Source organism: Mycobacterium sp. Root265, from assembly GCF_001428895.1.
In the GTDB taxonomy this organism is placed as follows: Bacteria; Actinomycetota; Actinomycetes; order Mycobacteriales; family Mycobacteriaceae; genus Mycobacterium.
On sequence record NZ_LMJA01000003.1, the window covers coordinates 112321 to 195317 of the forward strand.

The window sequence follows — 82997 nt, forward strand, 5'->3', positions numbered from 1 at the left end:
TCGCGGCGGACCTCATCGATGTCCAGGAACCGGGCAGCTTCAAGTATTTCGAAGCGCTGCAACAGGATTACGAACAGATGCCCCGCCAGCAGATGGGCCTGCGCAACGCCCGCCTGGACCATATGGCGCTGGTCAACGAGGAAGTGGTCATCGCGCACTATCACTCCGTCATCGACCGCTACCTGGCGGCCGTCTGATGCCCGAACTCGCCGAGCTCCTCACCCGGCACACCGGGCGCAGCCGCACCGTGCTGGAATACGCCGCCACCACCGGCCGCCTCGTGGGTGAGGCAAAGACGCCGGGTTTCACCGAGACCGGCTGGGCACCGTTGGCCGACCTGGTCGACACCGAGAACTTCCTGCGCGTCGGTGCTTTCAAGGAGGAGATGGACTGGGCCGGCTACACCGCCTTCCTCACCGGCTGGGCGACCACCTCCGAATGGGAGTGCACGTTCAAACGCATCACCGAACACGACGACCTGGTGTTCCTGGAACTCGAAGAGCGCAGTGTCGTCGGCGATTTCCGTAGCGTGGTGAATTCGCTGTCGGTCTATCAGTTCAGCGATGACGGCCGGATCCGCCGTCTCGACCTGTACCTGCAGATGGCGCTGCCTTCGTGACCGAGACACCGCGTATGGCGCCGCTGGCCCCCGATCAATGGGGCGACCCCGAATACGCCGCGTTCGGCGCGCTGCTCGGCTTGCCCGCCGACAAGGTGCCCAGGGCAGGTTCCGGAGAGCCCTACGACCCGCTGAACTTCGACATCATCGGGATGCTGGCCCGCCACCCCGAGATGGCCCGGTTGTTCCTGCAGTTCAACGGTTTCCTGCTGCAGCGCGGAGAACTGCCGGCACGGCTGCGTGAACTGATCATCCTGCGGGTCGCGCACCGGCACCGCTCGGCGTTCGAATGGGGCCAGCACGTCAGGTTGGGTGCCGCCGTCGGGATCACCGACGACGATGTCAGCGCACTGGCCGAGGGCAATGACGGGTTCGACGGCACAGACCGACTGGTGCTCGACGCCGTCGACGAGGTGATCGCCGACGGGAAGGCGCACTGGCCGACCTGGCAGCGGCTCGTCGGCGAACTGGGCGAACACGCCGCGATGGAGGTCATCTTCCTGATCGGCACCTACACCCTGACCGCGATGGCCTTCGGTACCTGGGGCTTACAAGCCAAACCGGGCAGCGCACCGCTGCCGACGGACTCGACCACGACAGAGGAGCAAGCGCAGTGAACCTGGAAGAGCGTATCGCCAAGCACCGCCGGATGGCCGAGAGCTACCGCGACAAGTACGTGCTGCAGAAGGTCGCCGACGGCGAGAGCTATGACGAGTGGGAGTTCACCGACGATGCGGTCTACACCTCCCCCTACTTCGTCGCCGACCAGGAACTGGTGCTCAAAGATGTGGCGACACACTGGGATACCGCGGCCACCGTGGAAGCCAAGGCCTACGGCATCACCTTCCCGGACTGGAAGCCCGTCGACTACAAGGTCTGGCCCGCCGAGAACGGCTTCGTGATGCGCTACCGCTGGCAGGGCACGAACGTCAACGACGGCAAGGTGATGGGCTTCTACTCGATCAGTTTCGTCGACACCAACGACGACGCCCAGATCACCCACTGGTCCACCTACGTCAACGACGAGGAATACGGCCCGTTCCTGGAGGCCGCCATCGGGGCGCGCGGACCGTTCCACGGGGATTCCTACATGCAGGCGCTGGCACAGCATTTCGAGAAACACGGACTGAGCTTCTAGGGAGCCGATGATGACGACCAGCGCCACCGACAAGGTGTATTACGACCCGTGGGATGCGGACCTGAATGCGAACCCGTACCCGATGTTCAAGCGTTTCCGCGACGAAGCGCCGCTGTACCACAACGAGACCCACGACTTCTATGCCGTCAGCCGCTTCGAGGACGTGAACCGGGCGCTGGTGGATCACGCCACGTTCAGCTCGGCACGCGGCGCGGTGCTGGAAATCATCAAGGCGGGCATCGAGATTCCGGCGGGCACCCTGATCTTCGAGGACCCGCCGATCCACGATATCCACCGCAACCTGCTGTCGCGGGCCTTCACGCCCCGCAAGATCAACGCGCTGGAACCCAGGGTGCGCGAGTTCACCGCGCGGTGCCTGGATCCGCTGGTCGGTGGCGACCGGTTCGATTTCGTCAAGGATCTCGGCGCCGTGATGCCGCTGCGCGTCGTCAGCGCGCTGTTCGGTATTCCGGAGGACTACCAGAATCGTGTGCTGGCCGACGGCGACAAGTATGTGCGCACCGAGCGCGGCGCCCAGATGACCGACAACCCCGACGGTCCGATCACCGACGGCGAGTTCTTCGCCGAGTTCGTCGACTGGCGGATCGCCCACCCGGCCGACGATCTCACCACCGAACTGCTGAACGCCGAGTTCACCGACGAGACGGGCACCACCCGCAAGCTGCGCCGCGAGGAGCTGCTGCTGTTCATGTCCGTTGTCGCGGTAGCCGGGTCGGAGACCACCACCCGCCTGATCGGCTGGGCGGGCAAGCTGCTGTCGGAACACCCCGATCAGCGCCGGAAGCTGGTCGCCGATCGATCGCTGGTACCCGGTGCGGTCGAGGAGGTCCTGCGGTTCGAGCCGCCGGCGCTGCAGGCCGCCCGCTACGTCACCCGCGATGCCGAATTCCAGGGCTCGACGGTGCCCGAGGGAAGCGCGATCATCCTGTTGATCGGTGCGGCCAACCGCGACGAGCGCCGGTTCGGGGAGGACGCGGAGCGGTTCGATGTCACCCGGTCACCACGCCAGCACCTGTCGTTCGGCGTCGGGGCGCACTACTGCCTGGGCAATGCCCTGGCGCGCATCGAGGGCCGGATTGCCTTGAACGAGATCATGAATCGTTTTCCCGACTGGGAGGTCGATCTCGATGCCGCGGTGTTCTCCTCGGCTTCGGTGGTCCGCGGCTGGGACAGCATGCCCGCGCGGGTCTGACCTGTTGTCAGGGTAGGGCGCCCAGCACCGGGTCGACCGGCGGGGCGGGCGGCGGCAGGTGCTCGACCGGAGCCGCAAGCGCCTCCGGGGCCGGCGCGACGACCGCCGGCGGCGGCGGGGCCGGCACGAACGGCGGTGCCAACCAGAACGGTGGCGGCGGCGCGACCGGTGCGGGCGGAAGAACCTCCGGCGCGGCCACCGGTGCCGCAGCCGGTGCGGGCTGCTCCGGCACGACGAGCGGCGCCGCGGGAACCGGAGTCGCGTCGGGGGCGGGCAGTTGCGGTGCCGCGAGCGGCTCGGCGCTCACCGGCGGCGCCACCGGGACCGACAGTTCGTCGGGGACCGACGGTTCGACGGGCACGGACGGTTCGGCCACCGGCTGGGGTTGCGGCAGGGCCAGCTGTACCGGCGGTGCGCTCACCTCGGCAAGGGTGGGCGTCGGCTCCGGGACCGCGGCCATCGGCTGCGCCGGCGGCTGCTGCGGTACCACCTGGGTGGTCTGCGCTGTCGGTGCCGAGGTGCTGCCGGCCAGCGCCGCTTCGGTGGGCTGTGTTTCGGTTCCGACGAACTGCGAACCGACCGCGAACAGGGCGACCACCGCGGTCACCGCTGCCGCCGACACCAGACGGGCGCCCGATACCGCCGGGGTCCACTCGGGAACCCAATTCCGGCGGGCACGCTCCACCAGGACAGGTTCGGCCGGCGCGGCGTCGGTGACGACGGCCTGCGCGGCGTCATAAGCCGGTGTCTGCCCCGCATCGGGCCCACAGATCACGTCGTGTTCGACGAACGCCGTCTCGCCCTCGGCATCGGTCTCGGTGTCGTCGGCGAGCATCCCGGCCAGCAGGCCGCAGAGGTCCGTCCGCTCGACCCGGTCGGCGGGTGGCACGTCGCTGTCCAGCGGTGTGACCTGACGGACCGAGCGCACATCGGGGCAGCCCGCGGTTCGCAGTTCCGCGAGCAGGGTGATGACCTGTTCCTCGACGTCCTGACTCCAGCAGACCCCGATCGAGTCGATCCGCCGGCCGCTGCTCGCGGCGATGGATTGAGCGCCGCGGACGGCGGCAAGACAGCGGGGTACCAGGTCATCGAGACTGCGGACGCCGAATTTGTCGTCGTCGACGGGCGCGGTGCCTTCGACGAGTACCCAGCCGACACCGGCTGCTGTCACCGACAGTCCAAGTACGGTCTCCACCCTCGGTTCCGACTCCTGTCCCGGGTCTGGTGCTGGTCGCGGACGAGCCTAGTTTGCTCGTTCACACTCGGCATCTCGGCGAAACCGCCGTTTTCACGGCTGTGTATCCGCTTATCGGAAGTGCCACCGGCAGTGTTACCAGGTGGAGCACCGTCCGCGGCGGGTGATCGCGGTGCCCGATGTGGCGATACTCATTCACCGAGAATTCATCTTCTGCGTTCGGCTACCTGCGCACCGCCACCATCCGGTGTTCGACGACCCCGAAGATGCCGTCACTGAGCTTGCCCAGCACCGCCAGCAGCACGATCGACAGCAGCATCACGTCGGTCCGCCCGGTGTTCTGACTGTCGATGAGCAGAAAGCCGAGACCCTTCGAGGACGCGATGAGCTCCGCCGCGACCAGGAACAGCCAGGCGTTGGCGAGCCCGAGCCGCAGCCCGTTCACCAGCGTCGGCGCCGCCGCAGGCAACAACACCGTCAGCAACAGCGCGGGGCCGCGGCGGCCGTAGGCCCGCCCGACCTCGACGAGTTGCGGATCCACGTGCGACAGCGCCGACGCGGTCGTGGTGTAGACGGGGAAGAAGGCGCCGATCGCGATCAGCAGGACCTTCGGCTCCTCACCGATCCCGAACCACAGCAGCAGCAGCGGCACCCACGCCAGCGACGGCACGGTGCGCAGCGCCGCGACGGTCGGCCCGAACAGTCGTTGCACGCTCACCGACAGTCCGACCAGCGAACCCAGAGCCAGCCCGGCGAGTGCCCCGGACAGATAGCCGACGACCACCCTGGACAGGCTGGTGCCCAGGTGCGTCCACAGCTCGCCGCGGCTGATGAGCTCGCGCCACGCGCTCACCACATCGGCGGGCGGCGGTAGCTGGCCGGCCGAGAAGACCCCGCCCGCCACCGCGAGCTGCCACACCACCAGCACGGCGATCGGCACGATCAGCCCCACCAACGCCGCCGGGGCGCGGCGCAGCGTTGCGGTCAGCTTGCGGACTGCTGGGCGAACTTCGGTTCGATCAGTGTCTCCAGGGCCTGCTGTCCCGCTTCCTCGGACTTGATGTCGCCGTCGCCCACCGCGATCGGCAGGATGACCGTCAACACGTCGATCTGGGCCTGCCCCGGTGTCGGATCGACCTTCAGATCCGTGCGCTTCAGCACTTCGCCCGCCACGCTCGGCGAGATCTTCGCTTCCCGCGCCAGCAGTTCCGTCAACTCGTTCGGGTGCGCGATAGCCCATGCGCGGGCCTCCTCATAGACGTCGACGACGGATTGCACGGCCTCGGGGTTGCCGGAGATGAAGTCCTCGCGGGCATTGAGCGTGCCGTAGCTGTTGAAGTCGGGGTTGCGGTAGAGCAGCCGCGAACCGGACTCCTGCACCGTCTGCGCGATGAACGGGTCCAGGCCCGACCAGGCGTCGACGTCACCGCGCTCCAGGGCCGTCTTCCCGTCGGCGTGCTGCAGGTTGACGATCTCCACATCGCTGCGGGACAGCCCGGCCGCCTTCAGCGACTGCAACAGGAAGTAGTACGGGTCGGTGCCCTTGGTCACCGCGATCTTCTTACCGCGCAGTGCGGCGACGGTCGTGATCGGTGAATCCTTGGCCACCACCAACGCCGCCCATTCGGGCTTGCTGTAGATGTCGACGACCTTGATCGGGGTGCCGTTGGCGCGGGCCACCAGCGCGGCCGCCCCGGCGGTGGAACCGAGATCCAGCGCGTCCGAGCGCAGCGCCTCGTTGGCCTTGTTGCTGCCCGCCGACAGCACCCAGGTCACGTTGTAGCCCTGGTTCTCCAGCAGTTTCTGGTCGCGGATGACCAGGCTCAGCGGGTTGTAGTACGCATAGTCGAGTCGGATGTCCTTCGCGGTGTCCGCACCGTCACCGGAGCCGCACGCCGAGGCCGTCCAGGCCAGACCGGCGATCACCAGGGCTATCAGCCCGCGAGCCTTCATGCCGAAATTTCCTTCCGAGGGTGGTTTTCCGGGTCGTCGGCCGTGCGCCGCGGCAGCCCGAGTTCGTCGAGCAGGGTGATGCGCAACGCCGCCAGCTCCGGATCGGCGCGATCGCGTGGCTTGGTGATCGAGACATCGTGTGTCGCAGCGATTCCCGCCGCACCCGAGGCGTCGACGCGCAGGATGAGGACCCGATCGGCGAGGATCAGTGCTTCATCGACGTCGTGGGTGACCAGCAGTGTGGTGATACCCGCCGTCTGCTGCACCTCGTCGAGCAGATCCTGCATCCGCAGCCGGGTCAGCGCGTCCAGCGCGGCCAGCGGCTCGTCGAGCAACAGCACGCCAGGTGTGCGCGCGAGCGCGCGGGCCAGTCCGGCCCGCTGAGCCATGCCGCCGGAGACCTGCCGGGGCCGGTACCCGGCGAAACCCCGGAGCCCGACGACGTCGAGCCAGTGCGCCACCAGCTCGTCACCTTCGGCGCGGGAGGTGCCCGCGGGCAGTCCGTAGGCGACATTGCCCGCCAGCGTGCGCCACGGCAGCAGACGCGGTTCCTGGAACACCACGGCGCAGCGCGGATCGATACCGCGCACCGGTTTTCCGTTGATGTCGATATGACCTTCGGTCGGCTCGTCGAGCCCGGCGATCAACCTCAGGAGAGTGGACTTGCCGCTACCGGATGCGCCGAGGAAGGCGACGACCTCGCCGGGGGCGATCTCGATGTCGATATCGCGAAGAACGGTGCGCTCGCCGAACACCTTGCCGACACCGCGCAGCGAAACGCCCGCCGGCATCGGTGTAGTCGACGTCACTGCTGCAATGTAGGGAGCCCGACCGGGTCGGACAAGGTTTGCGCGCAGCGTGATTCAAACGGTCGTCGGCCGGCGCCGCTGCCGGCGCTCCCCGATCGCCGCGAACTGACCCTTCAAGCCCTCGATGAACGCAGTGAGGGCGAGTTCGAAACTCGCCGTGTCGATTTCACTGGCCTTACCACGCAGCAGGTGCGCCTGATCCATGTGCGGGTAGCGGTCGCGATAGACCTGGACGTCGTCGACGAATCCGCGCGAGAACGAACCGACGGTCGAGCCCAGCACCAGCGACCGGGTGGCCGCACCGATCAGCGTCGCCTCGCGCGGGGGCCAGCCCGCGCGCACCAGACCACCGTGGACCGAATCCGCGATGCGCAGACTCTCATCGCGCTGGCCGGGACCGCCGGCCAGGAAGGGCACCATGTTCGGGTGCGAGACCAGCGCCGCGCGGTAGGAACGCGCCCAGGCGGCCAGGGCGACCTCCCAGTCCTCGTCGGCGTCGAAGGCCGACGTGTCCACCGCGGTGACGATCTGGCTGGCGACGTCGTCGAGCACGTCGTCCTTGGTCGGGTAGTGCTTGTACAACGAGGCGGCCTGTACACCGAGTTCGGCGGCGAGTTTGCGCATGGACAGCTCGCCGAGACCGGCGCGGTCGATGATCAGCAGTGCGCTGTCGCGGATGCGCTCGCGACTGAGCAGGCGTGGTCTTCCCACCTGTTCCCCACCTCCCCCGCGATTGCCTAAGTAAACGACGTTAGCTTATAGTGGTGTCAAAAGCTAACACTGTTCGCTAAGGAGAGCCACTGATGCAGAGGACCGTCTACAACCAGGAGCACGAAGACTTCCGCGCGATGATCCGGGATTTCATCGCCTCCGAGGTCGTCCCGGTGTACGACGAGTGGTTCGAAGCCGGTATTGCGCCCCGCGACTTCTATTACAAGCTCGGCGAATTGGGCATCTTCGGTATCGAGATCCCCACCGAGTACGGCGGCTCCGGTATCGATTCCTACAAGTTCCAGGCCATCGTCACCGAGGAACTGTCCCGGGCCGCGGTGTCCTTCGGCGGGTCCAGCGTGCACATCGGGTTGTGCCTGCCCTACCTCAAGGCGCTGGCCACCGAGGAGCAGAAACAGCGCTGGTACCCCGGCATGATGTCCGGCGAGATCATGTTCGCCATCGCCATGACCGAGCCCGGAACCGGGTCCGACCTGGCCGGGATGCGCACCACCGCAAAGCCTTCCGGCGACGGCACGCAATACGTCCTGAACGGCTCCAAGACGTTCATCACCGGCGGTGTGCACGCCGACCGCGTCATCGTCTGTGCCCGCACCGCCGCCCCGCGTGAGGACGACCGCCGCTACGGCATCTCGCTGCTGGTGGTCGACACCAAGTCCGCCGGCTACGAGGTGGGCCGCAAGCTCGACAAGCTGGGCCTGCGGACATCCGATACCGCCGAGCTCAACTTCGTCGATGTCAAGGTGCCCGTCGAGGACGTCCTGGGTGAACTGCACATGGGTTTCTCGTATCTGGGCCAGAATCTGCCCCGCGAGCGGCTGGCCATCGCGGTCGGCTCCTACGCCCAGGCCAAGGCCGCTGTCGCCTTCGCCGCGCAGTACACCAAGGACCGCACCGTGTTCGGGAAGCCGGTCGCGGCGTTCCAGAACACCAAGTTCGAACTGGCGGCCTGCAAGGCCGATGTCGATGCGGCCGAGGCCGTCGTGGACCGTGCCATGGAAGCCCACGATCGTGACGAGCTGACACCCGCCGATGCGGCCGCGGCGAAGCTGTTCTGCACCGATATCGCCGCCAAGGTCATCGACCGCTGCCTGCAGTTGCACGGCGGCTACGGCTATATCAACGAGTACCCCATCGCGCGGCTCTACGCCGACAACCGGGTGAGCCGCATCTACGGCGGCACCAGCGAGGTGATGAAGATGATCATCGCCAAGGACATGGGACTCTAGCCCGGGGCGCTGTTACCGGCGTCACAATCGAGGGTTCGCCCCATCAGCGTCACAGTTGGGCAGCAACCCCAAAAGCGTTGCCCTGTGGTGCACTTGGGCCATGATCACGGTGCCGGAGCATGACCAGGTCGAGGTGGCGGACGAGGGCGCCCTCAACGACCCGAAAGAGCCGCCGTACCGGGCCGCGGGCGCTGTCCTGCTCGTGATCGTCTTGCTGGTGTTCGGGATGACATGGGCGCTGTTCCGCGGATACTTCGACACCAACGTCACGCTCGTCCTGATGGCCGAGCGTGCCGGGCTGTCCATGGATCCCGGTTCCAAGGTGACGTTCAACGGTGTCCCGATCGGGCGGCTGGTGTCCGCCGGCGTGGTGAGCGATGGTCGACAAGCCAGGGCAAAGTTGCTGCTGGACGTCAAACCCCGGTATCTGCCGCTCATCCCGGCCAATGTGGACGCCCAGTTGCGCGCGACAACGGTGTTCGGCAACAAGTACATCTCGTTTCTGTCGCCGGCGAATCCCTCCGAGGACAGACTGCGGCCGGGCGCGGTGATCGATGCCTCGGCGACCACCACCGAGTTCAACACCGTGTTCGAGACCATCATGGGCATCGCCCAGCATGTCGACCCGGTCAAACTGAACCAGACCTTGACGGCGGCAGCGCAGGCACTCAACGGGCTGGGTGACAGCTTCGGTCGGGCCCTGGTCGACGGGCATGACATCCTGGGTGAGATCAACCCCCGTATGCCGCAAATCCACCGCGACACAGCAGGTTTGGCCGATCTTTCCGCGGCGTACGCCGACTCGGCCGCGGAGCTTTTCGACGGGCTCGATCATGCCGCGGTCACCGCGCGCACGCTCAACGCCGAACGGCACACGGTGGATCAGGCCCTGATGTCGGCGGTGGGTTTCGCCGACACCGCCTCCGACGTATTCGAACGCGGCGGCCCCTTCCTGGTGCGCGGCGCCCAGGATCTGCTGCCGACAAGCGCTTTACTGGATTACTACAGTCCCGAATTGTTGTGCACCCTGCGCAACTACAGCGATGTAGCACCCCGATTCGCCGAAATGCTCGGCGGTAACGGCTACTCGCTCAGGCTGCGGAATGAGTTGGTGGGCGCGGGCAATCGCTACGTGTACCCGGACAATCTTCCGCGGGTGAACGCGCGGGGCGGGCCCGGCGGGCGTCCGGGATGCTGGCAGCCGATCACCCGGGATCTGTTCCCGATGCCGTATCTGGTGATGGACACCGGCGCCAGCATCGCGCCGTACAACCACCTGGAGATCGGACAGCCGCTGACCGCCGAATACGTCTGGGGGCGGCAGGTCGGTGAGGACACCATCAATCCGTAGGACGGCTATGCCTTACCGGTACGCTCCCGGTGCTTGCACCCCGGCCAGCAGCAGGGCCGGCGCTGGCCCTCCTCGAGCTCTTCCTGGGTCCGCCGGATGCGACGTTCCCGGGTCTTCTCCTGCTTGGCATCCTCGACCCAGCAGATGAATTCGTTGCGGGCCAGCGGTGTGATGTCCTTCCACGCCGTCAGCGCCGTGTCGTTGGCCAGCAGGGCGGTGCGCAGATCCGCGGGCATCTTGTGCACCACCCCGCCGGGAATCCGCTCGCTCACGAGCTCAGGATAACCCTGGCCTCAGCGCCCGAACCCGGCATTGCGCAGCGCGTCGGCCATCGATCCGCTGGGCGCCGCCGTCTCCCGGCGGCCGGAATTTTTGGCGCGGTTCTGGTTGCGCTGCGGGTTGCCGCCGCGGTTCTGCTCGGGCGTAGGTTTCCCGGACTGCTTCGGCTTGCCGGCACCGGGAGTGTCGTTGAGCCGCAACGACAATCCGATCCGCTGGCGGTCGACGTCGACCTCGAGCACCTTCACCTTGACCACCTGGCCCGATTTCACCACCTCATGCGGGTCGGAGACGAAGCGATCCGACATCGCCGACACGTGCACCAGGCCGTCCTGGTGCACGCCCACGTCGACGAAGGCGCCGAAGGCCGCCACGTTGGTGACCACGCCCTCCAGCACCATGCCCACTTTGAGGTCGGCCACCTTCTCCACCCCGGCGGCGAAGGTCGCGGTGGAGAAGGCCGGGCGCGGGTCGCGTCCCGGCTTCTCCAGTTCGGCGAGGATGTCGGTGACGGTGGGGATACCGAACCGTTCGTCGGCGACCTCGGCGGGCTTGATGGTGCGCAGCGTGCGCTCGTTGCCGATGAGTTCGGCCAGTGTGATGTTCGAACGGTCCAGGATCCGCCGGACCACCGGGTAGGCCTCGGGATGCACACCGGAGGCGTCCAGCGGGTCGTCACCGCCGGTGATCCGCAGGAATCCGGCGCACTGTTCAAATGCCTTGGGGCCCAGACGGGGAACTTTCAGCAGCGCACTGCGGTTGCGGAACGGGCCGGTGTTCTCCCGGTGCGTGACGATGGCCTCGGCCAGCGAATCCGTCACCCCCGACACCCGGGCCAGCAGCGGTACCGAGGCGGTGTTGAGATCGACCCCGACGGCGTTCACGGCGTCCTCGACGACGGCGTTGAGGCTGCGCGCCAGGGTTCCCGGCGTCACGTCGTGCTGGTACTGGCCGACACCGATCGACTTGGGCTCGATCTTCACCAGTTCGGCCAGCGGGTCCTGCAAGCGGCGCGCGATCGACACCGCGCCGCGCAGCGTGACATCGAGTTGCGGCAGCTCGTGTGCGGCGTAGGCCGAGGCGGAGTACACCGAGGCGCCGGCCTCGCTGACCATCGCCTTGATCGGTGCGTTCGCGCCGGCGGACCGGATATCGGCGATGAGTTCGGCGGCCAGTGCGTCGGTCTCCCGTGACGCCGTCCCGTTGCCGACCGCGATCAGCTCGACACCGTGCCGGGCGACCAGCGCGGCCAGCGTGGCTTTGGCGGTGTCCCATTGCTTCTGCGGCTGATGCGGGAAGATCGCGCAGGTGTCGACGACCTTGCCAGTGCTGTCCACCACCGCCACCTTGACGCCGGTCCGGAATCCCGGATCCAGGCCCAGCGTGGTGCGGGTGCCCGCGGGGGCCGCCAGCAGCAGGTCTTTCAGGTTGCGGGCGAACACAGCGACCGCGTCCACTTCCGCGCGCTGGCGCAGCCGGATGCGGGCGTCGACGGCAGCCGAGATCATCAGCTTGGTGCGCCAGGCCAGCCGCACCGTGGTGGCCAGCCAGGTGGTGGCCGCCGCCCCGGCGGTCATGTCGATGCCGAGGCTGCGCGCGATGCGGGCCTGGTAGGCCAGCTCGTCGCCGCCGTCGAAGTTCAGTGCCAGGATCTGTTCCTTCTCACCGCGCATCACCGCGAGCACCCGGTGCGACGGCATCTTCTCCAACGGCTCGGCGAACTCGAAGTAGTCGCGGAACTTCTGTCCCGCAGGGCTTTTGGCCGCCTCTTCGGACCACGGGGCGGTCTTGAGCGTACCGTCGTTCCAGAACGTGGCCCGCACCTCGCCGACCAGTTCGGCGTCCTCGGCGGCGCGTTCGATCAGGATGTGCCGGGCACCGTCGAGCGCGGCGGCCGCATCGGTGACCTCTTCGCCGAGGAATTCGGCGGCGGCGGCTTCGGGCGCCAGGGTCGGGTCGGCCAGCAGCCGGTCGGCCAGCGGCTCCAGACCGGCCTCGCGGGCGATCTGCGCCTTGGTGCGCCGCTTGGGCTTGTAGGGCAGGTAGATGTCCTCGATACGGGCCTTGGTGTCGGCCGCCCGCAGTGCCGCGCGCAGCTCGTCGGTGAGCTTGCCCTGTTCTTCGATGGAGGCCAGCACGGCGTCGCGGCGTTGATCCATCTCGCGCAGGTAGGCCAGCCGTTCCTCCAGCAGACGCAGCTGCCCGTCATCGAGGCTGCCGGTCACCTCCTTGCGGTACCGCGCGATGAACGGCACCGTCGACCCCTCGTCGAGCAGTCGCACAGCGGCGGCCACCTGCCCCTCGGCCACGGCCAGTTCCGCAGCGAGACGGGCGTTTACAGATGTGATGGTCCCCACGGGTGCGCTCGAAGTCACCCGGAGACCCTACCGAACGTCCCTGACACCGGCGCAGGCACGCGCCGCCAGTACCGCCACCAGGAAGCAGGCCAGCGGCACCCAGCCGTCGGCGCCGGCCAGACCGTTCTTGGCGACCAGCAGCATCGCCACCCCGGCCAGGCAGACCAGCGCGCCGGCCACCGTCGAGCGGGCACCGGTGGCGCCCACCGCGTCGTCCCACCACGGCAGCCTGCGGTGCTCCAGCGGGGACAGCAGCAGGAACGTCGCGAGCATCACGACCGCGAACACCACCGCGCGCAGGGCGAGCAGTGCCCAGAAGTTCGGGGCGTGCACATCCCAGGCGTCCAGGCCGAACGCATTGAGCGTGAACGCCGCGACCGCGATGGCCGGGATGTGCCAGAGGTAGAGCGTCATCGCTCCCCCGTTGCCGACGGCGACGACGTACCAGACCCGCGGACGTTCGGCGAGTCGCTCCACGATCCCGGCGATGGCCACGAAGACACCCGACATCCAGATGCAGTGCACCGCCAGCAGCACGGTCGGCGGTGACACGTTGGACACCCCGTCGGTGCTGCCGTTGGTGACCAGCGAGACCTCGTAGGGCCCGTACACCACGAGCAGCACCTGGGCCGCGAGGGCCACGGCGGCGGCGAGTAGCGCCACCCGCGGCCGGATCAGGCGCCGGGCATACCCGACGCCGACGACGACCGGGATGAGCCAGACGATGACGAAGTTCAGCACCCCGGCCTCGGCGGATCCGACCGCGAAGCGCACCTGGTCGATCAGCGCGGCGGCAACCACCAGCGCGCCGATCACCGCCGCGTACGCGCCCGGGCTACGCAGCCGGGTCAGGGCCGGCACGAAGGCGATGACCACCAGGTAGACGCCGAGGAACCACAGCAGGGCCACGCACTCGCGGCCGAGCCGGTCGGCGGATTCCGCGCCGAGCGTCATCCGCGCCACCAGCAGCGCCGCCGACCAGAACGCCAGGTACCAGAACACCGGCCGGCACAACCGCTGGGTCCGGCTGACCAGCCAGCTGCCCCAGGCCTTGCCGGCCGCCGAACCGTCGGGATGCCAGCCGTAGGCGCCTGCGGCACCGCCCGCGAAGAAGAACAGCGGCATCACCTGCACGACCCAGGTGATCGGCGACAGCTCGGGAAGCTCACCGAGGATGTTCCCGATGCGCAGGCCGTGTTCGTTGACGGTGGCCAGCAGCAGCGCGCAATGACCGAACATGACGGTCACCAGGGCGGACAGCCGGGCCACATCGATGGCGCGGTCGCGGCCGGGCGCGGGGTTGGCGACACTGTCGCGCGCGGGAAGCAGATTGGCGAACGGCATGGCTACAGCGTGCCCGACCAGGGTCGCGGGTGCGATGAGTAGGACTACCCGACTTCCGGCGGGCTGAGGCGTAGCCACTCGGGGAGGGTCATCACGCCTTGTTGTCGACCAGCGCCTCGATGCGCTTGAGCGCGTCCTCGGCGGCGGTGGCGACGTCGATACCGCCGGCGGCACCGCAGCTGGTGGTTTCGATGGCGGCGTTGTGGGCGGCGACGAACAGGTTGTCGCAGTTCCAGTCGGCGGCCCGCAGCGACCACAGCACCGCGCCCTCGGGTGCGGCCTGCTCCGCCGCCGCCAGACGGAACGTGTAGGTGCGGCCGTACATCGTGGTCACGGTGATCGGGGTGTCGCGGCAGGCGTCGATCGTGCCGCGCGCCGCGGTCAGCGCGTCCTGTGCCGAGAAGTCGGACGGCATCACCGCGACCATCTCCTCGACCACGGCTTCGATCCCGCCGACGTCGGTCGACCAGTGCCCGCCATCGCGGGCCTCCGGCTCGTGGTCGACGATGAACGGCGGATCGACCTCGCGGGCCACTCCGGCGCAGCGTTCCGGTTCGACGGTGGCGAACAGGTTGCCGTCCTTGTTGAAGATCTCCGGGCTCAGCAGGTCGCCGACCTGAAGCGGGGAGATCGGCCCCACCTGGGGCGCGGGCCGGGCCTGCGGATCGTCGATCGGCCGGGTGCAGCCCGCGACGGCCAGCACCAGGACCGCCGCCACCCACCATTTCGCCACGGCAGCAAGTTTAGGGAAGCGCCGACCCTGTCGGGCCGGACCGCTAGCGTCGCGCCCATGCCCCTGCGGAACCGGGTCACCCCGGACGGCCGGATCATCGCGGCCGCAGCGCGCGGCACGATGATGGGCAACCGCGGCATCCTGCACGACGAGCACCGCCGAATCGTGCGGACCCACAAGAACATCGCGTGGCTGATCTGCCGGCTCGAGTTCAACGGGCGCCGCCGCGCGGTGATGAGCCCGGGGACCTACACCGAATTGTTCTTCCTCGACGAGGCGGTCGCGCTGGCCGCCGGTCACCGCCCATGCGCAGAGTGCCGCCGGGACTGCTACCGCGCGTTCCTGGACGCCGCCGGGGCCGCCCGTGCCGGTGAACTCGACCGGCTGCTGGATCGGTCCCGGCGGGCACCGCGGGTGAACGCAGCGCTGGACAGCTTGCCCGACGGCGTCTTCGTCGTACAGCACGAGGACCGACACGATGAGCTGCGGCTGCTCTGGCGGGGTGACCTGCACCGGTGGACGCCGGCTGGCTACGGTGATCCGGTCGCGGCCACCGGCACCGCGGAGGTGATCACACCGGAGCTCACCGTGACCGCGCTGCGCCACGGCTACCCGGTGCAGGTGCACCCGTCGGCAGGAGGCGCCGACGTGGCAGTGACAATCTGATCCTGTCCTGTCAGGCTGCTCGGCACCGAACCACAGAGGAGAACGATGTCGACACCGCGGGACACCGCCGCGCTCGAACCCCTGGCCACGCACGGACCGCGCCGCGCGTGGGCCGCGGTCGCCGTGCTCGCCCTCGTCGGCACCCTCAACTACGTCGACCGTTTCCTGCCGGGCGTGCTGGCCGAGCCCATCAAGCGGGATCTGGCGTTGTCCGACACCGCCATCGGCGTGATCAACGGGTTCGGGTTCCTCATCGTCTACGCCGTGTTGGGCATCGTGATCGCACGGGTCGCCGACCGTGGCATGTTCGGTGCGGTCATCGCGGGCTGCCTGACGCTGTGGGGCTCGATGACCATGCTGGGCGGCGCGGTGCAGTCCGGCTTCCAGCTCGCGCTGACCCGGGTCGGGGTGGCCATCGGCGAGGCGGGCAGCACACCGGCAGCGCACGCCTATGTGGCGCGCAACTTCGTGCCCGAGAAACGGTCGGCGCCGCTGGCGGTGATCACCATGTCCATCCCGCTGGCCAGTGCCGCCAGCCTGCTCGGCGGCGGCCTGCTCGCCGAGAGCTTGGGCTGGCGCATGGCTTTCGTGGTGATGGGTGGGATCAGCGTGCTGCTGGCGCCGCTGGTGCTGTGGGTGGTCGGCAGCCGCCAGACCCTGCCCACCCCGCCGCCGCGGGAACGCGCGGCCGCGGTGAACTGGTGGGATCTGCTGCGCAAACCCAGCTTCCTGGCCATGGTGGCCGGCACCGCGCTGGTCTCGGCGGCCGGCTACTCGCTGACCACCTTTGCCCCCGCATTCCTGATGCGCACCCGCGGCATGTCGCTGGGCGAGGTCGGCATCTCCTACGGCCTGGCCACCGGGCTGCTCGGAATCCTGGGCCTGCTGATCGTCGGCCGTATCGCCGACCGGCTGGCGTCCCGCGACCCGCGCTGGCTGCTGTGGATCGTGGTGATCCTGATCGCGGTCCTGTTGCCGGCGTCGGCGCTGGCATTCGTGGTCGAGAGCCAGCTGGCGTGCGTGTGGCTGCTGGCGCTGGGCTATGTCATCGGCACCGCCTACCTGGCACCGTCCATCGCGGCGATCCAGCGTCTGGTACTGCCCGAACAGCGCGCGACGGCGTCGGCCATCTTCCTGTTCTTCAATGCGACGCTGGGCTCGGTGGGGCCGTTCCTGACCGGCGTGATCAGCGATTCACTGACCGCGGAGCTGGGACCCCAGGCGCTCGGACGCGCGCTGCTGATCCTGGTGCCGACCATGCAGCTGGTCGCGATCGGCTGCTACGCGCTGGCCGCACACCGGTACCGCCGCGACATCATCGAGGAACGCTAGCCGGCTCAGCCTTCACCGGCCTGCGCGCGGCACCCCACAACCCCACCCCGATCCCGACGACGGCACCGCCGAGCCCGATGACCTGCTGGGAGCGCCGCATCTCGTGGTGCACACCGGCGCCACCGAGCAGGTCGGCGGCGTCGGCCCCGCCGGAGGCCAGGAACCAGCCGCGGGTGTTCTTCCCGCGCAGCGCCGCGGACAGCATCAAACCGCCGATCAGCGCGTCCCGGTACCCCATCGAGCGCAGTAGCAGCTGCGCGGTGGCATCGGGTTTGTCCGGCGAACCCCAGAGCTTGTTGGCCCGCAGCGGGTCGACGAGAAACGATATGCCCGAGGCCAATCGGATACCGCCCACGGCCAGTGCCGCCCGGTCGATAGACATGGTGGGCAGCCTAGGGCTCAGTCCGTTGCGGCCGTGCACAATTGCCCAACTCGGTCCGGCACGCGCCACGCGCCGCGATAATCAAGGAACCCGAGCTCGAAGAGGAGCAGACACATGGCCAAACGCGCAGCCGACGCCGCATCCGGAGAACAGGACTTCGAACAGGATGTGGCGGCCACCCAGGAGTACTTCGACAGCCCCCGATTCGAGGGCATCACCAGGCTGTACTCGGCCCGCCAGGTCGCCGAACAGCGCGGCACCATCCCCGCGGACTACCCGGTGGCCCGGGAGGCCGCGACAGCCTTCTTCCCGCGGCTGCGGGAACTGTTCGGCCAGAAGAAGAGCATCACCACCTTCGGCCCGTACTCCCCCGGCCAGGCCGTGACGATGAAGCGGATGGGTATCGAGGGCATATATCTGGGTGGCTGGGCGACCTCGGCCAAGGGTTCCATCAGTGAGGACCCCGGACCCGATCTGGCCAGCTACCCATTGAGTCAGGTGCCCGACGAGGCGGCCGGCCTGGTGCGCGCCCTGCTCACCGCCGACCGCAATCAGCAGTACCTGCGGCTGAAGATGACCCCCGAGCAGCGTGCGACGACCCCGGCGGTGGACTACCGGCCGTTCATCATCGCCGACGCCGACACCGGCCACGGTGGTGATCCGCACGTGCGCAACCTGATTCGCCGGTTCGTCGAATCGGGCGTGCCCGGATACCACATCGAGGATCAGCGGCCCGGCACCAAGAAGTGCGGTCACCAGGGCGGCAAGGTGCTGGTGCCCTCGGACGAACAGATCAAGCGACTCAACACCGCCCGCTTCCAGCTCGACATCATGCGGGTGCCCGGGATCATCGTGGCCCGCACCGACGCCGAGGCCGCCAACCTGATCGACGGCCGCGCCGACGAGCGTGACCAGCCGTTCCTGCTGGGCGCCACCAATGTGAAGATCCCGCCGTACAAGTCGTGTTTCCTGGCGATGACCCGGCATTTCCACACCCTCGGCGTCAACGAACTCAACGGTCACCTGCTCTACGCGCTGCCCGACGGCGAGTACGCCGCGGCCGAGGCCTGGTTGGAGAGCCAGGGCATCCTCGCCGCGATCGCCACCGCCGTCGAGGCCTACAAGAAGGAGCCCGGCCAGTCGGTGGACGCCCTGTTCGACGGGGTGGAATCGCAGTTCGTGGAGGCCTGGCAGAACGACGCCGGGCTGGAAACCTACGGTGACGCGGTCGCCGAGCTGCTGGAGTTCCGAGAGCGCGAGGGTGAGAAGGCCGAGCTGAGCGCGGCGGAATGGCGCACGTTCGCCGCGCAGGCGTCCCTGTATGTGGCGCGGGGCAAGGCCAAGGAACTGGGCGCCGACGTGGCGTGGGACCCGGAGCGGGTGAAGACCCCCGAGGGTTACTACCAGATCCGCGGCGGCATCCCGTACGCCATCGCCAAGTCACTGGCGGCCGCACCCTTCGCCGACATCCTCTGGATGGAGACCAAGACCGCCGACCTGGCCGACGCCCGCGAGTTCGCGGACGCCGTGCACGCCGTCTACCCGGACAAGATGCTGGCCTACAACCTGTCGCCGTCGTTCAACTGGGACACCACCGGCATGAGCGACGACGAGATGCGGGCCTTCCCGGAGGAGATCGGCAAGCTCGGGTTCGTCTTCAACTTCATGACCTACGGCGGGCACCAGATCGACGGGGTGGCGGCCGAGGAGTTCGCGACCGCGCTGCTGCAGGACGGCATGCTGTCGCTGGCCCGGCTGCAGCGCAAAATGCGTCTGGTCGAATCCCCTTACCGCACACCGCAAACCCTGGTCGGCGGGCCGCGCAGCGACGCGGCGCTGGCCGCCTCGTCGGGACGCACGGCCACCACCAAGTCGATGGGCAAGGGCTCCACCCAGCATCAGCATCTGGTGCAGACCGAGGTTCCCCGCAAGCTGCTGGAGGAATGGCTGGCCCTGTGGGGCGAGCATTACCAGATCGGCGAGACCCTGCGGGTGCAGCTGCGTCCGCGCCGGGCCGGTTCCGATGTGCTGGAGCTCGGCATCTACGGCGACGAGGACGAGAAGCTCGCCGATGTGGTGGTCGACCCGATCAAGGACCGGCACGGCCGCAACATCCTGACGGTGCGCGATCAGAACACCTATGCCGAGAAGTTGCGCAAGAAGCGCCTGATGGACGTGATCCACCTGTGGCTGATCCACCGGTTCAAGCCGGAGATCGTGTACTACGTGACGCCCACCGAGGACAACATCTATCAGACCGAGAAGATGAAGAAGCACGGCATTTTCAGCAACGTGTATCAGGAGGTCGGAGAGATCATCGTCGCCGATGTGAACCAGGAGCGCATCGACGAGCTGCTGGCCTCCGATCAGAAGGCGCTGGGCAAACTCATCCGCAAGGAGGATTAGCGATCTCGGCGCGCCTGCGCTCGCTCACCGAGCGCAGGCGCGCCGAAACCGCTTGAGTAGCATCCGAACAATGCCCATCAAACTGGAGAACGTCGGCATCGCCGTTCGCGACCTCGACGAGGCGATCGCCTTCTTCACCGACCTCGGTCTCACGGTCATCGGCCGGGACACCGTCAGCGGTGAATGGACGGACACCGCCGTCGGTCTCGACGGCAACCACGCCAAGATCGCGATGCTGCAGACCCCGGACGGCCAGGGTTGCCTGGAGCTCTTCGAGTACATCCACCCCGACGCGATCGAGACGGAGCCCACGCTGCCCAACGAGATCGGGATGCACCGCGTCGCGTTCTCGGTCGACGACATCGACGCGGCACTGGAGGTCGCCGCGCGGCACGGTTGCCACCCGCTGCGCGGGGTGGCGACCTATGAGGACGCCTACAAGCTCACCTACCTGCGCGGCCCCAGCGGCATCCTGGTGATGCTCGCCGAGGACCTCAAGAAGGGCTAGCCGCCGGCTCCGTTGTCGAGCCCGAGATGGGTGCCGTAAAACCACGGGACACCGACCTTGGCGACAAGGGCCACAGCGACGAACGCGAGTACCGCGACCGGGAGTCCGATCGCACCGGACCGTGACCGGATCGGCGAAAAGGTCAGGCCCAGGAACAGAATCGCGAAAGCCACCGCCGCCCACATGACCACCTGCAGCGGTGTGTCCACCGCCGCCCCGTAGTCGGTGACGTGGCCATCGGGAAAGCCGGCCATCGACACGTCCATCGACGTCGTGAACGCCAGCCACACCGCGGCGACGGCGCCGAGCAGACAGATGATGGTGCCGAAGGTCCTCATCGGGCTGATTATCCAGCCAGCGCCTCACCGGCCGGTCCCAGGTCGAGGAATACGGTCTCGCCGTTGGCGTCCTCGAGCCCGTCGTTGTCGGTGACGACGTACAGATTGCCGTTGCCCGCGACCGCGAAGCCCTCGACCTTCTCCTGCACGAATCCCTGGGTGGCCTGCAGGTCCGGCAACAGGTCCCGGGCCGGCGTCTTGGGCAGCACCGTGGGCACCGCGGTGCCGCTCACCCCGTCCTCGGTGGGGATCTGCACGCGGTAGATCGCCTTGACCCGGGCATCGGGTCCGTTGAGCTTGTCGCGCTCGAGCACCAGCAGCGCGCCGTCGTGCACCGCGATCTCGGACAGCCCGACCCAATCGCCTTCGGTCTCAGTCGAATCCAACCGATAGCCGAACCACTGCCAGGACTTGTCGGCCGGGTTGTAGCGCCCGATGCGGGCCACACCCTTCGGGTCGGATTTCAGCTCGCGCTGCAGCGCCACCCAGACGTGGTCACCGTCGACGGCGACACCCTCCAGACCCTCTCCGCCCAGTTCCGCGGCGATCTCGGCGGGCAGCGCGATGCGGTCCTTGATGCTGCCGTCGGTGGCGACGTTGATCAGCTCGTTGCCCGCACCGTCCTCGCCCTCCACGGCGAGCACGAAACCGTCCTGGCGCGCGGCGATTCCCTCGATGTCCAGGCTGACGGGCTTGCCGTCCTCGGTGACCGCGAGCTGGCTGTCGATCAGCGCGGGCGTCTTGGTGAGGTCGACACTGAGGATGCGGGCCGGGCCGTAGGCGATGTCGGTGGCGGTGAACAGCCGGTCCGACGCGGCCGGGTCGGCGGCGAGCGCTCCGAGCGCACCCCAGCCGATCGGGGTGCCGTCCAGATCACCGGAGACGATCGACGGGAATGCCGGCTTGCCACCGTCGGCGGCGAACCCCGCACCGTAGCCATAGATGTTGACCGACGCACGCACCCGGTTCTCCGCGTCATCGGACTCCGACGAGATCACCAGCAGATTGCGCGCCGGGACGGCCAGGATGCCTTCCGGTCCGGGCGTGGTGGGCATGATCTGCCGGAACACCGGGGCCGCCGGGTCGCTGACGTCATAGGCGGCGACGAAGTTGCTCCGCTCGGACGCCACCAGTGCCGTTGGGCGACCGCCGATCTCGGTGATCGCCAGCCCCTCGGGCTCGGGCCCCTTGGACTCGGCGCGGCCCTCGATGTGCAGGCCGGTCCGCACGGCGAGTTGCTCGACGGAGTTACCGGCGTCCCAGACCACCGTGCCGGTGGCGGCATCGAAGACCGACCAGCCGCGGGTGCCGCCCTTCCAGTCCCCTTCGTTGGCGGTCGCCACATGGCCGTCGCCGATCCAGCCGATCGCGTCGGGCTCGCGCGGCGCGGCCTCCAGGGAACCGCTCTGATCGAGGGCGCCGTCCTCGGCGGTGTCGATACCGTCCACGGCCTGGGTTCCCGCGCTGAAGATCTTGGACACCGCGCCGGTCTTGCCGTCGATGATGGCGATGCCGTTGTTTTCCTGCAGGGTCAGCGCGACCTGACCGCGCGAATTGATGCTGACGTATTCGGGCTCAAGGTCTTCGGGGGTGTCCAGGCCGGCGGCACGGGCCTGCTCGACATCGAGATCCACCTTGCGGGCCGACCATGCCGCGGGCGCCCCGGTCAGGGTGAGCAGCTGCAGGAAGCCGGTCGGGGGCTGGGGCAGGTCGCCCTCTTCGCCGCCTTCGGGGGTGAACTCCTCATTGCGCTGGTTCTCCATGGCGATGGCGGCGAAGGAGCCGTCCGGGCTGATGGCGATCGAATCCGGCTGACCGCCGAGGTCGATGCTGCGCACGCGGGTCCGGTCGGCGACGCGCACGATGTCGACGCGGCCCGACGGGTTGGCGAAGTCATCACCGGTGGTGTCGACGACGACGAGGACGAACTCACCCAGGGCGGCCACCGAGGTCGGCTGGTCGTCGGCATGTCCGAGCTCGGCCAGCGAAAGGGTGCCCAGCCCTACGGTTTTCAGTGGGTCGCGGATGTCGAGGAAGCCGACGCGCTTGGCCGCGGCGTCGGTGTAGATGACGGTGTTGCCGTCCGGGGTGACCGTGGAGATCTCGGCGACGGTTTCGGTGGCAGGGTCCTCGCCGGCCGGGCGGTTCAGATACACCGGGTAGGTGGTCAACCGGTGATAGCGCTCGGCGTCGGGCAGGTTGAAGTCGATCGGCGAGGTCGCGCGCTGCGTCTGCGGGGCGGGCGCATCGGCCTTGTCCTCCGGTGTGCTCGGCGAGCAGGCGGCCGCGAGCAGTGCGGTGACCGCGGCGGCTGCCGTCACGCGACCCAGGTTCGACGTCATGGGGACCCCTGTTCAATTGGCGGTGAAGTCGAGTGATCTTGACGAAGCCGGATGAACGACAGGCAACACTCAGGTGGCCAACGAGAAAGGGCCGGTCCTGGGTTCCAGGACCGGCCCTTCTATTCACGTGTTGAAGCCAGACGACGAGCCTTTAAACGACGTTGCCGCCGGTGTTGCCGGGCCTGCCGCCGGGGCCGCCGCCCAGTCCACCGCTGCCGTTGGACTCTCCGCCATTGCCGCCGTTACCGCCGAAGCCACCGAAGTTGCCGCTGCCGCCGTTGCCGCCGTTGCCGCCGGTTCCGGAGTTGAGGCCTTGATCGCCGACGCCGTTGCCGCCGTTGCCGCCGCGACCGCCCCCGGTCAGGATGCCGCGACCGTCGCCACCCTCGCCGCCGTCACCGCCGATTCCGCCCTCGCCGTCGTTGGTTCCGTCGCCGCCGTTGCCGCCGCGGCCACCGCCGCCGAGCACCAGGCCGCTACCGCCGCCGGATCCGCCGGTACCGCCAGCGCCCGTGCCGCTCTCGGAGGTGCCGCTGCCGCCCTCACCGCCGCGCCCACCGCTGCCGACGATGGCGTTGCCGCCACCGCTTCCGCCGTCGCCGCCGGTGGCGTTTCCGTCAGTCGCGGTGGCGTCGCCGCCGGTGCCGCCCCAGCCGCCGCTGCCGACCTCGACCACGCCGCCGGTGCCACCGGCGCCGCCGACCGCCGACCCGCCGTCACCGGCCGTGGCGCTGCCGCCGTCACCGCCGCGCCCCGGGTCGTACAGGCCCTGGCCACCGTCGCCACCGGCGCCACCGGTTGCGGTGCCGGCCCCGTCGCCCTGGGCGGTGCCACCGGCGCCGCCGTGCCCGCCGCCGCCCACGATGCCCGCGGTGCCACCGTTACCACCGGCGCCACCGACCGCGTTGGCGCCCTCGGCGCTGCCGCCGGCGCCGCCGTGGCCACCGTCGCCGCCGATCAGGCCGGCCGCGCCACCGTCGCCGCCGGCACCGCCGGTCTCGTCCGCGCCGGCCTGGTCGCCACTACCGCCATGCCCGCCGCTACCGAAGAGCAGCCCACCGCGGCCGCCGTTGCCACCGTCGGCGTTCAGACCGGAACCGTCACCACCGCTGCCGCCGTTGCCGAGAAGCCCTGCGGCGCCGCCGTTTCCGCCGCCGAGGCCGCCGTCGCCGCCGCTGCCGAGCAGGCCGCCCTGGCCGCCGTCGGCGCCGAAGCCACCGGCGCCACCGTTACCGAAGAGCAAACCGCCACGGCCGCCGTTCACGCCGGCCGTGATGGAGCTGAATCCGTTGCCGATCAGCAGGCCACCCTCAGGATTGGCCAGCGTGCCGTTGCGCACGAAGAAGCTGACGACCGGGATGCGGCCGCCGATGTCACCGAGCAGACCGGCGATCGCGCCGGGCAGATCGCCGAGGGTGGTCTGGGCTACCTGCAGCGCGCCTGCGGCATCGGCCACCATCACGGTGACCTCGGTGTTCGAGTTACCACCGGTGCGCGCGACGGCGTCGGCGAGCACCTCGGGAGTGAAGGGGGCGGCGCCGCTTCCAGCGGCCGCGCGCGAGGAGGAACCGCGTTCACCGGACGCGCCGTCGGCGCCGCCGCCGGTGGGCGCAAAGGTGATCAGAGTGCCGCCGGTATCCACGGGGCCGGGCACCGCGGCTGCGGGCGCGCCTCCGCCGGCGATCTGGGCGCCGTACAGGGCGTTCGGCGACGGGTTGGGCAGCACCGCGGCGGCCAGCACCGGTTGGGCGTGCACGACCGCGGGCGCGGAACCGGCCGCCGGTCCGGCAACCTCCGCCCGGTCACCGTCTACGGAGATGACGGTGACCCCTGTGGTCGCCAGTACACCCGCCGCCAATGCCGAAAATATTGTGCTGGGCACGTTTCCCACCGTTGCTCCTTAAGCTGGCCCGATTTGCCGTCAGCAGTATGTCAGACACGTGCTTAGAAATCTCTCAGTTTGCGGCAAACCGGGTGAAAGTGTTGCGCCCACCGTCCCGCAACGGCCACTGTCGGTTCTTTTCCCAGGAATACGGGGTTCCATGGACAGAACCCTTGACATCGGCACTATTTTGCTGTGCGGTCGACGACCGCCGAACGGCAAGTCACGCGACCCGGTTGCTAACCGCCGACCCGCACCGTGGTGCCCGAGGCGGCGGCTCGGCGCGGGAGAACAGTTCGCCGACATTGACACCGCACACCCGATTCGGCATTTAAAGTGCACACCGTGGGCAGAAACCTGTTAGCCGCGAACCGGGGACGGTGGTTGGCGATCGCCGGCTCCATCGTCATCTCCGGAGGCGTGCTCTACGCCCAGAACGCGGCGCCTCGCCCCGTGCAGAATCCGGAGACTGCCGCGTCCGGCGAGGTCTCGGCCGCACCCGCCGCTCCCCTGCTGCCCACCAGCGCCGCCGCCCAGGCCCCGACCGAGGCCGAACTGCTGGCGGTGAGCGCACCGGTGGACACCCGGGTCCTGGATTTCCCGCTCGACAAGGGTGTCGCGCCCGAGGGTGGGCTACAGATCAAGACCATCTGGGTGGCCCGTGCGATCAGCATGATGTACCCGGAGATCACCACCATCGGCGGCTACCGCCAGGATGCGCTGAAGTGGCATCCCAACGGGCTGGCGATCGACGTGATGATCCCCAACCACAGCAGCGATGAGGGTATCGAACTCGGCAATCAGATCGCCGGGCTCGCCCTGGCCAACGCCGAGCGCTGGGGGGTCATCCATGTCATCTGGCGGCAGGGCTTCTACCCCGGGATCGGCGCACCGAGCTGGACCGCGGACTACGGCTCGGAAACGCTGAACCATTTCGACCACATTCACATCGCGACCGATGGGGGCGGGTACCCCACCGGCCGCGAGTCGTACTATCTGGGCTCGATGAAGCCCTGACGGGCTCGAGGCCCCGGGCTCACACCGCGATCGACGGCACCACGCAGGCGCCCAGCGCCGGGTCCCCGCACACCTGAAGTCCGCCCAGCATCGACGGCGGTGCCGGCGGCGTGTACGACGGGAAGTTCGGTGCGGCCGGCGGCCAGAACGGATAGATGCTGGCTCCCGTGACACCGGTGATCCGGGCCACGATCTGCGCCACGAAGTTCGTCGCCACGTACCCCAGATCCCCAAGGAACCGCACCGGCCCGACCGCCAGCCCCGCAAGTAGGCTTACGACCGGAATATTCTGTGCAGCAGCCGATTTGATGCCGCCGACGATCCCGTCGACGATATCGACCAGGAAGTACGGGATCGAGGTGAAGATGGTCCGCACCCCGAGGGCGACGTTGGTGATGGTGTCCGGATAGCCGTTCTTCGAGATGAGGTCCTGCAGCGCCGCCCGCAGCGCGTCGTCGGTGACCGGGAAGACGTTGTTGTTCAGTTCGGTCATCGACGTGCCATCGGTCGCCCGCGGGGTGCCGCCGAACAACGTCACCACGGTGGGGGTCACGTCGACGATCTCGTACTGCAGGTTGATCGCGCCGGGCGCAAAGCCGGGCCCGTTGACGATGACGAAGGTTTCGGTCTCGTCCGGTGATTGGAAGCCGTGTCCGAGGCCGCGCTGCGGCTGGTGTCCGTGGTCGGTGACCAGGACGATGGTCCACTCCTCGTTGTTGGCCGTCTCCCAGGCGTTGACCGCGGCGATCATCTCACCGAGGTTGCGGTCGAAGTTGTTGAGCGCCAGCTTGTATTCCTCGGAAGCCCCGCCGTACGCGTGGCCGTTCTCGTCGACTCCGACGAAGTAACTGAAGACGAAGTTCGCGACGTTCGGGTCTGAGCCGGCGATGACCAGTTCGGTGGTGTCCCCGACGGCATCATCGGTCTTCAACCAGTTCGGGTCGTCGTCGCGTTTCCCGATGTAGCGCACCAGGTCTGCGCCCAGGTCACCACCGGCGGCGGCGATGGCCGCGATCACGTCCCAGTTGGCGACCGCGGTGGTCTGGATGCCTTCGTCGTGGTCTTCTTCGAGCTGGTTGAACACCGTCGGCCATCGGTTGTAGGTCCACGGCGTGAAGATGTTGTTGATGACGCCGGTCTTCTCACCCCAATTGCCGGTCAGGATGGTCGACCAGGACGGGTTGGAGATGGTGGTGTGCCCGACGATGCTCGTCGGAGCGGTCGAGCTCGTCTTGATCAGGTTGAAGAAGTTGACGTTGGCCGGGTCTGCGAGCACCCGGCTGAGGTTGGTGCCGTCCACGCCGATGACCAACACATTCGGGGTGTCCACCGCCGCGATGCCGACCTGCGGTCCGCTGGTGGCGTTGCGGCGCAAGGTGTTGCGTTCCAGCTCGTCGCGCACTGCGGCCAGCGCCGCCAACGCGGCGGGCGCCTCCACCGGCGGGGTTCCCGGCTGCGGATTCACCAGTGGGGCCGCCGGGTTCACCGGGATGGTGACGAGCGTGACCGCGGGCTCGGCCGCCCGCGGCGCACCGGCCGACAGCGGGCTGGTCTTGGCGGTGCGGGCGGTGGTCGCGCGCACAGGGGACGTGCGGTCGGACAGCGGCACGCTCACCGTGTCGGAGCCGGCGGCCGATCGGGTGGTCCTGGTGGTCTTGGTGGTCTTCGTCTCGCCGGTGCTCGAGGCATTCGATTCCGACGACGTGCTGCTCCCTGTGCTCGACGCGCTGGAGTCCGATGACGACGACGAACTGGACGAGCTGTTCGAACTCGACGACGACGACGACGAAGAGGACGAAGACGACGAGGACGAGTCGCCCGTCTCCGCGAACGCGGTCGGTGCCGAGGCCAGCGCGACACCCACTCCCAGGGTTACCGCCAGAGCGCCGACACGACCGATGTGCTTGGCGTAACCCATGGAGTTCCTTCCGACGTCCGCGCACCGGGTTGGCGCGGTTGCGATCGATTCGCTTCGCGGCGTTGCTATCGTCGCCACATCGCTGTCACACGCTGCTCGCCGAATCTGTACCGCAAATTACCGCCCGGACACCGCCTGATGGACACGAATGCACGAGTTGGCCCGACGCCCGTTCGCGGCCTCGCCGCCCGGTTCGCTGCGGCCTTCGTAATGCTCATCGCGCTCTCGGGGTGTGCGGACACGTCCTCCCCGGCCACACCGCACACATCCTCGACTCCCCCGACGGCCACCGAAACCAGCACGGCGCCAACGACACCACCGCCACCGCAGACACCCGTGCCCGCCCAGCCCCGACTGGCGGAAGAGCCCGCGCAGGTGGCCGACGACCTGGTCACCGACGAGCAGACGCTACGGAATCCGTCGTCCGCGCCCGAGGTTCGCCGCGCGGCCGCTCGACGTCAGCAGGCGGCCTACCGCGCCATCGGCAGACACCCGGAGTGGGACGGCGTGGTCCGCCCCAGAATCCCGGCGCCGTTGCTGACGGCCTACGACCTGAACATCGCGGCGCGCAGGCACCTGGACGCGCTGCTGACCGGCGAAGCCAAGGACACTGTGCCCGCATGGCGCATCGAGGCCCCGCGTCCGGCCGAGGAACTGCTGGCCCACTACCGCGAGTCCGAGGCCGCCTCCGGGGTCGGCTGGAACTACCTGGCCGCGGTCAATCTGATCGAGACCCGGTTGGGCAGCATCGCAGGGACCAGCACCGCCGGCGCGCAGGGACCGATGCAGTTCCTGCCCTCGACGTTCGCCGCCTACGGCGCCGGCGGTGACATCCACGCGCCGCGGGACAGCATCATGGCGGCCGGGCGGTATCTGTCCGCCAACGGTTTCCGCAACGATCCCGACCACGCCCTATACCGGTACAACAACTCCGACCACTACGTGCAGGCGGTCAAGAACTACGCGGCGGTGCTGGCCGCCGATCCCGCGGCATTCGCCGGCTACCACGACTGGGAGGTGTATTACCGGACGACGGCCGGCGACGTGCTGCTGCCCATCGGGTATGCACAGAACAGCACCATCCCGGTGGCGGAGTACCTGGCGGCCCACCCACAGTAGCCGGCCGTAGCATATTGCTACACTTGTAGCAGACTGCTACGAGCGAAGGGGATCGTCATGGCCAATGCCGCTGATCGCGTGACCAGGGTCGCCGCTGATCTCATGGACAGTGCAGCCGCCGAGGGCGCTAGGCAGAGCCGTTCGGCCAAACAGCAACTCGATCACTGGGCCCGGATCGGGCGCTCGGTGTCGGGTCAGCACAGCGCCGCGCGCCGCAAGGTGGAGGCCGCTTTGGCGGGCGGGGTGGAACTGTCCGAGCTGAGCGCCGAGGAAGGCGTCGTGTTCAACGCCGAGATCTCGGCGGCCATCGAGGAGAACCTGACCGGCACCGACTACGGGGCCCTGTTGGCAGCACGTGGGATCACCACCGTCGCGCTGGACGATTCCGGCCAGATCGTCGAGCACCGCCCTGACGGTAGTTCGTCGGTGCTGCACCCGCACAGGTGAAACGCCTCGACCTCGTCGTCGGCTGCAACGGTGCCGGCAAGTCCACCTTCATCGAGTTGACGCTGGCGCCACTGCTTCCCGGCAGCCCGGTGGTCAACGCCGATGAGATCGCCAAGCACCGCTGGCCCGGCGCCGCGGTCGAGCATGCCTACGAGGCTGCCCGCATCGCCGCTGACACCAGGGCCAAGCTGATCGAACTCGGTGAGTCATTCATCGCCGAGACGGTGTTCTCGCATCCGTCCAAACTCGATCTGATCGACGCCGCGCACATCGCCGGCTACACGGTGGTGCTGCACGTGGTGCTGATCCCCGAGGAGCTGGCCGTCGAGCGGGTGCGGTTCCGGGTGCGGGCCGGTGGCCACCAGGTGCCCGAGGACAAGATCCGGCAACGCTACCGGCGGCTCTGGGACCTGGTCGCCATCGCCGCGCTGCGCGCCGAGGCCACCAGCTTCTACGACAACAGCGCCCGGCACGGGCCGCGCATCGTGGCCCAGCTGAACGCCGGGTTCGAGGTTGGCACGCCCTCGTGGCCGGACTGGGCGCCGGTAGCTCTCACCACGAAATGGCTTGCAGAATAGGCGAAATACCGGCGGCGATGCCCTCAGGCGGCGACGACAGGGCCGTCCGGTGCAGCGACGCCCTGTGCAGCCGCCATCAGGGGCGCGCATGCCGCGCACGGATGCGGGCCCATCACCGGGTAACCGCATCCCGGGCAGGTACCCACCGTGCGTCCACTCAAAGCAGCGGCACCAGCCATCGGAGTTCCTTTCGCCGTCCGCACCCATGTACCCGGTGCGCGGGCGAATCATGCCATGCAGCACCGCCCTTTATGGAATCGCTGGTGAACGTGGTCACAGCGGCCTGGCTGCGGGTGACCCTTGGCTAGGCTTTTGAGATGAGTCTGGTCCGGGCGCGAGGCTGATCGCCTGCATGTTCATCATTATTTTGAGCTCGGTTCTCGGGCTGGCACACCTGTACGTGTGGAAACGGGTGATCAAGGACACCACTGGCCCGGGCCGTACCCGCTGGGTCCTGACGGCGGTGTTCCTGGCGCTGGCCGCACTGCTGGTGATGACGCTGATGGTGCCGCGGTTCACGGGGATCGACGAGTCCGCCTGGTTCGCCTGGCCGGGCTATATCTGGTTCGCACTGGTCGGATACCTGCTGCTGGCCCTGCTGGTTCTGGAGCCGGTGCGGTTGCTGTTGCACGGCTGGGTGAAGCGCGGCAGGCCGCCCGAGTCGGTCGTGACCGACGAACCGTCCGCGACAACGGACGAGCCGACCGCCGCGGCGGGAGTGAACCGGCGGGTGTTCCTGGCGCGCACGAGTGCGGTCGCTGCGGGTGTCGCGGCCTCAGGGCTGGTCGGCTACGGCGCCGCCACGGCGCTCGGTCCGCCCAACGTCCTGCAGGTGCCGATCCGGCTCCGCCGCCTGGACCCGGCGTTCAACGGGTTCCGGATCGCGGTGGTCTCCGATATCCATCTGGGTCCCCTGCTCGGGCGGCGGCACACCGAGCGGATCGTCCGGATGATCAACGAGGCCGATGCCGATCTGGTGGCCATCGTCGGCGACCTGGTCGACGGCACCGTGGAGAAGCTCGGCCATGCCGCAGAGCCTCTGCAGGACTTGGTGTCTCGCGAAGGATCCTTTTTCGTCACCGGTAACCACGAATATTTCGTCGAGGACACCGTGCCGTGGTTGCGTGAGCTGGAGCGGTTGGGGGTATCGCCGCTGCGCAATGAAAACACCGCGATCCGGCGTGGCGGTGCGTCGTTCGATCTGGCCGGGGTGAACGACCTGGCCGGTGAGGAACGCGGGGACCCACCGGATTACGACCGTGCGCTGGCCGGAGTGGATCCGTCGCGCCCGACGGTGCTGCTGGCCCACCAGCCGGTCATGGTCGAGGAAGCCGCGGCCCGCGGGGTGGATCTGCAGCTGTCCGGACACACCCACGGTGGCCAGACCTGGCCGTTCCAGTACGTCGTGGAGGCGGTGCAGCCGTCGCTGGCCGGATTGTCGACGCACCAGGACACCCAGTTGTACGTGTCCCGCGGGGCCGGGTTCTGGGGGCCGCCGGTGCGGGTCGGCGCACCGCCGGACATCTCGGTGCTGACGCTGAACGCCGGGCCATAGCCGAAGGCGTCGAAACAGGTAGCGCTCTACTCATGGCACCGGCGCCGCCACGCACGAGAATTGCGCTGTGACCATGACAGACGCAACTTCGCCTGTGGCAACGACACATCCACTCGCCGTCGCCGCAGCGCGATTCAAGACCGCGATGAGAGCCACCGACAGACTGATCATCGATGGCCATCTGGCACACAAAGCGGTGCAGGCCAGAGTCGATGCCGCCTGCGAGGCGCTGTCCGATCAGATGCGGGTGCACCTGCGCGGAGGCGCACCGGATGCCAATGAGCTGGGTGCGTTCGTGCACGAGGAAACGTATCCATACCTGGGGCTGAGCACCCTGGTCGATCGTTCCTACACCAAACCTCGGGGCTACGCCGGGGACTATCTGACCCTGCAGATGGTGTATGACGACGAACCGGACGGGGTGCGCAGGCTCGGTCCCTTCATCGACCGGTGGTTTCTCGACATCGCCGCCTCGCGGGCAGTCAAGAACCGTCGACAGCTGTTGCGCGAGTTGATCATCGACACCGCACAGCAGGTCTGCGACGACAGACCAGCGCGGATCACCAGCCTGGCCTGCGGGCCTGCCCGGGAGATCTTCGACATCTTCACCGAACCCGAGCACCCGGACATCGTGGTGACCTGCCTGGACATCGATGATCAGGCCCTGGACTACGCGCAGCGCATCGCGGTCGATATCGGCGCGCAGGAACGGGTTTCGTTCGTGCGGGCCAACGCGGTCAAACTGGCTCTGGGACGCGAGACCCTGGCTCTGCGCGGTCAGGATCTCATCTATTCGATCGGTCTCATCGACTACCTGCCCGATCACCTGGTGATCAAGTTGCTCGACTGGATTTTCCGCGGCTTACGCCTCGGGGGAACCGCGGTGGTCGGGAACTTCGACATCGACAACCCGGACAAGGCGTTCATGGATCACCTCCTGGACTGGAGGCTGATCCACCGGTCACCCCAGGATCTGGTGAATCTGTTCGCGCAGTCCGAGTTCGCAACCAGCGCCGTGGAGATCCGCCGCGAGGCCACCGGGGTCAACCTGTTCGCCTCGGCCAGACGGACGGTGCGCTGAGCGCGTACTACCGTTGACTGCATGGAAAAGAACGAGTTCGACCAGATGAACGCCGCCGTGATCACCGAATTCCGGGAAACCGGAGGTAAAGCGGGCGGCGTGTTCGAAGGCAAGCCGCTCGTCCTGGTGCACCACACCGGCGCCAAGTCCGGGACCGCGCGCATCGCGCCGCTGGTGCCACTGCTGGACGACGGCCGGATCTACATCTTCGCCAGCAAGGGCGGGGCCGACACCCATCCCGACTGGTACCGCAACCTGGTCGCGCATCCCGAGATCACCGTCGAACTCGGCACCGACACCTTCGCGGCGACGGCACGCGTGCTCGACGGCGACGAACGTGACGGCGTCTACGCCAAACAGGTCGCCGTCGAGCCGCAATTCGGCGAGTACCAACGCAAGACCGAGCGCATCATCCCGGTCGTGGAGTTGGTCAGGGCCTCCTGACAGCCGTGCGGGTTGCCGATGGCGTCGGTGACCCCGGCGCCGTGGGGGGTGCTTCCTGCGTGCCCGCCTTCACGGCCGGATGCGGATCGTCGCGTTACCGCCGTCGCGTTTGGCGTCGAACATTGCGCTGTCGGCCCGCTCGATGATGGTGTCGAGCACCGTCAGGGAATCCAGTCCCGGCGCCGCGAAGTCCGTGATGGCAACGCTGGTGACACCGACACTGGCCGTGATGACGGGATCCGCCGGGGCCGCGATCGCGTCACGCACCCGATCCGAGTCACGCTCCGTCTGACCGGAATCGGCCAGATCGATCACCACGAATTCCTCACCGCCGACTCGGGCCACCAATGCGCTACCACGAACGGCGGCCTTGATTCTTCGCGCAGTGCGGACGAGGACCTTGTCGCCGACCGGGTGACCGAAGGCATCGTTGACGTCCTTGAACCGGTCCAGATCGATGACCATCACGTCCACCTCGGCATCGGCGGTGATGTTGTCGCGCAGGAGGTCCCCGATGTGCAGGTGCAGCCCGCGCCGGTTCAGCAGCCCGGTCAACGGGTCGGTGACCGCCTCATAGGCGTCGTTCCGCATGGCCCAGATGCCACACTGGATGCCCAATGGCGCCGCAACCATGGGCACCACCCACACCAGTGCCAACACCGCCAGTTCGGCCTTGTCGAGCGCTGCCGGACTGGCGCCCGCGACGAACAGGCACGTCGTCAGAATCACCCATACTGCGTGTCCCACAGCAACTTTAGGACCATCGAAGAACATCACGTACACCGACATCATGGTGAAGAAGTACCAACCGAACAGAGCGAACAACCAGCTCCCGTCCAGCAGCACGACCGCCGCGATGGCGACGTCGGCGGACGCGACGAATGCCAGTGACAACGAGCGCGACGGCCAGGGCAGAAAGCACCACGCCAGACCCCACGCGATCTGCAGGACGGCGAACATCGCCATTGCCACGCCGGCAACAGAGTTACTCGCGAACGGCTGCAGTAACACCAGTGAGGCAATGCCGTCGAGCCCGGTGCCGATGCCGATCGCCACCTGGATCGTCTTGGCCATCGAGCGCTTGGTGAAGTACTGCACCTGGTTTGCGTAGGCGACGGGCTCGTTCCACCACGCGCGGATGAGGCCCCCGAAAACGGCGAAACTGCTCGAATACTCCGGCAACCCTCTCCCCTGTCGGCGCTTCTGTGAACCGGCCCACCTGAGCTCACCGGCCACGCGAGCCTGCCGTCAGCGCAGCCGTCGATTAGCGCTCAGGATATCCTCTCGTGGCTCTGGCCGGGGTCACCGAATCGTGCAACCAGCAGCCACGTTGCTGCAATGCGAACCGCCCTTACATGTGCCGCAATGACATCTACAGCCGTCATTGGACATCGGCCGTATCCCGTCACGGTCGCGGTCGTGGCGGCCATGATCACTGTCTGGATGATTGGGTCGAGGCATGTCGGTCTCCTTACATCTGGGTGTGCTTCCGACGCTAGACCGGGAGATCGGCCGTGGTGGCGAAATTGACACGGGTATCGAATGCCACCCGAAACGGCTAGCGTCAGTATCGGAGAGAACCGGGTAGCTCACCGGTCGGGGGACATTTGTGAGCGCCGCGGTGCTCTTCAGGAAGGCTCTTACGCCAATGCCCAAGCATCTCAAACCACATTTCGAAGACGTCCAAGCGCACTACGACCTGTCCGACGACTTCTTCCGGCTGTTCCTCGACCCGACGCAGACCTACAGCTGCGCGTACTTCGAGCGTGACGATATGACGCTGGAAGAGGCACAGACCGCCAAGATCGACCTGGCGCTGGGCAAACTGGACCTGCAACCGGGCATGACACTGCTCGATGTCGGCTGCGGCTGGGGCTCGACGCTGAACCGCGCGCTGGAGCGCTACGACGTCAACGTGATCGGGCTGACGCTCAGCGCGAATCAGCAGGCCCACGTCGAGCGGTTGTTCGCGGCATCGGACAGCCCGCGCTCCAAGCGGGTGGAGCTACGCGGCTGGGAACAGTTCGACGAGCCGGTCGACCGGATCGTGTCGATCGGCGCCTTCGAGCATTTCGGTTTCGACCGCTACGACGATTTCTTCACCTTCGCCTACCAGGCGATGCCCGACGACGGCATCATGCTGCTGCACACCATCCTCGGACTGCATCCCGACGACGTGCTGGCTCTGGGCATACCGCTGACCTTCGACATGGCCCGGTTCTGCAAGTTCATGATCACCGAGATCTTCCCCGGCGGCCGGTTGCCGTCGGTGCGGATGGTCGACGCACATGCGGTGAAACCCGGATTCACCGTGACCCGGTACCAGTCGCTGCAGCCCCACTACCCCACGACGCTCGACTACTGGTCGGCGGCGCTGGAGGCACACAAGGATGAGGCCATCGCCCTGCAGTCCCAGGAGGTCTACGACCGCTACATGAAGTACCTGGTGGGCTGCCCGCCCCTGTTTCGCAGCGGGTTGATCGACGTGGGTCAGTTCACGCTGGCGAAATAGCTTGTCGCACCGACGGTTCACGACCAGGATTCGTCCAGCTCACCCAATGCGGCGATCAGCGCGCTGTTCGCGGAGTAGTCCACCGGGCAGGCGATCACGCTGACGGTATCCGCCGACAACGCCTGGCGCAGGGTGGGCAACAACTCGCCGGCCGAGGTGATGCGGTACCCGCTGGCGCCGAAACTCTCTGCGTAGGTCACGAAGTCGGGATTGCCGAACCTGGTGTCGACGTTGTGCCCGATTTCGAGGTCCATCTTCCAGCTGATCAACCCATAGGCGTCGTCCACCCAGATCAGAATCACCATCGGTGTGCCGACGCGAAGCGCCGTCTCGATCTCCTGGGAGTTCATCAGGAACGACCCGTCACCGGTGGCGACAAGGATCTTGGACGACGGGCGGGCGATCTTGGCGGCGATCGCGCCGGGCAGCGTCCATCCCATCGTCGAGAGCCCGTTGGAGATCAGGCAGGTGTTCGGCTCATAGGTGGGATAGAGCCGCGCCATCCACATCTTCAGCGCACCGGTGTCCACCAGCGCGATGTCCTCGCGCGCCAGGGCGGTGCGGGTGTCGGCGACGATGCGCGCGGGCGTCAACGGGAAGCTGTCGACGGCGCGGCCACGGTCGAGTTCCTCGGCAAGCAAGCCGCGGATGCGTTCATGCCCCGACGAATACCCCTGATCGCGGTCCACCGCTGCGGCCAGGGCGTCCAGGCACTGCCCGATATCGGCGTGCAAGCCCACGGCCACGTCATAGTGGACGTCGACTTCGGCCGGAAACCGGTGCACGTGAATGATCTTGGTGTCCCCGCGCGGGTTGATACGGACCGGATCGAATTCCTGTAGTTCGTAGCCGGCCGCGACGATGACGTCGGCCTGGTCGAAACCGAAGTTGACGTAGTCGTGGCGCATGAAACCGACCGCACCGAGGGCCAACGGGTGATCATCGGAGATCACACCCTTGCCGTGAAACGTGGTGGCGACGGGCATTCCGAGCGTCTCGGCGAACCGTCGCACCGCAGCGGACGCATCGCCGCGCACCGCGCCGTGGCCGGCGAGCAGCACCGGATTGCGCGCCGAGTTCAAGATCGCCGCGGCACGGGCGATCTGCGCCTGCGACGGGTCATCGGGGCGCGGCACGTTGACGCGCAGCGGATTGGCGCCCGCGGGCGCTGCGGCGTCCTCGACATCTTCGGGCACCGCGAGGTACACCGCACCGGGACGCTCGGTCTGCGCGAGCTTGAACGCCTTGCGGACCATCTCCGGTACCGAGCCCGGCGTGGCAACGAGAGCCGACCATTTGGTGACGGGTGCGAACATCGACACCAGGTCCACGCTCTGGTGGGACTCCTTGTAGCTGCGCCGCATACCGACCTGTGCTGAAAGCGCCAGCACGGGAGTGGAATTCGTGGTGGCATCGGCAACGCCGAGCAGCAGGTTGATCGCGCCGGGCCCCAGTGTCGCCGAGCACACCCCGGCCTTGCCCGTCAGGCGCCCGTAGACCTCGGCCATGAACGACGCACCCTGTTCATGACGGGTGAGGACGTACTCGATCGATGACCGCGACAGCGCCTCGATCAGCAGGATGTTCTCTTCGCCGGGGATGCCGAACACATGGGTGACGCCCTCGTTCTCCAGGCATTCGACGATCAATTCGGCGGTGGTGCGGCTGGCCTCAGACACCAGACGAGCTAACCACAGCCCACGATGGCCTGAACCCCGATCATCATCGCGCAGATGCCCTTCGTGAGAGCGGTCGAGCGGCCGACCACCCTCGGACTGCCGCGGTTCCGCGGCTGCGATATATTGCATGTCGCAGCTAGGCTGCGGTCATGTCCAGAGTTCTCAGGAGACGCCCCTATGGCCATCGAAGACTTCAAGCGCTACCCGTTGACATTCGGGCCGAGCCCGGTCCATCCGCTGCGGCGCCTGAGCCAATACCTCGGCGGGCCGGAGATCTGGGCCAAGCGTGAGGACGTCAACTCCGGACTGGCGTACGGCGGCAACAAGACTCGCAAGCTGGAGTACTTCATCCCCGAGGCGCTCGATCAGGGTGCCGATACGCTGGTCTCGATCGGAGGAGTCCAGTCCAACCACACACGCCAGGTTGCTGCCATCGCTGCCAGCGTGGGCATGAAAGCCGTACTGGTGCAGGAAAAGTGGGTCGACTGGCCCGATGCCGTCAACGACAAGGTCGGAAACATCCTGCTGTCGCGCATCATGGGTGCAGATGTCCGGCTCGATCCCTCCGGCTTCGGGATCGAATTCAAAGACAGCTGGCGAAAAGCCATCGAGGACGTCGAGCGGGCCGGTGGAACTCCGTACCCCATCCCCGCAGGCGCATCCGATCACCGCCTGGGTGGACTCGGTTTCGCCAATTGGGCCTATGAAGTGCAGCAGCAGGAGAAAGAGCTCGGGATATTCTTCGACACCATCGTGGTCTGCACGGTCACGGGTTCGACACACGCCGGAATGATCGCGGGTTTCGCCGGACAGGATCGGCCGCGGCGCGTCATCGGCATCGATGCGTCGGCCACCCTGGACAAGACGCGGGCCCAGGTCGAACGCATCGCACGAAACACCGCTGAGCTCATCGGGCTCGGCCGCGACCTCCGGGATGACGAGATCACCGTTCTCGGGGGGTGGGCCGGCGACCTCTACGGCATACCGGTGCAGTCCACGATCGATGCGATCACCCTGACCGGCCGACTCGAAGGCGTCATCCTCGATCCGGTCTATGAAGGCAAGTCGATGGCCGGTCTGATCGACTTGGTCGGGTCCGGGCAGATCGCGCCCACATCGACGGTGCTCTACGCACACCTCGGTGGCCAACCGGCACTGAACGCGTACAGCGGTATCTTCTGACGGGCTATCGTCGGCGTCAGGCCCGGAACGAGTCCCGGGGAATATCCACGACAAAGGCGAGGTAGTTGGAGAAATGACGACAACCTTTCCGCTGGGTCCGTTCACGGTGCGTCGAGTGGGCTTCGGCGCCATGCAGTTGCCCGGCCCCGGCGTCTTCGGGCCACCCCGCGATCACGATCAGGCCATCGCTGTCCTCAAGCGGGCCGTGGCACTGGGTGTCGACCACATCGACACCGCGCAGTTCTACGGGCCCAAGGTGTCCAACGAACTCATCCGCGAAGCGCTTCATCCCTACCCCGAGAACCTGGCCCTGGTCAGCAAGGTCGGCGCACGTCGCAACGACGGGGGCGAGTGGATCGCCGCACAGCAACCCGACGAGCTGCGCGCCGATATCGAAGAGAACTTGGCGACGCTGGGCACCGACCGACTCGCCGCGGTGAACCTCCGCATCCACTCCGGCGACCCGAACAGTGTCGGCGCGGTCGACCACGAGTTGTTCGACCGCCAGCTGACGGCCATGATCGCCGCCCGCGACGAGGGCCTCATCGCGGGCATCGGACTGTCCAGCGTCTCGATCGATCACCTGCGAATTGCGCTGGACCGCACCGAGATCGTCACGGTGCAGAACGCCTACAATCTCGTCGACCGGTCATCGCAACCCGTACTCGACCTCTGTACCGAGCGCGGCATCTCCTTCGTCCCGTTCTTCCCGCTGGGTTCGGGTTTCAACGCCGACAATCCGGTGTTGGGCAACGCCGCCGTCAAGCAGGCCGCCGCCGACCTCGGCCGTACGCCGGCACAGATTGCGCTGGCCTGGACCCTGTCGGTCGCGCCCAACGTGCTGCTGATCCCGGGTACCTCGTCGGTGGCCCACCTCGAGGAGAACATCGCGATCTCCGACATCGAGCTGCCCGCCGACTTCACTCCGTAGACGCTGTCAGCACGTTTGTGCCCGGCACCACGGGGTAATCTCTGGCCGCACCACAGCTGAACAACGCTGCCCGTCTCGCCGGGCGACCGGAACTCACGCGCGAGGAGATCGGTGATGTCGGACGCGACGGATCGGCGCTGACGATGTCGCACAGACTGGCGCGCCTCGCACTGCTCCCCCTGGTGCTCGTGGGGGTCCTGCTGTTCGCCCTCACCAGTTGCCCGGCCAATCGCGACGGCATGCCCGGTCAACTGGCCAGTGCCATGGAGGAGACCCTGTCGGGCGCGCGGTCCGGGGCGGTGGCCATCGATCTGTGGCAGCGCGGACGGTCCACCGGGCAGTTGGCGAGCGTGCAACTCTCCGACGCCCGCGACGAGGTGGCCAAGGGCTACGAGGGGATCGCCGTCCTGCGGGCCGAAGACCCACACGATGTGGCCCGCCAGACGCTGCTCATTCAGACGATGACCGACATCATCGCCACCCTCAATGAGTCGAATGCCGCGGTGCGACAGGCGGGTGGCGCCGAAACCGCCGAACTGCGGGTGGCGCTGCTGCGCGCCGCCGACACCCTGGAACGCGACTACCGCTGATGAAGAAGCTGTTCGCCGTCGCCCTGGGGGTGCTCACCGCGATCGGTGGGTTCCTCGACATCGGCGATCTGGTGACCAACGCCGTGGTGGGATCGCGCTTCGGTCTCGCGCTGGCCTGGGTGGTCCCCGTCGGCGTCATCGGGATCTGCCTCTACGCCCAGATGGCCGGGCGCGTCGCGGCCGTCAGCGGACACGCGACGTTCGAGATCATCCGTGAACGTCTGGGCCCGCGGGTCGCCGCGGCCAATCTCGGCGCCTCCTTCTTCATCAACCTGATGACCGTCACCGCTGAGATCGGTGGTGTTGCGCTGGCATTGCAGCTGGCCACCGATGTCGGTCCGCTGCTGTGGATTCCGGTGGCCGCCGCTGCCATCTGGATCGTGATCTGGCGGGTGAAATTCTCGGTGATGGAGAACGTGACCGGCGTGCTGGGCCTCAGCCTGATCGTCTTCGCCGTCTGCGTGTTCCTGCTGCACCCCAACTGGTCCGATCTGTCCGATCAGGCGTTCACCCCGGTCATCCCGGAGAACGAGTCGGCGGCGACGTACTGGTATTTCGCGATCGCGCTGTTCGGCGCGGCCATGACGCCCTACGAAGTGTTCTTCTTCTCCTCCGGGGCCATCGAGGAGCGTTGGACGGTCAAGGATCTCGGCAAGTCCCGGGTCAATGTGCTGGTGGGTTTCCCACTGGGCGGACTGCTGTCCATCGCGATCGCGGCGTGCGCGACGATCGTGCTGATGCCGGCCCAGATCACCGTGACATCGCTGTCGCAGATCACCATGCCGGTGGTGGAGGCCGGCGGCAAACTCGCGCTGGCCTTCGTCATCATCGGCATCGTCGCAGCGACATTCGGTGCCGCGCTGGAGACCACCCTGTCCTCGGGCTACACCCTGGCGCAGTACTTCGGCTGGGCATGGGGCAAGTTCCGCCGCCCCGCCGAGGCCGCCCGGTTCCACACCGTGATGCTGGTCGCGATCTGCGTCTGCAGCGCCGTCCTGTTCACCGGTATCGACCCGATCCTGGTCACCGAGTACTCCGTCGTGTTCTCTGCGATCGCGCTGCCACTGACCTATCTGCCCATCCTGATCGTCGCCAACGATCCGGGCTATATGGGTGAGCACGTCAACGGCCGCATCACCAATGCGCTGGCGTCGGTCTATCTCGTCATCATCCTGGCGGCTTCGCTGGCCGCCATTCCGCTCATGATCGTCACGGGAGCCGGTCAATGACACACGTCGACAACGACTTACCCGACGCCCCGCAACCCGCGGGCGCCCAGCTGATCGACGCCCGGCTACACCTGCTGGACCGCCAGCTCGTCGACGCCGACGGCGAGCCGGTCGGCATCGTCGACGATCTGGAGATCGAGGATGCCCACGGCGGCGACGCACCGCCGACCGTCACGGCCATCCTCACCGGGCAGATGCTGTTCACCCGGATCTTCGGCGGAAGACAACCCCGGGAACATCTCCAGGAGATGCGGTGGGATCTCGTCGACCGGATCGGCACGTCGGTGCATCTGCGGCCCGGTGCGGACACTCGCGGCGGTCTGTGGGTCGAGCACTGGCTCCGCGACCGGATCATCAGTCGCATCCCCGGAGGCAAGCATGCAGCTGAGTGATCTGCTGGGGGTCGATGTGCGCGATGCCGCCGGGCGCCGATTGGGCACCGTCACCGATGTGCGCCTGGCCGTCCCCGGCGCCATGGACCACCACCCCGGTCCCCCGTCGGTGTTCGGACTCGTCGTCAGCCCGCGGACCGGCTCGTCGTATCTGGGCTACGAACGTTCCGAAGTCCGCCGCCCGGCCGCACTGGCAGCACTACTGCGTTGGCGGCACCGGGGCACCTTCCTGACACTGTGGACCGACCTGCACACCGTGAGCGCCGACCGCGTCACGGTCCGCGACGGATACCGACGCTATTCGCCGATACTGCGCACGCGATAAACCCGTGCGGGCCGACTAGCTCATATCGGCCCGCAGCTGAGCGAGTGTCTTGGCGAGCATCCGCGACACATGCATCTGGGATACACCGATGCGCTCGGCGATCTGGGACTGCGTCATCGACTCGAAGAAGCGCAATGCAAGCACGGTTCGCTCGCGTTCGGGAAGACGGGCAAGCAACGGACGCAGAGCTTCCCGGTTGTCGATGTGGTCGAGTTCGGGATCCGCGCTTCCGAGACGTTCGGCGATGGACAGTGTCTCGTCGTCGCTGCCGCTCCCGCTGTCGATCGAAAACGTCCGGTAGGAACATCCCGCCACCAGACCTTCGACGACCTCCTCGCGGTTCATCCCGAGTTCTTCGGCCAATTCCGACGCCGTCGGTGCCCGGCCCAGTCGCTGGGTCAATTGTGCTGTCGCAGTGGCAATCCGCAGATGCAGCTCCTTGAGCCGCCGCGGCACCTTGACCGCCCATCCGTTGTCCCGGAAATGACGACGGACCTCCCCCATGATGGTCGGCACCGCAAAGTAGGTGAAGTCCGAGCCCGCCTCTTCATCGAAGCGAATCACCGCGTTCATCAATCCCACCCGGGCCACCTGGAGCAGGTCCTCGTAGGATTCACCCCGTCCGCTGAAGCGCCGGGCGATGTGCTCGGCCAGCGGCAGACATCTCCGCACGATGCGTTCACGCTGCCGCGCATACTGTTCCGAGGTCTCCGGCAGCGGGCGGAGCTCACGGAACATGTCGGTGACATCCGCGTATTCGGTACTCACCGTGACAGGCGCCTAAACCGCCGGGGGTACAGCCGAGGCCACCACTTTCGGTGCCCGGTCCCATGCACGATGCAGGCCCAGCGCCTCGGCCAGCGCGACGAAAAACGCCTTGTCGGCGGTCTTCGCCACTTCCACGCCGGCACCCTTCGCCGGAATCCGTGCGGTCTTCAGCACCGCCGCGCCGTCGCCCCAGGCCCCGAGCGCCTTGCAGTGCCGGAACGCTTCCTGCAGCAGCACCACCAGTTTGATGTCGGCGCCGACCGTCGTCCCGTCCGCCACCACCACCGCGTCGAACTCGATGGAGCGGGCCGTGGCGAAGGTCCGGTCGACGGTCACCTTGCGCCGGCGGGCCTTGAGCTCGCCGCCCACCGGGGCCACCACCAGAGCCGTGGCCCCCAACCCGGACATCGCCTTGACCAGCGCCGCAACGCCGGCAAGATCGGATCCGGCGTCGGCGATGATGCCGATCTTGCGGCCATCGATGGGCCCTGGATCGGTCACGATCTGCGACAGGGCCGGCGAGACCGGGACGTCCTGGGCGGGGTCGCCGTCCGGGGCGGGCAGACCGAGCCCGGCCGCCACCTGCCGGCACAGGTCGGCGTCGACGTTGGCCAGCACCTGGAGTTGCCGCTCCTTGATGGACTGCTCGTAGACCTTGCCCAGCTCGAAGGTGAAGGCCTCGACCACATGCGCCTGCTCGACCGGGCTGAGGCTGCGGTAGAACATGGCCGGCTGCGAGAAGTGATCGTCGAACGAGACCGGCTGGGCCCGAACCGCGGTGCCTTCGATGACGCGCGGTGTGTGGACGTAGCCTCCGTCCTCGGCGCCGGCGGGTTTGGGCTCGTCGCCGTCGATGCTGTTCGGGTGGTACGGAGCCAGGCCGGTGTGGACGGCGGTCTGATGCATGCCGTCGCGCAGCATGTCGTTGACCGGGCAATGCGGACGGTTGATCGGCAACTGGGTGAAGTTCGGCCCGCCCAGCCGGGTCAACTGGGTGTCCAGGTAGGAGAACAGCCGGGCCTGCATCAGCGGATCGTTGGTGACCTCGATGCCCGGGACCAGGTTGCCGGTGTGGAAGGCGACCTGCTCGGTTTCGGCAAAGTAGTTGGTGGGGTTGCGGTTCAGCGTCAACTTGCCGATCACCTGCACCGGCACCAGTTCCTCGGGGACCAGTTTGGTCGGGTCGAGCAGATCGATGCACCCGTAGCTGTCGGTCCCGTCATCCGGCATGACCTGGATGCCGAGTTCGTACTCGAGGAACGCACCTGCCTCGATACCGTCGGCCATGTCGCGGCGGTGGAAATCCGGGTCGCAGCCCGCCGCGATCTGGGCTTCCTCCCAGACCAGCGAGTGCACGCCTGCGGCCGGTTTCCAGTGGAACTTGGCCAAGCTGGTCTTGCCCTCGGCGTTGACCAGCCGGAAGGTGTGCACGCCGAAACCTTCCATGGTCCGGTAGGACCGGGGAATGCCGCGGTCGCTCATGTTCCAGAAGACGTGGTGGGTCGCCTCGGTGTGCAGCGAGACGAAGTCCCAGAACGTGTCGTGCGCCGACTGCGCCTGCGGGATCTCGCGGTCCGGGTGCGGTTTGCCGGCATGGATGATGTCCGGGAATTTGATGCCGTCCTGGATGAAGAACACCGGCATGTTGTTGCCCACCAGGTCGAATACACCGTCATCGGTGTAGAACTTTACGGCGAACCCGCGGGTGTCGCGGACGGTGTCCGCCGATCCGCGGGAGCCGAGGACCGTCGAAAACCTGGTGAACACTTCGGTTTTGGTCCCACGTTTGCCCAGGAAGCCGGCCCTGGTGACCGAGGAGGCGGTGCCGTAGGACTCGAATACTCCGTGGGCGGCCGCGCCGCGGGCGTGCACGACGCGCTCGGGGATGCGTTCATGGTCGAAGTGGGTGATCTTCTCCCGCAGGTGAAAATCTTCGAGCAGCGTCGGTCCGCGTGATCCGGCTTTGAGCGAGTGATCGGTGTCCGGCAGCCGCACACCCTGCGCCGTGGTCAGATACTCACCCGACTGGGCGCGGTAATCGGGATCTGGTTGCGCGGCGCTGCCGGTCGGACCGACTGCTTTGGCGGCGGCTTGATCAGATTTGCGTGCTGGGGCCATGGCAAACTCCTGCCGGCAAGTAGTGATGCCGCGCAGGCTGGCTGTACGCGGGGGCGGATGCCGGGTACCCGTTGCAGCGGCATCTGAATCCTCGATATCCGGGCCGACGTTTGGTGCAGCGAGTCCGAGGGCAGTCCGGATCCAACGAACGAAGGGGGTCCCATGAAGGCTTCTGATCTAGTCGCATTGCCGTTGCAGCTCGGCTCGGCGGTGCGCCGGCGCCGCATCTTTCACCCGCTGGGCGTGCTGGCGTCGGGGCACATCGATCGGGTCGCGCCACCCGATCGGGGCCTCCCGATCGAGTCGGGTGAGATCATCGGCCGGGTATCCAAAGCCGTCGGCATCCCGGGCGGTCTGCCCGATCTGATCGGTCTTGCCTGGCGCATGCCGACACACGCCCTCAACGCATCCCCGTGGGACGTATTGATGGTGTCCACCGGCGGTCCCGGGATGCTCGCCCGGTTCGGACTGCTGCCGACGACATCGTGGACGGGTACGACTCTGTCCACCTTGATGCCGTTGCGTTATCGGGATGACTGGTGGTGGCTGAAGGCGCACCTGCGCACCGACGTGGCAGGCGGGCTGTCGCTGGACACGCTGCGAGACGAGATCGAGGCCGGCGAACTCGTTTTCGACGTCCTGCAGGCGCACGGCACCGGCGTCTTCCAGCCCCTCGCGACGTTGACGTTGACGGCTCCGATTCCGACCGACGAGGACCACGACGTGTCCTTCGATCCGACCCGCAACACCATCCCGGGTATTGCGCTCGGCCCCCGGTGGCTCACCGCGCTGCGCGAACGCGCCTACCTGCGCAGTAGGCACGGCCGGGACGCGCCGGATGAAGCGGCGCTCAGCTGACCGACCGGCCGAGGAAGCCGGTGAGCACGTCGGCCATGCCGTCGATGGCATCGCGTTTGATGACCTCGTAGCCGTGGGTGCTCAGCGTCGGAATGCACAGTAGACCGGCGCGGGCAGCCAAGCCGTTCTGCTTCGAATGTGAGGCGTCGGACTCGAAGGCGCCCAGCACCGCAGCCTGAGGTGCAAGGTCACGCTCGGCGGCGACGGCCATCAGCGCGTCGGCCACGGCCTTGTCGTAGACACATTCGGCGTCGCTGTACGCGACGATCGGCCCACCCGAGCATGTCGTGGCGTACTCGGCTTCGGCCGGCCCCACCTCCAGGGCGATCGTGAGATCGCCTGGCAGAGTGCGACTTGCATACGATCCGCCGATACCGCCGATTTCCTCGTTGGTGGTGAACACCGCGTACAGGTCACCGGCCGGCGTAATGCCTTGCTGTGTGAGCAGGCGCATCGCCCGCAGCAGGGCCGCCGCCGGCGCGCGGTCGTCCATGAAATAGCTCCCGAGATAGTCGCCGAATTCGATCAGCGTGCGCTTGCTCTGATGCACGCACACCCGGGTGCCGAGATGCACGCCGGCAGCCTTCAGTTCTTCGGCCCGAAGACCGGTGAAGACGTAGACGTGTTGCCAGTCCATCGCCTGGTCGCCCTGGTCGGGTTTGGTCTCCCAGATGCGCCGGCTCTCTTGCGTCGTGTGTTCCGAACCCAAAGTCAATACCCCGCACAGGGTTTCGTGATCGCCCAGTATCGCCACCGGACCCAGTCCGAAGTTGCCCGGATACATCGTCCCCAACTGGGTGACGTGCAGGGAACCATCGCGCTCAACACGTTTCACGATCATCGACAGTTCGTCCAGGTGCGCCATCACCCGTATCGCCGGGGCATCCCCGCCACGCAGGACTCCGACCAGGTTGCCCGCGGGATCCACCCACACCTCGTCGGCCAGCGGCTCGAGTTCGCGTCGACACACCTCGCGGACGTCGTCCTCGGCGCCGCAGGGTCCGTACGCGTTGAGTAGCTCCTGGAGCAGCCCGAGATCGGGGTCCGTCATTCCTCGACGTCACCAGGTGTGCGTCGTTCCGCCAGCGCCGCCAGCCGCCACGTGCATTCCCGGTTTCGGGGAAAGGCGGCGGCAAGGGAAAGCCGATCGGGCACCCACCCCATCGGCGCGCCGACCGGCACCTCGGCCATCTCGATGCGGCATCCGCCGCCGTCGATGTCGAACAGCCGCACAGTGACCCGTGCCTTGCCGAATGGGCGGCCCTTCGCGAGCAGCACCAGTTTCTCGGACGGCCGGCATTCCTCGACAATCGTCACATCATCGATCAGCAGCGGCCACACACCGATCGAATGCCTGATTGTGCTGCCGACCTGTGGCCAGTTCGGGTCGACGGCGCGCATCCGGCTGTTGCCGACCACCCACTGCGAATACGTCCAGCCATCCGCGATCACTTCCCATACCCGGTCACGACTGGCCGTGCTGTCCCGCTTGACGGTCAGTGAGCTGTTCACCTCGTCCGGCTGCTCAGCCACGCGCCTCTCCTCATCCGATCAGCGGGCGTCCCCGGCGTGCGACTCCCGAGCCACAGGGGCCGCTGAGACGGCTTCCCGCTGCACACCGTCGCCAAACCTGCAGAGTCGGCTGACGTTCGTTCGATGGCTGCTCAACGATGCATAACGGCATCTGCATGGGGTATTCAGCGGAGCACAAGCAACCCACGGGGGTCCAGTTGTTCGTCCCGGCCACCCCCACATCGAAACGACCGACCTAAACGGCAACGACACGCACGGCCGCCTCACCGGCCGGAGAGGACACCACCATGGGATTTCCCGAGCAGCAGCAAATTCCGCCCGGCATCCAATCAGAGATGACGCCCGTACCGGATTGCGGTGAGAACAGCTACCGCGGCTCCGGCAAGCTGACCGGAAAGCGCACGCTGATCACCGGCGGCGACAGCGGTATCGGGCGCGCGGCGGCCATCGCCTTCGCTCGTGAGGGTGCCGATGTCGCCATTGCCTATCTTAACGAGCACGACGACGCCAAGCAGGTGCAACAGCTGATCGAGGCCGAGGGCCGGCGTGCCCTTTCCCTGCCCGGGGACCTTTCCGAGGCCTCGCATTGTCGCTCCGTGATCGACACCGTCGTCAGGGAATGGGACGGACTCGACGTGCTGGTGATCAACGCGGCCTACCAGATGACACATGACAATTTGCAGGAAATCAGCGACGAGGAGTGGGACTACACCTTCAAGCTCAACGTCGGTGCTTTCTTCTACCTGGCCAAAGCCGCCGTCCCGCACATGCCGGCCGGCTCCTCGATCATTGCGAGTTCCTCGGTCAACTCTGATTCGCCCAACCCGACCCTGGCGCCGTATGCAGCCACCAAATCGGCGATCGCGAACTTCAGCGCCAGCCTCGCGCAGCTGCTCGGCCCCGACGGCATCCGGGTCAACAGTGTTGCGCCGGGGCCGATCTGGACACCGCTGATCCCGTCAACCATGCCTCCGGAGAAGGTCGCCACGTTCGGCGAGAACGTTCCGCTCGGCCGGGCCGGTCAGCCCGTGGAACTGGCGCCGGTGTACGTCATGCTGGCCTCCGATGACGGCAGCTACGTTTCCGGTGCGCGCATCGCGGTGACCGGCGGTCGCCCCATCTTGTGAGTCCGGCGATCAGGGGTTGTCGACGATGCGCTCGGCGATGAGGCGCACAGGTGTGTTGGTGTCCTGCGAGAGTTTCGTCATCAAACTGAACGCCCGTACCGCGTCGATCTTGAAGCGCTCCATCAGGATGCCCTTGGCCTGGCCGAGCACGTCACGGCTGTGCAGTGCGGATTCGAACTGCAGCTGGCGGTTGGCTGCAATGAGGGCGGCCGCGGCGTGGGTGGCCAGCATCGCGCCGACAGCCTGATCGGCCAGGCTGAACGGACCGACGTTGCGGCTGAACAGATTCAGCGCGCCCCGGCCCGTGATTGCGCCGCGCGTCCTGTCCGGATAGGTGTAGAGGTGAAACGACATCATGCTGCGGATGCCGTGTGCCATTGCCGCCGAACTGAATTCGGGCCAGCGCGGTTCGCAGCTGAAATCGGCGCTGTGGACCAGCGGCTCGCTGGTAACCGCCTCCAGGCAGGGGCCCTGCCCCAGCGTGACCTGGACCGTGTCGAGTTCGACCGTGAGAGGTGAGGTCGGCGCCAACGAACGGTGGGTATCCCCGTCGATGAGCAGAATATCCGCGAAGTCGACTTCGGCGATCAACCGCACGGCCTGCTCCGAGACGGTGTTCAGAATGGGTTCCAGCTCGGTGCGGCCGGCGAAGTTGGTAGCCAGCTCCTGCATCGCGAACTCGATGTCATCGAGTGAACGAGAGTCCTCAGATGCGCTCACTGCAGCCTCCCGTATTTCATTTTCCTGCCCACCCCGAGTAGGCCAACAATAGCCGTCGAACGATTCTTCGTTCAGACTCCGCGCGGTGTGATGGCCGTCGGCGGTAAGAGCTGCGGTGGTGTGGTCAACAGTGCGTGTGCGGCGAGGTCTGCGGACGGGTCACGGTCGTAGGCGGCGACAATGGCTGCGGCGTGCGAGCTCACCGTGACGCCGTGGGCGCGGGCCACCCGGTTGAGCGTCAGCCGCGCCTGTTCGATGGTGCTGCCGAAGGTTTCGGCGACGATGCCGGTCGCCGAGGCGATCGTGGCGCTGCCCTGCAGCACCGATGCAATCAGGTCTTCGGAGGTACTGCGGCGAACGTCGGTGCGTGGAGCGATGGACAAGGCGAGGGCCGTCAGATTGGCCAGTGTCTGGCCCAGGTCGTTGGGCCGGGCAGTACCCCAGGGTTCGTCGGTGTGCACCACCAACGACCCCATGCGCGCACCCATCGCGGTCACCGGGAAGGCCCGCATCCCGCGCATGCCGGCGCGTAAAGCCTCGCGCCGGTAATCCGGCCACCGCGTCTCGTGGGATTCAACCAGGTCGTCGATCATCGTGACCGCACCGTCGCGAGCACTCTCGTAGGCGGGACCGGTGGCCACGAACCCGAAGTCGGTCTCAACGGGTTCACGCAGCGCCTCGGCGACCACCCTGACTTCCGCGTCGCCGTCGACGTCACCGTCATCCAGCAGCCCCACCACCGCCGACACCGCGGTGTAGCCCCGGCAGACGTCGTGGGCGATGGTGCTCAGTACCGTGGGTAGATCGAACTCTGTGTTCAAAGTCGCGGTCAGTTCGGCGATCGCCAGCCGATTGCGCGCTGCAGTCATCTCTTTCGGCCCTTCCTGCTCCGTGGCGGTCACGTCATTGCCCCGACACATGACCCGCGTGGCCGTCGAGGTCGCGGAACGACAACTTCCGGCTCACCACATCGGCGGCGACTGCGACCACCGATCTTCTCTCGGCGTACGCGTGTGCCCGCAACCGTGTCATCCCGTCGTGCGTGGATACCTTCAGCTGTACCGCCACCATGCCCGCCGCGATGTGCACCTGAGCGCGAGTGAACCGGTCGTCGACATGGGGTGATGCGCCGTCGTGCAACCCCACGGCCTCGATCGCCGCCTGGGCGTTGCCGCTGCGCCGCACCTGGCTCTGCCAGTTGGTTTCCAGCCGGTGACTGATGGCGGTGGTGCACGTCCGGGCGGACTCCAGCTCGCCCTGGGCCAGGGCACCGGGAGTCCGGCGGTACAGCTCGAGGATTCCCATCGGGCGTGACGCACCGGACACGGGAAATGCGAACACCGCGGCTACTCCGAGCGGCGCCACTTCGGCGGTGAACAACGGCCAGCGCTCCGCGAACTGAGGGTCTTCCACCGCGGGCCACAATTCGTCGCGATTCTGCGCGTAGGCATCCAGGCAAGGGCCCTCACCCACCGTGAACTGCAGTTCATCGATCTGCTGCGCCAGCGCATCGGTCGCGTGTACCAACTCACGCACGGTGCCCGACAAGACTGCCACCGCGGCACCGTCCACACCGGTCAGTCGCGCCGCGGTATCGCAGATGGCGCCCAGGCCGACAAACAACGACTCTCCGTCCAGGCGAAACAGATTCGACTCGCCACGGCCGGTTATCGCCCCCGCGCCGTCGGGATGCCCGGGATAATTCGACGAGTCGCCTTCCACCCGTTCACCTCTTCATTCCGGGTTCTGTGGTCACATCCACTATTGCCCCTTTTGCGGAGAATAACCATCTCGGCTCCGACGGTCGGGGCGACCCGTCATGACACCCTCAGCGGCGACCCGTCACAGGTCCACCACGACGGCCCCGGAGGGCTGTGCGCAACAGATCAAGATGTTCCCCTCGGCGGGCGGTTCCAGCGGCTCCGGGTCGTAGCGCACGGTTCCCGACAGCAGCGCCGTCTCGCAGTTGTGGCACACCCCGGTGCGGCAGGACCAGCGGGTCGGGACGTCGCACGTTTCGGCGAATTCGAGCAGGCTGGTGCTGGGCGGCCCCCAGGGTGCCGAGAGCCCGCTGCGCGCGAACTGCACCTCCGGTCCGGGTCCGGGCGACCCCGCAGGCGGGTGCGGGGCGATCGACGTCGCGGCGATTCCAGGGGTGAGGGCGGCGGCCGCACCGAACAGTTCGGAGTGCACCCGGGCGGAATCCAGTCCATAGGACTCCAGGGCATTGGTGAGGTCGTTCATGAATGCCGCAGGCCCGCACAGATAGGCGTCCGCGTCGCGCGGCAGGGCCAGTCCCGCAATGGTTTCGCTGGTCAGCCGGCCCTGGTCGGTGAAATCGGCCCCCAGCCTGTCGGCTGACGTAGGTCGGCTGTAGAAGATGCGGAAATGGCTGCCGGGCAACTGTTTCAGCAGATCGCGGCTCTCCTGAGCGAATGGGTGCTCCTCTCCGCTGCGGGCCCCGTGCAGCCACCACAGCGGACGGCCCGAATGTGTCGCCGCAAGCCAGTGCAGCATCGAGAGCACCGGGGTGGCCCCCACCCCGGCGGAAATCAGAATCAGCGGTGCAGTTGCCTCGGTGAGGAAGAAGGTGCCGCGAGGCGCGGCGACGTCCAGGAGATCACCGCGCTGGACGTGGCTGTGGATGTTTCCGCTGGCCAAGCCGTGTGGCTCTCGTTTGACGCTGATTCGGTAGTCGGCGGCCCCCGGCTGGTTGGACAGTGAGTAGTTGCGGATCAGCGGCGCACCGATGGGTTGGGGGTAGAGCCGCAGCGTGATCGATTGTCCGGGAAGCCATTTCGGTAGCGGTACGCCGTCCGGGTCGGCCAACGACACTGAGCGCACGTTCTGACTTTCGTCGTGCACAGCTTCGACCCGCAGTGGGCGGAATCCGGTCCACGCCGGTGGCGGGCTCGTCGCGCCGGTCAGCCCGACGTTCCCGGCGGGGCCCGTCGGCTTCTGGCTCTGTTCCGCCAGGCTCTGCAGGGACGCCTGCCAGCCGGGGCTGAGTGCCGGGATGCGAAGTGCGCGTTGCAATGTGTCGCGGGGGTGCCCGGGCAGGTAGAGCAGCGCGTCGATCTCGGCGACCGACACCTGCTCGGGTCCAGAGCTGAGCTTGACGATTTCCTGACCGGCTTCGATTTCGCCTTCGGTGATCACCCGGCAGTAGAACCCGGGCCGGCCGTGCGAGACCAACAGGGCCGCCATTCGGGGTTCGCCGATGCGCATGCCGGCCCGGTAGCAGGTAACCCGTGGCTGGGTCACCTCGAAGACCGCCTCCCCGATGCGGTATCGGTCACCGATGCACACCTCGTCGTCGGGCAGCCCCTCGACGGTGAGGTTCTCCCCCAGCAGCCCGGGCGCCAGGTCGTCGCGGCCGAACACCTGCGCCCAGTGCCGGTAGGAATCGAGTTGATAGACCAGGACGGCCCGGTTCTCCCCGCCGTGGCCACCGAGGTCACCTTGACCGTCGCCGTCGATGTTGAGCCGCCGCGCCATCCGCGGCCCGGTCACCGGTTGTTTCCACGCGCCGGTGTAGACGGTGCGCTGATTCCACTCGACGTCCCTGGGCAGGCCGACGTTCACCGAGGTCAGTGTGGCCACAAGGGTGTCCCTTCCTCGCCGTGCAGCACGACGGTCTTTGGCGGGGTGGCTATCGGATTCTTACACGGTGCACTGACTGCGAGACCTCACAATGGCGTCTTGCCGCCGATCGTGTTGGCGCCACGCCAAAGTCGAACTGCCCAAAAACGTTGTTTTGTACATACTTCGGGCCTCCGGACTGACGTGTCGGCAACAGTTCCCCTCGCGTGAATGCAAACCCGTGACTGTTGCCAGGTGCGGGCAGGTCGCCGATACCGAAAAGCAAGTAGTGCACTACGCGGACCAGCGGACTGCCGAAGCGTAACGATAACGACGGGTAACCGTTGCAGCACGAAGCGGTGACGGTTGCGGCACAGGCGAAAGGCATCTCTGTCGGTCACTGGGCCACTCGGGGAACGCCGCCCAACGGCACACAGGGAGGAATGAAAGGGACAGAGCCATGAGTGCTCACATCATGCCGATCACAGGCTCGCAGCATTCGCCGGCCGACGCGTCGCGGCGACGGGGTTGGTTCGGCACCACGGACAACAGCGACGAAGACCGTGGCTGGTTGCACGACGCGAAGGTACTCGGAGGCGTCGTCGCCGCGGTTACTCCGCTGATTCTGTTGGTCGCACAAGTGACCGACTTGGGCGTCGACGACGTGCACGACCAGACTGCATCGGCCAAGGGGTCGATCGCCATGGTGGCTCCCAGTCTCGACGCGAGCAAGATCACCGTCGCCGGGACCGCAGACCCGGGTGTGAACACCGTCATGGTGCGAGTCGGTTCACTCGGCCCAGAGGGTCAGGGGTGGGCGAGAAAAACCGAGGTCTTCGCCCAGGAGTGGAAGATGGTCATTCCGACTGCGCCGAAACTGGTCGGAGAATACGAGATCGAGGCGTGGTACTACACGCCATCTGGCGTCAAACTGGCCGCGAGTCAGCGTGAACTGGCCTCATCCTTCATGGAGCCGCCACCTCCGCCGAACCTGCCAGGCGACCTCGCCGACTGTGTTGCCCAATACGGCGATGTCTGCTTCCAGGGGCAGCCCGGCTGGAGTGACCCGTCGGTCTATCGATCAGGTCAGTGAGGGGCGCGCTCTCTCACAGGAACGCGCCACAGAACCGAAAAACCCGCTCCGACACTGGTCGGAGCGGGTTTTCCTTGGTCGGGCCGACTCATTCCGATCATCGAATTGCCACACCGCCAGACGCGAGAGTTCGAGGGCCGATCCGATGAATCAGCCCACGGCCGCACCAGCGCTACCTCACTCCGCCTAACGCCGGGGCCGCTGGACTCCGATTCGGACTCAGAGCAGCACGACCACGCACAGCTCGCGTTGCACCATTAGTGCGATATAGTGCACTACATGGATGAGGTGGCGGCGAAACTCGCCGCGGCGATCGGCGCGCGCGTCAAGCAGGAGCGACGCGCACGGGACTGGACACTCGATCGGTTGGCGGAAGTGGCCGGCGTGAGCCGTCGCATGGTGGTCAGCGTCGAGCAGGGCACCGTCAATCCCAGTGTGGGAACGCTGCTTCGACTCAGCGATGCGTTGGGGATCGGTCTGCCCGCGCTGGTCGAACCTCCTGGGCGCCGCACCGTCACCGTCACCCGCAGCGGCCAGGGCGCAGAACTGTGGACCGGCGCCGAGGGCGGATGCGGAGTCCTGGTCGCCGGCACCACCGCTCCCGATGTCGTCGAACTGTGGGACTGGAGCCTGGGTCCGGGCGACATCCATGCAACCGAGGCCCATGCCGCCGGCACCACAGAACTCCTGCACGTTCTGCACGGCGAGATCACCGTCGAGGTCGCCGGTGAGTCGATCGCACTTCAGACCGGCGACGCGTTGACGTTTCCCGGCGACCTCCCGCACACCTATGCCAATACCCATGGCGTAGCGGCACGGTTCTCTCTGGCGGTGTTCGAGCCCGGCGTCGGTACCTCTACCCCACCGCGGCCCGAAGGGACCCATGACTGACCTCGACGAGGTTCTGGGCACCACACATGGACGACGCGATGGCACACAGCGGCCAGCCGAATGTTGACTGCAACGCAAGGAGATTGAGATGCTCATCCACCCCTGGGACGCTGCGCGGGACGCCGCCGAATGGCAGCGGTGGCTGGCGACCACGGACCGGTTCGGGACCCTGGCGGTTAACAACATCGATCCCGGTCAGGCCCCACTGCTCATCCACACTCACTTCACCCTCACCGACAGCGAGTTGGTCTTCCACCTGGCGCGCCCCAACCCGATCTGGCCACACTTGGAAGCGGCCGGCGAGGTGCGCCTGGCGGTGATCGGCGACTACGCCTACATCCCGTCCTATTGGCGGGCCAAAGCCGGCGGCGCTGACGAAGACGGTGTTCCGACGAGTTACTACTCTGCCGTCCAATTCGTCGGCCGGCCTTCAGTTGTCGATGATCCGGAGGGCAAGGTGCAGATCCTCAGGACCCAGTTCGGCGATCTGCAGCCCGAAGGCGGCCACGCGGCCGTCGCTGTCGGAGAGGATCCCTACGGCCGGTTACTGCCCGGCATCCGTGGGGTCCGCATGTCCATCGTGAGGGTCGAGGCCAAGTTCAAGTACGACGACCACAATCCGGTCGAGCACCGGGAGCGCGTCATCGGCCGGCTCCGCGAGCGTGACACAGGACTAGACACCGGCGCGGCGGCTCACCAACGCCTCCGCCTCGACACCATCGGCGATTGGAAAGCCCGCCGGAAGCCGACATAAGAGTGAGGTCGCCGACTGCGCTTCGCGCGTGGACGCTCGCGCTGGATGATGGAACCGCAAAACTGATCGATCGATCACAATGGCAATGCGTGGAATGCCTGCGAAGCTCGTGCCGAACTGTTCTTCCGACCGCTGACAACAGCGGCACTGTAGGTCTGATGACAGCGGCGTCCGGCCAAACTCGGTCAACACGGGCGACGGCCAGATCATGCCCGACGGGCGTACGTCGCGGTGGGCAGGCATAAACAGCGGGCCTGAAACATCTGCCGGCTCTCGCCGACACCTCGATAGAGAGTCCCTCCTGGGTGGCATTCGGCGAGGGCTTCCCAGTTGATGACCGATCAGCGATATTCGGGGTTGAGTCATTCTGGCGCAGCGTGATTGGCGACAGGCTGCAAGCCCACTGCTGGCTGCCCCGACGATCGCCAAGGCGGGTCCGCGCTTTGTCCGTGCAGGATGTCGTGATCACCTGACCGACCAGATCAGTCGGCCTCTCGAGTCATTCACGCACCCGACCGTGGCGGGACGAAGTGAACACGCCCCTCGATGCACATTTCAGCAACGTATGGGCTAGCGCCGACACCGCCGGCGCAAGCTATCGCCGATCCAGGTGCGGGGTACGCACCGTTGACAGCCGTGGTGATCCATGTCACTCTTCCTGATCAGTCGACCAAATTCTGACACACCATTCGGGCGTCCGGCCGCACCATCAGAACTCAAGACGTGCACCGAAGACGATCAACTGAACACGGATTAACCCCTCAAACCCATATGGAGCTGAACCCATGGCGAGCGCCGATCACCCCACCAACCCCCTGTTCTCTGCGCCTTCGTCGAACACCCCGGTGTGGGCCGTCGCGCCCTCTCGAACAGCTGCCCAACGCGCGGTGAAGTTCGGCGGATACGGCGGTATGGCCGTGGCGGCGTGGCTTGTCGCCGCGGTGGCCACCGGCTACGGCGTGGCCGCGGCCGACACGACCGGTGGTGCGTCGGAATCGTCCTCGACGTCGAGTTCGGCGGACTCAGGGTCGACTACGAGCTCGGCCGCTTCATCGGACAAGGATTCGTCGGCGAACGACGACGCCGCCAGCGGGTCGGGCGCAACATCCGCGACCGGGCAGGCCGACACGATCGGTGCCGGTGACAGGGATGAGGCCGATGACACCGAATCGGATTTGCCGGTGGACTCGACATCGCCCGGCGATGAAGCTGGCGACGGCACCGATGACGCTGGGACTGAGACTGATTCGAGTGAGCCCGCCGGCGATGAGGAGTCATCGGAGGTGCCGGTGTATAGCCCGCCGGTGCTGACGGTGCCGGACGCCGGGCAGCCGACGAAGGCTCCTGGCAGGAACGGCTCGCACTCGGATTCCGATGACACCCTTACAGCACCCGCCGGACCGCCCGAGACCGAGTCGGCTCCGCAGGCGACCGAGGCCGGAATCGATGATGCCGTCGTCAGCACTACACCATCTGCTGTGAAGGCGGTCGCAACCATCGCTGAGACCAGCGTCAACGCCGCCAAGACGAGCCGAAGCGGCGCATCCATCGCGATGACTGCCGATCCGGCCGCGCCCGTGACCGAAGCAGCCACCATGCACGGTGTCCTCGCCGCCGTACTCGCTCCCTTTGTGGCGCCGTCGCCCGCCGCACCGTCGACCCCGTCGCCGGCTCTGTGGACGCTGCTGGCCTGGGTCCGACGCAGCTTCTTCAACCAGGCGCCGACCATCGCCTACAACCCCACCACCACGGTGCAGACCGGGCAGACCCTGAGCGGCAACCTCGGTGCCACCGATGCGGAAGGCGACGCCCTGACCTACAAGGTCACCAAGGGACCGCAGTACGGCACCCTGACGATCGACCAGGCGACGGGCAACTTCACCTACACCCCCGACGACATCAATTACGATGCGGCGCAGATTGATTCGTTCACGGTGTCGGTCACCGACGGCAAGTTCAACCTGCTCAGCCTGTTCCGTCCGCACGGCGACCGGGACACCATCGGGGTCAATGTTCTGAACCCCACCGTCGAGCGAGCAATTCTGAACATGCCCGATGGCGTGACCAAGCCGGTCAATCCGCGCTACTCGGAGGACGGGAAATCCGTCTACTTCTCCGGCACACCGGCCGCCGGCGGCCGTGGCGAGATCTATCAGATCAACATCGACGGAACGGACGCGAAATGCCTCACCTGCGGCCTCGTCGCCCCAACGGTTGCCGGGTCGGACCCGGCGGTGCCGATCAACATCCTCAAACCCGTTCCGTTCTATGACGGAACCGGTCGAGTCGTGGTGCTGCTCAACAATCCCGATCCCCGCTACGCGATCTTTGAGCCGGCCGGCTACAACGGCATCGGCTCCCCGGCGCGGATCGTGAACGTCATCACCCCCGATGGCGGCGGGGCCACCCTGCCCGGCCTGCCGCCCGGCGGCATCTTGAACCGGGAACGGGAGATGCGGCCGTCACCTGATGGCACGCACGTACTGTTCACCCGCATCGTCTTCGGCCAAACCGGCAACTTCCAGGCCCTTCCGATCGTGGGCGCGTTGACGGCGAATGGTGACCACTACGAGGTCACCAATGCGCGGGTGGTGTGGCCCACCGGCGAGTCCAAACAATGGACCCCCGACGGCAAGGGCGTGATCATTCAGGGCGGAGCGATTGATGCCGGCAACATCGACGACATCATGGTCGACCTGTCGGGCCAAACCGGGGACATTCTCTACCCGGGCAGCCCCTTCCGCGGTACTCGGGTGACCGGCAACCTCGATTACGACGAGGACATCGACATGTCGCCCAACAAGCAGTGGATCACCGTCGGCAGCCTGCGCGGATTCGACGCGCTTACTGCGATGACCCGCTTCGTGCGGCAGAACTTCTTGCCGGTCTACCTGGCTGCGATCTATGACCAGTACGCGGACGGGCAGGTGCGCAACGTCTCGAACCAGAACTGGGCGGTCGCCATCGAAGATGACCTCAAGGGCGCGAACGGAATTCCGCTCTTCGTTCAGGATGATCCCAACACTCCCGACGTCGACGAAGGTGACGGCTGGATCTCCCGAAGCATGCCCAGCTGGAATGCCGATGGCACCGCGGTCACGTTCTGGGAGTCCGGTAACGGCGACGAGCACGGAATTGCGCCGACAGAATCACGACTGGTCATCGCGAATTTGAAGTACACGACCAGCGTGGGATCGGTCGGGGACACAACGACGGTATTCAACACTTCGGCGTTCCCGGACCTAACCACCTACGTCGCCAAGACGACACCGCTGCCGCCGACCGGCAGCTACAACGGCGTCGGCGGGGGCACCGCGGCGGTCAGCGAGGTCATCGACCCCACGACGCACCAAACCACCCGCACGGTGCAGTACACCAACTACAAAAATGAGGACGGATTGATCCTCAACGGCACCGAATCGGCGATCTACGGGCCGTCCCAGCTCAGCGTGACGTATCTCGCCGACGTCGATGTCACCGACGCCACCGGAGCCAGCCGAGGCACGCTGGATGCCAACGCCGTGGTCACCCTGCTGCCCACCCAAGCGGTGACGGGCTACATCACCTCGACCCTCGACGGTGACACCCAGACCATCCCGGATCCGGCCAAGGTGGAGGACGCGAAGACCGGCGCCTGATCTGTAGGCAGCCTTCTCCAAGAGTGGTGCAGCGGCGGTCGCGGTGTTCGTGGCCGCCGCTGCACGGGGTGCTTCGAGGAGGACGGCTTCCACAGAACCGGCGGAGCAACGGTTTACCCGAAATATGGCAGCGAAGAACGTCCGGATCGGGATGCGGTGACGACCAGAGAACAGGAGCAGCGATGACCGTGGCCAAAAGTACCGTCCACCCTGTTTCACATTCCGTCAGATATCAGCTTGACGTCGTCGCCAGCAGTGTCGCCCACGCGGCTCAATCTGCAGGCGGCTGGTTGTTCGACCGAGCGATGGCTGGATGGGACGTGGCTGTTCTCGTAGAAGAGTTGAACGAAAGCCCGATGCCGCTGGAGATCTTGGGTGTAGAGGTCGTCGACTTCGAGGCCATGACGCGAAGAATGAACGGAAGCCGCCCGTCTACTGTCGCCATCGCGGTCGCCGCCGATCTCTGCGGCGGAGCCGGCCGAATCCAGTACGACGCGCTGCTCACACCGGAAAGCGGACACACCGAGGTGACGCTGTGGGGCACTCATCCTCGTGAAGCCGACTGCAGTTGCTTCGTGGAATATCAACCCAGTGTTGCCGCACGTGCTTTCAAGGCCCAAGCTTTGGCCGCGGCAGGACTGCCCGCCGACCCGATCTCCGCCGTCGAGGTGTACCGCAACCGACCAGGCCGCTGCGCCGTGCCCTGAACTGATGCGCGGCACCTCAGCACCAGCGTGAGCCTGATGCTCGCCGGCGGTGGTCCGGTACACGTCGTCGCGGCGCGGCATGGCCACGATCCCGCGGTGTCGTTGTCGATCTATACGTGCGCCCAGCGCGATGATCTACGCGCCGCCGATCCCGCGCTCTTCGGCTCGCAGGTCCCGCACGGAAAAAACCCGCTCCGACACTGGTCGGAGCGGGTTTTTCTTGGTCGGGCTGACAGGATTTGAACCTGCGACCACTTGACCCCCAGTCAAGTACGCTACCAAGCTGCGCCACAGCCCGAGTTGCCTTCCGGGATCGCCGGTAGGCGGTCGAAACTCTACCTCAGCCCCCCACCCAAATCCCAACCGCGTCATCCGTCCCGGATCGGGGTATCTACGACGGGTGACGCAGACCCGCGATGACACTCCCCTGTGGCTGTTCGCCGACCAGCTCGGCCCCGCCACCTACGGCGGCGAGCACGCCCACCGCGAGGTGCTGTTGGTGGAGGCGACCGCGGCGTTGGCCAAGCGCCGCTATCACCGTCAGAAACTCCATCTGGTGCTGTCGGCCCTCAGACATGCCGACAAAGACCTCGGCGAGCGCTCCACCCTCATCCACGCCGCTACCTACACCGACGCGCTGCGCCAGTTCAACCGGCCCGTGCTGGTGTACGAACCCACCTCGCACGCGGCCGAGAAATTCGTCCATCGGCTCCACAAGGACGGTCTGGTCAAGGACATCCTCCCCACCCCGACATTCGCGCTCCCCCGCAAGGACTTCCAGGAGTGGGCCGGTCAACGCACCCGGTTCCGGATGGAGGACTTCTACCGCGATCAGCGCCGCCGGTTCGATGTCCTGATGGAGGGCAAGGATCCCGTCGGCAACCGGTGGAACTACGACGAGGACAACCGCGAGCCCCCGCCGAAAAAGCAGAAGACCCTGGAGGTGCCCGCCCCCTACAAGCCGCGCGAGGACGATATCGACGAGCAGGTCCGCCGCGACCTGGACCGGATGAACCTCGACACCGTCGGCGTCGACGGGCCGCGCCTGTTCGCCGTCACGCCCGCCGAGGCCAAGCGCGCGCTGACCCGCTTCATCGAGCACCGGCTGCCCGCCTTCGGCCGCTACGAGGACGCCATCATGGGCGAGGACTGGGCGATGTCGCACTCGCTGCTGTCGGTGCCCCTGAACCTCGGCGTGCTGCACCCACTCGACGCGGTCGAGGCCGCCGAGCGGGCCTACCGCGACGACCAGGCGCCGCTGGCCGCCGTGGAGGGCTTCATCCGCCAGATCCTCGGCTGGCGCGAATACATGTGGCACCTGTACTGGCACTTCGGACCGGACTACACCGAGAACAACGAACTCAACGCCCGCACCAGACTGCCGGACTGGTGGGCCGGCCTCGACGCCGACGCCGTCACGGCCCGGTGTCTGCACGACGCCCTCAAAGGCCTCCGGGACCGCGGCTGGAACCACCACATCCAGCGCCTCATGGTGCTCGGTAGCCACGCCCTGCAGCGCGGCTACCGACCCGATGAGCTCACCGACTGGTTCGCCACCGCCTACGTCGACGGCTTCCGCTGGGTCATGCCCACCAACGTGGTGGGCATGAGTCAGCACGCGGACGGCGGGTTACTTGCGACCAAGCCCTACACCTCCGGCGGCGCCTACATCAACAAGATGAGCGACCATTGCGGTGACTGCGAGTTCGATCCCAAGAAACGGGTCGGCGACGATGCGTGCCCGTTCACCGCCGGCTACTGGGCCTTCACCCACCGGCACCGGAACCTGTTGGCCCGCAACAACCGGACCCGACGCATGGTCTCGACGATGGACCGGCTCACCGACCTCGAAGCAGTTCTGGAGCAGGAGTCGGCCCGCGAGCATTTCTAACGCGTGGTGTCCTCGACCTGCGGCGCGTCGGTCTCGACCTCGGCCTCCAGGTCCGCGGGCACGAACTCCGGCGCCTTGGACGACCGCCAGGCGTAGAAGACCAGACCCGCCCAGGCCACGACGATCGTCGCGTAGATGACCGTCGACCACGCGCCCGTGATGCCGAAGTACTTGACCAACTTCTGACTGTTGGTCAGCACGATCACGCCACCGACGGCGGTACCCAGCAGGGCCGGGCTGACCTTGGTCACCAGCCACGCCGCGAACGGCGCCGCGATCACGCCGCCGATGGCCAGGCCCGCCACGATGGGCAGGTTGTCGAGAAACTCTTCGCGCAGCCCGATGGCGAAGCCGATCGACGCGGAGATCGCCACCAGGAACTCCGAGGCGCTGACCGAACCGATGATGGTGCGCGGCGCGGTCTTGCCCTGCGACAGCAGCGTGCTGGTGGTCACCGGTCCCCAGCCACCGCCACCGGAAGCGTCGATGAAACCACCGAAGACGCCCAGCGGGGCAAGGAACTTCGCGGTGTGCGGGGTGTGGGTCTTGTTCAGTCCGGGCGGGCGGCCGAGCGAGAACCGGACCAGCACGTAAACACCGATACCCAGCAGAATCGCGGCCATCAGCGGCGCGGCGTCCTCGGTGGACAGCGAGGACAGCACCGTCGCGCCCAGGAAGGCGCCGATGGCGCCGGGCACACCGAGCTTGGCCACGATCGACCAGTCGATGTTCTTGAACTTCCAGTGCGACAGGCCGGAGGCGAAGGTGGTGCCGACCTCGGCGAGATGCACTGCGGCGCTGGCCTGCGCCGAGGCCACCCCGGTCAGCACGAGCAACGTCGAGGCCGTGACGCCGAAGGCCATCCCGAGCGCACCGTCGACGAGCTGGGCGCCGATACCGACAAGAGCAAAGATGATGAGCGAACGCATGGGTTCGGCTTTCGTTCAGGGGCCGGGAATCGGCTGGGTGAAGGGTGGACGCGGAATCAAACCCGCGGACAACACCATTCGCTGAACGCCATGGACCGTCGCGACGGCCAGAACGGCTCCAGGGCAGACAGAGCCGACGGCGCGGTGCTGCACGCACGCTCAGCCATCGAAGTCCCCTGTCACTTGCCTGAAGTCCAGGTCACCCTACACCGTGAGCAGGCGGTACAACCCGATGAGTCCGACGACCACGATCACCAGACGCAGCGCACCCGGCGAGAGCCGGCGCCCGTAGTGGGCGCCGAGGAATCCGCCGATCAACGATCCCACCGCGATCAGACCGGCCGCGACCCAGCTGATCCGATCGAACGCGACGGCCGTGTACGCGATCGCGGCGACAATGTTGACCAGCAGAGACAGCAGATTCTTGGCGGCGTTCATGCGCTGCATGTCTTCGGGCAGCAGCGCCCCCATCACCGCGATCAGCAGGATCCCCTGAGCCGCGGTGAAGTAGCCCCCGTAGATCCCCACCGCGAACGTCCCGGTGACCAGTGCCGCCATTCGACCCACGCTGACGTGATCTGCGGACTGGCCCAGAAAATCCGCGCGGCGGCGCGCCCACGCCTGAATCCGGGGGCCGACCACCACCAGCACCAGGGCCAGCACCAGCAGGACCGGCACAACCTGTTGGAACACCTTTTCCGGCAGGTGCAGCAGCAGCCAGGCACCCACGCCGGCACCGAGCAGCGAGGCCGGGATCTGCCAGCGCAGCCGGCTCCACTGCCCGCGCAGTTCGCGGCGGTAGCCCCAGGTGCCCGACACTCCCCCGGCCACCAATCCGACGGCGTTCGACATCGTGGCGGTGACCGGAGGAAAGCCGAGAGCGACCAGGGTCGGGAAGGTGATCAGGGTGCCCGAGCCGACGATGGCGTTGATCGCTCCTGCACCCACGCCGGCCAATGCGATCAGAATCATGTGAGCGGTCGACACTATGGCCACCCTACTCACGCGACGTGCGCTACTTGCGGACGGAGCGCTTCTCCCGGACCCGCACATTGATCCGGATCGGGCTGCCCTCGAATCCGAAGGTCTCACGCAGCTTGCGCTCCAGGAACCGGCGATAGCCGGCCTCCAGGAAGCCGCTGGTGAACAACACGAACGTCGGTGGGCGCGAGGCCGCCTGGGTCGCGAACAGGATGCGCGGCTGCTTACCGCCGCGCACCGGCGGCGGGGTCGCCGCGACGATCTCCTTGAAGAACGTGTTCAGCCGCCCGGTCGGGATGCGGGCATCCCAGGACTGCAACGCGGTTTCCAATGCGGGCACCAGTTTCTGCACGGCGCGACCGGTTTTGGCCGAGATGTTGACCCGCGGCGCCCACTGCAACTGCGCCAGCTCCCGGTCGATCTCCTTGTCCAACAGGTAGCGCCGGTCCTCGTCGACCAGATCCCACTTGTTGAACGCCAGCACCAGCGCACGCCCGGCCTCGATCACCATGGTCAGCACCCGCTGGTCCTGCTCGGTGAGCGGTACAGAGCCGTCGATCAGCACGACCACCACCTCGGCGGCGTCGATGGCGCTGTGGGTGCGCACCGAGGCGTAGAACTCGTGCCCACTGGCCGTACCGACCTTGCGCCGCAACCCGGCGGTGTCGATGAAACGCCAAGGCTTTCCGCCCAACTCGATCAGCGAGTCCACCGGATCCACGGTGGTGCCCGCGACATCGTGCACCACCGAACGTTCGTCACCGGTCAGCCGGTTCAGCAACGAACTCTTGCCCACGTTGGGTTTACCCACCAACGCGACGCGACGCGGCCCGCCGGGACCGCCGGCCACCTCGGAGGCTTCGGGCAACTTCTCCAGCACGCTGTCCAGCAGGTCGGCGACGCCGCGGCCGTGCATCGCGCTGATCGGGTACGGCTGTCCGAGGCCCAGCGACCACAGTGCGGCGGCGTCGGACTCACCGCGCTCGTTGTCAACCTTGTTGGCCGCCAGGAACACCGGTTTCCCGGCGCGCTGCAGGCGCTTGGCCGCGGCCTCGTCGGCCGACGTCGCGCCGGTGATGGCGTCGACGACCATGACGATGGCGTCGGCGGTCTGCATGGCGATCGACGCCTGCTCGGCCACCTTCTGCTGCAGACCCTTGGCGTCGGGTTCCCAGCCGCCGGTGTCCTGGACCACGAAGCGGCGGCCCAGATAGCTGGCGTCATAGGACACCCGGTCGCGGGTCACGCCAGGGATGTCCTGGACGACGGCCTCGCGGCGGCCCAGGATCCGGTTGACCAGCGTGGACTTGCCGACGTTGGGGCGTCCCACCACGGCGAGCACCGGCGGCGGAGCGTAGTCCTCCTCGCCACCGTCGTCCTCGAAAGACCCTTCTTCCCAGTCGCTTTCGTCGTACCAGGTGCCGTCTTCGCTCATCGGTTCGCTCCGGCCCGCTGTTGTACCAGCTCCTGCAGGTGAGCAATCACCTGTGCTTCGTCCATGTCGCTGGTGTCGACGATCACCGCGTCATCGGCGGCCCGCAGCGGTGACACCGCGCGGGTGGAATCGAGATGGTCGCGGCGCTTCACATCGGCGAGCACCGCCTGGTAGGAATCCTCGATACCGCCGGCGATGTTCTGTGCGTGGCGCCGCTGCGCACGTACCTCGGCCGACGCCGTCAGGTAGATCTTCACGTCGGCATCCGGCAGCACCACGGTGCCGATATCGCGACCCTCGACCACCACGCCGCCATCGCCGGCCGCCAGCTCGCGCTGCAGCTGCACCAGCCGTGTCCGCACCGCGGGCACCGCGGAGACCGCCGATACCGCACCGGTGACCGCGTCACCGCGGATCTCGGCCGAAACATCTTCTCCGGCAAGGAAAGCCCGATCCTCATCGGGGTCGTACCCGACGGCCAGGTCCACACGGCCCGCGATATCGGCCACCCGCTGCGCATCGGTGGTGTCCACTCCGGCACGCAGCACCGCCAGCGTCACGATCCGGTACATGGCCCCGGTGTTCAGGTAGCGCAACCCGAGGGTGCGCGCCAATCCGCGTGACACCGAGGACTTTCCGGTTCCTGCGGGCCCGTCCAGGGCGATCGTCAGCACGTCACTCACATTCCCACCGCCTGGTACAGCTCACCGATTTCCTTGCGGGTCAGCACCCGGATATTGCCGGGCCGGGTGTCGCCCAGTTCGACTGCACCGATGCTGGTGCGCACCAGACTCTCGACCGGGAAGCCCACCGAGGCCAGCAGCCGTCGCACCAGGCGCTTGCGGCCCTCGTGCAGCGTGACCTTCACCATCGACTTGCCCGGCAGCGTGTCGACGACCGCGAAATCGTCGAGCGCAATCGGTCCGTCGTCCAGTTCCACTCCGGCACGCAGTTTCTTGCCGAGCCCGCGCGGCACCGAACCGACGACGGTGGCCAGATAGGTCTTGGGGACCTCGTAGGACGGGTGCATCAGGCGGTGCGCGAGTTCGCCGTCGTTGGTCAGGATCAGCAGTCCCTCGGTCTCGGCGTCAAGGCGCCCGACGTGGAACAGGTTCTTGTTCCCGCGCACCCGGTGCTCCACCAGATCGCCCACGCAGGGCCGGCCCCGGTCATCCGACATCGTCGAGTGCATACCGCGCTCTTTGTTGATCGCCAGGTAGACCAGGGTGTCGTCGAGCTGCACCCTGGTGCCGTCCACCCGGATCTCCGAGTTCTCGGTGTCCACCCGGGTGCCCAGCTCGGTGACGATGCGACCGTCCACCTCGACCCGGCCGTCCAGAATCATCCGCTCTGCCACACGACGCGAGGCAATTCCCGCCTGCGACAACACTTTCTGTAACCGAACACCATCCGGTTCGACCATGATCAGTCCTTGTCCACATCGAAACCCGACGGCTTGCCGGGTACAGCGGCCGAACCGTCGAGCTTCGCGAAGCGCGGTTCGGCACTGAGGTTTTCACTCAGGTCATCGATGACGTCGACATCGGGCAACAGGGGCGCGATATCGGGTAGATCAGCCAGCGATGACAATCCGAGCCGTTCCAGGAACAGCTCGGTGGTGGCGAAAGTGACGGCGCCACTATCGGAATCGTTTCCCGCTTCGGTGATCAAACCGCGGGCCACCAGGGTGCGCACCACAGCGTCGACGTTGACGCCGCGCACCGCGCTGACCCGGGCGCGGGTCACGGGCTGACGGTAGGCCACCACGGCCAGTGTCTCCAGAGCGGCGCGGGTCAGCTTGGACCGCGAACCGTCAAGTAACAGCCGCTCCACATACGGGGCGTAGCGGGCGCGGGTGTACATCCGCCAGCCGCCGCCGGCGTCACGCAGATCGATCCCGCTGTCCCGCTCGGTCAACTCGGCGGCCAGTTCGGCGAGGGTGGCCGCCACCCGGTCTTCCGGGTTGTCGGTGGCCGAGGCCAGCGCCTCGACCGTCACCGGGGTGTCGACCACCAACAGCAGCGCCTCGATGACCGAGCGGAACTCGGCGTCATCGAGCGCTTCGACCGTGGGTTCCAGGGTCTCATCGGCGATCAACTCGGCGTCCGAATCCGGAGCCGGGTCGACGCCCGGTTCGGTATCGGTCACATCGTTGGTCATGAGTCTTCTTCCACTGCGGCTGCGAGGTGTTCGTTGGTTGGCCGATCTCCGGTCCACGAAACCTGGAGCACACCAAGCGGTTCTACTTGCTCGAATGCTACCGCCCTGGCCCGGTACAGCTCCAATAGCGCCAGGAAGCGGCCGACGATCTCCATCGCGCCGTCGCAGTCCTCGACCAGCTCGGAAAACGACGCCCACTGCCCCACGCCCCGGGCTTCCAGCAGCCCCATCAGACGTTTGGCCTGCTCGGGCACCGAGACGGACTGGATGTGCAGATGGTCCAGGCGCACCGTCGGGACCGGTCGCGGGGTGAACGCCGTCGCCGCGATCTGAGCGAAGCGATCGGCGTCCACACCCAGCATGACCTCGGGTAACAGCTCTTCGAACTGCGTTTCCAGCGAGACCGCACGCGGGTAGCTGCGCAGCGCGGCGGCCTCCAGTTCGGCGAACATCTCGGCGACGTGCTTGAAGGCGCGGTACTGCAGCAGCCGCGCGAACAACAGGTCGCGCACCTCCAGCAGGGCGAGATCTTCCTCGTCGTGCACCTCGCCGGCCGGCAGCAGCCGGGCGGCTTTGAGGTCCAGCAGTGTGGCAGCAATCACCAGGAACGCCGTCGTCTCGTCGAGCTCGAGCTGGCGGCCGATCTCCTTGGTGTAGGCGATGAACTCGTCGGTCACCTGGTGCAGCGCGACCTCGGTGACATCGAGGCGGTGCCCGAAGATCAGCTGCAGCAGCAGATCGAAGGGTCCCTCGAAGTTGCTCAGCCGGACCTGGAAACCCTGGGCGGCCTCGGGAGCAGCCGCCTCGGTCACGACCCGAACCGGGCGATGACCTCGCGGGCAAGAGCCCGATACGCAAGGGCGCCAGTGGATTTGGGGGCCCAGCTGGTGATCGGCTCACCGGCCACGCTGGTTTCCGGGAAGCGCACGGTGCGGGTGATGACGGTGTCGAACACCAGATCGCCGAACCGCTCGACCACCCGGGCCATCACTTCACGGGCGTTGACGGTGCGGTGGTCGAACCGGGTGACCAGGATGCCGCTGATCTCCAGCTTCGGGTTGAGCCGGTCCTTGACCTTTTCGACCGTGTCGGTGAGCAGGGCCAGCCCGCGCAGCGAGAAGTACTCGCACTCGGTCGGGATGATCACGCCGTCCGAGCAGGCCAGCCCGTTGACGGTGAGCAGGCCCAGCGACGGCTGGCAGTCGATGAGCACGTAGTCGTAGCGATCCAGCACCGGATAGAGGGCCCGGGCCAGTGACTGCTCGCGGCCCACCTCGTTGACCAGCTGGATCTCCGCGGCCGACAGGTCGATATTGCTGGGCACCAGGTCCAGTCCGGGGACCCGGGTGTTGATGATCACCTGTTCGATCGACACCCGCGGCTCGATCAGCAGGTTGTGCACGGTGTGGTCGAGTTCGTAGTGCGGCACCCCGAGTCCGGCGGACAGTGCGCCCTGCGGGTCCAGGTCGACCAGCAGCACCCGCCGGCCGTATTCGGCCAGGCTGGCGCCCAGATTGATGGTCGAGGTGGTCTTCCCGACGCCACCCTTCTGGTTGCACATCGCGATGACCTTGGCGGGGCCGTGCACGCTGCGTGGGCGGGGTTCGGGGATGTCGCGGGGCGGGCGGCCGGTGAGGCCGATCTCCGGGGCCGCGTCGTCTTCGCTCACGCTGCAGCCACGCAGGTCGGGTGGCCCTCATCCATGGCGAACATCGCAGCAGAGTCTAACTGTGGATAACCGTCCAGTACTGCAGACCCGCTGGCTAATGTCGCAGGTATGAGCCTGACCAGACGGCTGCCGTTCCTGCGCTGGTCGTTCATCCGGCTGGCCTGGGGTGTCCGCAACATCACCACCACCGGCCAGGTCGGTGACGGCCGGGAAGCGGCCGCCGCGGACTTCGTGGAGACCAAGGCCCGCCCCGGGGATCTCGACGACGTCATCGCGGCCATCGACCGGTTCGCCTACGAGCACTCCTACCTGATCAACGTCGGCGACGAGAAAGGGCTGCTGCTCGACGACGCCGTTCGCCGGGTGTCCCCGTCGACCGCGCTGGAGCTGGGCACCTACTGCGGATACGGCGCGCTGCGCATCGCCCGGGCCGCACCGCAGGCGCGGGTGTTCTCGGTGGAACTGTCGGCGGCCAACGCCGAGGTGGCCCGCCGGATCTGGGCGCACGCCGGGGTCGCCGACCGGGTCACCTGCGTCGTGGGCACCATCGGTGACGGCGGCGCCACCCTGGATGCGCTGGGCTTCGCGCCCGGGGAACTGGACTTCCTGTTCATCGACCACGACAAGGACGCCTACCTGACCGATCTGCGCGCCGTCCTGGACCGGGGCTGGCTGCGCACCGGCGCGGTCGTCGTCGCCGACAATGTCGGGATTCCCGGCGCCCCGCGGTACCGCGCCTACATGAAGGAACATCAGGGCACCCTCTGGCGGACCGTCGAGCACAAGACGCACGCCGAGTACCAGACGCTGCTGACCGACCTGGTGCTGGAGTCCGATTACCTGGGCGGTTAGCGGGCCCGCGGGTGCGCCCCGGCCCACACCTCACGCAGGGCGCTGACCGTGACCAGCGTGTAGATCTGCGTAGTGGTCACCGAGGCGTGGCCCAGCAGTTCCTGCACGACGCGCACATCGGCACCGCCGTCGAGCAGATGGGTGGCGAACGAGTGCCGCATGGTGTGCGGTGAGACCGCCGAGGCGATCCCCGCCGCTTCGGCGGAATCCTGCAGCACCTGCCACGCACTCTGCCGGGACAGCCGGCCACCGCGGGCATTGAGGAAGATGCCCGGCGTGCCCTTGCCGCGCCGCGCCAGATCGGGGCGTCCGCGCACCAGGTAGGTGTCCAGCGCGCTGACCGCTGGCCTGCCGATGGGCACCAGCCGTTGCTTGCCGCCTTTACCGCGCAGCAGCACCGAGCGGGATTCGGTGTCCACATCGTCGATGTCCAGCCCGACGGCCTCGGAGATCCGGGCGCCGGTCGAGTACAGGACTTCCAGCAGCGCGCGGTTGCGCAGCGTCAGCGGCCCGTCGGATTCGCGTTCACCGCCGGCGGCCTCCAGCAGGGAGACCACCTCGTCGAGGGTAAGGCTCTTGGGCAGTCGCCGGCTCGGGGTGGGTGGTTTGACGGCGCGGGCGACGTCGACCTCGACGACGCCTTCGGCGGTGAGGAAGCGGTGCAGCCCGCGCACCGCGACGAGCGTGCGGGCCGCGGACACCGCCGACAGCGCGGTGGTGCCGTTGTCCGGGTCGCCCTTACGCAGCGCGATCAGGAAGTCGCTGACATCGGTCTCCCCGACCGCGCGCAGATCGGCGATCCCGCGAGCGGTCAGGTGTTCGGCGTAGCGGCGCAGGTCGCGCCGGTAGGAGCTCAGGGTGTTGGCCGCGACGCCACGCTCGATGGTGAGGTGGTCCAGGTAGCCCTGTATCTGCTCGTCCAGCACCCCCATCGCGGTCGTCACGGTCAGCCCTGTCGGGCCGCGAACGCGTGGGGCAGATCCGTCCACGGGCTGTCGACCGGCCGCAGCGAGGAGCGGTCGGTGACCGCGTGGGCGGCCAGGATCCCGGCCACCGCAATCGAATTGACGATCTCACCGGCCAGCACCTGCTGCACCGCCTCACCGAGGGGCAGCCAGTCCAGTGTCAGATCGGCCTCTTCGTGCTCGGCGTCGGGCCGCTCGATCTCGGAGAGCCCGGTGGCCAGGAAGACCCGCACACTTTCGTCGCTGAAGCCGGGTGAGGACACGATGTCGACGAGCACCGACCAGTTCTCGGCGGCCAGGCCGGCTTCCTCGTGCAGTTCCCGCGCGGCGGTCAGTGCCGGGGCTTCCCCGCCCACATCGAGCAGGCCGGCCGGGATCTCCCAGAGCCGGCGCCCCACCGGGTGCCGGTACTGGTAGACCATGGCCACCCGGTCGTCGTCATCGAGTGCGACGACGGCCACCGCACCGAAATGCTCGACCACCTCACGTCGTGCCACGGCACCGCCCGGCATGTGCACCTCATCCAGGCGCAGGGCGAGAATCTTTCCGGCGTAGACGGTCTCGCTGGACTGGGTGACGAAATCGTGTTCAGCCACGGTGGGCCGGTTCGGCGTCCTCGTGCTGTTCTGACTCGTGATGCTCGGCACCGTTGGAGCGCGACAGCTGCTCCAGCGGGAGCAGCTCGCCGGCCTTGTAGTCCAGCGCGGCGCCGATGAAGGCGGCGAACAGCGGGTGCGGGCGGGTCGGGCGGCTCTTGAGTTCGGGGTGGGCCTGGGTGCCCACCAGGAACGGATGCACATCGGCGCCGTATTCGACGAACTCCACGAGGTGCCCGTCCGGCGAGGTGCCCGAGAATTTGAGGCCGCTCTCGGCGATCCGGTCCCGGTAGAGGTTGTTGACCTCATAGCGGTGCCGGTGCCGTTCGGAGACCTCGGTGGCGCCGTAGGCTTGCGCCACAATGGATCCCGGCTCCAACACGGCGGGATACGCACCCAGGCGCATGGTGCCGCCCAGGTCGGCCTCACCGGCTACGGCGTCGAGCTGATCGGCCATGGTGGCGATCACCGGGTCCGGGGTGTCCGGATCGAATTCGGCCGAACTGGCCTCGGTGAGCCCCACCGAGCGGGCCGCCTCGATGACGATGCACTGCAGACCCAGGCACAGCCCGAGCACCGGAACGCCGCGCTTGCGGGCATAGCTGATGGCGCCCAGCTTGCCGTCGATGCCGCGGATGCCGAAGCCGCCGGGGATCAGCACACCGTGTACATCGTCGAGTGCAGCGATGGCGCCGGCGTCGGTCTCACAGTCATCGGAGGCGATCCACTGGATGTCGACCTTGGCGTAATGCTTGAACCCACCGGCGCGCAGCGCCTCGGCCACCGACAGATAGGCGTCGGAGAGGTCGATGTACTTGCCCACCAACGCGATCCGCACGGTCTCCTGGGGCTCGTGCACCCGCTGCAGCAGATCGTTCCACTGGGTCCAGTCGACATCGCGGAACGGCAGGTTGAGCTTGCGCACCACGTACGCGTCGAGTTCTTCGCGGTGCAGCACCTTGGGAATGTCGTAGATCGACGGCGCGTCCGGGGTGGAGATGACGCCGTCGATGTCGACGTCGCACATCAGCGCGATCTTGTTCTTCAGTCCTTCGGGGACCTCCCGGTCGCACCGCAGGATCAGTGCGTCGGGGGCGATACCGATGCTGCGCAGCGCGGCCACCGAGTGCTGGGTGGGCTTGGTCTTGAGTTCCCCGGAGGGCTTGAGGAACGGCACCAGCGAGACGTGCAGGAAGAACACGTTGTCGCGGCCGACCTCGTGGCGGACCTGGCGCGCGGCTTCCAGGAACGGCAGGGATTCGATGTCGCCGACGGTGCCGCCGATCTCGGTGATCACCACATCGGGCCGGTGGCCCTTGTCGTCCGCGTCCGACATCGCCAGAATCCGGCGCTTGATCTCGTCGGTGATGTGCGGGATCACCTGGACGGTGTCGCCGAGGTATTCGCCGCGGCGCTCCTTGGCGATCACCGAGGAGTACACCTGACCGGTGGTCACGTTGGCCGACCCGGACAGGTCGCGATCCAGGAAGCGCTCATAGTGGCCGACGTCGAGGTCGGTCTCCGCGCCGTCTTCGGTGACGAACACCTCACCGTGCTGGAACGGGTTCATGGTGCCGGGATCGACGTTGAGGTAGGGATCGAGCTTCTGCATCGTCACCTGCAAACCGCGCGCAGTGAGCAACTGGCCGAGGCTACTGGCCGTCAGGCCTTTACCGAGTGAGGACGCGACACCACCGCTGACGAAGATGTGTTTGGTCGCGGTCTGCGGGTGCTTGCGTAACGATGGCAAGAACAACCTCCGTGGCGATGGGGCGAGTCGATTTTCATCAACTCAGGGCCTGCCGACCCACGGAATCTCACCTTAACACCAGCGCCGACAAGCCGCGCCTGACGCGCCGGGTGTTGTGGCTTACTGCGGGACGGTGACGGAGTTCGCGCCCTGACCGATGCCGTACCGGCCGGGCTGCCCGCCACGCAGCAGATCGCTCAGCGCCAGGGCCGTGGTGATGCGCCCGGACTCGAGGTCCACGTCGTCGACCGTGCTGACCGCTGCGGCCAGGCCGGCATCCGAACGGGTCACCGCGACGGCCGCGGTTCCGGTCGCCGATCCGTCGCGTCCGGCGAGCACGATGCCCCCGCCGTGCGGGGCCAGGCCGGCGGCGAAACGCGCCACGGTGGTCCCCCGGTTACCCGCGTCATCACCGAGCGAGCCCCCGGTGATGATGACGGCGGTGTCCGCGGCCTCGATACCCTGCGCGTCGTAGGTGATGAATCCGGTGTCCCGCAGGGTCGCCAGCACGGTCTCGCGCTGATCTTCGGGGACGGCCTGCTCCTTGCCCCGCAACAGCGCGATCCCGAGCAGATCACCGGCCTGAGAGCCCTGGTCCAACGAGGCGGTGCTCAGCTGCCGGCCCACCGGCACGATCGGTGAATTGACCACCGACAGCAGTTTTTCCGAGGAGTTCGCATCGACGAACTGCGGGGTCAGGGCAATGGTTGCGGTGGTGGTGGCACCGCCCTGCCCGACCAGTCGCACGACGGCGTCCACATCGTCGTCGGCGGCGTCGGGGGTCCGGAAGATCACCACCGATTTGTCCCGCAGGGTGTCGCGCAGGATGCGCGGCGCCACGATCCCGTCGAACTCCCCTGCCGCGCTGAGCTTCTCGTTGAGTTCGTTCTTCTCGTCGGTCAGCGTCTCGATCTCGGTGTGGAGGTCGGCCTTGTCACTGCGCAACCCGGACAGCACCGTGTCGGAGAACAGCCCGGAGCCCAGCACCACCCCCACCGCCAGGGCGAGGAAGACCGCGGCCAGCGAAATGGCATGCGTGCGCAGCGAAATCATGATGCAACCCTTCGGAAGGATTCAGGGTGTCGCGGGAGCTAGGACACCAAGCCCTGGGCCCAGAGCAGGAAGCGGTTCCAGTAGTCGACGACCCAGTCGATCACGGTCGCGTCGACCCGGGTCACCCACAGCGCAACGATCACCGCGACCAGCATCGCGAGTACCAGCAGGGCGATCGCGCCGGCCGAGACCCGGCTGCGGTAGAGGGTGGCGACGGCCTTGGCGTCGACGAGTTTCTCGCCGACCTTGAGCCGGGTCAGGAATGTCGAAGGGTTGCTCTGCTGACGGGACCGGTCGAAGAATTCTTCGATGGTGGCACTGTGACCTGCGGTGACGATCAGCGACGCGCCATGGTGGTGGCACAGCAGCAGCGCCAGGTCGGCGGCCGATCCGGCGGCCGGGAACGTCATGGCGCCGACCCCGAGATCCTGGATGCGTTCCAGACCGGGGGCGTGACCGTCGGCGTCGGCGGGCAGCACGACCTGGGCACCGCAGCGCAGCGCGTCGGTGCTGATGGTGCTCGGATCGCCGACGATGAGCGCGGGCCGGTACCCGGCCTTGCGCAGCAGATCGGCTCCGGCGCCGACCCCGACCAGCACCGGCTGGTACTCCTTGATGAACGGCTTGAGCGCCTTCAGGTCGTCGGCGGCGGTGGGTCCCTCGGCGACCACCACGACATGCCTGCGGTCCATGTCGACATCGATGTCGGGGATGCCCATCCCGTCGATCAGCAGCGGGCTCTCGCTGCGGATGAACTCGATGGTGTTGCCGGCGAAGGCTTCCAGGTGTGCGACGAGCCCGCTCTTGGCTTCCACCATGAGCTCGTGGATCTCCAGATCGGTGCGCTCGGTACCGAGCCCGATGCGGCGGTCTCCGGAGTAGACGCCGCCGTTGTTGATCCGGATGCGCGCGCCGTCCTTGATCTTCTTGAAGATCTCGGGTCCCGCTTCGTCGATGAGGACGATGCCGTTGGCCACCAGAACCTCGGGACCGAGGTTGGGGTAGCGACCCGAGATGGACGGCGAGGCGTTGACGACGCCGGCGACCTCCGCCTCCACGAGTGCGTCCGCGGTGATGCGGTCGAGGTCCTGTGCATCGAGGACGACGATGTCGCCGGGCCCGATGCGCCGGAGCAATCGGTCAATGTCGCGGTCAACGCGGGCAGTACCGATGACGCCCGGCTTTGAGCTGGCATTACGCGATAGCAACGCTGACATCTTCATGCGGCGATTCTGGCGATAAACCCTCAAGTTGAGGTGGAGGCGCGCCGTAACACCAGCCCCATAAGTTTTCTTTTGTCACATCTGCAACATCAACACGATCTCAATCGCGCCTCGCCGCGTAGTGCCGGGCGGCCTTGGCGCGGTTGCCACAGGTGGTCATTGAATGCCACCGCCGGGTGCCGTTTTTCGACGTGTCGTGGAACCAGAGCACGCAGTGCTCGTGGGCGCATTGTTTGATGCGGTCGGGGGCCCGGGCGAGCAGGCGCAGCAGATCGTCGGCGGCCAGCCAGCCCGGCAGCCACTCCGGACGCGCCACATCGGCCTCCTCGCGCGGGCCGCTCTCAGCCAGCAGGCGACGGACCCGTCCGTGATCCAGTACCGCGTTCAACTCGTCGACCTCGTCCTCTGCCACCGCGCGCAGCACCGCCTCGCGAGCGCGCACCAACGCCACCCGCGTCTTCTCATCGGCCGGGCAGCGCTCATCCAGATCATTGGCCACCAGCCAGGAACGCAGGCCGGCCACGTCGGTGAGCAGGTCACGCGGTCCGTCGGGCGACATCCAGACGGTGTTGAGCAGATCCAGCGCGAGGGGTTCCCCGACGTGCGGACGCGGATCATTCATGACCCCAGCGTAACGCACTAACCACTGAAACCAAGATAGATGGTTGACACGACAGCCGAACCGCCCTAACCTGCGAAGGGACTTATACCGGTTACATGGAGGATCAGGATGAGTACAGCCACCGCCCCGCAGCTCGCTCCCGGCCACGTCGGGCTCAACGTCACCGACCTCACCCGGTCGGTGGACTTCTACCGGCGCGCACTGGGTTTCGAACAGATCGGGATCAACGACGAGGGCGACCGCCGCTTCGCCTTCCTGGGCTTCGACGGCAACCTGCGCCTCACGTTGTGGCAACAGAGCAACGGCGAGTTCTCCACCCGGACACCCGGCCTGCACCACCTGTCCTTTCAGGTCGACAGCATCGAGCAGGTGCGGACCGTGGAGCGCGCGCTCAAGGCGCTGGGCGTCACGTTCGCCCACGACGGTGTGGTTGCCCACGGGGAGGGTGCGTCCTCGGGAGGCATCTTCTTCACCGACCCGGACGGCATCCGGCTTGAGGTCTTCGCGCCGAACGGTGCCGAGGCCCAGCCCGCGCCCACCGGCGAGTCACCCACCTGCGGATTCTTCTGAGCCGTCCGATGACCGTCTATCACGCGGGCGAGCTCGCGGTACAGCAGCGCCTGGGCCAGAGTGAGATCGCCGCACGTCTCGGTGGGATGGTCCGCGACGAGATCCCGGAGGCCGCGGCCGAATTCCTGGCCGACCAACCGATGGTCGTGCTTGCCGCGGCCGGCGACGCCGGCCGGATCTGGGCGAGCCTGCTGACCGGCCCGCCCGGATTCGTGCACGTCACCGACGAGCAGATCGCCGTCGACGCGCTGCCCGTCACCGGCGACCCGCTGCACGACGTGCTGACCGCGACCCCGCACCGGGTCGGCATGATCGCGGTGCAGCCGCAGACCAGGCGCCGCATGCGGGTCAACGGCGTCGCCGTCCCGACCGGCGCCGGCCTGCTGATCCAGCCCGACCAGGTGTACTCGAACTGCCCGAAGTACATCTCCCGCAGGCATATCGAAGGGGTGGCGGGTGTGTCCGACGATCACGTGCGGCGCCAGGCCCATGCTTTGGACGCGCGCACCGGGCAGATCGTGTCCGCCGCCGACACCTTCTTCATCGGTTCCGCGGATACCGAAGGCAACGCCGATGCTTCGCACCGCGGCGGCAATCCGGGCTTCCTGCAGGTACTTTCGCCGAACCGGCTGCGCTGGCCGGACTACCGCGGCAACTCGATGTTCATGACGTTGGGCAATATCAGCGCCAACCCGCGGGCCGGACTGCTGATCCCGGACTGGGACGCCGGGACCACCCTGCAGCTCACCGGCACCGCGGAGATCATCTGGGAGAGCGGGCCCGGAGCACAGTGCGCAGTCGAGTTCACCATCGAGGAGGTCGTGGAACTGACCGATGTCAGCCCGTTGCGCTGGAGCGGCGCGGGACTGTCTCCCGCCAACCCGGCCTGACTACTCTTCGCGGTCGCGCTGGGCGGACTCCCACAGCTCACGCGCATGTGCCCGGCCGCTGTCGGTGTCGCCGAGCCCGGCCAGCATGCGGGCCAGCTCGGCCACCCGGTCTTCGTCCTGCAGACGCACCACGCGGCTGGACTTCGGACCGCTCTCCACCACCAGATGGGTGTCGGCGTAGGCGGCCACCTGCGGCAGGTGGGTGACGACGATGACCTGATGGGTGCGGGCCAGCCGGGCCAAGCGGCGACCGATCTGCACCGCGGCGCGCCCGCCGACGCCGGCGTCGACCTCGTCGAACACCATCGTGGTGCCCTCCGCCGACGCAGACAGCACCACCTCCAGGGCCAGCATGACGCGCGACAGCTCACCGCCGGAGGCACTCTTGGCCAGCGGCAGCAGTTCGGTGCCGCGGTGCGCGGCGAACCCGAACTCGACTGCGTCGACCCCGTGCTGCCCGGCGTGCGCGGACACGCCACCGGCCAGCGTGATCGGTGCGGAGTCATCGGCTCGGGCGGCCAACGGCGCCAACGAGATACCGAAATCGGCTCCCGTCATCGCCAGCCCGGACAACTCGGCGGTGACCGCCTTGGACAGCCCTTTGGCCGCCTTGGTGCGGGCCTTGGTGAGGTCGGCGGCCGCGGCGACCACCTTGGCCTGCAGGTCATCGACATGTTGCTGCAACCCCGCCAGCGCCTCCTCGGAGACGTCGAGCTGGGACAGCCGGTCCCGCGATTCCTTCGCCCAGGCCAGCACGGCGTCGATATCGGCACCGTACTTGCGGGTCAATCCGCGCAGCTCGCTCTGCCGGGCCAGTTTGCCTTCCAGCGTGCTGGCGTCGCTGGGCAGTTCGGACAGGAAATCGCCGAGTTCGGTCGACACATCGGCGATGACGGCGACCGCTTCTGCCAGCCGGTCCCCCAACGCCTGCAGGGCGCTGTCATCGGTGCCCTGCAGGGCGGCCCTGGCCGAGGCGACATTGGCCGCCGCCGAGGCCGCGTCGGTGCCGTCATCGTCGGGCGGACCTGCCAGCGCGGCGCGTGCCCCGGCGGCGGACTCGCGCAGCGCATCGAGTTCGGAGAGCCGCCGGATGTCGGCGACAAGCGCGTCGTCCTCGCCCGGCGCCGGGTCGACGGTGTCGATCTCGTTGAGCCCGAAGGTCAGCCGGTCCGCCTCGAGCGCGAGTTCGCGGGCCCGCTGCGTGCGGTCGATGAGGTCGCGGCGTGCGGTCAGCCACTCCTCCCGCAGCGCCCGGTACTTGCGTAGCGGTGTGCTGACGTCGGCGAACCGGTCCAGCGCAACGCGTTGCTCATCGGGGCGCATCAGCCGCAGCTGATCGTTCTGTCCGTGCAGTGCCAGCAGCTCGTTGGTGAAGCCGCTCAGCGATTTCGCCGGCACGCTGCGCCCGCCGAGGTAGGCCCGCGACGGACCCTCGCGGCTGACCGACCGCGCCGCGATGATGCTGTCGTCGTCGTCGCGGTCGGCACCGGAGGATTCCAGGATCTCATCGATGCGCCCGGTGACATCGTCACCGAGATCGGTTGTGGCGAAACGGCCTTCCACCACGGCCCGATCGGCGCCGGTGCGTACCCGGCTGGCATCGGCCCGCGCGCCGCCGAGCAGGTGCAGACCGGTCACCACCATCGTCTTGCCTGCGCCGGTCTCGCCGGTCAGCACGGTCAGGCCGCGATCGAACTCGGCGGTCGCCGAGCTGATCGCACCCAGGGAATCGATGCGTATCTCGGAGAGCACTACTGGCCGCGCCATCCGGTGACGGGCAGCCGGAACTTGCGCACCAGCCGGTCGGTGAACGGCGCACTGTCCAGTCGCACCCACTTCAGCGAGGTCTCGCAGCGGGTCACCTCCAGGCGCGCGCCCGCCGGCACGATCATCTTGCGCCGGCCATCACAGAAGGCCACCGCATCGTTGCCGCTCGCCTCGATCTCGATGGCGATGGAGGCGTCCGGGCTGGTGACCATCGGCCGCGCGAACAGCGCGTGGGCGTTGTTGGGCACCACCAGGATCGCCTCGAGATCGGGCCACAGGATCGGCCCGCCCGCCGAGAAGGCGTAGGCGGTGGAACCGGTGGGCGTCGAGACCAGCACACCGTCGCACCCGAAGCCGGACACCGGTCGGCCGTCGACCTCCAGCACCACGCCCAGCACTCCGAGTCGCGGTCCCTTTTCCAGGCTGGCCTCGTTGAGCGCCCAGCCGTGGTCGAGAATCTCGCCGCCGCCCGCGCGGACCACGATGTCCAGGGTCATCCGCTTCTCGACGCGGTAGTCGCGGGCGATGACGTGGTCGAGGACCTCGTCGAGGGCCTCATGCTCGGCTTCGGCCAGGAAGCCGATGCGACCGAGGTTCAGACCCAGCACCGGGATCTCGGCGTTGCGGGCCAGTTCGGCGGCGCGCAGGAACGTGCCGTCGCCACCGAGCGCGAGCACCAGTTCGCAGCCCTCGGCGGCCTGCTCGTCGGCGTCGACCACCTCGATGTCCACGCCCAGCGCCCGGATCTCATCGGGTGCGAGGTGCAGCGACCCACGGTCGACCGCTTCGGCGGTCAGCACCCGCAGGCCGATGCCGTGTTCACCGAGCACCTTTTCCACCCGGCGGGCGGTCTCGGTGGCCTCGTCACGCCCGGTGTGCACGACGACCAGGACGGATCGTTCGGATGTCATTGCGGCCCTTCGTCGATCGCACGAGCAACAGCACGTTCCAGGTCTTCACCGAGCAGTGGCTCCTCGGTGTCGGCCCGGAATCGCAGGAAGAACTCCACATTGCCGGACGGACCCGGCAGTGGGCTGGCAGTGACAGCGACTGTGTGCCATTGCAATTCGGCGGCGCGGTGCGCGACGGCCAGTACCGCCTCGGCGCGCAGCGCCGGATCCGAGACGACGCCACCGGCGCCGACCCGGTCCTTGCCGACCTCGAACTGTGGTTTCACCATCGGGACGATATCGGCGTCTCGGTGGCAGCACGCGGTGAGCGCGGGCAGCACGGTGGCCAGCGAGATGAACGACAGGTCGGCGACCACCAGGTCGACCGGGCCGCCGATGGCCTCCGGGGTGAGGGTCCGGACGTTCGTGCGTTCCAGGACATGAACCCGTTCATCGGAGCGCAGCGACCACGCGAGCTGTCCGTACCCGACATCGGCGGCGACGATCTCGGCGGCACCCCGGTCCAGCAGGACCTCGGTGAAACCGCCGGTCGATGCCCCGGCATCCAGGCACCGGCGGCCCTCGACGGACACACCAAAGGCGTCGAGCGCCCCGATCAGTTTGTGCGCGCCCCGCGATACCCAGGTGCGTTCATCGGCGGCGACGGTGAGGTTGGCGTCCACCGATACCGCGGTGGCGGGTTTGGCCGCCGGCATGCCGTCGATGCGGACCCGTCCCGCGCCGATCAGTTCGGCGGCCTGCTGCCGTGACCTGGCCAGTCCGCGCCGCACCAGTTCGGCGTCCACCCGCGCTCGTCGCGTCATCGGGTCAGCGCCCCCGGATCGCGTCGCCCCGGCCCTCCACCGATTCCAGGGCGCGGACCAGCAGGTCGTGCGCCTCTTCCAGGCGCGCTGCGACGGCGTCGATTTCGGAGTCCTCCAGCCCGCCGGATTCGATATCCGGCAGGTCTGCCAACAGTGCCGCAATCTGGGTGCGGATCTGCTCAGGATCGGTACTCATATCGCTGATCACGCTAGCCGATGCGGTCAGGTGAGCAGCGACCAGCGTTGCAGTGCGGCGCGCGCCGTGTCGTCGCCGGCCGCGACGGCGACGCTGTTGCCGCCGGCCCACACCGCGTGCGCCGTGGCCCGCACGATGCTCAGCGGATCGCCGGCGTCGGCGCCGGTGGACCGCACGGTGAGCGTCGATCCGCTGGTCTCGATCTGCCATGCCGGGTGCGCGGCGATCCGCAGAACCTCGGCATCGGTGTGCAGTGCGCGCAGGTCCTCGGACAGGAAATCGGGGCGGCTGCCGGGCGCCGCGTGCACCATGTCGGCGGCGTTGTTCACACCGGTGAGCACCATGAGGCTGGGCAGTCCCGCGGCGTTGGCGCCCTCGATGTCGGTGTCCAGGCGGTCGCCGATCACCAGCGGTGTCGTGAAGTCACCCCGGGCCAGCGCGTCGTTCATCAACGTCGGGGCCGGCTTGCCGGCGACCTGAGGTTCGACATCGGTGGCGGTGCACAGCGCAGCGACCATGGAACCGTTGCCGGGCAGCAGTCCGCGCTCGGACGGCAGCGTGCGGTCCACATTGGCCGCGACCCACAGGGCGCCGGCCCGGATCGCCAGGGCGGCCTCGGACAGGATGGGCCAGCCCGTCTCCGGGTTGTGGCCCTGCACGACTGCGACGGGGTTCTCATCGAACGCCCGGACGGGTTTCAGGCCGACGGCGACGATCTCGGCCGCCAACGACTCGGTACCGACGACCAGGACGGTGGCGCCGGCGGGCAGTTGGCTCGCCAGCATCCGGGCGGCGCTCTGCGCGCTGGTGACGACGTCGTCGGCCTGGGCGTGGAAGCCGAGTTCGCGAAGGTGACCGGCGACCTCGGCCGCCGAGCGCGACGCGTTGTTGGTGACGTACAGGGTGCGGGCGTCCAGCGCGGCCAGGCTGTCCACCGCGCCGGTGGTGGGTTCGTGGCCGCGGAACACGGTGCCGTCGAGATCCAGGAGCAGGCAGTCATGCTCCTGTGCCAAGGTGCCCATCTCAGGTCAGCTCGGTGAGACGTTCTTCGGCGTCGGTGACACCTTCGACATCGACCGCGGCGGCGTTGATGAAGGCCTGCACCGCGTCATCGGTGCGGCCGAGTGCGAGCAACGTCTCGGCATAGACGTAGAACAGCCGGGCGCTGGTGGTGCCGAGGCGGGTGGTATCCAGGGGCGGGCTGGAAAGCAGCGCCAGGGCCTGTTCGTGCTGCCCGAGATCGGATCGCGCGCCCGCCACCACGATGCGCAGTTCGTCGGCGTCGTCGCCGGTGAGCTGCAGGGCCTCTTCGCTACGGGACAACTCGACGGCGCGTTCCGGGCGTCCCACACCGCGTTCGCAGTCGGCGATCAACGGCAGCAGGGCGGACTTGCTGCCCATCCGGCGGGCGGCACGCAGTTCGGCGAGCGCCTGCGCCCAGTCGCCGCAGTAATAGGCCGCGATACCCACGGCCTCGCGGACGGCGGCGATGCGACCGGAGCGGGCACGTGCGGCACGCGCATGTTCCAGCGCAGCGGCGGGATCGTCTTCGAGGAGTTCCCCGGCAGCCACCAGGTGGCGGGCCACGACGTCGGCCGTGGACTTGTCCAGGGTGATGAGTTCACTGCGGATTTCCGGGGAAAGCTGCTTGGCTTCGATCTCGGGTGGAATGCGCGGTCCGACCGGTTGGTCTTCGCCGTTCTGGTCCCGCCGGCGACTGGGGCCCGAGGACCATGGCGGACTCGGCCGATCACGGTTGCCCCGAGGTGCGCCACCACTCGCGCCGGAGCGCTGAGCACCGTTGGCGCCCGGGCGGTACCCACTGTTCCCGCCGGCGCGCGGACCGTCGCCCGTCGCCCGGCGGGGTCGCCGTTCGTCGCTGCCGCCTTGTCTGTCCTCGGCCACAGTCGCCTTCCTGATCGATCAACCGTCTTTCCGAAAGGATAGCCGGGTGCCGGCGAAACGAGACAGTTGCATAAATATCAACCATTCTCGGCCAATTAATTCGCCTCGATGAATGGTCGATTGTTTTCCATATACACAAATGCCCGAGCCCCCCAATTGGTGTGTTTGGGGGGCTCGGGTCTTAATGTGTGTTCGGCGGTGTCCTACTTTTCCACCCTTTTGGGTAGTATCAT

General features: G+C 67.4%; 83 protein-coding genes and 1 tRNA gene (1 of these 84 running past the window's edge). 38 read left to right on the top strand and 46 right to left on the bottom strand.

Translation table 11 applies throughout. From position 1 onward, the window contains the following. The 5 genes in view from ASE48_RS05885 to ASE48_RS05905 are tightly spaced (at most 14 nt apart) and all read left to right on the top strand, a layout consistent with a single transcriptional unit that may run on beyond the window. A protein-coding gene (locus ASE48_RS05885; protein WP_057166113.1) for an aromatic ring-hydroxylating oxygenase subunit alpha crosses the window boundary here: on the top strand, window positions 1–197 show its 3' portion. The gene continues 1159 nt to the left of window position 1, outside the view; the window shows 197 of its 1356 coding nt (coding positions 1160–1356); its start codon lies beyond the left edge, outside the window; its stop codon occupies window positions 195–197. Continuing rightward, window positions 197–619, top strand: coding sequence for a hypothetical protein (locus ASE48_RS05890; protein WP_057166114.1), 423 nt, complete (start codon window positions 197–199; stop codon window positions 617–619). Before ASE48_RS05885 ends, ASE48_RS05890 begins: the two co-directional genes overlap by 1 nt. Before the next feature lie 14 nt (window positions 620–633). Continuing rightward, window positions 634–1236 carry a carboxymuconolactone decarboxylase family protein gene (locus tag ASE48_RS05895; RefSeq protein ID WP_200962086.1) on the top strand — a complete coding sequence of 201 codons (603 nt, stop codon included), beginning with the start codon at window positions 634–636 and terminating at the stop codon, window positions 1234–1236. Continuing rightward, entirely contained in the window at window positions 1233–1757 is a 525-nt protein-coding gene (locus ASE48_RS05900) for a hypothetical protein (RefSeq protein WP_057166116.1), read from the top strand. The genes ASE48_RS05895 and ASE48_RS05900 overlap by 4 nt, the downstream gene beginning before the upstream one ends. Window positions 1758–1767: 10 nt before the next feature. Next, entirely contained in the window at window positions 1768–2970 is a 1203-nt protein-coding gene (locus tag ASE48_RS05905; RefSeq protein ID WP_057166194.1) for a cytochrome P450, read from the top strand. A gap of 7 nt (window positions 2971–2977) precedes the next feature. On the opposite strand, the gene ASE48_RS05910 is transcribed toward ASE48_RS05905, so the two are convergent. The 5 genes from ASE48_RS05910 to ASE48_RS05930 all read right to left on the bottom strand — a co-directional run bounded on the left by ASE48_RS05910 (window position 2978) and on the right by ASE48_RS05930 (window position 7638). Then, entirely contained in the window at window positions 2978–4141 is a 1164-nt protein-coding gene (locus ASE48_RS05910; protein ID WP_156409068.1) for a hypothetical protein, read from the bottom strand. A gap of 247 nt (window positions 4142–4388) precedes the next feature. Beyond that, the gene (locus ASE48_RS05915) at window positions 4389–5087 is read right to left on the bottom strand and encodes an ABC transporter permease (protein ID WP_162264191.1); all 699 of its coding nucleotides are present in this window, start codon (window positions 5085–5087) and stop codon (window positions 4389–4391) included. Window positions 5088–5149: 62 nt separating this feature from the next. After that, the gene (locus ASE48_RS05920; RefSeq protein WP_057166119.1) at window positions 5150–6118 is read right to left on the bottom strand and encodes an aliphatic sulfonate ABC transporter substrate-binding protein; all 969 of its coding nucleotides are present in this window, start codon (window positions 6116–6118) and stop codon (window positions 5150–5152) included. Further along, window positions 6115–6909, bottom strand: a complete 795-nt coding sequence (locus tag ASE48_RS05925; RefSeq protein ID WP_156409082.1) for an ABC transporter ATP-binding protein — start codon at window positions 6907–6909, stop codon at window positions 6115–6117. The genes ASE48_RS05920 and ASE48_RS05925 overlap by 4 nt, the downstream gene beginning before the upstream one ends. Before the next feature lie 72 nt (window positions 6910–6981). After that, window positions 6982–7638 (bottom strand): TetR/AcrR family transcriptional regulator, encoded by a 657-nt coding sequence (locus ASE48_RS05930; protein WP_057166121.1) that lies wholly within the window; start codon window positions 7636–7638, stop codon window positions 6982–6984. 92 nt (window positions 7639–7730) lie between these two features. On the opposite strand from ASE48_RS05930, the gene ASE48_RS05935 reads away from it, so the two are divergent. Both ASE48_RS05935 and ASE48_RS05940 read left to right on the top strand, forming a co-directional pair. Then, complete coding sequence (locus ASE48_RS05935) at window positions 7731–8888, top strand: acyl-CoA dehydrogenase family protein (protein ID WP_057166122.1); 1158 nt, start codon at window positions 7731–7733, stop codon at window positions 8886–8888. Window positions 8889–8988: 100 nt separating this feature from the next. Beyond that, window positions 8989–10239: an MCE family protein gene (locus tag ASE48_RS05940; RefSeq protein ID WP_057166123.1), complete on the top strand. Its 1251-nt coding sequence runs from the start codon at window positions 8989–8991 to the stop codon at window positions 10237–10239. 5 nt (window positions 10240–10244) lie between these two features. On the opposite strand, the gene ASE48_RS05945 is transcribed toward ASE48_RS05940, so the two are convergent. The 4 genes from ASE48_RS05945 to ASE48_RS05960 form a co-directional block, all read right to left on the bottom strand. Continuing rightward, window positions 10245–10475 (bottom strand): YdeI/OmpD-associated family protein, encoded by a 231-nt coding sequence (locus ASE48_RS05945; protein ID WP_057166195.1) that lies wholly within the window; start codon window positions 10473–10475, stop codon window positions 10245–10247. A 57-nt stretch (window positions 10476–10532) separates the two neighbouring features. Further along, the gene (locus ASE48_RS05950; RefSeq protein WP_200962088.1) at window positions 10533–12866 is read right to left on the bottom strand and encodes a Tex family protein; all 2334 of its coding nucleotides are present in this window, start codon (window positions 12864–12866) and stop codon (window positions 10533–10535) included. 36 nt (window positions 12867–12902) lie between these two features. After that, window positions 12903–14219 (bottom strand): acyltransferase family protein, encoded by a 1317-nt coding sequence (locus ASE48_RS05955; RefSeq protein ID WP_057166125.1) that lies wholly within the window; start codon window positions 14217–14219, stop codon window positions 12903–12905. 91 nt (window positions 14220–14310) lie between these two features. Continuing rightward, window positions 14311–14952 (bottom strand): sensor domain-containing protein, encoded by a 642-nt coding sequence (locus ASE48_RS05960; protein WP_235570829.1) that lies wholly within the window; start codon window positions 14950–14952, stop codon window positions 14311–14313. A gap of 57 nt (window positions 14953–15009) precedes the next feature. Here ASE48_RS05960 and ASE48_RS05965 point away from each other — a divergent pair, with 57 nt between their 5' ends. Beyond that, complete coding sequence (locus tag ASE48_RS05965; RefSeq protein WP_057166126.1) at window positions 15010–15618, top strand: hypothetical protein; 609 nt, start codon at window positions 15010–15012, stop codon at window positions 15616–15618. Window positions 15619–15663: 45 nt separating this feature from the next. Then, window positions 15664–16950, top strand: a complete 1287-nt coding sequence (locus ASE48_RS05970; protein ID WP_057166127.1) for a spinster family MFS transporter — start codon at window positions 15664–15666, stop codon at window positions 16948–16950. Here the strand turns inward: ASE48_RS05970 and ASE48_RS05975 are convergent. Then, window positions 16934–17332 (bottom strand): DUF4267 domain-containing protein, encoded by a 399-nt coding sequence (locus ASE48_RS05975; protein ID WP_057166128.1) that lies wholly within the window; start codon window positions 17330–17332, stop codon window positions 16934–16936. The genes ASE48_RS05970 and ASE48_RS05975 overlap by 17 nt on opposite strands. Window positions 17333–17446: 114 nt before the next feature. Here ASE48_RS05975 and aceA point away from each other — a divergent pair, with 114 nt between their 5' ends. Together aceA and ASE48_RS05985 are read left to right on the top strand one after the other, a co-directional pair. Next, entirely contained in the window at window positions 17447–19738 is a 2292-nt protein-coding gene (gene aceA / locus ASE48_RS05980; RefSeq protein ID WP_057166129.1) for an isocitrate lyase ICL2, read from the top strand. 70 nt (window positions 19739–19808) lie between these two features. Continuing rightward, window positions 19809–20246, top strand: a complete 438-nt coding sequence (locus ASE48_RS05985; RefSeq protein ID WP_057166130.1) for a VOC family protein — start codon at window positions 19809–19811, stop codon at window positions 20244–20246. Here the strand turns inward: ASE48_RS05985 and ASE48_RS05990 are convergent. From ASE48_RS05990 to ASE48_RS33655, 3 genes are all read right to left on the bottom strand, one after another. Next, window positions 20243–20584, bottom strand: coding sequence for a hypothetical protein (locus tag ASE48_RS05990; protein WP_057166131.1), 342 nt, complete (start codon window positions 20582–20584; stop codon window positions 20243–20245). The genes ASE48_RS05985 and ASE48_RS05990 overlap by 4 nt on opposite strands. A gap of 8 nt (window positions 20585–20592) precedes the next feature. Continuing rightward, window positions 20593–22926: an esterase-like activity of phytase family protein gene (locus ASE48_RS05995; RefSeq protein WP_057166132.1), complete on the bottom strand. Its 2334-nt coding sequence runs from the start codon at window positions 22924–22926 to the stop codon at window positions 20593–20595. A 151-nt stretch (window positions 22927–23077) separates the two neighbouring features. Further along, window positions 23078–24808 carry a hypothetical protein gene (locus ASE48_RS33655; RefSeq protein ID WP_156409069.1) on the bottom strand — a complete coding sequence of 577 codons (1731 nt, stop codon included), beginning with the start codon at window positions 24806–24808 and terminating at the stop codon, window positions 23078–23080. Window positions 24809–25144: 336 nt separating this feature from the next. Between ASE48_RS33655 and ASE48_RS06005 the strand changes: the two genes are divergently transcribed. Beyond that, entirely contained in the window at window positions 25145–25825 is a 681-nt protein-coding gene (locus tag ASE48_RS06005; RefSeq protein WP_442928699.1) for a glycoside hydrolase, read from the top strand. A 19-nt stretch (window positions 25826–25844) separates the two neighbouring features. Here ASE48_RS06005 and ASE48_RS06010 read toward each other — a convergent pair whose 3' ends face one another. Continuing rightward, window positions 25845–27407 carry an alkaline phosphatase family protein gene (locus ASE48_RS06010; RefSeq protein ID WP_156409070.1) on the bottom strand — a complete coding sequence of 521 codons (1563 nt, stop codon included), beginning with the start codon at window positions 27405–27407 and terminating at the stop codon, window positions 25845–25847. Here ASE48_RS06010 and ASE48_RS33355 point away from each other — a divergent pair. The 4 genes from ASE48_RS33355 (at window position 27394) to ASE48_RS06025 (ending at window position 29887) form a co-directional block, all read left to right on the top strand. After that, window positions 27394–27738, top strand: coding sequence for a hypothetical protein (locus ASE48_RS33355; protein WP_156409071.1), 345 nt, complete (start codon window positions 27394–27396; stop codon window positions 27736–27738). The two genes, ASE48_RS06010 and ASE48_RS33355, sit on opposite strands and share 14 nt — an antisense overlap. Before the next feature lie 215 nt (window positions 27739–27953). Next, the gene (locus ASE48_RS06015; protein WP_057166135.1) at window positions 27954–28862 is read left to right on the top strand and encodes a lytic transglycosylase domain-containing protein; all 909 of its coding nucleotides are present in this window, start codon (window positions 27954–27956) and stop codon (window positions 28860–28862) included. A gap of 57 nt (window positions 28863–28919) precedes the next feature. Beyond that, window positions 28920–29309 carry a TA system antitoxin ParD family protein gene (locus ASE48_RS06020; protein WP_057166136.1) on the top strand — a complete coding sequence of 130 codons (390 nt, stop codon included), beginning with the start codon at window positions 28920–28922 and terminating at the stop codon, window positions 29307–29309. After that, window positions 29306–29887 carry a zeta toxin family protein gene (locus ASE48_RS06025; protein ID WP_057166137.1) on the top strand — a complete coding sequence of 194 codons (582 nt, stop codon included), beginning with the start codon at window positions 29306–29308 and terminating at the stop codon, window positions 29885–29887. Before ASE48_RS06020 ends, ASE48_RS06025 begins: the two co-directional genes overlap by 4 nt. A gap of 23 nt (window positions 29888–29910) precedes the next feature. On the opposite strand, the gene ASE48_RS32600 is transcribed toward ASE48_RS06025, so the two are convergent. Then, the gene (locus tag ASE48_RS32600; protein WP_156409073.1) at window positions 29911–30066 is read right to left on the bottom strand and encodes a hypothetical protein; all 156 of its coding nucleotides are present in this window, start codon (window positions 30064–30066) and stop codon (window positions 29911–29913) included. A gap of 173 nt (window positions 30067–30239) precedes the next feature. Here ASE48_RS32600 and ASE48_RS06030 point away from each other — a divergent pair, with 173 nt between their 5' ends. From ASE48_RS06030 to ASE48_RS06040, 3 genes are all read left to right on the top strand, one after another. Next, a complete protein-coding gene (locus ASE48_RS06030) occupies window positions 30240–31442 on the top strand; it encodes a metallophosphoesterase (RefSeq protein WP_057166138.1) in 1203 nt (400 codons plus the stop codon). Window positions 31443–31587: 145 nt separating this feature from the next. Continuing rightward, window positions 31588–32523, top strand: a complete 936-nt coding sequence (locus tag ASE48_RS06035) for a class I SAM-dependent methyltransferase family protein (RefSeq protein WP_162264189.1) — start codon at window positions 31588–31590, stop codon at window positions 32521–32523. Between the two features lie 21 nt (window positions 32524–32544). Next, window positions 32545–32967: a nitroreductase family deazaflavin-dependent oxidoreductase gene (locus ASE48_RS06040; protein WP_057166140.1), complete on the top strand. Its 423-nt coding sequence runs from the start codon at window positions 32545–32547 to the stop codon at window positions 32965–32967. Between the two features lie 69 nt (window positions 32968–33036). Here ASE48_RS06040 and ASE48_RS06045 read toward each other — a convergent pair whose 3' ends face one another. Continuing rightward, the gene (locus tag ASE48_RS06045; RefSeq protein WP_057166141.1) at window positions 33037–34149 is read right to left on the bottom strand and encodes a GGDEF domain-containing protein; all 1113 of its coding nucleotides are present in this window, start codon (window positions 34147–34149) and stop codon (window positions 33037–33039) included. A gap of 466 nt (window positions 34150–34615) precedes the next feature. On the opposite strand from ASE48_RS06045, the gene ASE48_RS06050 reads away from it, so the two are divergent. Further along, window positions 34616–35479 (top strand): cyclopropane mycolic acid synthase family methyltransferase, encoded by an 864-nt coding sequence (locus tag ASE48_RS06050; RefSeq protein ID WP_057166142.1) that lies wholly within the window; start codon window positions 34616–34618, stop codon window positions 35477–35479. Between the two features lie 17 nt (window positions 35480–35496). Here the strand turns inward: ASE48_RS06050 and ASE48_RS06055 are convergent, their stop codons facing one another. After that, a complete protein-coding gene (locus tag ASE48_RS06055) occupies window positions 35497–37128 on the bottom strand; it encodes an acetolactate synthase large subunit (protein WP_268766281.1) in 1632 nt (543 codons plus the stop codon). A 207-nt stretch (window positions 37129–37335) separates the two neighbouring features. Here ASE48_RS06055 and ASE48_RS06060 point away from each other — a divergent pair, with 207 nt between their 5' ends. The 6 genes from ASE48_RS06060 to ASE48_RS06085 all read left to right on the top strand — a co-directional run bounded on the left by ASE48_RS06060 (window position 37336) and on the right by ASE48_RS06085 (window position 41807). Beyond that, a complete protein-coding gene (locus ASE48_RS06060) occupies window positions 37336–38340 on the top strand; it encodes a 1-aminocyclopropane-1-carboxylate deaminase (RefSeq protein ID WP_057166144.1) in 1005 nt (334 codons plus the stop codon). Between the two features lie 73 nt (window positions 38341–38413). Further along, window positions 38414–39271 (top strand): oxidoreductase, encoded by an 858-nt coding sequence (locus ASE48_RS06065; RefSeq protein WP_057166145.1) that lies wholly within the window; start codon window positions 38414–38416, stop codon window positions 39269–39271. Window positions 39272–39414: 143 nt separating this feature from the next. Beyond that, on the top strand, window positions 39415–39861 hold the full coding sequence (locus tag ASE48_RS06070; RefSeq protein ID WP_057166146.1) for a hypothetical protein: 447 nt from the start codon (window positions 39415–39417) through the stop codon (window positions 39859–39861). Further along, the gene (locus tag ASE48_RS06075; RefSeq protein WP_057166147.1) at window positions 39861–41090 is read left to right on the top strand and encodes an NRAMP family divalent metal transporter; all 1230 of its coding nucleotides are present in this window, start codon (window positions 39861–39863) and stop codon (window positions 41088–41090) included. Before ASE48_RS06070 ends, ASE48_RS06075 begins: the two co-directional genes overlap by 1 nt. Next, window positions 41087–41482: a hypothetical protein gene (locus ASE48_RS06080; RefSeq protein WP_057166198.1), complete on the top strand. Its 396-nt coding sequence runs from the start codon at window positions 41087–41089 to the stop codon at window positions 41480–41482. The genes ASE48_RS06075 and ASE48_RS06080 overlap by 4 nt, the downstream gene beginning before the upstream one ends. Then, on the top strand, window positions 41469–41807 hold the full coding sequence (locus tag ASE48_RS06085) for a PRC-barrel domain-containing protein (RefSeq protein WP_057166148.1): 339 nt from the start codon (window positions 41469–41471) through the stop codon (window positions 41805–41807). Before ASE48_RS06080 ends, ASE48_RS06085 begins: the two co-directional genes overlap by 14 nt. Window positions 41808–41822: 15 nt before the next feature. Here the strand turns inward: ASE48_RS06085 and ASE48_RS06090 are convergent, their stop codons facing one another. Together ASE48_RS06090 and ASE48_RS06095 are read right to left on the bottom strand one after the other, a co-directional pair. Further along, a complete protein-coding gene (locus ASE48_RS06090; RefSeq protein ID WP_057166149.1) occupies window positions 41823–42575 on the bottom strand; it encodes a SigB/SigF/SigG family RNA polymerase sigma factor in 753 nt (250 codons plus the stop codon). Between the two features lie 12 nt (window positions 42576–42587). After that, entirely contained in the window at window positions 42588–44693 is a 2106-nt protein-coding gene (locus ASE48_RS06095) for a catalase (protein WP_057166150.1), read from the bottom strand. Window positions 44694–44855: 162 nt separating this feature from the next. On the opposite strand from ASE48_RS06095, the gene ASE48_RS06100 reads away from it, so the two are divergent. After that, the gene (locus ASE48_RS06100; RefSeq protein ID WP_057166151.1) at window positions 44856–45551 is read left to right on the top strand and encodes a hypothetical protein; all 696 of its coding nucleotides are present in this window, start codon (window positions 44856–44858) and stop codon (window positions 45549–45551) included. On the opposite strand, the gene ASE48_RS06105 is transcribed toward ASE48_RS06100, so the two are convergent. Further along, window positions 45544–46602: a M42 family metallopeptidase gene (locus ASE48_RS06105; RefSeq protein ID WP_057166152.1), complete on the bottom strand. Its 1059-nt coding sequence runs from the start codon at window positions 46600–46602 to the stop codon at window positions 45544–45546. The two genes, ASE48_RS06100 and ASE48_RS06105, sit on opposite strands and share 8 nt — an antisense overlap. Continuing rightward, complete coding sequence (locus ASE48_RS06110) at window positions 46599–47084, bottom strand: SRPBCC family protein (RefSeq protein ID WP_057166153.1); 486 nt, start codon at window positions 47082–47084, stop codon at window positions 46599–46601. The genes ASE48_RS06105 and ASE48_RS06110 overlap by 4 nt, the downstream gene beginning before the upstream one ends. A 287-nt stretch (window positions 47085–47371) precedes the next feature. Between ASE48_RS06110 and ASE48_RS06115 the strand changes: the two genes are divergently transcribed. Further along, window positions 47372–48211 (top strand): SDR family oxidoreductase, encoded by an 840-nt coding sequence (locus ASE48_RS06115; RefSeq protein ID WP_057166154.1) that lies wholly within the window; start codon window positions 47372–47374, stop codon window positions 48209–48211. A gap of 9 nt (window positions 48212–48220) precedes the next feature. On the opposite strand, the gene ASE48_RS06120 is transcribed toward ASE48_RS06115, so the two are convergent. The 4 genes from ASE48_RS06120 to ASE48_RS06135 all read right to left on the bottom strand — a co-directional run bounded on the left by ASE48_RS06120 (window position 48221) and on the right by ASE48_RS06135 (window position 52534). Further along, on the bottom strand, window positions 48221–48931 hold the full coding sequence (locus ASE48_RS06120; RefSeq protein ID WP_235570831.1) for an ANTAR domain-containing protein: 711 nt from the start codon (window positions 48929–48931) through the stop codon (window positions 48221–48223). A 71-nt stretch (window positions 48932–49002) separates the two neighbouring features. Next, window positions 49003–49800, bottom strand: a complete 798-nt coding sequence (locus tag ASE48_RS06125) for a GAF domain-containing protein (RefSeq protein WP_156409075.1) — start codon at window positions 49798–49800, stop codon at window positions 49003–49005. A gap of 34 nt (window positions 49801–49834) precedes the next feature. Continuing rightward, window positions 49835–50653, bottom strand: coding sequence for a GAF domain-containing protein (locus ASE48_RS06130; RefSeq protein WP_057166156.1), 819 nt, complete (start codon window positions 50651–50653; stop codon window positions 49835–49837). Between the two features lie 120 nt (window positions 50654–50773). After that, window positions 50774–52534 carry an MOSC and FAD-binding oxidoreductase domain-containing protein gene (locus ASE48_RS06135; protein WP_057166157.1) on the bottom strand — a complete coding sequence of 587 codons (1761 nt, stop codon included), beginning with the start codon at window positions 52532–52534 and terminating at the stop codon, window positions 50774–50776. 550 nt (window positions 52535–53084) lie between these two features. On the opposite strand from ASE48_RS06135, the gene ASE48_RS06140 reads away from it, so the two are divergent. The 6 genes from ASE48_RS06140 (at window position 53085) to ASE48_RS33360 (ending at window position 59839) form a co-directional block, all read left to right on the top strand. Next, entirely contained in the window at window positions 53085–53606 is a 522-nt protein-coding gene (locus ASE48_RS06140) for a hypothetical protein (RefSeq protein WP_156409076.1), read from the top strand. Between the two features lie 279 nt (window positions 53607–53885). Then, window positions 53886–54497: a helix-turn-helix domain-containing protein gene (locus tag ASE48_RS06145; RefSeq protein ID WP_057166159.1), complete on the top strand. Its 612-nt coding sequence runs from the start codon at window positions 53886–53888 to the stop codon at window positions 54495–54497. A gap of 88 nt (window positions 54498–54585) precedes the next feature. Then, the gene (locus ASE48_RS06150; RefSeq protein WP_057166160.1) at window positions 54586–55251 is read left to right on the top strand and encodes an FMN-binding negative transcriptional regulator; all 666 of its coding nucleotides are present in this window, start codon (window positions 54586–54588) and stop codon (window positions 55249–55251) included. A gap of 785 nt (window positions 55252–56036) precedes the next feature. Continuing rightward, complete coding sequence (locus tag ASE48_RS06155; protein WP_235570833.1) at window positions 56037–58889, top strand: hypothetical protein; 2853 nt, start codon at window positions 56037–56039, stop codon at window positions 58887–58889. A gap of 182 nt (window positions 58890–59071) precedes the next feature. Further along, window positions 59072–59596: a hypothetical protein gene (locus tag ASE48_RS32085; protein ID WP_082614025.1), complete on the top strand. Its 525-nt coding sequence runs from the start codon at window positions 59072–59074 to the stop codon at window positions 59594–59596. A 27-nt stretch (window positions 59597–59623) separates the two neighbouring features. After that, window positions 59624–59839, top strand: a complete 216-nt coding sequence (locus ASE48_RS33360; protein WP_235570836.1) for a hypothetical protein — start codon at window positions 59624–59626, stop codon at window positions 59837–59839. Here the strand turns inward: ASE48_RS33360 and ASE48_RS06165 are convergent. After that, window positions 59818–59894, bottom strand: a tRNA-Pro gene (locus ASE48_RS06165). The two genes, ASE48_RS33360 and ASE48_RS06165, sit on opposite strands and share 22 nt — an antisense overlap. A gap of 102 nt (window positions 59895–59996) precedes the next feature. Here ASE48_RS06165 and ASE48_RS06170 point away from each other — a divergent pair. Further along, window positions 59997–61487: a cryptochrome/photolyase family protein gene (locus tag ASE48_RS06170; RefSeq protein WP_156409077.1), complete on the top strand. Its 1491-nt coding sequence runs from the start codon at window positions 59997–59999 to the stop codon at window positions 61485–61487. Here the strand turns inward: ASE48_RS06170 and ASE48_RS06175 are convergent. The 8 genes from ASE48_RS06175 to ASE48_RS06210 form a co-directional block, all read right to left on the bottom strand. Beyond that, window positions 61484–62416, bottom strand: coding sequence for a sulfite exporter TauE/SafE family protein (locus ASE48_RS06175; protein ID WP_057166162.1), 933 nt, complete (start codon window positions 62414–62416; stop codon window positions 61484–61486). The genes ASE48_RS06170 and ASE48_RS06175 overlap by 4 nt on opposite strands. A 204-nt stretch (window positions 62417–62620) precedes the next feature. Further along, window positions 62621–63388 (bottom strand): sulfite exporter TauE/SafE family protein, encoded by a 768-nt coding sequence (locus ASE48_RS06180; RefSeq protein ID WP_057166163.1) that lies wholly within the window; start codon window positions 63386–63388, stop codon window positions 62621–62623. A gap of 43 nt (window positions 63389–63431) precedes the next feature. After that, window positions 63432–64832, bottom strand: coding sequence for a ribosome biogenesis GTPase Der (gene der / locus ASE48_RS06185; RefSeq protein ID WP_057166164.1), 1401 nt, complete (start codon window positions 64830–64832; stop codon window positions 63432–63434). After that, the gene (gene cmk, locus ASE48_RS06190) at window positions 64829–65515 is read right to left on the bottom strand and encodes a (d)CMP kinase (protein ID WP_057166165.1); all 687 of its coding nucleotides are present in this window, start codon (window positions 65513–65515) and stop codon (window positions 64829–64831) included. The genes der and cmk overlap by 4 nt, the downstream gene beginning before the upstream one ends. Continuing rightward, window positions 65512–66255, bottom strand: coding sequence for a pseudouridine synthase (locus ASE48_RS06195; protein WP_057166166.1), 744 nt, complete (start codon window positions 66253–66255; stop codon window positions 65512–65514). The genes cmk and ASE48_RS06195 overlap by 4 nt, the downstream gene beginning before the upstream one ends. Before the next feature lie 2 nt (window positions 66256–66257). Continuing rightward, window positions 66258–66992, bottom strand: coding sequence for an SMC-Scp complex subunit ScpB (gene scpB, locus ASE48_RS06200; protein ID WP_057166167.1), 735 nt, complete (start codon window positions 66990–66992; stop codon window positions 66258–66260). Then, window positions 66989–67804: a segregation/condensation protein A gene (locus ASE48_RS06205; protein WP_057166168.1), complete on the bottom strand. Its 816-nt coding sequence runs from the start codon at window positions 67802–67804 to the stop codon at window positions 66989–66991. Before ASE48_RS06205 ends, scpB begins: the two co-directional genes overlap by 4 nt. Next, complete coding sequence (locus ASE48_RS06210; protein WP_200962084.1) at window positions 67801–68661, bottom strand: ParA family protein; 861 nt, start codon at window positions 68659–68661, stop codon at window positions 67801–67803. The genes ASE48_RS06205 and ASE48_RS06210 overlap by 4 nt, the downstream gene beginning before the upstream one ends. A 108-nt stretch (window positions 68662–68769) precedes the next feature. On the opposite strand from ASE48_RS06210, the gene ASE48_RS06215 reads away from it, so the two are divergent. Further along, window positions 68770–69513, top strand: coding sequence for an O-methyltransferase (locus ASE48_RS06215; protein WP_057166170.1), 744 nt, complete (start codon window positions 68770–68772; stop codon window positions 69511–69513). Here ASE48_RS06215 and xerD read toward each other — a convergent pair. The 6 genes from xerD to ASE48_RS06245 form a co-directional block, all read right to left on the bottom strand. Next, window positions 69510–70445 (bottom strand): site-specific tyrosine recombinase XerD, encoded by a 936-nt coding sequence (gene xerD, locus ASE48_RS06220; RefSeq protein ID WP_057166202.1) that lies wholly within the window; start codon window positions 70443–70445, stop codon window positions 69510–69512. The genes ASE48_RS06215 and xerD overlap by 4 nt on opposite strands. Window positions 70446–70459: 14 nt before the next feature. Further along, the gene (locus ASE48_RS06225; RefSeq protein WP_057166171.1) at window positions 70460–71074 is read right to left on the bottom strand and encodes an NUDIX domain-containing protein; all 615 of its coding nucleotides are present in this window, start codon (window positions 71072–71074) and stop codon (window positions 70460–70462) included. Next, window positions 71067–72824 (bottom strand): CTP synthase, encoded by a 1758-nt coding sequence (locus tag ASE48_RS06230; protein WP_057166203.1) that lies wholly within the window; start codon window positions 72822–72824, stop codon window positions 71067–71069. Before ASE48_RS06230 ends, ASE48_RS06225 begins: the two co-directional genes overlap by 8 nt. Window positions 72825–72944: 120 nt before the next feature. Further along, a complete protein-coding gene (locus tag ASE48_RS06235; RefSeq protein ID WP_057166172.1) occupies window positions 72945–73877 on the bottom strand; it encodes a copper transporter in 933 nt (310 codons plus the stop codon). Between the two features lie 38 nt (window positions 73878–73915). Beyond that, complete coding sequence (steA, locus tag ASE48_RS06240; RefSeq protein ID WP_057166173.1) at window positions 73916–75100, bottom strand: putative cytokinetic ring protein SteA; 1185 nt, start codon at window positions 75098–75100, stop codon at window positions 73916–73918. A gap of 100 nt (window positions 75101–75200) precedes the next feature. Further along, window positions 75201–75722 carry a CGNR zinc finger domain-containing protein gene (locus tag ASE48_RS06245; protein WP_057166174.1) on the bottom strand — a complete coding sequence of 174 codons (522 nt, stop codon included), beginning with the start codon at window positions 75720–75722 and terminating at the stop codon, window positions 75201–75203. A gap of 108 nt (window positions 75723–75830) precedes the next feature. Here ASE48_RS06245 and ASE48_RS06250 point away from each other — a divergent pair, with 108 nt between their 5' ends. Both ASE48_RS06250 and ASE48_RS06255 read left to right on the top strand, forming a co-directional pair. After that, on the top strand, window positions 75831–76292 hold the full coding sequence (locus tag ASE48_RS06250; protein WP_057166175.1) for a VOC family protein: 462 nt from the start codon (window positions 75831–75833) through the stop codon (window positions 76290–76292). Between the two features lie 8 nt (window positions 76293–76300). Beyond that, a complete protein-coding gene (locus ASE48_RS06255; RefSeq protein ID WP_057166176.1) occupies window positions 76301–77182 on the top strand; it encodes a pyridoxamine 5'-phosphate oxidase family protein in 882 nt (293 codons plus the stop codon). Here the strand turns inward: ASE48_RS06255 and recN are convergent, their stop codons facing one another. Genes recN through ASE48_RS06285 form a run of 6 tightly spaced genes read right to left on the bottom strand, consistent with a single transcriptional unit; the run spans window position 77183 to window position 82764 of the window. After that, window positions 77183–78934: a DNA repair protein RecN gene (gene recN, locus ASE48_RS06260; RefSeq protein ID WP_057166177.1), complete on the bottom strand. Its 1752-nt coding sequence runs from the start codon at window positions 78932–78934 to the stop codon at window positions 77183–77185. Beyond that, window positions 78934–79860 carry an NAD kinase gene (locus tag ASE48_RS06265; protein ID WP_057166178.1) on the bottom strand — a complete coding sequence of 309 codons (927 nt, stop codon included), beginning with the start codon at window positions 79858–79860 and terminating at the stop codon, window positions 78934–78936. The genes recN and ASE48_RS06265 overlap by 1 nt, the downstream gene beginning before the upstream one ends. Beyond that, the gene (locus tag ASE48_RS06270) at window positions 79857–80663 is read right to left on the bottom strand and encodes a TlyA family RNA methyltransferase (protein WP_057166179.1); all 807 of its coding nucleotides are present in this window, start codon (window positions 80661–80663) and stop codon (window positions 79857–79859) included. Before ASE48_RS06270 ends, ASE48_RS06265 begins: the two co-directional genes overlap by 4 nt. Before the next feature lie 4 nt (window positions 80664–80667). Continuing rightward, the gene (locus tag ASE48_RS06275) at window positions 80668–80859 is read right to left on the bottom strand and encodes a hypothetical protein (RefSeq protein ID WP_057166204.1); all 192 of its coding nucleotides are present in this window, start codon (window positions 80857–80859) and stop codon (window positions 80668–80670) included. Between the two features lie 26 nt (window positions 80860–80885). Next, the gene (locus ASE48_RS06280; RefSeq protein WP_057166180.1) at window positions 80886–81881 is read right to left on the bottom strand and encodes an HAD-IIA family hydrolase; all 996 of its coding nucleotides are present in this window, start codon (window positions 81879–81881) and stop codon (window positions 80886–80888) included. Window position 81882: 1 nt separating this feature from the next. Then, window positions 81883–82764, bottom strand: coding sequence for a tetratricopeptide repeat protein (locus ASE48_RS06285; RefSeq protein ID WP_082614026.1), 882 nt, complete (start codon window positions 82762–82764; stop codon window positions 81883–81885). Between the last annotated feature and the right edge of the window lie 233 nt (window positions 82765–82997).

Excerpts from the sequence above, each read along its gene's own strand:
- ASE48_RS05890 (WP_057166114.1), top strand. The coding sequence starts at position 197 with ATGCCCGAACTCGCCGAGCTCCTCACCCGGCACACCGGGCGCAGCCGC.
- ASE48_RS05895 (WP_200962086.1), top strand. The coding sequence starts at position 634 with ATGGCGCCGCTGGCCCCCGATCAATGGGGCGACCCCGAATACGCCGCG.
- ASE48_RS05905 (WP_057166194.1), top strand. The coding sequence starts at position 1,768 with ATGACGACCAGCGCCACCGACAAGGTGTATTACGACCCGTGGGATGCG.
- ASE48_RS05920 (WP_057166119.1), bottom strand. The coding sequence starts at position 6,118 with ATGAAGGCTCGCGGGCTGATAGCCCTGGTGATCGCCGGTCTGGCCTGG.
- ASE48_RS05925 (WP_156409082.1), bottom strand. The coding sequence starts at position 6,909 with ATGCCGGCGGGCGTTTCGCTGCGCGGTGTCGGCAAGGTGTTCGGCGAG.
- ASE48_RS05935 (WP_057166122.1), top strand. The coding sequence starts at position 7,731 with ATGCAGAGGACCGTCTACAACCAGGAGCACGAAGACTTCCGCGCGATG.
- ASE48_RS05940 (WP_057166123.1), top strand. The coding sequence starts at position 8,989 with ATGATCACGGTGCCGGAGCATGACCAGGTCGAGGTGGCGGACGAGGGC.
- ASE48_RS05945 (WP_057166195.1), bottom strand. The coding sequence starts at position 10,475 with ATGCCCGCGGATCTGCGCACCGCCCTGCTGGCCAACGACACGGCGCTG.
- ASE48_RS05955 (WP_057166125.1), bottom strand. The coding sequence starts at position 14,219 with ATGCCGTTCGCCAATCTGCTTCCCGCGCGCGACAGTGTCGCCAACCCC.
- ASE48_RS05965 (WP_057166126.1), top strand. The coding sequence starts at position 15,010 with ATGCCCCTGCGGAACCGGGTCACCCCGGACGGCCGGATCATCGCGGCC.
- ASE48_RS05970 (WP_057166127.1), top strand. The coding sequence starts at position 15,664 with ATGTCGACACCGCGGGACACCGCCGCGCTCGAACCCCTGGCCACGCAC.
- ASE48_RS05975 (WP_057166128.1), bottom strand. The coding sequence starts at position 17,332 with ATGTCTATCGACCGGGCGGCACTGGCCGTGGGCGGTATCCGATTGGCC.
- aceA (WP_057166129.1), top strand. The coding sequence starts at position 17,447 with ATGGCCAAACGCGCAGCCGACGCCGCATCCGGAGAACAGGACTTCGAA.
- ASE48_RS05985 (WP_057166130.1), top strand. The coding sequence starts at position 19,809 with ATGCCCATCAAACTGGAGAACGTCGGCATCGCCGTTCGCGACCTCGAC.
- ASE48_RS05990 (WP_057166131.1), bottom strand. The coding sequence starts at position 20,584 with ATGAGGACCTTCGGCACCATCATCTGTCTGCTCGGCGCCGTCGCCGCG.
- ASE48_RS05995 (WP_057166132.1), bottom strand. The coding sequence starts at position 22,926 with ATGACGTCGAACCTGGGTCGCGTGACGGCAGCCGCCGCGGTCACCGCA.
- ASE48_RS06015 (WP_057166135.1), top strand. The coding sequence starts at position 27,954 with ATGCTCATCGCGCTCTCGGGGTGTGCGGACACGTCCTCCCCGGCCACA.
- ASE48_RS06020 (WP_057166136.1), top strand. The coding sequence starts at position 28,920 with ATGGCCAATGCCGCTGATCGCGTGACCAGGGTCGCCGCTGATCTCATG.
- ASE48_RS32600 (WP_156409073.1), bottom strand. The coding sequence starts at position 30,066 with ATGGCTGGTGCCGCTGCTTTGAGTGGACGCACGGTGGGTACCTGCCCG.
- ASE48_RS06030 (WP_057166138.1), top strand. The coding sequence starts at position 30,240 with ATGTTCATCATTATTTTGAGCTCGGTTCTCGGGCTGGCACACCTGTAC.
- ASE48_RS06035 (WP_162264189.1), top strand. The coding sequence starts at position 31,588 with ATGAGAGCCACCGACAGACTGATCATCGATGGCCATCTGGCACACAAA.
- ASE48_RS06040 (WP_057166140.1), top strand. The coding sequence starts at position 32,545 with ATGGAAAAGAACGAGTTCGACCAGATGAACGCCGCCGTGATCACCGAA.
- ASE48_RS06050 (WP_057166142.1), top strand. The coding sequence starts at position 34,616 with ATGCCCAAGCATCTCAAACCACATTTCGAAGACGTCCAAGCGCACTAC.
- ASE48_RS06060 (WP_057166144.1), top strand. The coding sequence starts at position 37,336 with ATGGCCATCGAAGACTTCAAGCGCTACCCGTTGACATTCGGGCCGAGC.
- ASE48_RS06065 (WP_057166145.1), top strand. The coding sequence starts at position 38,414 with ATGACGACAACCTTTCCGCTGGGTCCGTTCACGGTGCGTCGAGTGGGC.
- ASE48_RS06070 (WP_057166146.1), top strand. The coding sequence starts at position 39,415 with ATGTCGCACAGACTGGCGCGCCTCGCACTGCTCCCCCTGGTGCTCGTG.
- ASE48_RS06075 (WP_057166147.1), top strand. The coding sequence starts at position 39,861 with ATGAAGAAGCTGTTCGCCGTCGCCCTGGGGGTGCTCACCGCGATCGGT.
- ASE48_RS06080 (WP_057166198.1), top strand. The coding sequence starts at position 41,087 with ATGACACACGTCGACAACGACTTACCCGACGCCCCGCAACCCGCGGGC.
- ASE48_RS06085 (WP_057166148.1), top strand. The coding sequence starts at position 41,469 with ATGCAGCTGAGTGATCTGCTGGGGGTCGATGTGCGCGATGCCGCCGGG.
- ASE48_RS06095 (WP_057166150.1), bottom strand. The coding sequence starts at position 44,693 with ATGGCCCCAGCACGCAAATCTGATCAAGCCGCCGCCAAAGCAGTCGGT.
- ASE48_RS06100 (WP_057166151.1), top strand. The coding sequence starts at position 44,856 with ATGAAGGCTTCTGATCTAGTCGCATTGCCGTTGCAGCTCGGCTCGGCG.
- ASE48_RS06105 (WP_057166152.1), bottom strand. The coding sequence starts at position 46,602 with ATGACGGACCCCGATCTCGGGCTGCTCCAGGAGCTACTCAACGCGTAC.
- ASE48_RS06115 (WP_057166154.1), top strand. The coding sequence starts at position 47,372 with ATGGGATTTCCCGAGCAGCAGCAAATTCCGCCCGGCATCCAATCAGAG.
- ASE48_RS06125 (WP_156409075.1), bottom strand. The coding sequence starts at position 49,800 with ATGACTGCAGCGCGCAATCGGCTGGCGATCGCCGAACTGACCGCGACT.
- ASE48_RS06145 (WP_057166159.1), top strand. The coding sequence starts at position 53,886 with ATGGATGAGGTGGCGGCGAAACTCGCCGCGGCGATCGGCGCGCGCGTC.
- ASE48_RS06150 (WP_057166160.1), top strand. The coding sequence starts at position 54,586 with ATGCTCATCCACCCCTGGGACGCTGCGCGGGACGCCGCCGAATGGCAG.
- ASE48_RS06155 (WP_235570833.1), top strand. The coding sequence starts at position 56,037 with ATGGCGAGCGCCGATCACCCCACCAACCCCCTGTTCTCTGCGCCTTCG.
- ASE48_RS32085 (WP_082614025.1), top strand. The coding sequence starts at position 59,072 with ATGACCGTGGCCAAAAGTACCGTCCACCCTGTTTCACATTCCGTCAGA.
- ASE48_RS06175 (WP_057166162.1), bottom strand. The coding sequence starts at position 62,416 with ATGCGTTCGCTCATCATCTTTGCTCTTGTCGGTATCGGCGCCCAGCTC.
- ASE48_RS06180 (WP_057166163.1), bottom strand. The coding sequence starts at position 63,388 with ATGATTCTGATCGCATTGGCCGGCGTGGGTGCAGGAGCGATCAACGCC.
- der (WP_057166164.1), bottom strand. The coding sequence starts at position 64,832 with ATGAGCGAAGACGGCACCTGGTACGACGAAAGCGACTGGGAAGAAGGG.
- ASE48_RS06195 (WP_057166166.1), bottom strand. The coding sequence starts at position 66,255 with ATGGTCGAACCGGATGGTGTTCGGTTACAGAAAGTGTTGTCGCAGGCG.
- scpB (WP_057166167.1), bottom strand. The coding sequence starts at position 66,992 with ATGACCAACGATGTGACCGATACCGAACCGGGCGTCGACCCGGCTCCG.
- ASE48_RS06215 (WP_057166170.1), top strand. The coding sequence starts at position 68,770 with ATGAGCCTGACCAGACGGCTGCCGTTCCTGCGCTGGTCGTTCATCCGG.
- xerD (WP_057166202.1), bottom strand. The coding sequence starts at position 70,445 with ATGGGGGTGCTGGACGAGCAGATACAGGGCTACCTGGACCACCTCACC.
- ASE48_RS06235 (WP_057166172.1), bottom strand. The coding sequence starts at position 73,877 with ATGATTTCGCTGCGCACGCATGCCATTTCGCTGGCCGCGGTCTTCCTC.
- steA (WP_057166173.1), bottom strand. The coding sequence starts at position 75,100 with ATGAAGATGTCAGCGTTGCTATCGCGTAATGCCAGCTCAAAGCCGGGC.
- ASE48_RS06245 (WP_057166174.1), bottom strand. The coding sequence starts at position 75,722 with ATGAATGATCCGCGTCCGCACGTCGGGGAACCCCTCGCGCTGGATCTG.
- ASE48_RS06250 (WP_057166175.1), top strand. The coding sequence starts at position 75,831 with ATGAGTACAGCCACCGCCCCGCAGCTCGCTCCCGGCCACGTCGGGCTC.
- ASE48_RS06255 (WP_057166176.1), top strand. The coding sequence starts at position 76,301 with ATGACCGTCTATCACGCGGGCGAGCTCGCGGTACAGCAGCGCCTGGGC.
- ASE48_RS06265 (WP_057166178.1), bottom strand. The coding sequence starts at position 79,860 with ATGACATCCGAACGATCCGTCCTGGTCGTCGTGCACACCGGGCGTGAC.
- ASE48_RS06270 (WP_057166179.1), bottom strand. The coding sequence starts at position 80,663 with ATGACGCGACGAGCGCGGGTGGACGCCGAACTGGTGCGGCGCGGACTG.
- ASE48_RS06275 (WP_057166204.1), bottom strand. The coding sequence starts at position 80,859 with ATGAGTACCGATCCTGAGCAGATCCGCACCCAGATTGCGGCACTGTTG.
- ASE48_RS06280 (WP_057166180.1), bottom strand. The coding sequence starts at position 81,881 with ATGGGCACCTTGGCACAGGAGCATGACTGCCTGCTCCTGGATCTCGAC.